Annotated in this window: 97 protein-coding genes, 1 tRNA gene and 1 riboswitch (2 of these 99 cut by a window edge); of the genes, 39 read left to right on the forward strand and 59 right to left on the reverse strand. The window is 71.5% G+C overall.

Features of this window, described 5'->3' with window-relative positions; all coding sequences use genetic code 11:
* A protein-coding gene (gene map / locus FLV34_RS02675) for a type I methionyl aminopeptidase (protein WP_142644832.1) crosses the window boundary here: on the forward strand, positions 1–263 show its 3' end. 586 nt of this gene lie to the left of the window's left edge; the window shows 263 of its 849 coding nt (coding positions 587–849); the start codon falls outside the window, past its left edge; its stop codon occupies positions 261–263.
* A 274-nt stretch (positions 264–537) separates the two neighbouring features.
* On the opposite strand, the gene FLV34_RS02680 is transcribed toward map, so the two are convergent.
* The 3 genes from FLV34_RS02680 to FLV34_RS02690 all read right to left on the reverse strand — a co-directional run bounded on the left by FLV34_RS02680 (position 538) and on the right by FLV34_RS02690 (position 4,690).
* Positions 538–2,532, reverse strand: coding sequence for a bifunctional copper resistance protein CopD/cytochrome c oxidase assembly protein (locus FLV34_RS02680; RefSeq protein WP_261985622.1), 1,995 nt, complete (start codon positions 2,530–2,532; stop codon positions 538–540).
* Positions 2,529–3,101, reverse strand: coding sequence for a copper resistance CopC family protein (locus FLV34_RS02685; RefSeq protein ID WP_142644830.1), 573 nt, complete (start codon positions 3,099–3,101; stop codon positions 2,529–2,531). The genes FLV34_RS02680 and FLV34_RS02685 overlap by 4 nt, the downstream gene beginning before the upstream one ends.
* A 296-nt stretch (positions 3,102–3,397) precedes the next feature.
* Complete coding sequence (locus tag FLV34_RS02690) at positions 3,398–4,690, reverse strand: helix-turn-helix transcriptional regulator (RefSeq protein WP_142644829.1); 1,293 nt, start codon at positions 4,688–4,690, stop codon at positions 3,398–3,400.
* Positions 4,691–5,716: 1,026 nt separating this feature from the next.
* On the opposite strand from FLV34_RS02690, the gene FLV34_RS02695 reads away from it, so the two are divergent.
* Together FLV34_RS02695 and FLV34_RS02700 are read left to right on the forward strand one after the other, a co-directional pair.
* Positions 5,717–8,635 carry a BTAD domain-containing putative transcriptional regulator gene (locus tag FLV34_RS02695; protein ID WP_147942258.1) on the forward strand — a complete coding sequence of 973 codons (2,919 nt, stop codon included), beginning with the start codon at positions 5,717–5,719 and terminating at the stop codon, positions 8,633–8,635.
* Between the two features lie 89 nt (positions 8,636–8,724).
* Positions 8,725–11,700, forward strand: coding sequence for a BTAD domain-containing putative transcriptional regulator (locus tag FLV34_RS02700; protein WP_187280520.1), 2,976 nt, complete (start codon positions 8,725–8,727; stop codon positions 11,698–11,700).
* Here the strand turns inward: FLV34_RS02700 and FLV34_RS02705 are convergent.
* A complete protein-coding gene (locus FLV34_RS02705; protein WP_147942260.1) occupies positions 11,650–13,173 on the reverse strand; it encodes a PucR family transcriptional regulator in 1,524 nt (507 codons plus the stop codon). The genes FLV34_RS02700 and FLV34_RS02705 overlap by 51 nt on opposite strands.
* Positions 13,174–13,292: 119 nt before the next feature.
* Here FLV34_RS02705 and FLV34_RS02710 point away from each other — a divergent pair, with 119 nt between their 5' ends.
* Positions 13,293–15,548, forward strand: a complete 2,256-nt coding sequence (locus FLV34_RS02710) for a molybdopterin cofactor-binding domain-containing protein (protein ID WP_147942261.1) — start codon at positions 13,293–13,295, stop codon at positions 15,546–15,548.
* Positions 15,549–15,700: 152 nt separating this feature from the next.
* Here the strand turns inward: FLV34_RS02710 and FLV34_RS02715 are convergent, their stop codons facing one another.
* Together FLV34_RS02715 and FLV34_RS02720 are read right to left on the reverse strand one after the other, a co-directional pair.
* Positions 15,701–16,405 carry a hypothetical protein gene (locus FLV34_RS02715; RefSeq protein ID WP_142644824.1) on the reverse strand — a complete coding sequence of 235 codons (705 nt, stop codon included), beginning with the start codon at positions 16,403–16,405 and terminating at the stop codon, positions 15,701–15,703.
* 292 nt (positions 16,406–16,697) lie between these two features.
* Positions 16,698–18,344: a hypothetical protein gene (locus FLV34_RS02720; protein WP_147942262.1), complete on the reverse strand. Its 1,647-nt coding sequence runs from the start codon at positions 18,342–18,344 to the stop codon at positions 16,698–16,700.
* A 170-nt stretch (positions 18,345–18,514) separates the two neighbouring features.
* Here FLV34_RS02720 and ald point away from each other — a divergent pair, with 170 nt between their 5' ends.
* Positions 18,515–19,633 (forward strand): alanine dehydrogenase, encoded by a 1,119-nt coding sequence (gene ald / locus FLV34_RS02725; protein WP_142644822.1) that lies wholly within the window; start codon positions 18,515–18,517, stop codon positions 19,631–19,633.
* A 61-nt stretch (positions 19,634–19,694) separates the two neighbouring features.
* Here ald and FLV34_RS02730 read toward each other — a convergent pair whose 3' ends face one another.
* Positions 19,695–20,372, reverse strand: a complete 678-nt coding sequence (locus tag FLV34_RS02730; protein ID WP_142644821.1) for a DUF3105 domain-containing protein — start codon at positions 20,370–20,372, stop codon at positions 19,695–19,697.
* A gap of 106 nt (positions 20,373–20,478) precedes the next feature.
* Here FLV34_RS02730 and FLV34_RS02735 point away from each other — a divergent pair, with 106 nt between their 5' ends.
* Positions 20,479–21,156, forward strand: coding sequence for a DUF305 domain-containing protein (locus FLV34_RS02735; protein WP_260616991.1), 678 nt, complete (start codon positions 20,479–20,481; stop codon positions 21,154–21,156).
* 26 nt (positions 21,157–21,182) lie between these two features.
* On the opposite strand, the gene FLV34_RS02740 is transcribed toward FLV34_RS02735, so the two are convergent.
* The 6 genes from FLV34_RS02740 to FLV34_RS02765 all read right to left on the reverse strand — a co-directional run bounded on the left by FLV34_RS02740 (position 21,183) and on the right by FLV34_RS02765 (position 28,256).
* Positions 21,183–22,034, reverse strand: a complete 852-nt coding sequence (locus FLV34_RS02740; RefSeq protein ID WP_147942263.1) for an alpha/beta fold hydrolase — start codon at positions 22,032–22,034, stop codon at positions 21,183–21,185.
* A 257-nt stretch (positions 22,035–22,291) separates the two neighbouring features.
* A complete protein-coding gene (locus tag FLV34_RS02745) occupies positions 22,292–23,383 on the reverse strand; it encodes a low specificity L-threonine aldolase (RefSeq protein WP_142644819.1) in 1,092 nt (363 codons plus the stop codon).
* A gap of 63 nt (positions 23,384–23,446) precedes the next feature.
* The gene (locus tag FLV34_RS02750) at positions 23,447–24,100 is read right to left on the reverse strand and encodes an SDR family NAD(P)-dependent oxidoreductase (RefSeq protein ID WP_142644818.1); all 654 of its coding nucleotides are present in this window, start codon (positions 24,098–24,100) and stop codon (positions 23,447–23,449) included.
* A gap of 37 nt (positions 24,101–24,137) precedes the next feature.
* Positions 24,138–26,228, reverse strand: coding sequence for a DUF6421 family protein (locus FLV34_RS02755; protein WP_142644817.1), 2,091 nt, complete (start codon positions 26,226–26,228; stop codon positions 24,138–24,140).
* A gap of 589 nt (positions 26,229–26,817) precedes the next feature.
* A complete protein-coding gene (locus FLV34_RS02760) occupies positions 26,818–27,480 on the reverse strand; it encodes a response regulator transcription factor (protein ID WP_142644816.1) in 663 nt (220 codons plus the stop codon).
* Positions 27,477–28,256, reverse strand: a complete 780-nt coding sequence (locus FLV34_RS02765) for a hypothetical protein (RefSeq protein ID WP_147942264.1) — start codon at positions 28,254–28,256, stop codon at positions 27,477–27,479. The genes FLV34_RS02760 and FLV34_RS02765 overlap by 4 nt, the downstream gene beginning before the upstream one ends.
* A gap of 193 nt (positions 28,257–28,449) precedes the next feature.
* Here FLV34_RS02765 and FLV34_RS02770 point away from each other — a divergent pair, with 193 nt between their 5' ends.
* Both FLV34_RS02770 and FLV34_RS02775 read left to right on the forward strand, forming a co-directional pair.
* Complete coding sequence (locus FLV34_RS02770; RefSeq protein ID WP_147942265.1) at positions 28,450–30,078, forward strand: zinc ribbon domain-containing protein; 1,629 nt, start codon at positions 28,450–28,452, stop codon at positions 30,076–30,078.
* 28 nt (positions 30,079–30,106) lie between these two features.
* The gene (locus FLV34_RS02775) at positions 30,107–31,945 is read left to right on the forward strand and encodes a serine/threonine-protein kinase (RefSeq protein WP_142644813.1); all 1,839 of its coding nucleotides are present in this window, start codon (positions 30,107–30,109) and stop codon (positions 31,943–31,945) included.
* On the opposite strand, the gene FLV34_RS02780 is transcribed toward FLV34_RS02775, so the two are convergent.
* The 4 genes from FLV34_RS02780 to FLV34_RS02795 all read right to left on the reverse strand — a co-directional run bounded on the left by FLV34_RS02780 (position 31,942) and on the right by FLV34_RS02795 (position 35,755).
* Positions 31,942–32,721, reverse strand: coding sequence for an adenosylcobinamide amidohydrolase (locus FLV34_RS02780; RefSeq protein ID WP_142644812.1), 780 nt, complete (start codon positions 32,719–32,721; stop codon positions 31,942–31,944). The genes FLV34_RS02775 and FLV34_RS02780 overlap by 4 nt on opposite strands.
* Positions 32,718–33,533, reverse strand: a complete 816-nt coding sequence (locus tag FLV34_RS02785; RefSeq protein ID WP_142644811.1) for an ABC transporter ATP-binding protein — start codon at positions 33,531–33,533, stop codon at positions 32,718–32,720. The genes FLV34_RS02780 and FLV34_RS02785 overlap by 4 nt, the downstream gene beginning before the upstream one ends.
* On the reverse strand, positions 33,530–34,558 hold the full coding sequence (locus FLV34_RS02790; RefSeq protein ID WP_142644810.1) for an iron ABC transporter permease: 1,029 nt from the start codon (positions 34,556–34,558) through the stop codon (positions 33,530–33,532). Before FLV34_RS02790 ends, FLV34_RS02785 begins: the two co-directional genes overlap by 4 nt.
* Before the next feature lie 246 nt (positions 34,559–34,804).
* Entirely contained in the window at positions 34,805–35,755 is a 951-nt protein-coding gene (locus tag FLV34_RS02795; RefSeq protein WP_142644809.1) for an ABC transporter substrate-binding protein, read from the reverse strand.
* Between the two features lie 77 nt (positions 35,756–35,832).
* A riboswitch (cobalamin riboswitch) is annotated at positions 35,833–35,969 on the reverse strand.
* 385 nt (positions 35,970–36,354) lie between these two features.
* Between FLV34_RS02795 and FLV34_RS02800 the strand changes: the two genes are divergently transcribed.
* Complete coding sequence (locus FLV34_RS02800; RefSeq protein ID WP_261985623.1) at positions 36,355–37,626, forward strand: acyltransferase; 1,272 nt, start codon at positions 36,355–36,357, stop codon at positions 37,624–37,626.
* On the opposite strand, the gene FLV34_RS02805 is transcribed toward FLV34_RS02800, so the two are convergent.
* Positions 37,589–38,461 (reverse strand): Gfo/Idh/MocA family protein, encoded by an 873-nt coding sequence (locus tag FLV34_RS02805; protein ID WP_147942266.1) that lies wholly within the window; start codon positions 38,459–38,461, stop codon positions 37,589–37,591. The genes FLV34_RS02800 and FLV34_RS02805 overlap by 38 nt on opposite strands.
* Positions 38,462–38,564: 103 nt before the next feature.
* Here FLV34_RS02805 and FLV34_RS02810 point away from each other — a divergent pair, with 103 nt between their 5' ends.
* The gene (locus FLV34_RS02810) at positions 38,565–39,143 is read left to right on the forward strand and encodes a histidine phosphatase family protein (protein WP_142644807.1); all 579 of its coding nucleotides are present in this window, start codon (positions 38,565–38,567) and stop codon (positions 39,141–39,143) included.
* Between the two features lie 41 nt (positions 39,144–39,184).
* Here the strand turns inward: FLV34_RS02810 and FLV34_RS02815 are convergent, their stop codons facing one another.
* The 3 genes from FLV34_RS02815 to FLV34_RS02825 form a co-directional block, all read right to left on the reverse strand.
* A complete protein-coding gene (locus FLV34_RS02815; protein WP_147942267.1) occupies positions 39,185–39,469 on the reverse strand; it encodes a hypothetical protein in 285 nt (94 codons plus the stop codon).
* Between the two features lie 171 nt (positions 39,470–39,640).
* Complete coding sequence (locus tag FLV34_RS02820) at positions 39,641–39,874, reverse strand: DUF397 domain-containing protein (protein WP_030508262.1); 234 nt, start codon at positions 39,872–39,874, stop codon at positions 39,641–39,643.
* Entirely contained in the window at positions 39,875–40,696 is an 822-nt protein-coding gene (locus FLV34_RS02825; RefSeq protein ID WP_142645196.1) for a helix-turn-helix transcriptional regulator, read from the reverse strand.
* A gap of 200 nt (positions 40,697–40,896) precedes the next feature.
* On the opposite strand from FLV34_RS02825, the gene FLV34_RS02830 reads away from it, so the two are divergent.
* Both FLV34_RS02830 and FLV34_RS02835 read left to right on the forward strand, forming a co-directional pair.
* Positions 40,897–41,406 carry an ATP-binding protein gene (locus tag FLV34_RS02830; RefSeq protein WP_260616989.1) on the forward strand — a complete coding sequence of 170 codons (510 nt, stop codon included), beginning with the start codon at positions 40,897–40,899 and terminating at the stop codon, positions 41,404–41,406.
* Positions 41,407–41,863: 457 nt separating this feature from the next.
* Entirely contained in the window at positions 41,864–44,251 is a 2,388-nt protein-coding gene (locus FLV34_RS02835; RefSeq protein WP_147942268.1) for a helicase-associated domain-containing protein, read from the forward strand.
* Between the two features lie 21 nt (positions 44,252–44,272).
* Here FLV34_RS02835 and FLV34_RS02840 read toward each other — a convergent pair whose 3' ends face one another.
* Entirely contained in the window at positions 44,273–45,523 is a 1,251-nt protein-coding gene (locus tag FLV34_RS02840) for an ArgE/DapE family deacylase (protein ID WP_147942269.1), read from the reverse strand.
* Positions 45,524–45,617: 94 nt separating this feature from the next.
* Here FLV34_RS02840 and FLV34_RS02845 point away from each other — a divergent pair, with 94 nt between their 5' ends.
* Positions 45,618–46,649, forward strand: coding sequence for an endonuclease/exonuclease/phosphatase family protein (locus tag FLV34_RS02845; protein ID WP_222709389.1), 1,032 nt, complete (start codon positions 45,618–45,620; stop codon positions 46,647–46,649).
* Positions 46,650–46,739: 90 nt separating this feature from the next.
* Here FLV34_RS02845 and FLV34_RS02850 read toward each other — a convergent pair whose 3' ends face one another.
* Complete coding sequence (locus FLV34_RS02850; RefSeq protein WP_142644802.1) at positions 46,740–47,288, reverse strand: DUF1349 domain-containing protein; 549 nt, start codon at positions 47,286–47,288, stop codon at positions 46,740–46,742.
* A gap of 359 nt (positions 47,289–47,647) precedes the next feature.
* On the opposite strand from FLV34_RS02850, the gene FLV34_RS02855 reads away from it, so the two are divergent.
* The 3 genes from FLV34_RS02855 (at position 47,648) to FLV34_RS02865 (ending at position 49,938) form a co-directional block, all read left to right on the forward strand.
* Complete coding sequence (locus tag FLV34_RS02855; RefSeq protein ID WP_147942270.1) at positions 47,648–48,331, forward strand: hypothetical protein; 684 nt, start codon at positions 47,648–47,650, stop codon at positions 48,329–48,331.
* A 62-nt stretch (positions 48,332–48,393) separates the two neighbouring features.
* Positions 48,394–48,714, forward strand: coding sequence for a co-chaperone GroES (locus tag FLV34_RS02860; RefSeq protein ID WP_142644801.1), 321 nt, complete (start codon positions 48,394–48,396; stop codon positions 48,712–48,714).
* A gap of 51 nt (positions 48,715–48,765) precedes the next feature.
* Positions 48,766–49,938 (forward strand): M20 family metallopeptidase, encoded by a 1,173-nt coding sequence (locus tag FLV34_RS02865; protein WP_147942271.1) that lies wholly within the window; start codon positions 48,766–48,768, stop codon positions 49,936–49,938.
* A 62-nt stretch (positions 49,939–50,000) separates the two neighbouring features.
* Here the strand turns inward: FLV34_RS02865 and FLV34_RS02870 are convergent, their stop codons facing one another.
* From FLV34_RS02870 to FLV34_RS02895, 6 genes are all read right to left on the reverse strand, one after another.
* Positions 50,001–50,441 carry a TIGR02611 family protein gene (locus tag FLV34_RS02870; protein ID WP_260616987.1) on the reverse strand — a complete coding sequence of 147 codons (441 nt, stop codon included), beginning with the start codon at positions 50,439–50,441 and terminating at the stop codon, positions 50,001–50,003.
* Between the two features lie 60 nt (positions 50,442–50,501).
* A complete protein-coding gene (locus FLV34_RS02875) occupies positions 50,502–51,680 on the reverse strand; it encodes an acetate/propionate family kinase (protein WP_147942272.1) in 1,179 nt (392 codons plus the stop codon).
* Between the two features lie 113 nt (positions 51,681–51,793).
* A complete protein-coding gene (pta, locus tag FLV34_RS02880) occupies positions 51,794–53,851 on the reverse strand; it encodes a phosphate acetyltransferase (protein ID WP_147942273.1) in 2,058 nt (685 codons plus the stop codon).
* A 115-nt stretch (positions 53,852–53,966) separates the two neighbouring features.
* Positions 53,967–54,764: a phosphotransferase gene (locus tag FLV34_RS02885; protein ID WP_221889842.1), complete on the reverse strand. Its 798-nt coding sequence runs from the start codon at positions 54,762–54,764 to the stop codon at positions 53,967–53,969.
* A gap of 97 nt (positions 54,765–54,861) precedes the next feature.
* The gene (locus FLV34_RS02890; RefSeq protein ID WP_147942274.1) at positions 54,862–55,476 is read right to left on the reverse strand and encodes a hypothetical protein; all 615 of its coding nucleotides are present in this window, start codon (positions 55,474–55,476) and stop codon (positions 54,862–54,864) included.
* A 355-nt stretch (positions 55,477–55,831) separates the two neighbouring features.
* Complete coding sequence (locus FLV34_RS02895) at positions 55,832–58,582, reverse strand: cellulose-binding domain-containing protein (protein WP_147942275.1); 2,751 nt, start codon at positions 58,580–58,582, stop codon at positions 55,832–55,834.
* Positions 58,583–58,785: 203 nt separating this feature from the next.
* Between FLV34_RS02895 and FLV34_RS02900 the strand changes: the two genes are divergently transcribed.
* On the forward strand, positions 58,786–59,610 hold the full coding sequence (locus FLV34_RS02900) for a patatin-like phospholipase family protein (RefSeq protein WP_147942276.1): 825 nt from the start codon (positions 58,786–58,788) through the stop codon (positions 59,608–59,610).
* Positions 59,611–59,835: 225 nt separating this feature from the next.
* Here the strand turns inward: FLV34_RS02900 and FLV34_RS02905 are convergent, their stop codons facing one another.
* Positions 59,836–60,033, reverse strand: a complete 198-nt coding sequence (locus FLV34_RS02905) for a DUF2795 domain-containing protein (protein WP_142644793.1) — start codon at positions 60,031–60,033, stop codon at positions 59,836–59,838.
* Between the two features lie 164 nt (positions 60,034–60,197).
* On the opposite strand from FLV34_RS02905, the gene FLV34_RS02910 reads away from it, so the two are divergent.
* The gene (locus FLV34_RS02910) at positions 60,198–61,871 is read left to right on the forward strand and encodes a sodium:solute symporter family protein (protein ID WP_260616986.1); all 1,674 of its coding nucleotides are present in this window, start codon (positions 60,198–60,200) and stop codon (positions 61,869–61,871) included.
* Positions 61,872–61,880: 9 nt separating this feature from the next.
* A complete protein-coding gene (locus FLV34_RS02915; protein ID WP_142644792.1) occupies positions 61,881–62,153 on the forward strand; it encodes a hypothetical protein in 273 nt (90 codons plus the stop codon).
* 43 nt (positions 62,154–62,196) lie between these two features.
* Here FLV34_RS02915 and FLV34_RS02920 read toward each other — a convergent pair whose 3' ends face one another.
* Positions 62,197–63,213, reverse strand: a complete 1,017-nt coding sequence (locus FLV34_RS02920; protein WP_147942277.1) for a substrate-binding domain-containing protein — start codon at positions 63,211–63,213, stop codon at positions 62,197–62,199.
* 241 nt (positions 63,214–63,454) lie between these two features.
* Here FLV34_RS02920 and FLV34_RS02925 point away from each other — a divergent pair.
* A tRNA-Ile gene (locus FLV34_RS02925) sits at positions 63,455–63,531 on the forward strand.
* A gap of 263 nt (positions 63,532–63,794) precedes the next feature.
* Here the strand turns inward: FLV34_RS02925 and FLV34_RS02930 are convergent.
* From FLV34_RS02930 to FLV34_RS02945, 5 genes are all read right to left on the reverse strand, one after another.
* Positions 63,795–64,058: a hypothetical protein gene (locus tag FLV34_RS02930; RefSeq protein WP_261985624.1), complete on the reverse strand. Its 264-nt coding sequence runs from the start codon at positions 64,056–64,058 to the stop codon at positions 63,795–63,797.
* A gap of 21 nt (positions 64,059–64,079) precedes the next feature.
* Positions 64,080–64,310, reverse strand: coding sequence for a hypothetical protein (locus FLV34_RS42155; protein WP_261985625.1), 231 nt, complete (start codon positions 64,308–64,310; stop codon positions 64,080–64,082).
* On the reverse strand, positions 64,294–68,586 hold the full coding sequence (locus FLV34_RS02935) for a caspase family protein (RefSeq protein ID WP_187280521.1): 4,293 nt from the start codon (positions 68,584–68,586) through the stop codon (positions 64,294–64,296). The genes FLV34_RS42155 and FLV34_RS02935 overlap by 17 nt, the downstream gene beginning before the upstream one ends.
* 95 nt (positions 68,587–68,681) lie before the next feature.
* Positions 68,682–69,143, reverse strand: coding sequence for a hypothetical protein (locus FLV34_RS02940; RefSeq protein ID WP_147942279.1), 462 nt, complete (start codon positions 69,141–69,143; stop codon positions 68,682–68,684).
* Positions 69,144–69,389: 246 nt separating this feature from the next.
* Complete coding sequence (locus tag FLV34_RS02945; protein ID WP_147942280.1) at positions 69,390–70,163, reverse strand: hypothetical protein; 774 nt, start codon at positions 70,161–70,163, stop codon at positions 69,390–69,392.
* A gap of 683 nt (positions 70,164–70,846) precedes the next feature.
* Between FLV34_RS02945 and FLV34_RS02950 the strand changes: the two genes are divergently transcribed.
* Entirely contained in the window at positions 70,847–71,074 is a 228-nt protein-coding gene (locus FLV34_RS02950) for a hypothetical protein (protein WP_147942281.1), read from the forward strand.
* Between the two features lie 75 nt (positions 71,075–71,149).
* On the opposite strand, the gene FLV34_RS02955 is transcribed toward FLV34_RS02950, so the two are convergent.
* From FLV34_RS02955 to FLV34_RS02965, 3 genes are all read right to left on the reverse strand, one after another.
* A complete protein-coding gene (locus tag FLV34_RS02955; protein ID WP_147942282.1) occupies positions 71,150–72,061 on the reverse strand; it encodes a DUF4232 domain-containing protein in 912 nt (303 codons plus the stop codon).
* 96 nt (positions 72,062–72,157) lie between these two features.
* Positions 72,158–72,631 (reverse strand): GNAT family N-acetyltransferase, encoded by a 474-nt coding sequence (locus FLV34_RS02960; protein WP_261985626.1) that lies wholly within the window; start codon positions 72,629–72,631, stop codon positions 72,158–72,160.
* Between the two features lie 126 nt (positions 72,632–72,757).
* The gene (locus tag FLV34_RS02965; protein ID WP_261985627.1) at positions 72,758–73,417 is read right to left on the reverse strand and encodes a TetR/AcrR family transcriptional regulator; all 660 of its coding nucleotides are present in this window, start codon (positions 73,415–73,417) and stop codon (positions 72,758–72,760) included.
* 180 nt (positions 73,418–73,597) lie between these two features.
* On the opposite strand from FLV34_RS02965, the gene FLV34_RS02970 reads away from it, so the two are divergent.
* Complete coding sequence (locus FLV34_RS02970; RefSeq protein WP_261985628.1) at positions 73,598–75,067, forward strand: MFS transporter; 1,470 nt, start codon at positions 73,598–73,600, stop codon at positions 75,065–75,067.
* A gap of 385 nt (positions 75,068–75,452) precedes the next feature.
* Here FLV34_RS02970 and FLV34_RS02975 read toward each other — a convergent pair whose 3' ends face one another.
* The 3 genes from FLV34_RS02975 to FLV34_RS02985 all read right to left on the reverse strand — a co-directional run bounded on the left by FLV34_RS02975 (position 75,453) and on the right by FLV34_RS02985 (position 78,541).
* Positions 75,453–76,211 (reverse strand): hypothetical protein, encoded by a 759-nt coding sequence (locus tag FLV34_RS02975; protein ID WP_142649749.1) that lies wholly within the window; start codon positions 76,209–76,211, stop codon positions 75,453–75,455.
* Positions 76,212–76,409: 198 nt separating this feature from the next.
* Complete coding sequence (locus tag FLV34_RS02980; RefSeq protein ID WP_147942284.1) at positions 76,410–77,165, reverse strand: bifunctional 2-polyprenyl-6-hydroxyphenol methylase/3-demethylubiquinol 3-O-methyltransferase UbiG; 756 nt, start codon at positions 77,163–77,165, stop codon at positions 76,410–76,412.
* A 104-nt stretch (positions 77,166–77,269) separates the two neighbouring features.
* A complete protein-coding gene (locus tag FLV34_RS02985; protein WP_222709390.1) occupies positions 77,270–78,541 on the reverse strand; it encodes an MFS transporter in 1,272 nt (423 codons plus the stop codon).
* 396 nt (positions 78,542–78,937) lie between these two features.
* On the opposite strand from FLV34_RS02985, the gene FLV34_RS40155 reads away from it, so the two are divergent.
* Both FLV34_RS40155 and FLV34_RS02995 read left to right on the forward strand, forming a co-directional pair.
* Complete coding sequence (locus FLV34_RS40155) at positions 78,938–80,185, forward strand: hypothetical protein (protein ID WP_187280522.1); 1,248 nt, start codon at positions 78,938–78,940, stop codon at positions 80,183–80,185.
* Positions 80,186–80,400: 215 nt separating this feature from the next.
* A complete protein-coding gene (locus FLV34_RS02995) occupies positions 80,401–82,356 on the forward strand; it encodes a Xaa-Pro dipeptidyl-peptidase (protein WP_147942285.1) in 1,956 nt (651 codons plus the stop codon).
* A 61-nt stretch (positions 82,357–82,417) separates the two neighbouring features.
* Here the strand turns inward: FLV34_RS02995 and FLV34_RS03000 are convergent, their stop codons facing one another.
* Entirely contained in the window at positions 82,418–83,710 is a 1,293-nt protein-coding gene (locus FLV34_RS03000; protein ID WP_147942286.1) for a hypothetical protein, read from the reverse strand.
* A gap of 225 nt (positions 83,711–83,935) precedes the next feature.
* On the opposite strand from FLV34_RS03000, the gene FLV34_RS03005 reads away from it, so the two are divergent.
* A complete protein-coding gene (locus tag FLV34_RS03005; RefSeq protein WP_222709391.1) occupies positions 83,936–84,649 on the forward strand; it encodes an FMN-dependent NADH-azoreductase in 714 nt (237 codons plus the stop codon).
* Positions 84,650–85,349: 700 nt separating this feature from the next.
* Here FLV34_RS03005 and FLV34_RS03010 read toward each other — a convergent pair.
* From FLV34_RS03010 to FLV34_RS03055, 10 genes are all read right to left on the reverse strand, one after another.
* On the reverse strand, positions 85,350–86,567 hold the full coding sequence (locus FLV34_RS03010; protein WP_147942288.1) for a flavin-dependent oxidoreductase: 1,218 nt from the start codon (positions 86,565–86,567) through the stop codon (positions 85,350–85,352).
* A gap of 249 nt (positions 86,568–86,816) precedes the next feature.
* Positions 86,817–87,143 carry an antibiotic biosynthesis monooxygenase gene (locus FLV34_RS03015; protein WP_142649754.1) on the reverse strand — a complete coding sequence of 109 codons (327 nt, stop codon included), beginning with the start codon at positions 87,141–87,143 and terminating at the stop codon, positions 86,817–86,819.
* Between the two features lie 667 nt (positions 87,144–87,810).
* Positions 87,811–89,460 (reverse strand): NAD(P)/FAD-dependent oxidoreductase, encoded by a 1,650-nt coding sequence (locus tag FLV34_RS03020; protein WP_261985629.1) that lies wholly within the window; start codon positions 89,458–89,460, stop codon positions 87,811–87,813.
* A 41-nt stretch (positions 89,461–89,501) separates the two neighbouring features.
* Complete coding sequence (gene phzG, locus FLV34_RS03025; protein WP_147942289.1) at positions 89,502–90,137, reverse strand: phenazine biosynthesis FMN-dependent oxidase PhzG; 636 nt, start codon at positions 90,135–90,137, stop codon at positions 89,502–89,504.
* Positions 90,138–90,292: 155 nt separating this feature from the next.
* Positions 90,293–91,162: a PhzF family phenazine biosynthesis protein gene (locus FLV34_RS03030; RefSeq protein WP_315985109.1), complete on the reverse strand. Its 870-nt coding sequence runs from the start codon at positions 91,160–91,162 to the stop codon at positions 90,293–90,295.
* On the reverse strand, positions 91,159–93,048 hold the full coding sequence (locus tag FLV34_RS03035) for an anthranilate synthase family protein (RefSeq protein ID WP_147942290.1): 1,890 nt from the start codon (positions 93,046–93,048) through the stop codon (positions 91,159–91,161). Before FLV34_RS03035 ends, FLV34_RS03030 begins: the two co-directional genes overlap by 4 nt.
* Positions 93,045–93,668, reverse strand: a complete 624-nt coding sequence (locus FLV34_RS03040; RefSeq protein ID WP_147942291.1) for an isochorismatase family protein — start codon at positions 93,666–93,668, stop codon at positions 93,045–93,047. The genes FLV34_RS03035 and FLV34_RS03040 overlap by 4 nt, the downstream gene beginning before the upstream one ends.
* 27 nt (positions 93,669–93,695) lie before the next feature.
* Complete coding sequence (locus tag FLV34_RS03045; RefSeq protein WP_187280523.1) at positions 93,696–94,868, reverse strand: 3-deoxy-7-phosphoheptulonate synthase; 1,173 nt, start codon at positions 94,866–94,868, stop codon at positions 93,696–93,698.
* A 108-nt stretch (positions 94,869–94,976) separates the two neighbouring features.
* Entirely contained in the window at positions 94,977–95,465 is a 489-nt protein-coding gene (locus FLV34_RS03050) for a PhzA/PhzB family protein (RefSeq protein WP_142623686.1), read from the reverse strand.
* A 106-nt stretch (positions 95,466–95,571) separates the two neighbouring features.
* Positions 95,572–96,666, reverse strand: coding sequence for a ParB N-terminal domain-containing protein (locus FLV34_RS03055; RefSeq protein WP_261985630.1), 1,095 nt, complete (start codon positions 96,664–96,666; stop codon positions 95,572–95,574).
* A gap of 607 nt (positions 96,667–97,273) precedes the next feature.
* Here FLV34_RS03055 and FLV34_RS03060 point away from each other — a divergent pair.
* Positions 97,274–98,251 carry a sigma-70 family RNA polymerase sigma factor gene (locus FLV34_RS03060; RefSeq protein ID WP_147942293.1) on the forward strand — a complete coding sequence of 326 codons (978 nt, stop codon included), beginning with the start codon at positions 97,274–97,276 and terminating at the stop codon, positions 98,249–98,251.
* Positions 98,248–98,643 (forward strand): VOC family protein, encoded by a 396-nt coding sequence (locus tag FLV34_RS03065; protein ID WP_142649760.1) that lies wholly within the window; start codon positions 98,248–98,250, stop codon positions 98,641–98,643. Before FLV34_RS03060 ends, FLV34_RS03065 begins: the two co-directional genes overlap by 4 nt.
* A gap of 313 nt (positions 98,644–98,956) precedes the next feature.
* Here the strand turns inward: FLV34_RS03065 and FLV34_RS40160 are convergent, their stop codons facing one another.
* A complete protein-coding gene (locus FLV34_RS40160) occupies positions 98,957–99,469 on the reverse strand; it encodes a sigma factor-like helix-turn-helix DNA-binding protein (RefSeq protein ID WP_168066230.1) in 513 nt (170 codons plus the stop codon).
* Between the two features lie 409 nt (positions 99,470–99,878).
* On the opposite strand from FLV34_RS40160, the gene FLV34_RS03075 reads away from it, so the two are divergent.
* On the forward strand, positions 99,879–100,424 hold the full coding sequence (locus tag FLV34_RS03075; protein WP_147942294.1) for a hypothetical protein: 546 nt from the start codon (positions 99,879–99,881) through the stop codon (positions 100,422–100,424).
* 64 nt (positions 100,425–100,488) lie between these two features.
* On the opposite strand, the gene FLV34_RS03080 is transcribed toward FLV34_RS03075, so the two are convergent.
* Genes FLV34_RS03080 through sigJ form a run of 3 tightly spaced genes read right to left on the reverse strand, consistent with a single transcriptional unit; the run spans position 100,489 to position 104,240 of the window.
* The gene (locus tag FLV34_RS03080; RefSeq protein WP_147942295.1) at positions 100,489–102,141 is read right to left on the reverse strand and encodes a ubiquinol-cytochrome c reductase cytochrome b subunit; all 1,653 of its coding nucleotides are present in this window, start codon (positions 102,139–102,141) and stop codon (positions 100,489–100,491) included.
* Between the two features lie 5 nt (positions 102,142–102,146).
* Positions 102,147–103,250 carry a ubiquinol-cytochrome c reductase iron-sulfur subunit gene (locus tag FLV34_RS03085; RefSeq protein WP_142649763.1) on the reverse strand — a complete coding sequence of 368 codons (1,104 nt, stop codon included), beginning with the start codon at positions 103,248–103,250 and terminating at the stop codon, positions 102,147–102,149.
* Between the two features lie 27 nt (positions 103,251–103,277).
* A complete protein-coding gene (gene sigJ, locus FLV34_RS03090) occupies positions 103,278–104,240 on the reverse strand; it encodes an RNA polymerase sigma factor SigJ (protein ID WP_142649764.1) in 963 nt (320 codons plus the stop codon).
* Between the two features lie 206 nt (positions 104,241–104,446).
* On the opposite strand from sigJ, the gene FLV34_RS03095 reads away from it, so the two are divergent.
* The 7 genes from FLV34_RS03095 (at position 104,447) to FLV34_RS03125 (ending at position 109,594) form a co-directional block, all read left to right on the forward strand.
* Entirely contained in the window at positions 104,447–105,208 is a 762-nt protein-coding gene (locus FLV34_RS03095) for a DeoR/GlpR family DNA-binding transcription regulator (RefSeq protein WP_142649765.1), read from the forward strand.
* Positions 105,205–106,149: a 1-phosphofructokinase gene (pfkB, locus tag FLV34_RS03100; RefSeq protein WP_142649766.1), complete on the forward strand. Its 945-nt coding sequence runs from the start codon at positions 105,205–105,207 to the stop codon at positions 106,147–106,149. The genes FLV34_RS03095 and pfkB overlap by 4 nt, the downstream gene beginning before the upstream one ends.
* A gap of 56 nt (positions 106,150–106,205) precedes the next feature.
* Positions 106,206–107,396: a PTS mannitol transporter subunit IICB gene (gene mtlA / locus FLV34_RS03105; protein ID WP_147942296.1), complete on the forward strand. Its 1,191-nt coding sequence runs from the start codon at positions 106,206–106,208 to the stop codon at positions 107,394–107,396.
* Positions 107,397–107,400: 4 nt separating this feature from the next.
* Entirely contained in the window at positions 107,401–107,709 is a 309-nt protein-coding gene (locus FLV34_RS03110; protein WP_147942297.1) for a PTS lactose transporter subunit IIB, read from the forward strand.
* The gene (locus FLV34_RS03115) at positions 107,702–108,169 is read left to right on the forward strand and encodes a PTS sugar transporter subunit IIA (RefSeq protein WP_147942298.1); all 468 of its coding nucleotides are present in this window, start codon (positions 107,702–107,704) and stop codon (positions 108,167–108,169) included. Before FLV34_RS03110 ends, FLV34_RS03115 begins: the two co-directional genes overlap by 8 nt.
* Complete coding sequence (locus FLV34_RS03120) at positions 108,166–109,206, forward strand: zinc-dependent dehydrogenase (protein ID WP_142649770.1); 1,041 nt, start codon at positions 108,166–108,168, stop codon at positions 109,204–109,206. The genes FLV34_RS03115 and FLV34_RS03120 overlap by 4 nt, the downstream gene beginning before the upstream one ends.
* A 100-nt stretch (positions 109,207–109,306) precedes the next feature.
* A complete protein-coding gene (locus tag FLV34_RS03125; RefSeq protein ID WP_142649771.1) occupies positions 109,307–109,594 on the forward strand; it encodes an HPr family phosphocarrier protein in 288 nt (95 codons plus the stop codon).
* 204 nt (positions 109,595–109,798) lie between these two features.
* Here FLV34_RS03125 and FLV34_RS03130 read toward each other — a convergent pair whose 3' ends face one another.
* Positions 109,799–110,164 (reverse strand): hypothetical protein, encoded by a 366-nt coding sequence (locus FLV34_RS03130; RefSeq protein WP_147942299.1) that lies wholly within the window; start codon positions 110,162–110,164, stop codon positions 109,799–109,801.
* A gap of 161 nt (positions 110,165–110,325) precedes the next feature.
* Between FLV34_RS03130 and FLV34_RS03135 the strand changes: the two genes are divergently transcribed.
* The 4 genes from FLV34_RS03135 (at position 110,326) to galK (ending at position 114,738) form a co-directional block, all read left to right on the forward strand.
* A complete protein-coding gene (locus FLV34_RS03135) occupies positions 110,326–111,216 on the forward strand; it encodes a helix-turn-helix domain-containing protein (protein ID WP_142649773.1) in 891 nt (296 codons plus the stop codon).
* Positions 111,213–111,635 carry a VOC family protein gene (locus tag FLV34_RS03140; protein WP_142649774.1) on the forward strand — a complete coding sequence of 141 codons (423 nt, stop codon included), beginning with the start codon at positions 111,213–111,215 and terminating at the stop codon, positions 111,633–111,635. The genes FLV34_RS03135 and FLV34_RS03140 overlap by 4 nt, the downstream gene beginning before the upstream one ends.
* 203 nt (positions 111,636–111,838) lie before the next feature.
* Positions 111,839–113,500 carry a catalase gene (locus FLV34_RS03145; RefSeq protein ID WP_147942300.1) on the forward strand — a complete coding sequence of 554 codons (1,662 nt, stop codon included), beginning with the start codon at positions 111,839–111,841 and terminating at the stop codon, positions 113,498–113,500.
* 116 nt (positions 113,501–113,616) lie between these two features.
* A complete protein-coding gene (galK, locus tag FLV34_RS03150) occupies positions 113,617–114,738 on the forward strand; it encodes a galactokinase (RefSeq protein ID WP_147942301.1) in 1,122 nt (373 codons plus the stop codon).
* A gap of 126 nt (positions 114,739–114,864) precedes the next feature.
* On the opposite strand, the gene FLV34_RS03160 is transcribed toward galK, so the two are convergent.
* Positions 114,865–115,343, reverse strand: partial view of an enoyl-CoA hydratase-related protein gene (locus tag FLV34_RS03160; RefSeq protein ID WP_142649777.1) — the 3' portion only. 292 nt of this gene lie beyond the right edge of the window; only the last 479 of its 771 coding nucleotides appear in the window; its start codon lies beyond the right edge, outside the window; the stop codon is at positions 114,865–114,867.

Below are 115,343 nucleotides of genomic sequence, written 5' to 3' on the forward strand. Positions count from 1 at the left end.
TCCGCGACTTCACCGGGCACGGCATCTCGACCTCGTTCCACTCCGGGCTCATCGTCCCCCACTACGACGACCCCTCGCTGTCGGTGACCCTGGTGCCGGGGATGACGTTCACGATCGAGCCGATGCTCACGCTCGGCACGATCGACTACGAGATCTGGCCCGACAAGTGGACCGCGGTGACCAAGGACCGCAAGCGAACCGCGCAGTTCGAGCACACCCTCGTGGTGACCGAGTCGGGCTACGAGATCCTCACCCTCCCGTAAGGACGTCGGAGCGGTTTCGTGGCGCTTCGCCGGTGTTTCCGGCGAAGCGCCACGGCGTCTTCCCGAGGCGTCGCGCAGGCGCCTGAGGCATCCCCAGGTGCTCCCACCGGCTGCGCTCCTGTGCTCCGCGAGGTGCCGCGTGGGTGCTTGAGGTCGCGGGCCTCGGCGGGGACACAGGCCCACGGCGGGGACACAGGCCCACGGCGGGGACGCAGACCGACGGCACGGACCTCCGGCTGCCGGTGGCCTATTCGGCGACCGACCACCGGCGGCCCTACTCGGCGGCCCTGTCCTGCCTGTTCAGCTTCGCCAGGTAGTCGTTGTAGGCGTCCAGCTCCGCGTCCCCCGTGCCGCCGGACTTGGCGGCCGCGGCGTCGGCCCTGCGGTCGGCACGGCGCGCGACGCGCTCGTCGTCGCGCCACCACTGGAAGCCGAGCGCGAGCAGCACGATCAGCGTGGGGATCTCGCCGAAGGCCCAGGCGATGCCGCCGCCCATCTGCTGGTCGACCAGCGAGGAGGAGCCCCAGGTGCGCCCGAGCTGGTCGTAGTAACTGGATGCCAGCACCGACCCCATGCTCATCAGGGCGATCCCGAAGAACGCGTGGAACGGCATGGTCACCATGAGCAGCAGCAGCCGCCCATAGTAGGGCAGCTTGTACGGCGCCGGGTCGACACCGATGATCACCCAGAAGAACAGCGAGCCGCTCAGCAGGAAGTGCACGGTCATCGCGATGTGACCGAGGTGCTCCTCCATCGCCGCGGCGAACAGCGGGGTGAAGTACAGCACGAAGGTCGACGCCACGAAGATCGCGGTCGCGATGGCGGGGTGGCTGAAGAACTTCATGATCCTGCTGTGCAAGATCACCATGAGCCACTCGCGCGGGCCTCGATCGCCCCGGCGGACGGCGGGCTTGAGCGCGCGCAGCGCCAGCGTGACCGGCGCGCCGAGCACCAGGAAGATCGGGACCAGCATCGACAGGACCATGTGCTCGGTCATGTGCACGCTGAACAGCACGGGCGAATAGCGCGCCACGCCGCTCTGCGTGCTGAAAACGAGGATGACGACGCCGATGTACCAGCTGATCGTGCGGCCCATGGGCCACCGGTCGCCCCGGCGGGCCAGCCGTACGACGCCCGCGCCGTACAGGCCGGCCATGATGACCGCGAGCACGGCGAAGAACAGGTCGAACCACCAGAGCGTCAGCAGGTTCGCGACCGTCAGCGGCGGCGGGATCAGGTAGCCGAGCAGCTCGAAGGCCCGGTCGACCGGCGTGTCGACGGGCGGCGGGGCGGTCCGGGACAGCGCCACGGCCAGGCCGATCGTCGCTCCCATCAGCAGAACCTCGCCGAGGGCGAGGCGGAGGAAGGCGTGCGGCTCCCCCTCCGACACCTTCGGCAGCGTACGGCCGCGGTGGCGCCAGCCGAAGAACCCGAGCACGCAGAACGCGATGATTTTGGCCAGCAGGAGCAGGCCGTAGCTTGAGGTGAACAGCTCGCCGACCGAGGTGAGGCGCGAGGCGGCGGCGGCGAGCCCGGAGACGCCGACGCCGACGAAGCACCACAGCGCCATCCGGGAGAAACGCGCGGCGGCGACGTCCAGGAGGGGGCGCCCGCGTAGCGCGTGCAGGCAGACCACCCCGAGGCCACCCACCCACAGGGCCAGGAAGAGCAGGTGCATGGCCACCGAGGTCGTGGCGAGACCGTGGTTGGGCGAGGAGGAGGAGTGCCCGGTGAGCGCGGGCGGCAGCAGCGTCACGAGCGCGAAGACCAGCAGGCCCCCGGCGGCGCCCGCCGTGATCGCGCCCCGGGCGAACAGCGCGATGGCGACGGCGAACAGCACGACCAGGGTCAGCGCGATGCCCTGCGGCACCTGGCTCGCATAGCTGGTCAGCTCGTTGCCGGCGAGGATCTGGCCCACCGGCGCGCCGAGGGTCTCCGACAGGCTGAAGACCAGGGCCACCGCCGCGGCGACCGCCCAGGCCAGCGCGGACCACGACGCGCCCTTCACGTAACTCTGCGCCTGTTTGCCGAGCAGGCCCTTGTCGTTGGGCAGGAACGCCGCGGCAGCCGTCAGAAGGCCCACGGTCAGGACGCCGGAGACGTCCATCCCGAGCTTCGACAGCGGCAGCATCCAGCGCGTCAGGGTGCCCTCGTCGGGCAGGCCGGGGATGATGCGCGGGGTCGCGGCACCGCCGAGCACCATCGCGACGACGAGTGCGCCGACGGCCGCGCAGAGCGCCGCGGCGGTCAGTCGTACCGTCCGGTTCACGGCTTCTTCCGCAGGCTCAGGAACATCCCGATGCCGATGCCGGCGATCCCGAAGATCACCGCCCAGGTCCATCCGGGGATGCCCTGCTGCCCGCCGTCATCGGCCTGGGCCGCGGGTGCCGTCGCGGGCGCGGCGGCCGCCGGCGCGGACGACGACGCCGGGTCGTCGGGGGCGGCCGCCGAGGTCGCCGCCCCGACGGACTGGTCGCCGACCACGGTGAACGGGATCTCCCCCTCAAGGGGGTGCCCGTCGGGTGACACCACCCGCCAGGCGATCGTGTAGCGACCCGGGGGAACCGGCTCGGTCACCGCCTCGGTGACCTTGGGCCCGTCGACGACCGGCTCGCCTTTCTCGTAGCGTTTGCCGTCCTCGCCGCGGACGACCACGACCGGGAACTGAACGGAGTCCGCGAACTCGAGCGTGACCTTTTGCAAGGTCTTGACCTGCGCGTTCTTCTGCGGGTCGCTACTCTTGAGCGAGGTGTGCGCCTGAGCGGGCAGGGCCGGCGCGACACACAGCAGGAGAGCCGCCAGGAGCGCGGTGAAGGCGGCGAGGAAGGGTCTCTTCATGGCACTTCCCAGGCTACCGACCTGGGGGTCCGGTCCATACCTCGCACCGGAAGACTGGGGATGACCCGGAAAAGAGCCTGATCACGCCATCGTCGGCCTTGCATGCCTACCGGCTCCGCGATCCGGCGAGCGGGGCCGGCCGATCCGCTCGCGGGCCGCGTTCGTCCTTGTGATCCGCGCGTTCGCGAGCCCTTGTGGTCCACGCGCTCGTCACCCGAGACGCGAGCCGGGCCGGGGGCGAGCAGCCCCCGGCCCGGCAGAACCCGTCCTTGTGAGCCCGATACCCGCGTGCGCGGTCAGAGCTCGACGCAGGCGAGAGCGCGCTGGTAGGCGGCCACGCTCTGCTCGTCCTCGCCGATCCGCCGGCGCATCTCGGCGATCGTCATCCAGTCCTCGGCCGCCTTCCGCGTGGCCAGTGCGTTTTCCAGCCACTGGCTCACCGTGTCCAGCTCCGCGGCCGCCTCCTCATCCTGGTGGAGCATGAAACGTGCCTGGCTGAGGATCAGTGCGGCCCGTGTCTCAAGCCACCCCGAGGTGCCGCGCACCAAGTCGACGGCGGCCTGCGCATACTCGACGGCCCGCTGGGGGTGGTGGAGGGCGATTTCGGCCCATGCGAGGTCGAGAGCACCCTGCGCTCTGTCGAAGGCGCTGGTAGCGGCACCTTCCATGTCCCGCTGCGCCCTGAGCAGGAGGTCACGTGCCTTCTCCGACTCCTCGGGATGCAGCCGCAGCACCATGTTCGCATGCGTCTGCCGGAGGCGTGCCAGGTTGCGTGGCTCACCGGTCTCGGACTGGATCGCCAGCGCACGCTCGATCAAGGCGAGGGCCTCCTCCCCGCGTCCCGCCCGCTCGGCCACAAGAGCGGCGTTCCAGGACGACGCGACCGTGGCACGGGGGGTTCCCAGGGCTTCCGCCGCCGCGATCAGTTCGGCGGCGAAGTGCCCCGCCCGCAGCAGGTCGCCCCGCGCCAGGTAGACGCTCAGCAGTGTCGCGCCGAGCTCCACCAGAGCGTCGCTCCAACCGGATCGGGACAGGCTCTCCAGGGCACGCTCGCCCACCTGGACGGCGGCCGAGTAGTCGCCCCGCTCCCGATGGCACCGGCACAGCGCCAGGGCCACGGCGATCTTGCGGTCCTGCGTCATCGTCTCCGCCTCGGCCTCGCCGAGCTCCTGGAGAACGGAGATGGCCTCGGCAAGCTCACCACAAGCCTCCGAAGCCAGCGCGTAGCCGTAGCGTGCCTCCACCCGCAGCGAGGCGAGTCCCTGGAGGTTGCCGTCGGCGAGCAGCTCGGCATACCGGCGGCGGGCCTCGGCGACATCGCCGTTCTCCAGTGCCATGCGGGCGAAGCTGAGGCCGACTTCCAGGTCTTCCATCTGCTCGGCGGTGACGCCGTTGACGAGGTAGGTCAGCGAGCAGTCCAGCTTCTGCGCAAGCAGTTCGAGAACCGCAGGAGTGGGCGTGCGCTTACCACTTTCGATCAGTGATACATAACTGTCGGAGAGTTCGGGATGCGCCAACTGCGCTTGCGAGAGCCCGCGCTGACGACGAATCGCCTTGATGCGCTGTCCGACCAGATCTTGCGCCGCCATTGGCAACTCCTGCAATATTGTAGGCCCGGCAGTCTGAGCTGATGGGAGATCCACCGTGCGCCGCCTTGCCCTACCCGTTCTTACCGTCATCATTTCTGCCATACTGGCCGTTGGTGGCGATGTTACGCCAGCGAGCGCTTCCCCGTCTCCTACGGAGGCGAAAAATCTGCTTCTTCGGCTGGAGTGCTGCTGATCGAAGCCGCCTGGTAGCCGCGCCGGGGCGCCACAGAGGAACACCAGGAAGCACTCCGCAACATCCATGCGCCCCCTCTGGCTCCCCGGCCGACAGTGGCGCCCTCACCCAATATTAATCAAAATTTCTGAAGCCGCTTCGATTCAGGCATCACTATTTTATCTTGCATTCGAATCGGCCGCCCCCGACACACCCTCAATGTTCGCCAAACGAAAAGCCTCCATTCCGGCGAGCCGGATTCATTTCCGGATACAATTTCCACAGACTCGGAATATGACGCTCGACCAATGGATCCGGAATTGCGAGTCGGCCGGTTCGAGCCCAACATTCTGATTGATCGACATGGCGACAGACGCCGGACCGCGCCTCGGGCCGCCCCCCAGTCCACCGCCCTCCCCAGGCCCGCCCGTGGCGGGCTCGGCGCGATGCCCGCCCGGCTCTACCCCGAGTTCGCAGGGCGCAGATCCCCTCTGTTTCATAGGTCCATCAGACTCGGACAGGACGGAACGCCATGCCGTCCATGCCCGGGCGGCGCGGCCGTCGCCGGGGGCTTCCCTCCCCAAGTCAGCCCGTGACAAGCGTGAGCTCGGGCCCTACACATATCTAGACAAAATCTAGATACATGATGGCATATTGAAGCTTCTGCCGATTCAGGCCCAACGATGTGCCCGTAGCCGGCGTCACGGGGATGACTTCTTATTGCAGTAGCTGTACAAGAACGTCGAGGGACGCACCGATGGCCTGGTCACCAGGCTACGCGCACCGGCCTCCCAAAAGGGCTGGGCGATGCACTCAACGCGTCGGCGCCGTCACCGCATGGAGTCCAAAAACGTATGGATAATGCGAATGAGTGTGGAACTTCTCAGGACTTACCGTCCCGTCTGCGGTTACTGGGCCCGCTTGCAGGCTGGTGCGGCGGACATCCCATCGAGCTGGGACCGCCGCTGCAGCGGGCGGCCCTGTGCGTGCTCGTCGGGCATGAAGGACGCGTGGTCCCGAAGGACGTGCTGATCAGCGGCCTTTGGGGGGATGGCCCCCCGAACACGGCCGAGCAGAGCCTCTACACCTACATCGCCGGCCTCCGGCGGGTGCTGGAGCCCCACCCTGGCAGGCGTGGTCCATACATCATCCTGGCGAACCGGTCGCGGGGCTACGCGTTGGAACGCGGCAAGGTGCGGGTGGACGTGGAGGACTTCGAACGCCACCTGGCCGAGGCACGCCGGCTGCGCGGTGCGAGCGACCTGCGAGGCGGCCTGCGCGCGCTGGACGCCGCCCTGGCGTGCTGGTCGGGACCCGCCCTGTGCGGCGTGCCGGGTCCCTTCGCGGCGGCGGAACGGGCTCGTCTCGAGGAGTTGCGCCTGTCCGCGCGGGAGGACCACGCCGACATGCTGCTCGGCCTGGGGCTGCACCAGGAGGCCGCGAGAACGCTGACCGAGCTGGCCGCGGAGGCACCGCTACGAGAGCGCACCCGCGAGTTGCTCATGCTCGCGCTGTATCGCTGCGGCAGGCAGGCCGACGCTCTCCAGACGTACTTGGACGTCAAACGGCTGCTCGCGGAGCGGCTCGGCGTGGATCCCGGCGCGACCCTGCGCGAGCGGTACGAACTGATCCTGCGGGCCGATCCGTCGCTCGCGCGGGTGCAGGACCGCGCGAGCGGTGCCGAGGTCCCGGCGAGGCCTCCCCGCCAGTTGCCGCGGGCGGCGAGCGTCCTGGTGGGGCGGGCCGAGGAACTGGTCCGTCTACGGTCTCTGCTCTCCCCCTGGGACGGCGGACCGCCGCAGGCGGTGATCGCGATCACCGGAGTCCCCGGGGCGGGCAAGTCCGCGCTGGCCGTACAGGCCGCCCACGCCTCCTCGCACGCGTTCCCGGACGGACAGCTGTACGTCAATCTCCAGGGCGCGACGCCGGGGGTCGAGCGCCTGAAGCCGATCGACGTGCTCGGCAGGCTCCTGCGCGCCCTGGGTGTGCCGGGCGAGGCCCTGCCGTCCGATGAGGACGAGGCCGCCGCGGTGCTGCGCGACCGGCTGGAGGGACGCAGGACCCTCATCCTGCTCGACGACGCGGCCGGGCCCGAGCAGGTGCGCGCCCTGCTGGGGCTGCCGTCCGGCAACACCGTGCTGATCACGAGCCGCGAGTCGCACGCGGCGACCGACGACTGCGTCCAGCTCGTGCTCGGGAGGCTGCTGCGGTCGGAGGCGGTCACCATGCTGGCGAAGCTCGTCGGAGCGGAACGGATCGCGGCGGACCCGGCCGCCGCCGACCGCCTGGCGCACCTGTGCGACCTGCTGCCGCTGGCTCTGCGCCTGGCCGCCGCCCGGCTCGCCGAACGCCCCGACTGGACGGTGCGGGATCTGGGGACGAGGCTGGAGGATCGGCGGCGTACGCTGCATGAGCTGGAGTCGGGCCGAAGCGCCGTCCGCTCCAGTCTGGAGCTGAGCTATGAGAGTCTGGCCAACGGCAACGGACTCGATCGGCTGGCCGCACGGACGATGTGCCACCTCGGGGTCCTGCACGTGGCGAGTCTGACCGCCGAGCTGGTGTCCGCTCTCCTCGGGGAACCGGTCGACGCCGCCGAGCGCGCCCTCGACCGCCTCGCACGTGCGCACCTCGTGGAGATCTCGGAACCGGGCCGCTATCGCCTCCACGACCTCGTACGGCTGTTCACGATCGAGCTCGCGGATGCGCGCCTCACGCCGGAGACGCGCAAAGACGCGCTCTTGCGCACGCTCGGCTTCTACGGGGCGACCGCGCGCCATGCCAGCACAGTGCTCGATCCACACCGTGTGCAGCTTCCCTGGCCCGCCGTGCCACAGCGCCCGCTCGCGTTCGAGACTGTCGACGAGGCCAGGAACTGGCTGGCGGAGGAGCTGCCGGACGTGGTCGCCGCCGCCACCCAGGCGATGCACAGCGAGGACGACGACGTCGCACGGCTCGGAGCCTACGTCGGGTTCGCCCTCACCTGGCAGCTCGCCATGGGCGCGCACCACCGCGAGCAGCGTGACCTCAACAGGCAGGCACTGGGTGTAGGCGAGCGGACCGATGACCAGGAGATCCTGTCCCTGGCCCACGGCCAGTTGGCACACGCACTGCTGAACCTCGGCAAGGAAACCGAGGCCCTGCCGCACCAGCAGGCCGAGCTCGAGCTGAGACGCGCGCTGCGCGACCGGTTCGGCGAGATGCGCGCCCTGGGCAACCTGGGCGTAGTCCTTCTCAAGCTCGAACGGTACGCGGAGGCGCGTGAGCGGACGAAGGCCCAGCGGGCGATCGCCAGGGAGATCGGCTCTGATGTCGGCGAGCGTCATTCGCTGGTGACCGAGGCGACCGCCTGCCTGAGAATGGGCGATCTGACGGCGGCCATGAGCCTGATCCATGAGCAACTCGCACTCGCGCAGGCCGCGGGAGACCGTTACCACGAGGCGTGCGGCCTCACGTTGGTCTCCGAGCTGCACCTGAAGCGCGGCGATCCGCAGACGGCGAAGTCCTACCTCGAGCGCGGCCTGCGTGTGGCCCGGGAGATCGGCTACCGGATCAGCGAGTGCGAGTCGCTCGTCATGCTCGCCAGAGTTCATCGTCTCCTGAACGAGCCGGCACAGGCCCTGGCCTACGCCCGGGAGGCGCTGGCGGCGCGGCAGCGGTCCGGGTACAAGAACCTATCCCCGTTGGTGGAAGACGAACTGAGCGCCATCGAAACCGCCTTCCCCGAGCTGAGAGCGGCCAGAGAGGCATCGCCCCGCGTGGCGCTCGCCGGCTGATCCTCGCGCGAGGGAGGGACAGGACGTCCATGGGGACGGCACATGGGGAATTAGGCGGGGGCGGCCTCCGGCTCCGGGTGCTCGGACCGGTGACCGCATGGCTGGAGGACCGGCAGGTGAACCTGGGGCCGCCGCTGCAACGGGCCACTCTCTGGGTGCTCGCCGCACAGGCGGGCCGCCTCGTCACGAAGGACAGGCTCGTCGGCGCCCTGTGGGGCGACGCCGCGCCGAAGACGGCCGAGCAGAGCGTCTACACCTATGTGGCCGGGCTGAGGCGGCTGCTCGAACCGGAACGCGGCAGGCGCGGGCCGTTCACGTTGCTCACCCAGTCCGCGAACGGCTACAGCCTGGCGCGGGACGTGTGCCGGACCGACGCCGAGGACTTCGAGCAGCGCCTCGCCGAGGCCCGTCGTTTCCAGGCCAAACAGGACCTCCCCGCCTGGCTGCGCGAGCTGGAGGCCGGGCTGGGGCTGTGGGCGGGCACCGCCCTGGGCGGCCTTCCCGGCCCGTTCTGCGAGGCGGAACGCACCCGGTTGGAAAGCTTGCGCCAGACGGCGCGGGAGGACTGGGCCGACGCGCTGCTGAGGCTGGGCCGGCACCAGGAAGCGCTCGACGCGGTCGCCGGGCTGACCGCGGAGGCCCCGCTGCGGGAGCGTGCCCGGGAGCTGCAGATGCTCGCGCTCTACCGCTGCGGGCGGCAGGCCGAGGCGCTGGACGTCTTCCACGACATCAAGCGTCTGCTCACCGAACACCTCGGCGTCGATCCCGGCGAATCTCTGCGACGGGCGTACGAGCGCATCCTGCGCGCGGATCCCTCCCTCGCGGCGGCGCCGTCCGCCACGGCGGTCACCGCTCACGGGGAGTTCGTCCGGCCGCGTCAGCTTCCGCGCGATCGGCGGATCTTCGTGGGACGGGCGGAGACGCTGGTGCGGCTGCGCGCTCTGCTCGCGCCCTGGGACGGAGACGACCCGCAGGCGGTGGTGGCCGTCACCGGCACGGCGGGAGCGGGCAAGTCGACCCTCGCCGTGCACGCGGCGCACGCGGTGAGCGATCACTATCCGGACGGCCAGCTGTACCTGAACCTGCTCGGTGCGACGCCGGGAGTCGGACGGCTGAACCCGCTCGACCTGCTCGGGAGACTGCTGCGGGGCCTCGGGGTGCGCTCGGAGTCGGTTCCGTCCGATCAGGACGAGGCCGCCGCGATGCTCAGGGACCGTCTGGCGGGCCGCCGCACGCTGATCGTGCTCGACGACGCGTCCGGCCCGGAGCAGGTCCGCCCGCTGCTGGGCCTGCCGGCCGGAAACGCGCTGCTCGTCACGAGCCGGGAGTCGTTCGCGGCGGCCGACGACTGCGTCCAGCTCGTTCTCGGCAGGATGTCGCGGTCGGAGGCGGTCACCATGCTCGCGAAACTCGCCGGCGCCGAGCGGGTCGCCGCCGATCCGTCCGCCGCCGCCGAGCTGGCGGACCTGTGCGGCGGGCTGCCCCTCGCCCTGCGGCTCGCGGCGGCGCGTCTGATGGAAAACCGCCACACTCCCTTAACGGAGCTGAACGCCCGGCTGCGCGACGAACGGCGGGCGCTGCACGAGCTGGAGTCGGGTGATCTCGCGGTGCGCGCCAGCCTCCAGCTCAGCCATGACGTGCTGGCGGGAAGCGGCCACGAGCCCGACAGGACTGCGGCCGCTGCCCTGTGCCATCTGGGCGTCCTGCGCACGCCGGACGCCACACCCGAGGTCGTGGCGGCCCTTCTCGACGCGCCGCAGGATGCCGCGGAGCGCGCCGTGGCCCGCCTGGTGCGGGCGAATCTGGCCGAACCCGGCGAGCAGGGCCGGTTCCGCCTGCACGACCTGGTCCGGCTCTTCGCGATGGAACTGGCCGAGCGGCGCCTGAGCGAGCGCGACCGCGACGACGCGCTCGACCGCGTGATCGGCCTGTACGGCACGACCGTGCGCCTGGCGATGAAACTGATAGACCCGCATCGGGTGCATCCCCTGCACGAGTTCGCGGCATGCGAACCCTTCGCCCTGACCGGCGGCGCCGACGCGTTCGCGTGGCTGGAGCGGGAACGCCCCAACATCCTCGCCGTCGCAGCCCAGGCGATGGGGTCCCCGAACTCATCTCTGGCACGTTCCGGCGCCTACCTGGCCTTCTCCTGTCATTGGCCCCTCGTGTACACCGGCCACCACCCTGAGACCGTGACCCTCAACCGCCAGGCGCTCGAGGTGGGCGAGCGGCTCGGAGATCCGGATATCTCCGCCCTCGCGAACAGTTACATCGCCCTCGGCCTGGGCTATATGGGGCGCTACGCGGAAGCGCTCGCCTATCATCGCGCCGAGGTGGATCTTCTCCGCACGTGCGGCGACGCCTTCGCGCGGATGAGGGCTCTGGGAAACCTGGGCGTCACGCTCAACGCGCTCATGATGCACAAGGAAGCCCTGTCGTCGGCGCGGGAGCAACTGCGCATCGCGCGGGAGATCGGGTCGGCGGTGGGTGAACGCCACGCTCTCGGTTGCGCCGGCGAAGCACATCTCGGCCTGGGGGACACGGCGTCCGCCATGGCCGCGTATGTCGAGATGGTGTCGCTCGCGAAGGAGGCCGGTGACGCCATGCAGCACTCGGACGCGCTGATGTGCATGGCCGAGGTCTACATGGCGCAGGACGATCCCCGGTCGGGGGTGATGCTCTTCGAGGAGGCCCTCGTCCTCATGAGGGAGAGCCGCTTCCGCGGCCTGGAAGCCAGATGCCTCGGTAATCTCGGCAGGGCCGAACGCCTCACGGGCAGGCTCGACAGAGCGCGCGCGTACCTGCAGGAGACCATAGTGGTCGCTCAGGAGTGCGGGGCGGACTACTGGGTGGACTTCGCCCGCGAGGAGCTCGCCCTGCTCGGCGAGAGTCCGGAGGATGGCCCGTCGCGAACCGTGGACGGCTCAGGCGGCGCGGAAGGCTCAGCCCGCGTGCAAAACGCGGCCCGCGCGGAAGGCTCAGCCCGCGCGCAAAATGCGGCCCGCGCGGAGGGCTCAGCCGGCGCGGAGGGCGAGGAAGAGATCCACGCGGTCGGCCATGGATGACAGGTCCTTGCCGGTCAGCTCCTCTACCCGCCTGATCCGGTAGCGCACCGTGTTGACGTGCACGTGCAACCGCTCGGCGCAGGCGTTCCACGATCCGGTGCAGTCGAGGAACGCGCCGAGCGTGCGCACCAGTTCGGCCCCGTGCCGCCGGTCGTAGTCGAACAACGGCCCCAGCAGCCGCTCGGCGAACGACGTCCGCACGTCGCCGGGCACGGTCGCCAGCAGCAGCGCGTGGGTGTAGATCTCGTCGCTGGTGACCACTCCCCCGCCGCGCGCCTCGGCCATCCGCCGGGCGTGGCCCGCCTCCTCCACCCCGCCCCGGATGGCCTGCGGCCCGGTCAGCGCGCCGCTCAGCCCGGCCGACACCGTGATCGACGGCAGCCCGGCGGCGAGCACCGCCGTACGGGCGCGCAGCAGGGCCGCGAGCGCGTCGCGGTCTCCCCAGGGGGTGTCGCGGCGCAGGGGGACCAGCGCCACCGACGCGTCGGCGCCCGCGGCGGCCACCACTTCGCGGTCGAGCAGCTCCTCCACCACCTGACCACCCAGCAGGGCGGGGTCGGGGCCGTCCTGCGCCCCGCGTCTGCTCGCCGTCGCGGTGACCATGGCGTACGGCTCGGCCGGGTCGATGCCGCACGTCCGCAGCCGGGCCGACAGCTCCGCAAGGTCGCCGCCCGCGCAGGCCAGGGCGATGAGCTGCTCGGCCAGCCGGCGTTCCACCCGGCGGCCCTCCTCCGCCCGCGTCCGCTCCATCGCGACGCACGCCGCCAGCTCGTAGCCGAGCTCCACGTCGACCTCGCCCCGGCAGACCAGGGCCCAGCCGGCGGCCCGGTGCCGTCGGCCCACGGCGAAGATCGTGAACGGCCCGCCGCGGTCGACGACCACCGGCAGGCGGACTGCGGCGAGGTAGTCACGGGCCAGCCGTACGGCCCGCTCCTTCGGCAGGTCGCCCGCGACGACCGCGCCGCAGGCGGACACGACGGCGGCGGTGACGCCGAGCTCGGCCTCGACCAGGGCGAACAGCTCGGCGAGCCCGGCCCCCTCGGCCACCGCGGCGACGATCCTGCGATGCCGCCCGAGCGCGCCGCGCAGGTCGCCCACCTGGGCGGCGGCGACGCGTCTGCCGACGAGCTCGGTGACGGCCCCGAACGACACCTCGACGGGCACTTCGAGCAGTGGCAGGCCACGCGCCCGGCACGCGTCCACCAGGTCGGCGGGTACCGTGCCGAGCCGCGCGTCACCGGCGCCGAGCGCGGCCACGCCCGCATCGGCCAGGGCGTCCACGAACCGGGCGGAGTCGTCGGGCGACTGGCGCCACATCAGGCCGGTCAGCACCAGCTCGCCGCCCGACAGGTAGCGCCGGGGATCGGGCAGGTCGGTGATGAGCACGCCCTTGATCTCACGGTCCAGCCGCTCGTCGCCCGTGAGCAGGGTGAGCCGCAGTTCCGGTGCGGCGAGCAGATCATGCAACAGCACGGAAGACAGCGTATTTGGAGATATCTACAAGCATCGACTACGGCCGCCCCCGGGTTTCATGGCCGCGCCGATAGGCCCCGGCCCCGCCCGGTTGTTGTACTACGACCGTGGAGCGGCGTATGGCGACGGAGACGGCGGCGGGCACGGCGATCGGAACGGGGCGGCGTCCGGGCCTCGGCGAGAGCGCGCCGCGCCCGGACGGCACGCTGAAGGTGACCGGGGAGTTCGCGTACTCCTCCGACCTGTGGCTTGAGGGCATGCTCTGGGGCGCCACGCTGCGCAGCCCGCATCCGTCCGCGTGGATCCGCTCGATCGACGTCGGCCCCGCGCTCGCGATGCCCGGCGTGTTCGCCGTGCTGACCCACGAGGACGTGCCCGGGGAGAAGTTCTACGGGCTGGAGCGCCGCGACCAGCCGGTGCTCGCCGTCGACCAGGTCCGCTACCAGGGCGAGCCCGTGGCGATCGTGGCCGCCGACCACCCGGAGACCGCGCGCCGCGCCGCCGCCGCGATCGTCGTGCGCTACGAGGAGCGCGAGGCGGTGACCGATCCCCCCCGGGCCGCCTTCGACCCCGCCTGTCCCGCCGTGCACCCCGGGGGCAACGTCGTACGGCACCAGCCGGTCAGGGTGGGGAGCACCTTCGAGGCCGAGGTGGTCGTCACCGGCGAGTACGAGGTCGGCATGCAGGACCAGGCGTTCCTCGGGCCGGAGTCGGGCCTGGCCGTGCCGGCCGAGGACGGCGGGGTGGACCTGTACGTCGCCACCCAGTGGCTGCACGTCGACCAGGACCAGGTGGCGCCGTGCCTGGGCCTGCCGAAGGAGAAGGTGCGGCTGACCCTCGCCGGGGTCGGCGGCGCGTTCGGCGCGCGGGAGGACCTGTCGATGCAGGTCCACGCCTCGATGCTGGCACTGCGGACGGGCCGCCCGGTCAAGATGGTCTATGGCCGCGAGGAGTCGTTCTTCGGCCACGTCCACCGGCATCCGGCGCGGATGCGCTACGAGCACGGCGCCACGGCCGACGGGCGGCTCGTCTACGTCAAGGCGGAGATCCTGCTCGACGGCGGGGCCTACTGCTCGTCCACCCCGGCCGTGGTGGGCAACGCCGCCTCCCTCGGCGTCGGTCCGTACGAGGTGGGCAACGTCTGGATCGACGCGTACGGCGTCTACACGAACAATCCGCCCTGCGGTGCCATGCGCGGGTTCGGGGCGGTGCAGGCGTGTTACGCGTACGAGTCGCAGATGGACCGGCTCGCGGCGGCCTGCGGGCTGTCGCCGGTCGAGATCCGGGTCCGCAACGCGGTGTCGCAGGGGTCGCGCCTGGCCACCGGGCAGGTGATCGACAGCCCCGCGCCGCTCGCGGACATGCTGAAGGAGCTGGCCGCGATGCCGCTGCCGCCGGAGCCGGTGGACGAGCGGCCCGACCTGCGCCTCCTGCCGGGCGGCGTCGCGCAGACCACCCACGGCGAGGGCGTACGGCGCGGCGTGGGCTACGGCGTCGGCATCAAGAACATCTGCTTCTCCGAGGGCTTCGACGACTACTCGACGGCACGGGTGCGCGTCGAGCTGGCCGGGGACGAGCCCCACGTGCTCGTGCACACCGCCGCCGCCGAGGTGGGCCAGGGGCTCGTCACCATCCAGGAACAGATCGCGCGTACGGAGCTCGGGATCGCCAGGGTCACCATCGCCCCGGCGGACACCGCGGTCGGCTCCGCCGGGTCCTCCTCGGCCTCCCGCCAGTCGTACGTCACCGGCGGGGCGGTCAAGACGGCGTGCGAGGCGGTGCGGGCGCGCATCGACGCGCTGCGGGCGGCGCATCCGGACCTGTCGCTGGAAGAGGTGCTGAAACGGTTCGGGCCGGTCGAGGAGACGCGCGAGTTCCGCCACCGGCCGACGTTCCCCATGGACCCGGTCACCGGCCAGGGCGACTCCCACACGCAGCTCGCGTTGTGCGTGCACCGGGCCGTGGTCGACGTGGACGTCGAGCTCGGCCTGGTCAAGGTCGTCGAGCTGGCCGCCGTGCAGGACGTCGGGAAGATCCTCAATCCGGTGGCCCTGGAAGGGCAGATCCACGGCGGCTCCGCGCAGGGTCTCGGCCTGGCGCTGATGGAGGAGATCCAGGTCAGGGACGGCCGGGTGCTCAACCCCTCGTTCACCGACTATCTGATCCCCACCATCCTCGACATGCCGCCGATGCGGCTGTCGGTGCTGGAGAACCCCGACCCCCACGCGCCGTACGGCCTGCGGGGCGCGGGCGAGCCGCCCACGCTGTCGTCCACCCCGGCGGTGGTCGCGGCGGTCAGGGCCGCGACCGGGCTGGATCTCTCCCGGGTCCCGATCCGGCCCGAGGACATCGCGCTCACGCCCGTCGCCCGCTGAGCCCCCGTCGCCCGCTGAGTCCCCCGTCGTCGTGCTCGGCCCGCGGCGGGAGCAGCCGGTTCGTCCAGCCGGCTGAGGTTGCGGGGCCTGGGTTCAGGGGCCCGGGTTCAGGTCGCTCGGACTCGGCCGGCTCGGGTTCGGCCGGCTCGGGCTCAGTCGGCGATGTAGGTGATGGAGGTCACCTCGTAGCCGCGGCTCTTCGAGCCCCGCACGTGCATGAACATCGCGCCGCCCTCGTAGGAGTAGGCGCAGCCATAGCCCTTGGGCTCGGAGCTGCAGCCCTGGAAGAAGTGCTTCACACCCTTCGGGTCGTACTTGGTCCGGAACAGCGTCTTGACCGCCGTGGTCGTGGCGGCCTCCAGGCCCCGGTTGCGGTCGCCCTTGCGCCAGGCCTCGAACAGGTGCTTGGCCGCGTCGGACGGCTTGACGAGGTGGCGGGACTCGTAGACCTTCGTGACCTTGCCGCCCGACACGACCATCAGGATGCCGTCGAGCCCGCCCGGCACGCGCACGCTGGTGTGGACGAACCGGCAGGCGTTGCCCGAGCAGCCCGCGAACTTGTCCGGAGCCCGGAAAGGATAGGCGAAGAGCGTGGAGGCCGCGCTCGAGGTGGCGACGCGTGCGGCCGCGTGGCGGTCCCGGCGCAGCCACGCGCCGAACAACTTCTTGGCGACGGTCGCCGGTGCGGCCGTGCCGTGAGCGGACGCCGTGACCGGGGCCTGTGCGGGGGTGTGCGCGGTGGCGTGGGTGTGCGCGGTGTGCGCGAGAGCCGGAGCGGCGGCGAGCAGGGAGGCGGGGACCAGGAACGCGGCAATCGCGGCCGTGGCGGCTGCGCCTCGAAACGATCGTGCTGACATGCGCCGTACGCTACGGGGCTCTGCTTGCACCGGGATTGACCCCGGCTTGCACCCGGCCGCCGCCGCCCCGCACCACCTCGTACGGCCGGTGGGCGAGCCCGCGACCCCCACGACGTGGGAGCCCCTGGGACGTGCAGCGCGCCGGGACGAGACCGCGCCGCCGCGAGAGAGGCCAGGAGACGATCCCGTGCACGCAATGACCGGGCTCGATCGGACGGCCGGGGCGAGCATGCCCCGGCCGCCGGTCGGCCGGTTCAGGTCCGCAGGCGGGGGCCCGGGCCGTGATCCGTGCTCATTGGAACCCCTCGGGGGTGGACTGCGTGCCTCCCTGCTGCCCTGTGCCTCCCTGCCCTGTGCCTCCCTGCCCTGTGCCTCCCTGCCCTGCGCCTCCCTGCTGAGTGCCGCCCTGGGTGCCGCCCTGCTGCGATCCTTGCGGCTGGCCCTCGTACACCGTTCCGCCAGGCTGCGTGCCACCAGGCTGGGTCCCGCCCGGCTGCGTGCCACCAGGCTGGGTCCCGCCGGGCTGCGTTCCGTCCGGTTGTGTGCCGCCGGGCTGGCCGGCGTCGGTGGCGGCGGGCGAGGCGGCCGGAGCGGACTGGCCGGCGGGAGCGGACCCGGTCAGCAGCGCCATGATCGCGTCGGCCTGGGCCTTGTCGAAGCCCGCGATGCCGAGGCTGTCCTGGGTGATCTCCTGAGCCACCCGCGGAGCGGCCACGACCTTCTCCCCCACCACGATCGCGAGCTGCTGCTTGACCGTCTCGCGGGTGAGGGCCTCGATCTGCTCCTGGCTGGAGGGGGACAGAACCAGCCTGATCGAGTAGGTGCCGTCGTTCTCCGTCACCTCTTCGATCTTCTGCACGGTCGTGACCGTGACTCCCGGATCGAGCTGGTAGCAGGAGGTGCCCTTGTCGTCCGGGATCGCGTCCGTTCCGGCACAGGGCGCCGCCCCCACCCCGGTCACCGGCGCGAAGTGCACGGGCGTCAGCAGGGTGCGTACGGGCGTCTGCTTGAGCGGCGGGGCGTCCGGGTTCTGGGTCATCACCACGGCGACGGCGCCGAGGACGCCCGACATGATGACCACGAGCACGAGGGCCGAGACGAGGGCGATCGTCGTCCCCCTCGCCGCCCGCGGCTCCGTGGGGCCGTCGGGGGCGGGCGGCTTGTCACCCGGCCCTGTGGCTCCGCCCGAGGACGCGTCGTCGGGCGCGCCGGGCGTGGCGGGCTCCACCGGCTCGCCGGGACGGACGGGAGCACCGGCGGCAGCGGGCACCCCACCGAGGTCGACGGGGATCGCACGTGTGTCGTCCGCTGCCCCCGGAGCGTAGAGAGGGTCGCCCGCTCCGCCCGGAGGCCCCAGTGGGTCACCCGGCACGGCGGGTCCGCCTGCCATGCCGAGCGGGTCGCCCGCTCCGCCGGGGCCGCCGGACACGCCGAGCGGGTCGTCCGGGCCGCCAGACCCACCCGGCACGCCGGGGAGATCACCCGCCCCGCCCGGAACCCCGAGCGGGGCGCCGGGCACGTCTACCGGGCCGCTGAGCGTGTCCGCGAGCGGATCATCGGGCCTGTCCGGCGGCTCGCCGCGCGCACCGAGCGGATCGTCCGGCCCGCCGTACTCACCCCGCACGCCACCCGGGCCGCCGAGCGGGTCGGCTGGAGGCGCCGGGCGGCCTCCGCCGGGGTCGCCGGGCCCGCCGTACGGGTCGTCTGATTCGCCGCCGGCGGCCGGCAGAACGGTCGTCGTCTCCGCGGCGGCACCGGCGCCGCCGGACGTGTCGCCGAACCAGCCGCCCCATTCGCCGGACGTCTGGGCGGGCACGCCGCCGCGGTTCTCGGGGCCGACCGGCTTGGGCATGGGCGCCGTCTCGGCTCCCGATGTCAGGCCGCCGGGCCGCGGGCCGGGCTCTTCGTCTCCCGGCACGGGCGCGTTGTGCATTCCCACCTCGATCCTTACACCGCTCGCAGAGCCTACCGAGGTCTGCCAACTGCGGGTAACCGGCCGACCATGGAACGTTCAACGCGTTCTTTTATTGACAATTTGTCATGAATATCCGCCAAATGGTTGCCCGTTGACCGATGCCCATACGGACGTCGGGAGCAGACAGTGAAGACATGAAGGTGGGAGTTCCCCGAGAGATCAAGACACACGAGTACCGGGTCGCGCTCACACCCGCGGGGGTCAACGAGTTCGTACGCAAGGGTCATCAGGTCCTCATCGAGAAGGGCGCGGGGCTCGGGTCGGCGATCCCGGACGAGGACTTCACCGCGGCCGGGGCCGTGATCCTCGACACGGCGGACGAGGTGTGGGCCGAGGGTGATCTGATCCTGAAGGTCAAGGAGCCGGTGCCGGACGAGTATCACCGGATGCGCAAGGGCCAGGTGCTGTTCACCTATCTCCATCTGGCCGCCTCGGAGTCCTGCACCCGGGCCATGCTGGAGTCGGGCGTGACCGGCATCGCGTACGAGACCGTGCAGAAACCCGACCGTACGCTGCCGCTGCTCGCGCCCATGTCCGAGGTGGCCGGACGGCTGGCGCCGCAGGTGGGCGCCTACCACCTCATGCGCCAGGGCGGCGGACGCGGCGTGCTGATGAGCGGCGTCCCCGGCACCTACCCGGCCAAGGTGGTGGTGATCGGCGCGGGGGTGTCGGGCATGAGCGCAGCCGCGGTGGCCACGGGCATGCGGGCCCAGGTGCTGCTGCTCGACCGCGACGTCGACCGGCTGCGCCACGCCGACCTCGTCTTCCAGGGGAGCTGCCAGACGGTGGCGTCCAACGCGTACGAGGTCGAGCGGGCGGTGGTGGACGCCGACCTGGTGATCGGCGCGGTGCTCGTGCCGGGCGCCAAGGCGCCGACCCTGGTGAGCAACGACCTCGTCGCACGGATGAAGCCGGGCTCGGTGCTGGTGGACATCTCCATCGACCAGGGCGGCTGTTTCGAGGACTCGCGGCCGACCACCCACGCCGACCCGGTCTACCGGGTGCACCGCTCGGTGTTCTACTGCGTGGCCAACATGCCCGGGGCGGTGCCGCACACCTCGACGTACGCACTGACCAACGTCACGCTGCCGTACGCGCTGGCGATCGCCGATCTGGGCTGGCGCGAGGCGCTGACCGCCGACCCCGCGCTCGCCCTCGGCCTGAGCACGCACGAAGGCCATCTGACGAGCCGCCCGGTGGCCGAGGCCCACGGGCTGGAGGCCGTGCCCGTGGACCGCGTGCTGGTTCCCTGACCGCGATACCGGTCCCGGCCGCGACACGGCGGCCGGGACGTTCCAGTCGGGCTGGTGCCGGTCAGGACGACGGGGCCGTGCTCGGCATCGGCTCCTGCGTGGTCTCCGCCTGCGGCGACGGGAGCGGCTGCTCGTCGGTGGTGCCGATGCCGCCGGAGCAGGACGCACCGTACTCGGGAGTGGTGGTCGGGTTCTGCTTGTACTTCTTCACGAACTCGGGCAGCCGGGGGTCGTCCGCCGAGTCCAGCGCGAGCTGGTGGTTCCAGGAGCTGACGACGATCTTGGACGGCAGGTTCGGGTAGGGGCTCAGCAGCATGTAGTCGGAGGAGGCGATGGTCTTGAGCTTGTCCACCTCGGCCTTGGGCAGGTCGGGCTGATAGGTGATCCACACCGCACCGTGCTCCAGCGAGTGGACGCCGTGCTCGTTGTGGATGGGCTTGTCGTAGATGCCGCAGTTCTGCCAGTAGAAGTTGTGCTGGCCGCCGACGGGCGGGGTCTCCTTGTAGGAGACCTTCGTCCAGGAGTGGTCGGAGCCCTTGTAGTTGAAGGTCTTGACGGCGCTGAGCGACTTGGCCGAACGGTCGTTGATCACATAGACGGTGACGAGGGCGATCAGGACGACGATCACAAGGCCGCCTATACCCCACATGAGAAGTGCGGCGCGCCGCTCCTTGCGCTTCTGCTCGGCGCGCATGCGGGCGAGGTGGTCACGCCTCGCCTGCGCCTTCTCCTTGGTCATCGCTCCTCCATCCGCTGATCACTGACACCCCCGCTGCGTATGGAGAATAGTGGCTAAAGGTATTGCTTCGGGCAGGGCGAGGGCTCCGGAGAGTAGCGTGTGGGCGGTGAGCACTGACATCGACGTCCCAGAGGACAGCGCCGTGGAGACCGCTCCCCCGGCCCGGCGCCGCCTCCCCATCCTCGGGCTGGTCGTCGTCCTCCTCGCGGCGGCGGCGCTCGTGCTGTTCTTCACCAGGCAGGGGACGCCCGGCGACACCTCCCCCGAAGCGGGCTTCGCCAGAGACATGGGGGTCCACCACGCGCAGGCGGTGGAGATGTCCTTCATCCTCAGGGACAAGACCTCCGACGAGGCGCTGCGCAGCCTGGCGTACGACATCATCACGACGCAGAGCACCCAGCGTGGAATTTTCATGGGCTGGCTGCAGCAGTGGGGGCTCGACCAGAGCTCCGACCGGCCCGCGATGGCCTGGATGGCCGGGCACGGGCACGGCGGGGCCGCCACGACCATTCCGACGTCCGGCACGATGCCCGGCATGGCCACCGAAGAGGAGATGAACCGGCTCCGCCAGGCCACCGGCAAGGACGCCGAGATCCTCTTCCTCCAGCTCATGATCCGCCACCACCAGGGCGGTGTGGAGATGGCCGAGGGCCTGCTCAGGCTGTCGGATCGTGACGAGGTGCGGTCTTTGGCCCAGCACATCGTCGACGGCCAGAACGCCGAGATCCGCACGATGAAGGAACTGCTGGCCAAGCGGGGAGCCCAGCCGCTCCCCGCACCGTGACGTACGGCACCGTCAGGCCGTCTGGTTCAGTCCGCCCCCGTGGCGTGGAGCGCGGTGAAGGCCAGCAGGGAGCGGGCGGTCCGTTCCGGGTCCTCGAGTATGGGTGAGTGCCCGAGGCCCGGCAGCAGCTCGACCTCCGCGCCCGGTACGACACGGTAGTCGGCGGCGGACGAGGATCGCCACCTCCGGTCGTCCGCACCGAAGATCACCAGGAGCGGTTTGGCGAGGACCGCCAGCCGGTCCGGCAGGGCACGCTGCTCCAGGTAGTCGAGGATGCCCTGCATGGTCGCGGCGAGCGTGTGGTGGGTCATCATGCGCACCTCGCCGAGGAGCTCCTGCGGGATCCGGTAGCCGGGGCGGCTGACCGCTGTGGCGGCGAAGCGGCGGAGCTGCTCGTCGGTCGGCGGCCACTGCGACGCCGCGATCCCTGCGGACTCCGACGGGATGAAGGCGTGCATGCCGGGTCCGGTGTTGACGAGCGCGAGCGCGGTCACCAGGCCGGGCCGCTGCTCGGCGAGCGCGGTGGCGACCGCGCCGCCGCTGGAGTGACCGGCCACGATCGCGTGCTCGACGCCGAGCAGGTCCAGTGCCGCGCCGGCCCGGCGCGCCTGGTCGGGCACCGCGTAGCTCGGGCCCGCGGGTTTGCCCGACAGGCCGTGCCCGAGCAGGTCGATCCGGATGACGCGGTGCGCTCCGGTCAGCAGCGGGACCAGCGGGTCCCACGAGCGGACCGAGGAGGCGGATCCGTGGATGAGCAGGAGCGCCGGGGCGTCGCTGGGACCGTCCTCGCACACGTGGATGTCGCCGTCGTCCAGGGACAGCGTCGAACTGGTGGTGGTCTCGTCGTCCACCCGCGGCTTGCCGTCGGAAACAGTCATGCGGCCACTGTCGCCGCGGGTGCACGCCGGCGTCTTGGACGAATGTTCCCCTCGGCCGCGACCACCGGCTTCCGTGGCATGGCCGCGCGGGACATGGCCTGTCCGATCGGCCGAGTACCGCCGAGGCCGGCCCCTCCGGCTCGCCGGTTCCGGCGGGCCGAAGAGTTCTGGCGGGCCAAAGGGGTCCGGCGGGCGAAAGGGGTCCGGCGGGCGAAAGGGGGGTCCGGCGGGCCGGAGGAGCGAAAGGCCGACGACGCCTACGAGGCGCGCAGTTCCTCGGCCAGCGCCGCGACGAACGCGTCCACGTCGGCCTCGGTGGTGTCGAAGGCGCACATCCACCGCACCTCGACCATGCCCCCGCCGATCTGGTCGTCCCAGTTGTAGAAGCGGAACCGCTTGCGCAGCCGGTCGGCCACGTCACTCGGCAGCACCGCGAAGACCGCGTTGGCCTCGACCGGGCGCGGCACGCTCACCCCGGGCAGGTCGCGTACGGCTTCCGCCAGCCGCCGGGCCATCGCGTTGGCCTGGCGGGCGTTGCGCAGCCACAGGTCCCCCCCGAGCAGGGCTTCGAACTGCACCGACACGAAGCGCATCTTCGAGGCGAGCTGCATGCTCGTCTTGCGCAGGTAGGGCAGGCCCCGCGACGCCTCCGGGTTCAGCACGACGACGACCTCGCCCAGCAGCAGGCCGATCTTGGTGCCGCCGAACGACAGCACGTCGACCCCGGCGTCCGTGGTCAGCGCGCGCAGCGGCACGTCCAGCGCGGCGGCGGCGTTGGTGATCCGCGACCCGTCGAGGTGGACGAACATCCCCAGCTCGTGGGCGTGGTCGCAGATCGCCTTGATCTCGGCCGGGGTGTAGAGCGTGCCCAGCTCGGTCGCGTTGGAGATCGACACGACCCGGGGCTGCGCGTGGTGCACGTCGCCGAAGCCCCGCGCCTGCCGGTCGATCAGCTCCGGCGTGAGCTTGCCGTCGGGGGTCGGCACGGTCAGCAGCTTCAGCCCGCCGGTGACCTCGGGCGCGCCGCCCTCGTCGGTGTTGATGTGCGCGGTCTCGGGGCAGACCACGGCCTCCCAGTGGGCGCACATCGAGCGCAGCGACACGACGTTGGCGGCCGTGCCGTTGAACACGGGGAACACCTCGGCCTGCTCGCCGAAGTGCCTGCGGAAGACCTCCCGGGCCGCCTCGGTGTAGACGTCGTCGCCGTAGGAGGTCTGGTGCCCGCCGTTGGCGAGGGCGATCGCCTCCAGGACCTCGGGGTGCACCCCCGCGTAGTTGTCACTGGCGAACGTCCGGCTCGCCGGGTCGTGCCGGCGTACGGCATCGGTTGTCACGAGATGTCTCCCCATCGCGGTTTCAGACCCGCGACCGGCCGGTCAGGCCGGACGCGGGTCCGGATCGAGCAGCGTAGATCAGGGCACGAGGTCGATCCTGCGGCCGTTGACCGCAGCCGGCTCCTCGTCCCACAGGCCCGCGATCGTCGTCGCCAGGTCCTTCACGTCAGTGAAGGTCCGGTATGGCTTGTCCGGATTCGCGGCCCTCATCTCATCGTGCACCAATGCGTTGACCACCAGGACCACCGCGGCGGAGGAGGTGTCCTTCAGCGCGTCGGCCAGGGCCAGCGTCCACGCCTCGGCGGCGGCCTTGGCCGCCGCGTACGCCGCGCCTCCCTGGGTGGGCTTGCTCGCCGCCCGGGCCGACACGATCGCGAACCGGCCGTTCCCGCTCGCCCGCAGCAGCGGCTCGAACTCCAGCGACACGTGCTGCAGGGTCCTGATCAGCAGGTCGTGCAGCAGGTCCCAGTCGTCGAGCGAGGTGTCGGCGAAGGTCTTCGACCCCCGCCAGCCGCCCACCAGGTGGACGACGCCGTCGACCCGGCCGTGCTCGGCCCGCACCCCCTCGGCCAGGGCCCGTACGGCGTCCCGGTCGAGCAGGTCGACGGCCAGGCATCCCTCGGCGCCGGACTTGTCCACGCCGATGACCGTGTCGCCCAGCTCGGCGAACTTCCCGACGACCGCGCGGCCGGCCGGGCCGCCCGCCCCCGTGACCACGATCACCCTGCTCATCGCACGCCCCTCACAATCTCACCCACGCGGTCCGCGCTCACGCCCGGATGCCCCGGGTCGACTCCACCACGTCGGTGAGCTTACGGCGCAGGGCCTCGTAGAACATGCTCAGCGGGAACTCGTCGGGCAGCACGGCGTCGACCATGGCCTTCTGCTCGGTGGGCAGTGCGTGCACGCCCTGCTTCCAGACCGAGGCCGGGTCGGGCTCGACGTACGTCGCGACCAGCTCGTGCGCGGCGAGCCAGTGGGCCCGCTTGGACCGGTCGATGCCGTCGCGGTAGAGCTTCTCCACCTCGCCGCGCAGGTCGGCGACGCCGTCGGCGACCCGCGACCAGTCGATGGTGAGCCGGTTGTCGGTCCACCGCACGATGCCCTGCCGGTGCAGGTAGGCGAACAAGAGCTGGCCGCCGAGCCCGTCGTAGTTGCGCACCCGCTCGCCGGTGATCGGGAAGCGGAACAGCCGGTCGAACAGGATGGCGTACTGCACGTACCGCGCGTGCGGCACGCCCGCGGCCTCCAGCTTCACGGCCTCGCCGTACGCCGTGAGGTCGCAGCGCAGCTCCTCCAGGCTGTAGAGCCAGTACGGCATGCGCTGCTTGATCATGAACGGGTCGAACGGCAGGTCGCCGTGGCTGTGCGTGCGGTCGTGGACGAGGTCCCACAGCACGAACGTGTCCTGGGCGAGGTCCTGCGACGCCAGCAGCCGGGCGGCGTCCGGCGGCAGCTCCAGCTTCAGCGTGGCCGCGGCGGCCTCGCTGACCCGGCGGAACCGGGCGGCCTCGCGGTCGCAGAAGATGCCGCCCCAGGTGAAGCGCGGCGGGGTCTGGCGCACGACCACGGTCTCGGGGAACAGCACGGCCGAGTTGGTGTCGTAGCCGGAGGTGAAGTCGACGAACGTGATCGGCACGAACATCGGGTTGTCGTAGCCGCCCGCCTCCAGCTCGGCCAGCCAGTCGGGCCACACGACCCGGATCCAGACCGCCTCGACGTTGCGGTTGGGGTTGCCGTTCTGGGTGTACATCGGGAAGACGACCAGGTGCTCCAGGCCGTCGATCCGCTGGGCGTCGGGGTGGAACAGGTTCAGCGAGTCGAGGAAGTCGGGCTTGCCGAGCCCGGCCGCCACCCACGCGCGGAAGTCCTTCATCACCGCGTCGAGATAGTCGGCGTCGTGCGGGAAGTGCGGCGCGAGCCGGGCGACGCCGTCGACGATCTCGCTGATGCACGCCACGGCCTCGTCGTGGTCTCCGGTGACCGAGCCGTCCTTGGCCTGGAGGGGGCGCAACCGCTCCACGGCGTCCTTGAGCCGGGCGAACTCCTCCGCCACCTCGGGGCGGGAGGCGCGGGCGGCGCCGGACGCCTCGGGCACGCGGGCGGCCCAGGTGACGAGGTTGCCCCACAGCTTCTCGTGGTCGTAGTCGCGGATCGAGTCGTCGCCGAACAGGTCGGAGTCGGCCAGGACGACCACGCGGCCCCTGCCGTGCCGTACGGCGGCGACGAGCGGGGCGTCCGCGGGGTCGGCGGACCCGGAGGTCGTGAACAGGACGCTCGCCCCGGCCGGCGCGCCGAGCGTGCCGGCGCGGTAGAAGCAGGCCCTGCGGACCTCCGCGAGCAGGTCCTGGGCCACGCCGCTCTGCTCGGCCACGGCCTGCCCGGCGGGCACGCCGAGGACCCAGGTGGCCACGCCGTTGTGGCAGTTGCCGGGGTCCTGGACGGTCGCGTGCTCGACCGTCACCCCGAACCGGGCGAGCAGCTCGCCCAGGTTGCTGCCGTACTTCTCCTGCTCGTGCTCTGCCAGCACGATCAGCCCGCCGCCGCCCGCGACGTACGCCTCGAGAGCGTCGATCTCCTCGGCGGCGAAGACGGGGCTGCCGACCCCGGTGGTGCGTTCCCAGCGCTCGGCCGAGGGGTGTGCGACCACGAAGACGTCGCACCCGTCCAGCACGGCCGGAGTGATCGGGCCCTCGGTGTGCGCGCGCACCGTGTGGCCGAGCCGCCGCAGCGCCGTGGCGGCCTCCGCGTAGCTGTTGTCGTCGGGGTGGGCGGGATTCATGGCCTCGGCGACCTCGCGCCGGATCGTCCATGCCTCGCTGTGCGCCTCGTCGAACAGGACCGCCGGGAACGCCTTCATGAAAAATCTCCCGTACTGTGAGCCTTCTTCCGGAAAATATACACATAGGTCGCCTTGCAGCGATAAGTCGCTCTAGCGGGTGAGGAGGGATCACCCGCGCGGCGGACGAATCCCCCGGGGTCGCTCACCTACTGTCACCGGCCGTAGGAGAAAGACCCGGAGGGAAAGATCGATGTCCGAACCGTCGGCCTCGGTGGCCTTCCGGCGCACCGTCACCGGAGTCCTGCTGTTCGTCGCACCGCTGCTGCAGTTCGTCGCGCTCCTCGTCGACCCCGGCACCTGGGGCGACGACCACGAGATGGTCAGCTATGGCGACAACCCCGCCCTGGCCCAGCTGGAGTCGCTGCCCTACCACTGGAGCTGGGTGCTCGTCCCGATCGCGGCCTTCGGCCTGCTGCACCTGGTGCGGAAGAAGGCCGTCGTCCTCGGCCACGTCGCCGGAGGCATGACGATCATCGGCTACATCAGCGTCTCGGCGCTGCTCCTCATGGACCCCCGTCATCGCCCTGGGCTACCTCGGCCTCAAGGTCCTGCGCATGACGAACGCCGAGTGGGCGTCGTACTACCAGAGCTACCCGAGCTACCCGAGCTACCCGAGCGCCGACCCCGGCGTCACCACGCCCGACTCGTACGCGAACACGACCGCCTGAGCGCGGTCGCGCAGGTTCAGCTTCATGAGCACGCGGGCGACGTGGGTCTTGACCGTGGCCTCGCCGACGAAGAGCTCCTTGGCGATCTCGGCGTTGGTGAGGCCCCGGGCGAGCATCCGCAGCACCTCCAGCTCGCGCGGGGTGAGCTCGGCGAGCTGCGGCGGCCGCACCGGCTCGTGCCGGCCCGCGAAGGAGGCGATCACCCGCGTGGTCACGGCGGGGTCGAGCAGTCCGTCACCCGCGGCGACGACCCTGATGGCCTCCACGAGCTGCTCCGGCGGCGACACCTTCAGCAGGAAGCCGCTGGTGCCGGCGCGCAGCGCGGCGTACAGGTTCTCGTCGGTGTCGAACGTCGTCAGCATGATGACCTTGGGCGGATGCGGCGCGTCGAGCAGCTGTCTGGCCGCGGTGAGCCCGTCCACGCGCGGCATCGAGATGTCCATGAGCACGATGTCGGGCCGCACCCGGCGGGCCAGGGCGACCGCCTCGGCGCCGTCGGCGGCCTCGCCCACGACCTCCATCCCGGGCTCGCTCTCGACGACCATGCGCAGGCCGGTCCGGATCATCGCCTGGTCGTCGGCGAGGACGATGCGCACGGTCACTTCGCGGCCTCGCTCACCGGCACCCCCTGGGCGATCGGCAGCGTCGCGCGGACGCGATAACCGCCCTCCGGCAGCGGCCCGGCGTCCAGGGAGCCGCCGAACAGCTCGGCCCGCTCACGCATGCCGATGAGCCCGTTGCCGGTGGACAACGCCGGTCCGGCGCCCGCGCCGTTGTCGGTGATCTCCAGCTCCAGCCGTTCGGGGTGGTAGGCGATCCGGTTGCGCTCGGCGGCGACGGCCTCGGCGGCCCGGCGTTCCCGCTCCAGCTCCAGCCGCATCGCCCGCTCGCTCATCCGGTGCGCCCGCAGGAGGTAGCCGCGCAGCGCCAGCCCCGTGAGGTAGGCCGAGCCGAACATGACGGTGAGGTAGACGACCTCCTGGAACGGCAGGAAGCGGTGGTCGACGGCACCCGAGTCGAAGATCAGGACGCCCGCGAGCGCCCAGGCGCCGCCGTGCCTGACCGACAGGTGGGCGCCGATCGTGTGGAAGACGATGAGCAGCGCGGCGAGCTGCCAGACCGGGCACGACTCGTTGCCCTGCCGGTGCCAGGCGTACTGCGCGAGGATCATGAGGATGAAGACCGCCACGGGAGCCCTGCGGCGATACCAGACCAGGACGCCGGTGACCAGCGCCTGGCCGACCCACCACAGCTCGGGACTGCGGGCCGCGCCGTAGTCCATGGCGTCCGTGAACGCCTCAAGAGTGCCCAGCGCTATGATCGCGAGTCCGATCAGAAGATCGACGCGGGGAACCGAGCGGAGGAGGGACGAGCGCATGCGCGCAGAGTAATCCCTGCCGACATACCGCGCATCAGAGAACAGACGCCTCGCAATCGGCCTGCAAGTAATCGTCAAGCGACGGCGCGATCATCGCGCTGTATCAAGTGGGTGTCGGTCACGATACTCACCTTGTCGAGCACTGTCCGCGCTGAGACGCTTGAGGCGTTCCGATCAGGCATAGGAGAAGCAGATGCCCCGCCTGCACTCCCTTATCGCGGGGCTGGGCGCGCTTTCGGCGCTCGCGGCGCCCATGCTCCACCCGCACCCCAGCGGTTCCACCGACCGGGTCACCCCCGGCGCGGTACGCGTTGAGTCCTCCTCGCATGTCCGCATCACGTTGCTGGACGACCGCGGCGTGATCAAGCAACTGGTCCGCGACTACGACGTCGACCTGGCGGAGGGCAGCGGCTTCACCGTGACGCCCGACGGCGTGGTCGTGACCGCGACACAGGTCGTGCAGGCCGCCGACGACCCCCGCGTGTACGCGGCCAACCGGATCTTCGCCGAATACTTCAAGGTGAAGATCCCCGCCGACTTCAAGCAGCACCCGCTGGACGACCCCGACCTCGACCGCCGGCTCAAGGCGTGCTACCCGCCGCAGAAGACCGACTCGACCTGCATCGCCGACGTCACGACCAACGTCACCGTCTACCCCTACCTCGACCCGCCGCCGCCCGGGGGCCTGCCCGCGCAGATCCTGACCACCGGGACCTCCCCCGCGTCCCCGGCCGTGCTGAAGGTCACCAAGGGCGGTGAGAAGCAGTCACTGCCCACCGTCCCGCTGGGCACGACGATCGGCGGCGCGGTCGAGTCGCTCGACGTCATGTCGCTCCCGAGCAGGCCCTCGGCGAAGACCCCGCCCAAGCTCGACACCGCGCACCTGAATCCGCCGGGCAGCCGGACCGTCAAGGAGCGCGACAAGGTCCTCAAGCTGCTGGACGACGGCGCGCCCGGCGCGGCCCTCATCGACGACGGCAAGAGCGAGGTGGTCGGGTTCGTCTCCGGGGGCGGCGGCGAACCGGTGACCATCACCCCCGCCGACGACATTCGCAGCGCGCTGGTCACCGCCGGGGTCACGCCGCGCCGCGGCCCGGTCGACGTCGTGTACGAGAACGCGCTCGCCTCCTACCACAACAAGCTCTACACCGGCGCGATACCGGCGCTGCAGCAGGTGCTCAACCTGCGGCCCGACCACGCGGTGGCGGCCGACCATCTGCGGGTCGCCCAGTCCAAGGCGGGCACGGCGGAGGACGCCGGGTCGAAACCGGTGGCGAGCCCGGCCGCCGCCGCGCAGGCGAAGTCGTCGGTGCCGTCGTACGTGTGGGCGGCCGGCGGCGTCGTGGTCCTCGCGCTGCTGGCCGTGGGCGTCGTGCTGCTGCGCCGCAGGAGCGCCGCACGCGCCGGCGCCGGCGGCCAGACCGACCACCCCGGTGTCGCCGCACCCGGCAACGCCGTGCACGGGGACTTCGCGGGTGAGGCCGCGTCCTACCCGCCGCCGGAGAACTCCTGGCCGCCGTACGCCGTGACGAGGGTGTTCGGGGCGGAGGCCGCCCGGTCTCCCGACGTCGTCGGGCCGCCGCCCGCTCCCGTGCCGGCGGATCCGTCCCCGGCCGGTGGGCAGGCGTACCCCGTGGACCTGTCGCCGCCGCACGGGCACGCGCATCCGGAGGACGTCTCGCCGCCGCGCGGGCACTCCTACCCGCCGAACCCGTCGCCGCCACGCGGACAGGCGCAGCTCAAGTTCTGCACGCAGTGCGGCATGCGACTGGGTCAGGGACACCGTTTCTGCGGCTTCTGCGGGAACCCAGTCGATTCGTGATCGGAAGAACGTTCAAGGGGGAGACCGTATGACCGAGGGGCCCGTGATGCCGCCGCTCGTCGGGCGGCAGCTCGGCGACTACACGGTCGAGGCGGTCGTCGGACGTGGTGGCATGGCGACGGTCTACCGGGCCCGCGACCAGCGGCTCGGGCGGGCCGTGGCGCTGAAGGTGCTCGCACCGCAGCTCGCGCACGACGACCGGTTCCGCGACCGGTTCGTACGCGAGTCGCGGATGGTGGCGAGCATCGACCACCCCAACATCATCCCGGTGTACGAGGCCGGCGAGCGCGACGATCTGCTGTTCATCGCCATGCGCTACGTCGAGGGCAGCGACCTGCGCAAGCTCGTGCAGTCGGAGGGCCCGCTGCCGGTCGGCCGGGCCAACCCGCTGTTCGTGCAGATCGCCTCCGCGCTGGACGCCGCGCACGCCCACGGCCTCGTGCACCGCGACGTGAAACCGGCCAACATCCTGGTCACGCAGGCCGACCACGTCTATCTGACCGACTTCGGGCTCACCAAGAGCTCCTCGGCCGAGGCCGGGCTGACCAGCCATGGTCACTTCATGGGCACTCCGCGCTACGTCGCCCCGGAGCAGATCCGGGGCCTGCCGGTCGACGGCCGGAGCGATTTGTACGCGTTCGCCTGCGTCGTGTACGAGGCGCTGGCCGGGCAGCCGCCGTTCCAGCGGGACACCGAGCTGGCGCTGCTCTACGCCCACGTGTCCCACGACCCGCCGCCGCTCACACCGTACCGGCCGGACCTGCCGCACGCCGTGAACGCCGTGCTCACGCGGGCGCTGGCCAAGTCGCCGGCCGAGCGGTTCGAGACGTGCCAGGCGTTCGTGTCCGCGCTGCGCGACGCGATCAGCGGCGGCGCGGGCGACCCGGCGGCCTCCCCGTCGTATCCCCCGGTCACCCCGTCCCATCCCCCGGTGCCCTCGTACCCGCCGGTCTCCCACGCCTCTCCGGGGTCTCCGGTCTCCCACGGCTCTCCGGCCGCGCAGGGACCGGCCGGGGCGCGGCCGCAGGGGTCCTATCCGCCGGGCACGCCCACCTCGTTCCCTCCCGGCACCAGGCCGCCCGTCACCCATCCCTCCTACTCGGCGCCCACGGCGTCGTCCCACCCGCCGGTGAGCCATCCGACCGGTGCCATGGGCCATGTGCAGGGTCACGGGTCGTACCCTCCCGGGTCGCCGAACGCGCAGGCGACGGTCGCGTCGGCGGGCGCGCAGGGCCAGCGGCGAGGGCTGCCGCTCGGGCCGCTGATCGGCGGCCTGGCGATCCTGGTGTCCATCGCCGTCGCCGCGGCGCTGCTGCTGACCAAGGGCGGGGACACCGCCGCGACGTGGAACACCTACCCGGGCAGCACGGCGGCGCCGTTCACCATGTCCTACCCCTCGTCGTGGGGCGAGGCCAAGACGAACGCCGACCAGTGGATGATCGCCTCCCCCGCGGTGGACGAGTTCAACGCGCTGTTCGCGGTGCCGGGCAACACCGACTGGTCGAAGGTGAACGCCATCATCAAGGACCAGCCTGATCGGGCCGCCGGGGTGTTCGCCCAGGTCAGCAACACCCTGAGCACGTCCGACTCGCCGATGGAGCTCCAGGAGAGCCTGGGCCCGGCGCTGCCCGGCGTGACCACCTACTTCGGTGTGCCGACGCCCACGACGGTCGGGGCCAAACCCGCGTTCCGCATCGAGGGCGTGCTCAGCGACCCCCAGCAGGGCGGACGGCTCGAGTTCATCGCCTACGTCGTACGGCAGGGCGACACGGGCACGACCGTCCTGATCACGTTCTTCTGCCCGCCGGGCAAGTTCAACCAGTCGAACATCGACCACATGGTGAACAGCATCGCGTTCACGTCCTAGCCCCGCCGGGTGCGCCAGTCGCGTGCGCCGTCGAGGACGGCCCGGTGGACCGCACGGGCGATCCGCGCGCCCCAGACGGAGCGCGGGCCGCCGAACTCCTCCGCCGGGCCGTCCTCCCGCGCGGCGACGCACACGGCGTCCGACGCGGTCCCGGTGCAGGGGAAGCCCGCCTCAAGCAGCGCCTGCGTCTTCGCCTCGGTGACCGTCATGACGGCGTTGACCAGCGCGGGGTCGGAGAACGCGACCGGCACGGCCACCAGGATGTTGATCGTCCCCGGCCGCGGCGCCCGCCCACCGGTTGCCGGCATCCCGGCATCGCCCGTGCCGACCGGCTCGCGCGCGGGACCGGATGCGGCCGGACCGACGGGCTCCTGCGCGGACGCCGAAGCGGGCTCGGGGGCGGCAGGGGCGGCGGGCAGGCCGGGGTCGGGCACGCCCTCGGGCGCGGCCGCCCAGGTCGGCACGCCCAGGCCGACCGTGGCGACGGCCTCCGCTCCCCCGTCGGCCGCCGTGACGTACCGCTCCACCAGCGCCGCCGTCATCATGCCGACCCCGGGGCCGCCGGGCCCGAGCGCGTCCATGTGCTCGACCGGGTCCATGCGTGAGTAACCCGCGGCCACCTGCGCGTTCAGCACCCACTCCCGGGGACCGATGCCGCCGCCCAGCATCGCCGAGGAGATCATCCGCCAGCCGGGCCCGAACCGCCACAGCAGCGTGCCCAGCCGCTGGCCGTCCTCCGTACGGTGCGTCAGGGACGGCCGGAGGAGGCCCGTCATGCCTCCTCCGCCATCGAGGAGACCGACGGGCGCACCAGGTGGACGACGGGGCGGCCCTCGGGGCCGGGCTCCACCCGCACGCGGGCGCCGAAGTGCTCGGTCAGCAGCGGCTCGGCCAGCACCTGTCCGGGCGGCCCGGCCGCGACCGCCCGCCCTGCGGCGAGCAGCACGAGCACGTCGGCGTACTGCCCGGCGAGGCTGAGGTCGTGCAGCGTCGTCACGACGGTGAGGTCGTCGGCCAGGCGCAGCCGGTCGACGAGTTCGAGCACCTGCTGCTGGTGGCCCAGGTCGAGCGCCGTGGTCGGCTCGTCGAGCAGCAGCACCGGCGCCTGCTGCACCAGCGCCCTGGCGAGCACGACGCGCTGACGCTCGCCGCCGGACAGGTGCCCGAGCGGCCGCGACGCGAAGCCGTCCAGGTCGAGCCGTTCCAGCACCGACCGCGTCACCTCGCGGTCCCGCGCGCTCTCGCTGCCGAGATAGGCGATGTACGGCGTGCGGCCGAGCAGCGCGTAGTCGTAGACCGTCATGTCGGGCGGCAGCGCCGGGCTCTGCGGCGCGTAGGCGATCAGCCGTGCCCGGCGGCGCGGGCGCAGGTCGTCGACGGCCGTCCCCTCGACGAGCACCTCGCCCTCCCTCGGCACCAGCCCGGCGACGGCCCGCAGGAGCGTGGACTTGCCCGCGCCGTTCGGCCCGATGATCGCCAGCCACTGGCCGGGCGCGGCCGACAGCGTGACGTCCGTGAGCACCCGCCGCCCGCCCAGCGTGACGCCCACGCCGCGCGCCTCGACGGCCGGTGCGGCCCGCCCGCTCACGTCCCCACCCGCCGGGTCACGCGCAGGATGGTGACGAAGAACGGCGCCCCCACGAACGCCGTGACGACCCCGATCGGCAGCTCGGCCGGCGCGAGCACCGTACGCGCGATCGTGTCGGCCAGCACGAGGAACGCCGCGCCGCCGAGAAACGACACCGGCAGCACGATCCGGTAGGACCAGCCGGCGAGCCGCCGGACCACGTGCGGCACCACGATCCCGACGAACGCGATCAGCCCGCTGACCGCCACGGCCGACGCGGTGGCGAGCGAGGCGGCCAGCAGCACGACGAAGCGCACCCGCGCCGCGCGCAGGCCGAGACTCACCGCCTCCTCGTCGCCCACCGACAGCACGTCGAGCAGCCGCCCGTGCAGCAGCATGCCGATGGTGGACACCGCGGCGTACGGCGCGATCATGCGGAGCTGGTCCCAGCCGCCGCCGACGTCGCCGAGGATCCAGGAGTAGATCCGCTGCAGTTCCTCCACCTTGAGCTGCTGCACGAAGGTCTGGATGGCGGTGAGGAACGAGGTGACCGCGACACCGGCGAGCACCAGCGTCGCGGTGCCGCCGCCCCGGCCCGCCGTGTGGCCCAGCGCGTACGCGAGGAACACCCCGCCGACGGCCCCGGCGAAGGCGGCGATCGGCACCGCGGTCACGCCGGTGTCGCCGCCCAGGAAGACCACGACGAGCGTCACCGTGAGGCCGGCTCCCGCCGCCGCCCCGAGCAGGTAGGGATCGGCCAGCGGGTTGCGGAACACACCCTGGTAGCCGGCCCCGGCCGTGGCGAGCAGCCCGCCCACGACGGCCGCGAGCAGCACCCGCGGCACCCGGAGCTGGAACAGCAGCCCCTCCTCGACCGGCGACAGGCCCGAGTGCACCGACACCAGCGGCAGCCGGTCGAGCAGTGCGAGCACGATGGCGCGGGGCGAGATGCCCGCCGCGCCCGCCATCAGGCCGAGGGCGAGACTGGCCGCCAGCACGACGGACGCGACGAGCAGCGCCCGGCCGCGCGGCCGGGCCGGGGTCATGACGCCACCACCGGCCTCACCACGTCATCTGGCACCAGGCCACCGAGCACCCCACCACCGAGCACCGTGTCATCGGGCACCGCGTCATCGGGCGCCGGGTCACCGGGCGTCGTGTCCCTGGGCGTCGTGTCACCGGGCACCATGCCACCGTGCCGTGTCACCAGAGGCCGTGTCACCAGAGGCCGTGTCAGCGGGCGTCGTACCACCAGGCGCCGCGCCGCCAGAGGCGTCCGCGTCGTCACCGGCTCAGCTCGCCGCCTTCTGCACGGCGTCGCTGACGGCCTGGGCGAGGTCGGCGACCCGGGGCCCCCAGCGGGAGGCGAGGTCGTCGTCCAGCCCCACCACGCGGCCCTTCTTCACGGCGGTCAGGCCGGACCAGCCCGGCCGCTTGGCCAGCGCGGCGGCGTCCTGCCCGCAGCACTTCGTGTCACCGAGGAAGATCAGGTCGGGGTCGGCCTTGGCGATGAACTCCGCCGACAGCTTGGGATAGCCGCCCGCCGCGTCCGGCGCCTCGTCGGCGATGTTCTTCAGCCCGAACAGGCTGTAGACCTGCCCGATGAACGTGCTCGACGTCGCCGCGTAGGGCGTGGTGTCCAGCTCGTGGTAGTACGTCAGCTCCTTGTCCTTCGGCGCCGCCGCCGCGAGGGCGTCGATCTTCTGCTTGACGCCGGTCGCCACCTCGTCGGCCTTGGCCGCGTTGCCGGTGGCCGCGCCGAGGTCCCGGATCTGGTCGTAGGTGTCGTCGAGCTTGGTCGCGGCGGGTTCGAGCAGCACCGGCACGCCGACCTTGCCGAGCCCGGTGACCACGCCCTCCAGGTCGTTGGCGAGCACCACGAGGTCGGGCTTGGTGGCGACGATCGCCTCGACATTGGGCTTGAACCCCGACAGCGAGGTCTTGGGCGCCTCGGGCGGGTAGTTCGACTGGTCGTCCACCGCCGTCACCTGCGCGCCCGCGCCGATCGCGAACAGGATCTCGGTGGCCGTCGGGGACAGCGACACGATGTGCTCGGGCTTCTTGGCGATGGTCACCGCGCCGTTGCCCGCCTGAACGGTGACGGGGAATGCGGCCTGACCGGTGCCGTCCGAGACGGCGGGGGTGGGGGTAGCGGACGTGGCGGCGCCGTCGCTCTGGCCGCAGCCGGCCAGAGCGAGCACGCCCAGCACCACACCCGCGACGGCCGTGCGTACGGGCCTCACGAGGTCCTCCATAAGGGGGAATGCCGGGAATCGAGGGACCCGCTGGAAGCGACGGATCACCCTTTTCCACGAGGGTCGATAGCGTCGGCGCGCAGCGCAGGCGACCTGGCTCGTCCCCGGGGGCGGGGAACCACAGTTGCGGGACAGCGCCGGATTCTCACCGGACTTCGCTACGCGGCGCGCGTCGGACGCAACGGTACCAATCCCTCACGCGGCGTCCACCCCCGGCCCGGGACCCCACCGCCCCGGGCGGACGGCGATCCACGCGCGCGGCCGTCGGCCTGGGCGTACGCGGGGTTGGTAGGGCCGGCCCTACCCCGGTGGTAGGGGGCCTCCCATGATCGGAAGTAGGGACCGCGTCGCTGCGCCGGGCGGGGGCGCGGCGGGACGCTTGAACCGCTCGCGAAGACCGGGCCCCAGGCCCCGGGCCACCGCAGCCCCCGAACCACCGCGACCTCGAACCACCCCGACCTCGAACCACCGCAACCCCGAACCACCGCAACCCCGAACCACCGCAACCCCGAACCACCGAGGCTTCGAGCCCCCACCGCCCGCGGAACGCCCCCGCGGCGGCCCCGAAACAGCGAAGGCGGCTTCTCGTGTCCCTGACCATGCTTCCCCCCGCAGCCGAGCGGGCCCCGGCCGCACCCGCGCCGCGCGACCGCTTCATCGACGTCCTGCGCGTCTTCGGGATGGTCCTGGTGGTCGTCCAGCACTGGACGATGCCGGTCCTGTCGTACGCCCAGGGGCGGCTCACGACCGGCAACGCCCTGGCGGCGATCCCGTACGTCACCTGGATCTCGCAGGTCATGCCACTGGTGTTCTTCACCGGGGGCGCGGCCAACGCGATCAGCTTCCGGTCCGCGGCTCGCCGGGGCGGGACGGCCCGGGAGTGGACCGCGCGGCGGGTACGCCGCCTGGCCTGGCCGGTGGTGCCGCTGGCGGTCGTGTGGCTGCCGCTCCCCCACCTCCTGACGGCCCTGGGCGTGCCCGCGCAGCCGGTGGAGGTGGCCGCGCGGACGGTCGGGCAGCTCCTGTGGTTCCTGGCGGTCTACCTGCTGGCCGTGGTGACCACGCCGCGCCTGCTGCGGATGCGGGCCGGGGTGGTCCTGCCAGTGCTGGCGGGCGGCGCGGTGCTGACGGACGTGGTCCGGTTCTCCGGCCTGGAGGCCGCCGGTTATCTCAACGTCGCCTTCGTCTGGCTGGCCGTCCACCAGGTCGGGTTCCGGTACGCCGAAGGCGGCCTGGAGTGGCTGAGGGGACGGCGGGCCGCGGGGCTCGCGGTGGCCGGGTTCGCGATGGTGGCGGCCCTGGTGGCGACCGGGCCCTACCCCTCCAGCATGATCGGGATGCCGGGGATGATCTCGAACATGGCCCCGCCGAGCGCCTGCCTGCTCGCACTGTTCGCCGGTCAGCTCGGCCTGGCGATGCTGCTGCGCCCCGCCGTGAACGCGCTGGCCGCCCGGCCGGTGGCCGAGAGGGTGCTCACCGCGCTCGCGCCGCACATGATGACGATCTACCTGTGGCACATGACCGCGCTCGTCGCCGTCGCCGGTGTGGCGGTCATCGGGCTCGGGCTGACGCCCACCGCCGGCTCGGCGGCCTGGTGGAGCGCCGCCCCGCCGTGCCTGGCCGCCCTGGCGCTGGTGCTGGTCGGGCTCACCGCGCTGCTCGGCCGCTTCGAGAACCCCGCGGGCGCCGCCGCCCACCGGCACGTGCCCGTGGCCGTACCCCTCATGGGCGGCGCGCTGCTCACGCTCACCATCACCGGGTTCGCGCCCGGCCCCGCGCCGGTGATCGCCTCCGTCGCCCTGGGCGCGGGCCTCGCCCTGGTCAGCCGGCCCGCAGCTGCCGCTCCACGTCGTCGATGATCTCCTGCATGCGCAGTCCGTGGCGGGCGTCGAGCGGATGCCCGCCGCCGTCGCGCACGGTGCTCGCGAACTGCCGCACCACCTCGGGGAAGACGTCGCCGAGCTCGGAGCCGAGCAGCGAGGCGGTGCCGAGCCTGCCGTACACGTCGACACGGCTGGGCGGGGTCTCCCCCTCGACGGCCATGCTGAGCGACGCCTCGCTGACCGCGCCGCCCTCGTGCTCCAGCAGCAGGCCGACCCAGCCGAGCGGGTCGCCGTGGGCCTTGACCCCGACCACGCGGCCCAGCGCGGCGTCGAGCAGGTCGATCGTGTGCGGGCCCACGTCGAGCACCGCCCCGCGCTCCAGCCGCCAGGGGGTGGCGAAGGGGCCGCCGCGCAGGCTTCCCGAGATGTTCGCGGCGTGCCCGCCGAAGGGCTCGATCCGCCGGGCCCGCTCCAGGAAGCCGGCCGTCGCCGCCGAATAGCGGAACGTGAAGAGCATCTGGGAGGCGACGCCCGCCTCCTCGATCGCCCCGGCGAGGCGCCGGGCGCCGTCGAGGTCGGCCGCGAGCGGCTTCTCCAGCAGCAGGGCCTTTCCCGCCCGGGCCGCGAGCACGCCGAGTTCGGCCTGCACGGTGGGCGGCACGCAAAAGGCGACCGCCTCCGACGCCGCGAACAGGTCCTCCAGCCGCTCGAAGGCGGGCGCGCCGTGGGCGTCCGCCAGCGCTCGCGCCGCCTCGGGCCTGCGCGCCCACACTCCGGACAGCGTCGTGTGCGGCCCGGCCGCGAGAGCGGGCGCGTGCACCATCTCCGCCCACGGTCCCGCACCGACGACTCCCACCCGCACCGGCTCCATGTGGCGCCCCCTTTCCCGCGGGGACCCTACTGCAGGCCGCGGGCGGGTGGTCAAGGGGGCCCGTCGCGGGTGAAATCGGACGTACGGGCAAGATGGACGCTCTATGAACGTCATCCTGTTGAGGCACGGCGAGACCGAGTGGAGCAGGGCCGGGCGGCACACGGGCCGCACCGACCTGCCGCTGACACCCCACGGCGAGGAGCAGGCACGGGCGCTGTCCCGCCTGGTGGCGGGCCGGTCCTTCGCGCTGGTCCTCGTCAGTCCCGCACAGCGGGCCCGCCGTACGGCCGAGCTGGCCGGCGCCGGGCGGTACGAGGTGGACCCGAACCTGTGGGAGTGGGACTACGGCGGCTACGAGGGCATCACCACCGCCGAGATCCGCCGGTCACGCCCCGGCTGGTACGTCTGGCGCGACGGCGTGATCCCGGGAGACGAGGCGCACCCGGGCGAGACCGTGGAGCACGTCGGGGAACGGGCGGACAAGGTGCTCGCCCGGATCCGCCCGGCGGACGGGGACGTGCTGGTCGTCGCGCACGCCCACATGCTGCGTGTGCTGGCGGCCCGCTGGCTGTCGCTGCCCGCCGATCACGGCAGGCTCTTCCGGCTCGACACCGGGACGTACTCCGTCCTCGGCCACGAGCACGACGAGCCCGTCCTGCTCCACTGGAATGTGCCGGCCTGACGACGCGACGGCCCGAGTCACGCGCACCCGGGACCCGGGCGTCACGCAGCGTCCACCTGGGCGACCTGCTGGGGCTGCGGACCTCGGCCGGTGAGCCATTCCAGGACCTTGCGGTGGCCGCGCCGGGCGTCTTCGAAGTGCCCCCCCCGCCAGTACCTGGGCTGCTCCCGTACCCCGGTGACCCACGTCCGGTAGGCCACCGACCTCGGCTGCCCGTTCGCCGGGTCGGCCGGCGCGGCGACTCCGTAGGTGCGGATCACCACGCGGCCTCCGGGTGCGAACAGCACGTCGTCGGCCACCGGGTAGAGAGTCATCTGGTCCAGCACTGGGTCCCCCTTGTGAGCTTTCTTGAGGACCCACTCTGCCGGATCCGTGTTACGCCTCCCGCGTCGTGACGTTACACGCGTGAGACACGGGTGAACGCGGGGCCGTCCCCGGAGCCGGTCGGACCATTCCGATCACACCAGTCGATCACACGAGTCGGTCACACCAGTCGATCACACCAGGAGGCCGTCGAACTCGCCGTCCTTGACCCCGAGCACCAGGGCTCGTATCTCGTCGCGTGTGTAGATGAGGGCCGGCCCGTCGGGATAGCGGGAGTTCCGGACGGCCACGCTGCCGTCGGGAAGCTCGGCCAGCTCCACGCAGTTGCCGGTCGAGTTGCTGTGGGCGCTTTTCCGCCAGGTGACCCCGGCGATGTCGGTTGCGGGCATCCCGTTATATGCGTGCATTTATGTCTCTCTGAGAAGTTCGCCGAGGATCTCGGCAGTGCCGCCGGGCGTGGTGCTCTCCACGCACAGCTGCTCCATGGCCGTGAGGTAGGGATCGATGTCCTCACGTTTGTCCAGGTAGAGCGCACCCCAGAGCTGCTCGACGTAGACCACGTCCGAAAGGTCGGACTCCGGGAAGCGGAGGATGGTGAACGCGCCTCCCTCGGCCGCGTGCATCCCATAGCGGAGGGGCATCACCTGAAGGGTGATGTTCGGCAGCGTGGACACCTCCAGCAGATGCTGGAGCTGTTCCCGCATCGTCGCACTCCCTCCGATGGGCCGCCTGAGCGCCGCCTCGTCGATGACGGCCCACAGCCGGGGGCCGTCCTTGCGCGTGAGCCGTTCCTGCCGCTGCAGCCGCAGATGGACGCGCTGTTCGAGCTCGTCCTCCGTGGCGTCCGGATAACCGAGCATGATCACCGAGCGGGCGTACTCCGCCGTCTGCAGCAGGCCGGGCACGAACTGCACCTCGTAGGTGCGGATCACGCTGGCGGCCTCCTCCAGGCCGATGTAGGTGACGAACCAGTTCGGCAGCACCTCGCCGAACTTGTGCCACCACCCCGGCGTGTTCGCCTCGCGGACCATCTCCAGCAGGCCACGCCGCTCGGCGTCGTCGTGGACGCCGTACAGCGTGAGGAGGTCTTCGACGTCACGTGTTTTGAACCCGACCCGGCCGAGCTCCATCCGGCTGATCTTCGACTCCGAGGCACGGATGTGGAATCCGGCGACCTCACGGGTCAAGCCCCGTTGCTCACGCAGCCGGCGCAGGCTCGCGCCGAGCATGATGCGCCGGACGGTGGAACCGGATCCGGGCGGATCTATGGACACGTGCTATTCCTCCGCTTTGTGGACTGGTTCACAGTCTGTCAAAGATCGCCCCCTTCGTCCCAGTGGTGTTCGGGGGTAACCGTAGCGCGTGCACAACACGCTTGCACGTGCATTCGCTCTTGCACATGCACGGGAGTGTCCATCATCATGATCCCGTGCAGTCCACGAACCTGACTCGTGGCCAGAACCAGTGGTCGGCGCTCGACTGGTGGCCTCCCATCGGCTGGTGGCCGGAGCCGGCACGCGATCTCCTCGAACCCGGGTCGGCCACCGCCAGCGCCACCTTCGTCCTGCCACCCCGTGCGGAATCGGTTCACTCGGCGCGCAGCTTCGCCGCGGGGACCCTCGCGGGCTGGCAGCTGGCCGACCTGCTCGACGGGATGGAACTGGTCGTCTCGGAACTGGTCACCAACGCCCTGCGGCACGGCATGACGCTCGGCGACGGCCGCGTGCGAGAGGCCATGCGACTGTCGCTGATCCGGCGGGGAGGGCTCGTGACCTGCGCGATCACCGACCCCGGGTCGTCCGCGCCGGTGCTGCGGGATCCCACGCCCTTCGAGCCGGGCGGCCTCGGGCTGCACATCGTGGAATCGCTGAGCGTGTGCTGGGGATGGTGCCCGCTCGTCCCGCAGGGCAAGGCGGTGTGGGCCGTACTGGCGGCCTGACCACCGGCCCGCGGGCGGACGGCGGGGCCACGCGCTTCGCCGTAGGTCCCGGCCGTCCCGGGCCAGAAGCACCGGCCGGACCAGGAGCGCCGGCCGGAGCGGGAGTTCCGGCCCTCCCGCCCGGGGTGCCGGAAAACCTAACCAGATCGCCAGATCTACCTATCGCCGGTCATGGTCCGCCGGCCGAAGAGCGCTCCCGTGCAGCCCGGAATGCATGGGAGCGCCCTCCGGCCGGCGGCCCGGATTCTCCGGAACCGCCCCTGAGGCCGGGCGCGGCGCGCGATGATGGGCTGAGCGCGGGCCGTGACGGCCCGGCGGCGTGCTCGTTCCCCAGCGATCGGCGGAGAAATATCGTGATCTCGGGATCCGTGACTTTGCGCTCTTTGTTCGCCCACGGACCCCGGCAAGACGGTGATCTGCACTACGGTGGCTTCCTGGGACTCCCGAGAGATCTACGATGGACGATCACCTAATCGGCTGGCTGACCAGTCTTGACGAAGACAGGCTCGCCCGCGTGCTGGCCAACCGGCCGGACGCGATCGCCGCGCCGTGGCCCCGGCGCCTGGACGCTCTCGCGCAGCGTCTGACCGACACCTTCGCCGTCATGGAGGTCATGCGCGGCCTCCCCCTCCCCCCGCTCGAACTCCTGCAGGCGTGCCTGGTCATCGGCGGCCGTCCGACGGAGGACGAGCTGGCCCGGTTCCTCGGGGTGAGCACCTCGGCGGTGATCCCCTGGCTCGACCACCTCTACGACCACGCCGTCGCCTGGCCCGGCCGCGACGGCAGGATCACCGTGGCCGACGCCGTCGCCCGCTGGTGGACCGCGCCCTGCGGCCTGGGCGAGCCGCTCGGCGCGTACCTCGACTCCTGGAAGCTCAGCACCGACGCGCTGCGCCGCATGTGCCGCGTGCTCGACCTGTCCCCGCACGGCGGCAGGCGCCAGGTGATCGCCCGGATCACCGCGCTGCTCGGCGACTGCGAGCGCCTGGGCGCGCTGCTCGACGACGCCCCCGACGGCACGCTCGGCATGCTCGACGACTTCGCCTGGGACGGCCCGGTCCGCAGCGTGAACGGCAACCGGTTCATCACCCCGGGCACGCCGGAGAAGTGGGCCCTCGACCGCGGCCTGCTCTTCCGCACCCAGTGGGACCTGGCGGAGATGCCCCGCGAGGTCGCGCTCGCGCTGCGCGGGCCCGACTACCGCGGGCCGTTCACGCCCTACCCGCCCGACCTGGCCACGGCCGAGGCGGACGCCGACGGCGTCGAGCACGCGATGTGCCTGGCCGCGCCGCACGTGCTCGACCGGGCCACGGCGCTGCTGGAGAACATCGACAAGACGCCGCTGCCGCTGCTCAAGAACGGCGGGGTCGGCGTGCGGGAGATCAAGCGCCTGGCCAGGGAGACCGGCTGCGCCGAGGACGAGACCCGGCTGCTGCTCGAGGTCTGCGCGGTCGCCCGGCTGATCGCGATCGACGAGGAGGCGGGCGGGCTGACGCCGGCCGCCCGCTACGACGCGTGGCGGCTGGAGGAGGCGCCCATGCGGCTGCGCGTCCTGCTGGCCGCGTGGTGGCGGATGGAGCGCTCGTCGCTGCGCCGGGTGGACGGCCGCCACCCCGCCGCGCTCGGCGACGACCCGGCCGGCGAGACGATCGCCAGGATCCGGTGGGCCCTGTTCGCTGCGCTCGCCGAGATCCCGGAGGGCAGGGCCTTCGCGACGCTGCCGGAGCTCGTGCAGCGGGTGCACTGGCGCGCCCCGCTGCTCGACCGCGAACTGCTGGACGGCTGCGCGGCGGCCGTGCTCGACGAGGCACGCCTGCTGGGGCTCGTGGCCTGCGACACGCTCACCGCCCTGGGCCGGGCACTGGCCCCGCTCGCGGCCGTGGCCGGGGACGAGACGCGCGAATGCGTGCCCGAGGTCGAGCACGACCCCGCGCTGGCGAAGGCCGCCACACACGCCATGGCGAGCGCCCAGCGCACCGCCCTGTTCGGCGCCGATCTCACCGCCGTGGTCACCGGCCCGCCGTCGGTCGAGCTCGCCGCGCTGCTCGACCGCGCCGCCGACCGCGAGTCGCAGGGCACGGCGTCGGTCTGGCGGTTCAGCCCCGCGAGCGTACGGCGGGCCCTGGACGGCGGGGACACGGCCGACACGCTCATCGCCGACCTGTCGGAGGCCGGCACGCTCCCCCAGCCGCTGACCTACCTGATCAGGGACGTGGCGCGACGGCACGGCGAGGTCACGGTGTCGTCGGTCGGCTGCATCGTCCAGGGCTCCGACCCCGCGCTGCTCGCCGAGATCGCCGCGCACCGCAAACTGGCCAAGCTGGGCCTGCGGCTGCTGGCGCCGACCGTGCTCGCGGGCGCGACGCCCGCCGCGGCCACGCTGGCCGCGCTCAGGGAGGCGGGCTACGCCCCGGTGCCGGTGGACGACACCGGGGAGATCACCGTCCGGCGCGAGCCGCAGGGCGGGCGGCTGATCCTCCTGCCCGGCGGGCGGGTCGCCGAGCTCGAACCGTCAGGACCGCTGCTGGAGCCCCCACCTGACCCGCGTGAGCACGCCAGACGGCTGCTGGTCAGCGGCGGCCCGGTGGCGGCGGCGGCGCAGCCCCGCCAGACGTGGGCCGTCATCGGGCGCATGGCGACCCGGCTGCCCGCGGCGCAGCAGTCGCTGCTCGGCTTCGTCGTGGACCGCGACGTCCGCGCCATGATCACGCTGGCCGACGGGGTCACCGCCACGGTCAGCCACGGCGAGCTGCGCAGCGGCGTGCTCGACGCGTGGTGCGAGGAGGCCGGCGACTACCTGGAGTTCCCGCTCAACGAGATCGCCTCGGTCACCGCCGACTGCTGACTCACCATCAGCGAACGACGGTCAGCGGACGCCGCAGCGGCGCAGGACCAGCAGGGCGAGAGCGCGGGTGACATCATGAAGCTCCCGCAGGTCGACCTGCTCCCGCGGGGCGTGCGCGAACCTCACGTCGCCCGGCCCGTAGTGCAGGGTCGGCACGCCCGCCGCCGCGTACAGGCGCAGGTCGCTCCCGTACGGCGCGGCGGTGCGGCCCGGCCGCGCCCCGGTCACGTCGGCCACCGCCCGGGCCGCCTCCTCCGCCAGCGGGTGTCCCTCGGGCAGCCGGCCGCTGGCGAACTGCCCGCCCGGCCAGGTGACGCGCACGGGGTTGTCCCGCAGCCAGGGGTCGTCCAGGTCGGCGAGGGCGCGCTCCAGGGCGGCGCGGGCGGCGGCCGGGTCCTCGTCGAGCCGCACGCCCAGCCGTCCCTCGGCCACGAGCAGGTCGGGCACCGTGCTCGCCCAGTCGCCCGCGCGCACGGTGCCGATCTCGATCGGGTACGGCAGCGGGTTGCCCGCGAACAGAGAATCGGGATCGGCGTTGCGCTCGCGTTCGAGCCGCCGGACGGCCTGGAGCACCGGTATGAACGCCTCGACGGCGTTGACCCCCTCATAGCGGGTGGCGCCGTGCGCGGCCCGGCCGGCGACCTCCAGGCGGAAGGTCAGCGCCCCGGCGTTGGCGGTGATCAGCTTCCCGCTCGTCGGCTCGGTGATCACGGCCGCCTCCCCGGTGTGGCCCCTGGCCAGGGTGGCGAACGCGCCGAGCCCGCCGTCCTCCTCGCTGACCACGCAGTGGACGGCCAGGGGGCGCGCGAGCCGCACCCCGGTCGCACGCAGCGCGCGCACCACGGCGAGGTTGGCGGCCAGACCGGCCTTCATGTCGCAGGCGCCCCGGCCGTGCAGGGTGGTCGCGGTGAGGCGGGCGCCGAAGGGGTCCTGCCCCTCCCACTTGGCCGGGTCGCCGATCGGCACGACGTCGGCGTGCCCCTGGAGGATCAGCGCGGGCGTGCCCTCGCCCTCGGTGACGCCGACGACGCCGTATCCCTCGGCGCGCTCCGCCTCCGTGCCGGGGAACCCCTCGCGGGAGCGGAGATCGTCGAGGTCGAGCTTCCACATGTCGACGTCGAGGCCCCATTCGGTGAGCATGCGGGCACATCTGTCCTGCAGGTCCGACTCGGCGTCGGTGCCGGTGACGCTCGGCACCCGCACCAGGTCGGCCAGCAGGCGCACGGTCTCCGCCTCGTCGACGGCGTCCAGGACTCTCGCTTCGACATCCATGGCGGAGACTGTACGGCCTGCCACCGCCCGGCGTGGAGCCCAGGAATGCACGTGCAGTCCGTCGTACGGTGGATCTTTCGGGAAGGAGTCCGGGATGGGGAGACTGACAGCCGGCTGGGTGGGGCGCCCGGGGGTCTGGCGCGGCCTGATCGCGTGGCCGTTGGTCGCCCCGTTCGCGCTGTGGGCCGTGCTGCGGCTCGTGCCCGGCGACGTCCATTTCCGGTGGGTGCAGCTGGTGGCGTTCACGCCGTACGTCGCCCTCGCCTCGGTCGTCGCGCCACTGGTCGCGCTGCTCGTGCGGCGTCCGGCGGCGCTGGTCGCGGGCCTCGTGGTCACCGCGACGCTCGCGGCCTGCGTGCTGCCGCGCGCGCTGTCGGACGCGTCCGCGCGCGCCTCGGCCGGCCCCGGCGTGCGGGCGGCCGGGGACGCCGGCCCGGCCCTGCGGATCCTGTCGGCCAACCTGCTCTACGGCTCGGTGCCGCCCGCCGCGCTCGTAGACCTCGTGCGGCGGCTGCGCCCCGACGTCCTGACGCTGCAGGAGCTGACCCCGCAGGCGTCGGCGGGCCTGCGTGCGGCGGGCCTGCGCACGCTCCTGCCGTACGGGGACGACCGGGCCGAGGAGGGCGCCAGCGGCTCCGGGCTCTTCACCCGGTTTCCCCTGCGGCCGGAGGAGCTCACGACGGTGAACGGCCGCCGGCAGGCGGCGGGGATCATCGACGTGCCCGGCGCCGGGCCCGTCTCCATCGTGTCCGTGCACCCGTGCGCGCCGCGCTATGCGTCCCGGTTCAGGTGCTGGTCGAGGTCGCTCGCCTCGCTGCCCGCCCCGGGCGAGACCGTACGGATCCTGTCGGGCGACTTCAACGCGACGCTCGACCACGCCCCGGTCCGGCGCCTGCTCGACGCGGGCTACCGGGACGCGGCCGACGCGACCGGCAAGGGCCTGGCCGGCACCTGGCCCTACCGGAGGTCGTCGGACTTCGGCGGCCTGCCGGTGCCGCCCGTCACCATCGACCACGTGCTCGTGGACCCGCGCGTCGCGGTGCGGGCGTTCGGCGTCCACCGGCTGCCGGCGACCGACCACCGGGCGATCTTCGCCGAGCTGGTGCTGCCCACGACCACGACTTAGGCCCCGGGCCCGTTCGGACGGGGGAAGGCGAACCGCGGCTCCGCCCCGGACCACCACACCCCGATCGCGAACGCCGCCGCGGCCTCGGGGCTACCTGAGCGACACGCGGGTGAAGCGGGTCTCGAAGCCCTTGCCCACCGGGGCGGCGCACATGACCCCGGCGAGGGCCGGCGTGTCCGGCGGGAAGTAGGCCAGGCGCAGCAGGTGGTCCGGCTCCGCGCCGTTCACGCCGTATCGGACGGTCACGGCGTCGCCCGCTCGTTCGAGGTCGAACGTCGCGGAGACGAGCCCGGCGGGCGCGGGCGTGACCGACCAGTCGGAGAAGCCGCGGGTGACGACGACGCTGAGCTGGTGGCCGCCGTCGACGAACTCGACCCCCGCCTTGATCCAGTTCTGCTCGTCGATCCGCAGCACGGCCCCGGCCTGGTCGTACTGCTCGGCGTAGCCGGCCTCGAACGTCACGGTCAGCCGCGCGTCCCCGGCGACCTGGCGGCCGAACATGTGGGCGGTGTCGTACGAGTAGCCGTAGTGCGTCTGCTGCCACAGGTCGGTCTGGGCGCGCGCTACGGCCCGCAGGCCGTCCCCGGACTGCGACCATTCGGCGGGCTCGTTGATCCACGTGAAGCCGTCGAACGCCATGCCGCCCCCTTGCCGCCGCTTTGACCGATCGTGCCATCAGAGCGCTCGGCAAGGCCCTACGTCAAGGACGATCTACGTGCCTTTTAGATCGATTTGTCCACTTTACTCACTCTTTCCTTATACTCGTGCCTCACATCACCTTTGCCCCTATAAATCCCGTACATCGCAAAACCGTCGTATCCCCTTCCCCAGGGAACGCGCGGCCCCGCTACCGGAGCCTCCCCCCTCCTTCCGAGGGCTGCTCCGCCATCCGCGGGCGCGCGTACGGAGCCCGCCGGCCAGCCGGGCCTCCTCGGCGACGCGAGGCCCCGCTCCCCCGAGGGCCGCCCCGCGATCGAGACGAAAGGAACCTCATGCGCATGCGAGCCCGTCAGGTGATCATCATGGCGATGACCGGAACCACCTTCGTCGCCTGCACGGCCGCCGCCGCGGACGCCTCGGTGATCCCTCAGGCTCCCTCCCCCGCGCCGGTCCCTCCGACGGTGCCCACCGCCTCCGCGGACGCCGCCCGCCCGGTCCTCGGCAACCTGGCCTTTCTGGGCGCGGCGTTCAACGCGGCCCTCCGCTCGGCGTACGCCAAGACGGCGCCCGCCAAGACGGCGCAAGCGAAGACGGCGCAAGCGAAGACGGCGCAAGCGAAGACGGCGCAAGCGAAGACGACGCCCGCCAAGACGAAGAAGGCCGCCTCCATGCCCTCCGGCGTCGCCACCGCCACGTCCTTCTGGGACGCCCAGACCGCGTCGGGCAGGCCGATGCGCTACCGGACCATCGCCAGCCCCTACTGGCCCCTCGGCACCAGGGTGCGGATCACGTACAAGAAGAAGAGCGCGATCGGCGTCGTCGACGACTTCGGCCCGACCGAGTGGGCCGTCGCCCAGCACGACATCCCGGCGATCGTCGACGTGTCCGAGAGGATGATGGCCGACCTGACGGGCGTCGCCTCCAACACCGTCCACGTACGGTTCCAGGTGCTGAAGTGGGGCAAGGGCGGCGTCTACCGCCACTCGGGAACGGGATACAAGCTGGCCATGGGCCACCGCTGAGCCCCCGCAGGGGGTGCACCTCCGATGACGGCGCCCGGGTCCGCTGCGCGTAAACTGCGAGCGTGGCTGACCCGAAGTTCGAGATCCAGATGCTCCACGACCGCGTGATGGTCAGGGTTCAGCGGGACTCCGAGGAGCGGCGCAGCAGCGCGGGCATCGTCATCCCGGCCACGGTCAAGATGGCCAACCGGCTCGTCTGGGGCGAGGTGTGCGGCGCGGGCGCCAACGTCAGGTCGGTCAAGGCCGGCGACAAGGTCCTGTTCAACCCTGAGGACCAGTACGAGGTCGAGGTCCAGGGCCAGCTCTACCTGGTGCTGCGCGAGCGCGACCTGCACGCCGTGGCGACACAGCAGACCGACCACGGCACCGGCCTCTACCTCTGACCTCACGGCCTCCGTCTCCGCCCTTCCGCCCGCTCCGCGCCAAGGTGAGCCATGACCCTTCAGGATGACCTCGTCGAGCTTCGCCGCGCGCTGCACCGGGAGCCGGAGATCGGCCTCGACCTGCCCCGCACGCAGGAGAAGGTGCTCGCGGCGCTCGACGGCCTGCCCCTGGAGATCACCACCGGCCAGCGTCTGTCATCGGTGACCGCGGTCCTGCGCGGCGGCCCCCCCGGCCCCGCCGTACTGCTGCGCGCCGACATGGACGCGCTGCCGGTGCAGGAGAAGACCGACGTGCCCTACCGGTCGCGGTTCGACGGCCGCATGCACGCCTGCGGCCACGACCTGCACACGGCCATGCTGGTGGGGGCCGCCCGCCTGCTCACCGAGCGCCGCGCCGACCTCGCCGGAGACGTGGTGCTGATGTTCCAGCCGGGCGAGGAGGGCGACGAGGGCGCCCGGCTGATGATCGAGGAGGGCGTGCTCGACGCGGCCGGGGCCAGGGCCGTCGCGGCGTACGGCATGCACGTCTTCGCCACGACGATCCCGCGCGGGCTGTTCCTGACCAGGGGCGGGCCCGTGCTGGCCGCGGCCGACACGCTGACCGTGACCGTGCGCGGCAGAGGCGGCCACGGGTCCTCGCCGCACCGCGCCCTCGACCCGATCCCCGCCGCCTGCGAGATCGTGACGGCCCTGCAGACCCACGTGACCCGCGGCTACGACGTGTTCGACCCGGTCGTGGTGACGGTGGGCAGCTTCCACGCCGGCACCACCGACAACGTGATCCCGGACGAGGCCGTCTTCGAGGCCACCGTACGCACCTTCTCGGCCGGCGCGCGCGACCGCGTCAGGGAGGGCCTGGTCAGGCTCGCCCGCGGCATCGGCGAGGCGCACGGCCTCACCGTCGAGTGCGCGTTCGGCATCGGCTATCCGGTGACGGTGAACGATGACGCCGAGGCGGAGTTCGCCGCCCACACGGTGCGGGAGACCCTCGGTGAGGACCGCTACTTCCCGCTGCCCACCCCGGCGACCGGCTCGGAGGACTTCTCGTACGTGCTGGAGCGGGTGCCGGGGGCGTTCCTCGTGGTCGGCGCCTGCCCGCCCGGCCGCGATCTCGCCACCGCCCCGGCCAACCACTCGGCGGAGGCGGAGTTCGACGACGCCATCCTGTCCGACGGCGCGACGCTGCTCACCGAGCTCGCGATCCGCAGGCTGGCCCGCGCCTGACGGTCAGGCCGGAAGGTCGCGAGCCTCGTGGATCAGGCCGGCACCGGTGAGGTCGGCACCGATCACAGCGACAACGGGGGCCGGACCAGGAACTCGCGGGCCTCGTGGATCAGGTCGATCCCGAAGGTCAGCCGGATCGACGCCCAGACGATGGCCGCGGCGATGAGCAGGGTGAGCGCGCCCGCGATGATGCGGACGAACCAGTTCTGCCGCTTCAGCCAGCCGGTCGCCGCCATGACCTTGTCCTTGGCGAACGCCAGCAGCCGCGACGCCCAGGTGAACTCCGTGGCCAGCACGGCGAGCCCGGCGAAGACCACCAGCCAGCCCGGCCCCGGGAACGGCACCATGATCAGACCGGTGACCACGAGCGCGGTCCCGATCACCCCGACGACGATCCGCAGCGTCAGCCGGCCCGCGGGAGTCGCGCGGATCCGGTCGAGTCTGCCCGGCCGATCGGCGGTCTCCTCGTGTCCACCCGTACGACTGTCCTCAGCCGTCGCCACACGGCTCACCCCCATTCGCTGCCAACGATAACCAGCGCGCGACCGCGGCGATCGGCGGGTTCACGCGCCCCCGAGGCAGGCGGCGGTCTGCTCGGCGATCTCCAGTTCTTCGTTGGTGGGCACCACCAGCACCGCCACCTCGGCGCCCTCCGGTGAGACCACCCTCGCCTCCGCCGACTCGGCGGTGTTGCGATCGGGATCGACCTCGATGCCGAGCCTGGTGAGCCCGGTCGTCGCGAGCGCGCGGACCCGGGGGCTGTTCTCCCCCCCCCCGCCGGTGAAAACGAGGGCGTCCACGTGGCCGAGCGCCGCACAGTAGGCCCCGATGTAGGCCCGCACGCGGTAGCCGTAGACGTCGAGCGCGAGCCGGGCGTCCGCGTCGCCCGAGTCGGCCAGCCGCCACACCTCCCGCATGTCGTTGGCGCCGCACATGCCGAGCAGGCCGCTCTCCTTGTTGAGCGCCGCGTCGACACTGGCGAGATCCATGCCCGCGACCCGGCCGAGGTAAGCCCCCAGAGCCGGGTCGACATCCCCGGAACGGGTGCCCATCACCAGCCCGGCGAGCGGGGTGATTCCCATCGAGGTGTCCACGCTGCGCCCGCCGCGCACCGCCGTCGCGCTCGCGCCGTTGCCGAGGTGCAGCACGATCGAGTTCACCTCGTCGTACGGCCGGCCGAGCAGCGCCGCCGCCCTCCGGGAGACGTACGCCGTGGAGGTGCCGTGGAAGCCGTAGCGGCGCACCCCCAGCTTGCGGGTCCACTCGCGGGGGACGGCATAGGTGTACGCGTGCGGCGGGATCGTGCTGTGGAAGGCGGTGTCGAAGACGGCGACGTGCGGCAGGCCGGGAAAGGCCCGCCGGGCGACCCGGATGCCCTCCAGGTTGGCCGGGTTGTGCAGCGGCGCCAGCGGCGCCATCTCCTCGATGGCCCGCTCGACCTCGTCGTCGATCAGCACCGGCGTGACGAACCGGCTGCCGCCGTGGACGACCCGATGCCCCACGGCGGTCACGCCGTCGAGCGGCGGCCCGTGCTCGGCGAAGGCCGCGAGCACCGCCTTGAGCCCCTCCTCGTGGTCGGCCACCCGGCGCTCGGTCCGCACGCCGTCGTGGGTGAGCACGCTCTCGTCCTCGGCGATGCGCTCGATCACCCCACCGGCCACGGCCCGCCGCGACCCCATGTCGATGAGGCGGTATTTGATGGACGACGACCCCGTGTTGAGGACGAGGACCTGCCCGCTCACTCCGCCTCCCATCGCGCCTGCGCGCTCACCGTGTCTCCTCCCGCGCCTGCGCGCTCACCCTGCACCTTCTCCGCGCCCGCGCGCTCATTGCTCTTCCCGTCGCGCGTGGGCGCTCATTGTGTCTCCCCGTACGCCTGCGCCTGGATGGCCGTGATCGCGACGGTGTTGACGATGTCGCCCACGGTCGCGCCGCGCGACAGGTCGTTGACCGGCTTGCGCAGGCCCTGCAGGACCGGCCCGATCGCGACCGCCCCGGCGCTGCGCTGCACGGCCTTGTAGAGGTTGTTGCCCGTGTTGAGGTCGGGCACCACGAACACCGTCGCCCGCCCGGCCACCGCGCTGCCGGGCATCTTGGTCCGCGCCACGCTCGGCTCGGCCGCGGCGTCGTACTGGATCGGACCCTCGACGGGCAGGTCCGGCCGCAGCTCGCGCACCCGCGCGGTGGCCTCGCGCACCTTGTCCACCTCGGGCCCCGCGCCGGACTCGCCGGTCGAGTACGACAGCATGGCCACGCGCGGCTCGACCCCGAACCTCGCGGCCGTGGCGGCCGACGAGATCGCGATGTCGGCGAGCTGGGCGGCCGTGGGATCGGGCACCACGGCGCAGTCGCCGTAGACGAGAACGCGGTCGGCCAGGCACATGAAGAACACGCTGGACACGACGCCGACGCCCGGCGAGGTCTTGATGATCTCGAACGACGGCCTGATCGTGTGGGCGGTGGTGTGGGCGGCGCCCGAGACCATGCCGTCGGCCAGCCCGAGGTGGACCATCATCGTGCCGAAGTAGGAGACGTCGGTGACGATGTCGCGGGCCTGCCCGACGGTCACGCCCTTGTGCGCGCGCAGCCGGGCGTACTCCTCGGCGAACAGCTCGCGCAGCTCGGGGTCGAACGGGCTGACCACGCGGGCGCCGTCGACGGCCAGGCCCATCGTGGCCGCCGCCAGCCGGATCTCGCGCTCGTCGCCCAGCAGGGTCAGCTCGGCGACCCCCCGGCGCAGCAGGCTGTCGGCGGCGCGCAGGATCCGCGGCTCGGCGCCCTCCGGCAGCACGATGTGCCTGCGGTCGGCGCGGGCGCGGTCCAGCAGGTCGTACTCGAACATGAGCGGGGTGATCGCGGCGGCCTTGGTGACCTGCAGGCTGCGCAGCAGCGCCGCGCCGTCGACGTGCTCGGCGAAGACCCCGAGCGCGGTGTCGATCTTGCCCTTGGCGTCCGGGCTGAACCGGCCCTCGGCCTTCGACAGCTTGGTCGCGGTCTCGAACGTGCCGCCGCCGGTCGTGATGATCGGCAGCCGGATGTCCATGCCCTTCAGGAGGCGGACGACGGCGTCCGGCAGCTCCAGCCCGCCGTTGAGGATGATCGCCGACAGGGCGGGGAACGTGGGGGCCTTGTGCGCCGCCAGCAGCCCCGGCACCAGCGCGGCGGCGCGGTCGGCGGGGACGACGACCGCCAGGCCCTCGGTGAGGCGCTCCAGGATGTTCGGCAGCGACATCGCGCCGATCATCAGCCCGCCCGTCTCCCGGCCGAGCTGGTCGGCGTCGCCCATGAACAGCTCGCCGTCGCAGGCGGCCATCAGGTCGCTGACCGTCGGCGCGGACAGCCGCCGCACCTCCGGCAGGACGTACGCGGGGACGCGGGCGGCCACCTCGTCCACCAGGCCGGGGGCGACCCGCGTGACGACCGTGGCCAGCTCGGTGGCGTGCCGCTCGGCCAGCTCCTTGCGCGACATCTCGACCGCCGCGGCGATCTCGTCGGGGGTGCGGTCGAGCCCGGTGACCACGTTCATCACCGGCGTGCCGAGGTTGGCGGCGAGCTCGGCGTTGAACACGAACTCGGTGGGCGCGCCCACGTCGGTGTAGTCGGTGCCGATCACCACGACCGCGTCGCACCGCCCGGCGAGCGCCCGATAACGGGCCAGGATCTCCCCCGCCGCGCGCTCCTCGTCGGCGTGCACCTCCTCGTAGGTGACGCCGGTGCACATGGCGTACGGCAGGCCGATCCCGAAACGGCTGCGCGCGGTGTTGACCAGGCTGTCCTCGCGGCCCGACCGGACGACCGGCCGGAACACGCCGACAGTGCCCACCTGGCGGGTCAGCAGTTCGATCATGCCGAGGGCGATCGTGCCCTTGTTGCTCCTCGCGTCGCCGGCCGCGACGTAAACCCCGATCGCCATTCGCGCAGTCACCCCTGTCCAGGCGCGGCCCGACGGCCCGCCCTGGAAAGGCTATGCGACGGGCCCCACGGACATACCAGTCGAAGGTCACATCCATAGGGCCTTTTCCCACCCGTCACGCGGTCTCACAGGCTCGACGGGGAAGGCGGGCGAGGACGCCCCCGAGCCCGCTGCGCACCGTGTCCGGGTCACCGGTGTCGAGGCCGTACGTGACCTCGTGCCACGGGCCGAGCCGATGCCACAGCAGTGCCCGTTCGACGAGATCCGGCGCGGCGCCGTACTCCGCCGCGACGGCCCGGGCGAACAGCGGCGGGGCGCCGTGGAGCGCCCACGCCAGGTCGAGCGCCGGATCGCCGACGTGCGCGTCGCCGAAGTCGATGACGCCGCTCACCACGCCGTTCCGCGCCAGCACATGCTCGGGCCCCAGGTCCCCGTGGACCAGGGCATCGGCAGGCGACGCGGCCACGGCATCCAGCAAGGCCCAGGCGGCCCCTCTCCGGTCGTCCGGCAGGAGCGGCATCACGCGGATGCCGAAGTCTTCCAGCGTCGCCGCCCGATCCCGCAGCGCTTCCCGTGCCGACGGCGCGCCACGCCGTACGGCCTGCGCCGGGCCGGTCGCGTGCAGAGCCCGCAGGAACGCGCCCAGCGTCCGTCCGCCCGCGGCGTCGAAGGCCGCGAGCGGCTCACCGGCGACCATCTCGTGCCGTACGACCAACGGCTCCTGTCGAAGCACGTGAGGGATCGGGACGGGCAACGGCAGCCGTTGTGCGAGCCACGGCATCAGGCGGGTCTCCATGAGCAGCCGCGCGGCGACCTCCGGCCGCCTGGGACGGCGCTCCACCCACCGCCCATCGACCGACCGCGCCTGACTGTCCCAGCCCGTCCCGCCCCACTCCTCCGACAGTCCCGTCACCACTCCACTAGATCACCTTCACGTCGCCCCAGCCCAGCCCTTTTCCGCCCCGACCCCGGCTTCGGGGGATGAGCGGTCATGCCGCGCTCAGCTCGTCTCACGCGAGCCGGTCGAGCTCGTCCGCTCGCCGGAGGTCCTTGGGGCGGCCCAGGGCCCGCCGCATCCGGATGAGGTCTTCCCGGGACACGTAGTGAACCTCCAGGCCGCCCGGGCCGTACGCGGTGACCGCCCTGCCGAGGATCTCCCGGACATTCAGGTCGCCCCAGGGGAGGTCGGGAGTGCAGCAGTCGCCGCTTGCTCCGGGCGCGGTGAACTGCACCTTGGGGCGGAGCAGAGCCTCCGGACGAGTCGCCAAGGGGACGCCCGTTTCGTCGGTGAGCCGGGCGTCGAGGGAGATGAAGGCGGCCGCCAGGGCCGGGGCGCGGACCGGCTCGCCGTCCCAGAGGAGGTCCAGATCGCCGGTCAGCTCGGCGGACCCGTGCATGATGCCGGCGACCTGCCCGATCACCACGGCTCGGACGTCGTGGCGATGCAGGGCTTCGAGCAGGGGAAACGGATCGAATCCGAGGGCGCCGTCCGTGCCGATCGTGCCGACGTCGTCGTCGGCGTTCTCGTGGCCCAGGCCGGTGCTCACCCGCTTGAGGGCGAGTTCACGCGTGCGCCGGGCGGCGGCGCGCAGTCGTTCCAGTGGTTCGCCGATCATCCCGTTCATGCAACACCCGGCCGCGCCCAGGGCGCACGCCAATTTTCTCTGAGCACAATCGGTCGCCCGCATCAGGCTATATGAACGTCACTCACAGTGACATATGGAGCGGTCTTCCCAGGTATGCTTCCAGACGCCGCCCCCTGCGAGGGGGAGAGGAAGTGAGCCCGGGCTTACCGCCGGAATTGACGGGAACCCGGGCTTCGCGTTGTCCGGGTCATTCCCGGTCATGCGCTCGCCCTGCAGCAGGCTCCACGAGTAGTCGTCCCCCGCCTCTGTTCTTGCGAGGACGGGACGAGGCACTGAGGGACCGTACGGATGCGCTGGTGAGGGGGCGCATCCGTACGGCCGTTGGGGTGCTACCTCACGAGGCGGTGCAGGTCACGGGCGACGGGACGGCGTTGGTGCCGTTCCAGCTCGCCTGGAACCCGAACGTGGTGGACGCCCCGGCGCCGACCGAGCCGTTGTAGCTCACGTTGGTGACGGTGACGTTCGCCCCGGACTGGCTGACCGTGCCGTTCCAGAGCTGGCTGATCGTCTGGCCGTTCGCGAAGGCCCACTTGACGCTCCAGCCGCTGATCGAGGAGCCGCCGGTGTTGGTCACCGTGACCTCGCCCTGGAAGCCGCCCGGCCACTGGTTGACCACCGTGTACGTCGCCGAGCACGCCTTGCCGCCCGACGGGCTCGCCGAGGGCGACGGGCTCGGGGACGGGCTGCGCGACGGCGACGCAGAGGGGCTCGGCGACGGCGACGGCGACGTCGACGGAGAGGCCGAGGGGCTCGGCGACGGCGACCTCGTCGGAGACGCGGACGGCGACGGCGACGGTGATGGGGTGGAGCCGCCGGTGCGGTCGCCGTAGATGATGCCCCGGCCGTTCGTGCCGAGATAGACCCGGCCGTAGATCCGCGGGTCGCCGGTCAGGGCCTCGCCCATGTTGCCGTACTGGTGCTGGTCGTCGTTGATGCGCACCCAGCTCGCGCCGGTGTCGTCGGACCGGAACAGGCCCTGCACGCCGTCCACGGTCCCGGCGAGGTAGAGCGCCTGGTAGCTCTTGCCGGGCGCCGCCTTGCCGAAGCCGATGTTGATCGAGCTGCTGACGTTGGACAGCTTGGTGAACGAGGCGCCCGAGTCGGTGGAGTGCCACAGGCCGCCCTCGCCGGCGAGCCAGATGTCGCCCTCCTTGCCGGGCAGCGCCTTGAAGTGCACGCCGGTGGTGGGCAGCCCGCTCGCCGCGGTGGCGCTGAAGCTCGCGCCGCCGTTGGTGCTCACGTAGAACCTGCCGTTCGAGAAGGCGTAGAACTTCTGCGCGTTCACGCGGTCGGACTCGACGATCGCGCCTGCCGGGACGCCGCTGGAGGCGGTCCAGCTGTTGCCGAAGCCGACGGAGTAGACGACCTGGATGCCGGGGTCGCCGGGGGCCCAGACGAAGCGGCTGCCGTCGGCCGCCGCCGCGACCGTGCCGCCGTTGTTGATCCCGCCCGGCTCGGTGCCCTGGAACCAGTTGGCCCCGCCGTCGGTGGAGAACGCCACGTGGCTGTCGTTCGGGCGGTCGGAGTCGGTGAAGTTGCCGGCCCGCACCATCACGCTCGGGTTGGTCTCGGCGTAGTCGAGCGAGGTGCCGGAGGTGAAGACGGGCTGGGTGAACATCGAGGACGGCACGGCGTCGAGGTTGGTGTGCCGGAAGCCGCCGAGGTCGCCGAGCGCGCTGATCAGCGGGGCGCCGCTCGGCGGGCTGATCAGGTCGAGCACGGCGGTCTCCTCCAGGCCCTTCACCATCGGCTTGATGGTGAACTGGCCGCCCGAGTCCCACTTGGTGAGGTCGGTGGTGCCGTAGATCGTCGCGCCGGTGCCGTACATCATCCGGTCGGAGTCGAACGGGTCGATCTCCACCGACTCGTTCATCCAGCCGAGCTTGGGCGTGACCTCGGGCGGCTGGGGGTTCGTGCCGAAGGTCAGCCACGGAGCGGCGGAGATGTCCATCTTGTAGCGGAAGCTGCGGTTCGGGTAGGAGGTCCAGTCCCAGATGCGGGTCCAGTTCGCGCCGCTGTCGGTGCTCCTGAAGAAGATCGCGTCGGGCCACCAGGAGACCTGGGTGGCGACCATGATCGTGCCGGGGTGCTGGCGGTCGATGGTCAGGCCGCTGTAGCCGAAGTAGTCGTCGCCGCTGCTCGACGGGATCGGGCTGATCTGGGTCCAGGTGCCGGTGGCGGTGGCGTAGCGCCACACGTCGCCCTTGGCGCCGTCGTACGGGCCGCCGGTGTCGCTGGTGGCGATGTAGAGGTAGCCGTTGGTCGTGTCGAGCACGCCCTTGTGGGCGATGTAGCCGGTGGGCTGGCCGGCGACCCGCTCCCACGAGGTGCCGCCGTTGGTGGTGCGATAGACGGTGTTGCTCTTGTCGGCCACGCCCACGTAGATCGTCTGGGTGGCGTTGCCCGACGTGCCGGTCCGCTTGTCGAAGGTCACCCAGACGACGCCCTGGTTGTCGCCGTTGTAGGCGTCACCGGGGCTGGCGACGTAGTTGCCGACGTTGGGGAAGTTCGTCACCTTCGACCAGGTGGCGCCGGAGTCGGTGCTCCGCCACAGGCCGTTGCCGCTGGGCGCGCCGAAGTAGAGGATGCTGTTCTTGTTCGGGTCCACCGCGAGGCGCTCGCCCATGCCACGGCCGGGCATGTTGCCGCCCAGCTTGAACGGCAGCGGGCTCACCTGCCAGGTGTCGCCCTTGTTCGACGAGCGCAGGATCGCGCCGTTGTTGGGGTCCCAGCTGTTGGTGTACATGCCGACGGCGGCGTACACCTTGTTGGCGTCCACCGGGTCGGGGGCGATGCTTACGACGCCGTTGTAGCCCCAGTTGGACCAGCCGACCCAGTCGAGCAGCGGCGTCCACGTCTGGGAGGACTGGTTCCAGCGGTACGCGCCGCCGATGTCGGTGCGGGCGTAGATGAGGTCCTTCTGGGCCTGGCTGAACACGATGCCGGGGACGAAGCCTCCACCGGCGATCTGCACGTTCTTGAACGTGTACGGGTCGGCGGCCACGGCCGACACGGGGCTCATTCTGATCACGGCCGTGACCAGGGCCACGGCGGCGACCACGAGCATGGATGCGAATCTTCGCATGGACGGTTTTCCCTCCGAGCACGGACAACCGGCCATGCACGATCAGGTGGGGACCCTGACCGTCCTTCTCCCACGTGCATGGAAATCTGAAGGGAAGAGTCACATACCAGCGGAAGCGCCGTCAATAGTTTGGCGTCCAGACTAATTGGAACCGGTTTCACCACGGGCTCGGGCACACGCATTCGTGGAACATAATTCCGGTTATGACTACTGCTCTCGTGCTCGGCGGCGGAGGAGTCGCCGGCATCGCCTGGGAAGCGGGGATCGTCACCGGCCTGCGCCGTCTCGGCGTGGACCTGGGGACGGCGGACCGGATCATCGGCACCTCGGCAGGCTCCGTCGTCGGCACGCTCGTGGCCACCGGCGCCGACCTGGAGGAGGCGATCGCCCACCAGGTCGAGGTGGACACCGGCCCGCCCCCGGCCGCCGACCTGGACGAGGTCATGCAGGCGTTCGCCGTGCTGTTCGACCCGGACATCGACCGGCGGGAGGCCCGCCGCAGGGTCGGCCAGATGGCCCTGGCGGCCAGGGTCGACCACTACGCCGACCGGCTCGCGGCGGTCGGCGAACGGCTGCCGGTGAAGGAGTGGCCCGAGCGCGAGCTGCTGATCACCAGCGTGGACGCGGCCACCGGCGAGTTCGTCGTGTGGGACCGGTCCTCCGGCGCGCCGCTGGTGCTGGCCGTCGCGTCGAGCTGCGCCGTGCCGATGGTCTTCCCGCCCGTGGAGATCAACGGCCGCAGGTACGTGGACGGCGGCGTCCGCTCCACGACCAACGCCGACCTCGCGGCGGGCGCACGCACCCTCGTGGTGCTCGAACCGCTCGGCAACGTGACCCCCAGGGCCGTCCTCGAAGCCGAGATGGCGAAGGCCGGGGCGTCCGCGTCGTACGTCGTCCACCCCGACGCGGCCTCCACTGCGGTGTTCGGCGAGAACGTCCTCGACCCGGCTCTGTGGGGACCTGCCTTCGCGGCGGGGCTCGACCAGGCCGCCGCCCTCGCCGAGCCGATCGCCGCCGTCTGGTCCTGACCCCCGGCCTGCCCGCCGTACCCGCCAGAAACGCGGGAAACGGCACGCGGCGTCACGCGGGCGGCGGGCATGCTGCGTCACACACACGGGCGGCCGGCGCGGGATCGTTCCCGCGCCGGCCGCCCGATGCCGGGACCGGTTGCTCACCAGACTTCTTCTCGACGAGCCGGTGTTCTCAGCGGGCCTGTGTTCTCAGCGGGCCTGTGTTCTCAGCGGGCCCCTTCGTCACCGGGCGTCGGTGACCGCCTTGCTGACCGCGTTGGGGCCGTCGTACTGCCGGTCCGGGATGCGCTCCAGCGCGTTGATGACGGTGTCGTCCGCGCCCTGGTCCCGGGCCGTACGGATCAGGTCCGACTTCGCGGCCGGATAGTCGACGCCCTTCAGGTGTTTCTGCAGCTGGATCGGGTTCGGTGCGTCGGCCATGACGTGCCCCCTTCGTCGGTGTTGTCCTGTTCTCCCTCGCTTACCCGGCTGCTCCCCCGTCACTCGGGACACCGCCGCACGGCCTTGCAGCGCCTTCACCTGCGGTGTCGTCACGATTGGATATACCGCGTGAAACGGCACGACCTTCGGGTAGCCGCCGTCGCGTGCCTGATGCCCAATTGCTGGCCGCACAGGATCTGCGGCTCGACGTCAACGTCCTGGACTACGTGATCCTCGCCCTGTACTTCGTCGTGGTGCTGGGAATCGGCTTCGCCGCCAAACGGGCCGTACGGACGAGTCTGGACTTCTTCCTCTCGGGCCGCGCACTCCCCGCCTGGATCACCGGCCTGGCCTTCATGTCCGCCAACCTCGGCGCCACCGAGGTCCTCGGCATGGCGGCGAACGGCGCGCAGTACGGCGCGATGACGCTGCACTACTACTGGATCGGCGCGGTCCCCGCCATGGTGTTCCTCGGCGTCGTGATGATGCCGTTCTACTACCGGTCGAAGGTGCACAGCGTCCCGGAGTTCATGCGCCGCCGCTTCAACGGCGCGACCCAGTTGCTCAACGCCGGGACCTTCGCCGTCGCGCAGATCCTCATCGCCGGGATCAACCTGTACGCGCTGGCGCTCATCATGGACGCCCTGCTCGGCTGGCCGCTGTGGCTGTCCATCATCGTGTCGGCCGCGATCGTGCTGGCGTACATCACGCTCGGCGGCCTGTCCTCGGCGATCTACAACGAGGTCATGCAGTTCTTCGTGATCGTCGCCGGGCTCGTGCCGGTGGTGGTCATCGGCCTGACCCGGGTCGGCGGCTTCTCCGGCCTCGGCGAGAAGGTCAGGCAGAGCGTGCTCGGCGAGGGCGGGCTGCACACCTGGGCGCACACCGCCGGCACAGACAATCCGCTCAACGCCAACTGGATCGGCGTGGTCTTCGGCCTCGGGTTCGTGCTGTCCTTCGGCTACTGGACCACCAACTTCGCCGAGGTGCAGCGCGCGCTGTCGGCCCGCAACACCAACGCCGCCCGGCTGACCCCGATCGTCGCGGCCTACCCGAAGCTCGTGATCCCGATCGTCACCGTGATCCCCGGTCTCATCGCGGTCGTGCTGTTCGGCGACCTCGGCAAGGATGGCGGGCCGACGTACAACGAGGCGATCCCGCTGCTCATGAACGAGTTCCTGCCCAACGGCGTGCTCGGTGTCGCGGTGACCGGCCTGCTCGCGTCGTTCATGGCCGGGATGGCCGCCAACATCAGCGGCTTCAACACGGTCTTCACCCAGGACATCTGGAAGGCGCACGTCAACGGCGACCACCCCGACGAGTGGTACGTGCGGCTCGGCCGGATCGCCACCGTGGTCGGCGTCCTCGCCGGAATCGGCACGGCGTTCATCGCCGCCGGGTTCGGCAACATCATGAATTATCTGCAGTCGCTGTTCTCGTTCTTCAACGCCCCGCTGTTCGCGACGTTCATCATCGGCCTGTTCTGGCGGCGGATGACCGCCTGGGCGGGCTTCTGGGGCCTGCTTAGCGGCACGGTCTGCGCCTTCGCCTCGTACATCCTCTACAAGGCGGGCGTGTTCGACTTCGGCACCGAGCTGAACGCGAGCTTCTGGGGCGCCGGCATCGCCTTCGTGGTCGACGCGGTCGTCTCCGTCGTGGTCACGCTCGCCACCACCCCCAAGCCGGAGAGCGAGCTGCGCGGGCTCGTCTACGGCCTGAGCGACGCGTCCGTCTCGGACGACGCGCCGGCGGGAGACGCCGCCTGGTATCGCTCCCCCGTGATCCTCGGCGCCGGGGCGGTGGTCCTCGCCGCGGCGTTCTACCTGCCCTTCCTCTAGGAGGTTCGCATGGCCGCCCCGCAACGGCTCTTCGACATCCGCCGCGTGATCGGCGGTCTGTTCGTGGTCTACGGACTGATCCTCGCGGTCACCGGGCTGCTCGACAGCGCCCAGGAGATCCAGAAGGCGGAGGGCATCCGCATCAACCTGTGGACGGGCGTCGCGATGCTCGTCGTCGGCGGCGCGTTCCTGCTCTGGGAGCGCCTGCGCCCGTCCGACGGTCCCGCCTCCTCCGGCGCCCCGCCTCCTCCGGCGAAGAGGAGTAAGCCCGCACTCCCCTGACCGCGGCCGTACACCCCAGTGCGGCCGCGGCCCTGCCGTCGGATCAGTGCGATCGCGTGCCCTGCCCGGGAGCGGCCCCGGGGGCGGGAGCCCCACGGGCCGGGGCCTTCGTGACCACGGCCGGCGGAACCAGCACCGCCGGGATCGAGACCGTCGTCCCGTTGGCCACGACGGCCGTGCCGTACACGGTCCTGCCGCCCGCGACCTCGACCGCCAGCCTGGCGGCGGCCGCCGCCTCGGCCGCGACATCGGGACGGACCGTGGCGGTCTGCGTGCCGGCCCCCGCCCGCCCCGGTGCCGCGGGCCGCCCGCCGTGCCCGATCAGCGGCACCCCGGTCATCCCCGCTCGCGCCATCTCGGCCGCGACGGCCTCCGCCACGGTGTCGCTCGCGCAGCACACGCCCGCCACCTTCGCGGCCCCGCCGAGCGCGGCGACGGCCGTCGTCACCTCGCGTGCCGCCTCGCCAGGCCGCGTCAGGTCCCGTTCCCAACCGATCGTCACCCGGCCGTCCAGCACCGCGTGCATGGCCCGCTTCACCGTCACGGCGTACGGGTCCGTGGCCGGGCCGTTGAGGAGCACCACCGGCCCCGCGGTCTTCATGGCGCCGAGCAGGGCCAGCGCCTGCTCCCGCCCGACGCGGGCCGGATCGGTCGCCACGTAGGCGTCCACCGGCCCGTTCGCCAGCCGGTCGTACGCGACGACCTTCGCCCCGGACAGCTTGGCCCTGGCCACCCAGGGAGCGGCGGCCCCGGGGTCCACCGCGCCGAGGACCAGCACCCGCACGCCGTCGCCCAGCATCCGGCCGATCTGCCGCCCCTGCCTGGCCCAATCGCCCGCGGCGTTCGCGTACTGGACATGGCAGCGCGGGCACAGGGACGCCAGGGCCCGGGTGAACAGAGGCCGATCGGGTCCCTCGTCGGGGAGCAGCAGGCCGACGGTGAAGCCCTCCCGCACGTCGCCGACCGCTCCGAGTTCCCCTCCCGGCTGCCGCCCGCCCTGCCCGCAGGCCGGAAGGGACATCAGGAGAAGCACGCAGACGCCCGCCAGTCGTCTCCCCACGGGGCACCCCCGGATTCCGTTGCGGAGCCACGTTTCGCAGAGTCGTCTTGTGGAGCGATGTCGTCTCAACTGTCACATACCCTGACATAGGCCCCATGACTCCCGACAGGGTATCCACACCCCAGAACGGGCGATCACCGGATGGTCGTCTGGCAGCGATTACGCCCACGGCCGAAGGCCGCCGATCACCTCCGTTCGCAGATCCCCTCACCCGCTAAGTTGTGAGAGACTCCACCATTGCGGGGCGGTAGCTCAGCCGGTCAGAGCATCGGACTCATAATCCGTGGGTCGTGGGTTCAAGTCCCACCCGCCCTACCACGTTTGATCAGGGAAACCCTGCCTGAGCTGCGGTTTCTTTATAGATCATGGTCACTACGCTGCAGCCGTAGGCCACCGAGAGCCGCCGTTTGTCGCCAGTCACGGGATATACGCGGGATGACGCGGACCACGTTTTCCCAGGTCGCGATGCGGTTTCCGACGCCTCTACGGGATGAGACCCGCCCTTGGAAACGCCGAAGGGCCCCGGAGTGACCCGAGACCCTGAGACGAGGCTGTAGGAGTTCACGAGACGAGGGCTGCCTCTATCCGCTGATTGGCGATCTCACGCTGTCCGTCGATGCACTTGGCGTATGCACGAGCCGACCGGCCCGCGCGATCGACACCCGGCAGCTTCGGGCACCGAAGCCGTGCGCCAGGTGATCGGCCCGGTCGGTCCAGTCCTTGACCGCCTGCCCGTTCAGCATCTTCACGGTGACCAGGTCGGCCCACGAGGTGCACCGCATCTTGACCAGGCGGGGCAGGTAGTCCCGGCCGCGCAGGTGACGCCCGAGACCAGAGACGATCATCACGGGTTGCCAGTGCCGCCGCTAGACCCAGACCAGGCGCCACCAGGCCAGCAGCGGCCTGCCGACGACGCGCAGGAAGGAGTCCCGCTCCAGCAGCATCCACGACAGGCCTATCGCGGGCTGGAACCCGACCGGGATCACAGCCAGGCGCAGCCCCTCCGAGGCGACCTGCCGACCACCGGCGACGGCGCGCCCATCCAGCCCACCGGCCCCGAAGGCTGACCCGAGGGAGGAGTCAGCCGCAATCCTCATGTGCAGAGAATGCCTGAAGGTACTGGCTTTGCTGGGCCAAGGTGATGGGGGCGCCGGCGTTGATGCAGAGGCGTTTGAGCAAGGTGGCCGGGTCCACCGTCCAGATGCGGAGTCTGCCGTCGTCCGCGGCGGCGGCCAGGCTCTGGCCGTCGGGGCTGAAGGTCAGGGAGGTCACCAGGGGGACGCCTTGGAAGACGGCGAGGGACTTGGGGCGGGCGTTGTCGCCGACGTCCCACATGCGCACGGTCCCGTCTTTGCCTCCCGAGGCGAGGGTGTGTCCGTCCGGGCTGAACGCAAGTGTGCCCACGTCGCCGGTATGGCCGGTCAAGGTGGCCGACTGCCAGGGGTGGGAAAGGTCCGTGAGGTCCCAGAGACGCACCCAGTAGTCGCCGCCGCTGGTCTCGGCCGTCGCCGCGGTGTGCCCGTCCGGGCTGAAGGCCACCGCATGCACCTCCGCCGCCTGGACGGGCAGCTTGGCGATCAGCGCGGGGACACTGGGGTCGCGGAGGTTCCACAGCTGCGCCGAACCGTCTGCCGCGGTGAGCACCGTACTCCCGTCGGGGCTGAACGCCATGGAGCTGCGGGACGCGCCGGTGCCGAAGGCAGCGAGTCGCTCGGGACGGCCGGCGACCAGACGCCACACCTGGGTCCTGGCCCCGTCGCCGGTGAGGAGCAGGCGGCTGTCGGGGCTGAACGCCAGAGCGGACGCCTCGTTCCACGACACGCTGATCGTGGCCATGACGCGGGGTCGCAGCGGGACGGTCACGTCCCAGGTCCGCACCAACCCCTCGTGTGTGGCAGTCACCAGAGTGCGCCCGTCAGGGCTGAAACCCAATGCAGAGACGCCCGAGGCCGACTCCGGCGGCAACACGGCGGCGAGCTTGGGATGGGCCGGATCGGCGAAATCCCACAGTCGCACTCTGAGATCTTCACTGCCGGTCGCCAGCACCGGGGCCGTCGGGTGGTAGGCCAGCGCGGTGATCGCCGCGGTGTGGGCGTCCACAGCGACACTGACCGATGGGACGTCGGGGTCGGCGACGTTCCACAGCTGCACGGTACCGCCGCGAATGATCACGAGGGTGTGGCCGTCCGGGCTGAACGCGAAAGGGGAGATCCTGAGCTCGCCGGTCGGAATGGCGGACATCGTGGGGTGCTCGGGGTCACGGACATCCCACAGCGCGAGGCCGAGGCCTTCGGTGGCCAGAGTGCGGCCATCCGGGCTGAAGGCCATGTGGTGAATAGACGACCCCCCTCGGCTGTCGAAGAACGTGGACAGGGCCACCGGCCGGCTGGGGTCGGCCACCTTCCACAGCCGCAGGGTGCCGGAGGTGTCCGCTGTGGCGAGAAGACCGCCGTCGGGGCTAAGGGCGAACGCGAAGGTGTCCGGGTCCTTGGCGAGCCTGCCCATAGCGGCGGGCCGCCGCGAGTCGGACAGATTCCACAGGCGTACCGGCTCGTCTAAAGCCAGGGTGGCCAACGTCTTGCCGTCATGGTGGAAGGCCAACTCGCGCACCTCCGCCGAGAGGCCGGTCAGTGTGGCCGACGGTACCGGTCTCTCGGGATCGGTGATGTCCCACAGGCGCAAGGTCTTATCGCCGCCGCCGATAGCCAAGGTGTGTCCATCGGGGCTGAACGCCAGCGCCGTGATCTCCTTACGATGTGTGATGGGTTTGCCCAGCTCTACGGGCGCGGTCGGGTGGCTGACGTCCCAGAGGCGGACCGTCCGGCCGTCGCCACAGGTGGCGAGGACGTGCCCGTCCGGGCTGAACGCCAGGAGCTCGACGGTCTTGGCCTCGCCGGAGATCTCGCCGAGGACCGTGCCCGTCGCGGTGTCGTACAGCACGACCCTCCCGCTGGTGGATACGGCCAGCGTGGTGCCATGGCCCTGGTAGGCCAGGGCGTCGACGCCATTGGGAAAGTCGATCTGTCCCGGAATCGCGGGACTTTCCAGCAGCGCGCTGACCGCCTGATCGGTGGCCCCCGTGCGGTAGGCGATCGCGAGCAACCGGCGGGCCAGCCCCGGCTGGACGTAGCGCAGCGCCGAGGACCGCACGGTGATCTCGCGGGAGACGGCGATGTCGCGCTGCCGCACCGCCTCCATGCCGGCCGTCTCTGCGATGCCGGCCTGCCGGATGGCGAGCCCGGTCGCGGCGAGCGCGAGGATGGTGAGGGCGCACAACGCTCCGATGGCGGCGTTGCGGGCCCGAATCCGGCGGCGGTCGAGCGCGACGGATGCGTCCAGGAAGTCCAGGACCGGCGGGTCCAGGACCGCGCGGGCCGACGGTTCGGCGAACTGCTCCCGCACGAGGGCGAGCTGGGTGCCGCGGTACAGGTGGTCGGGGCCGCGGCCCTCCCGTACCCAGGTGCGGGCGGCGGTGATCAGCCGCTGCCGCACGAGCAGCCCGGCGCGATCCGCCTCGATCCACTCGCGCAGGCGCGGCCACGAGCGGAGCAGCGCCTCATGGGTGATCTCGACGGTCTCGGTGTCGGCGGTGACCAGCCTGGCCTCCACCAGGGCGTTCAGTACGCGGGCGGTTGTCCCCTCGCTGTCGTCGGCGGGCGATAGCTCGGCATAGGGCACGCGGTGGCGTACGTCCCGGGTCCCGTCGCCGATGAAGACCATGCGAAGCAGCAGGCGGTGCAGTTCGGCCCGTCCTGCGCCGTCGAGCGCGTCGTGGACCGCTTCGGCGGTGGCGGCGACGGCGCCGTCGATACCGCCCGTCGCCTGGTAGTCGGCAACGGTCAGCACCCGGCCCACGTGATTGCGCCAGGTGCCGCGCAACGCGTGGGAGAGGTGCGGAAGCATCCCCGGATCGCGCATCCGTGCGGTCTCGTCGGCGGACTCCATGTCCAGGTCCCTGAGCAGCAAGTCGACGAGGGCGGGCTCCATGGAATGGCCGACGCTCTCGCACGGCCCGATGATCGCCTGGCTTAACTCTCCCCTGGTCATCGCACCGACGATCACCGCCTGTTTGATCGCCGCGTCGAACTCGGGATAGCGGGCCAGGCGTTCGAAGAAGTCGGCTCGCACCACCACGAGGACCACTGCGGGCGGCTCGTCGCCGGGGTCCTCTGCGCTCGCCAGCGCGCTCAGCCCCCGGACGAACGCCTCGCGCTCGGCCGCAGGCACCACCGAGGCGAAGATCTCCTCAAACTGATCGACGACCAGGACCAACCGCCGGTCCGTCTCCGGAACGCCGTCCACGCCCGGGGCCTGAAGCGCTTGCCGGACGCCGGCCCAGATCCGCGCCGGCGCGTCTTTGGGCCCGGGGTCGAACATGCCGCCGGATGGCCCGAAGTACTCGGTCAGGCGCCGGGTCAGATTGCGCAGCGGTTCCGCACCGGCGTCGATGACGAGCTGCGGCCATCGGCCCGATCCGGGGATGCCCAGCTCGCCGCGGCCGATGGCGGGCAGCAGGCCGGCGCGCAGCAGGGACGATTTACCCGCCCCGGACGCGCCCGTGACGACGAGCGGTCGCCGGGAGAATGCCAGGGCGGCCGTGGCACGGACCAGGGTTTCGGTCAGCTTCGCCCGCCCGAAGAACAGCCGGGCGTCGTCCCTGCCGTACGCCGCGAGTCCGACGTAGGGGCACGGGGTCTCGGTATGGGCGGCCCGGTTCTCGTCCGTAGGTGCGAGCGAGCGGGTGGGCGGGCGGTAGGCCGGGTTCACCGCCAACGGCAGCTCTGCCGAACGACCGGCGGACCTGATGACCGGCGTGCGGTGCCGCTCGCGCAGCGCACGATGCAGGCGCGCGGCCACGTGGTCGAGGGTGAGCACCGGCGGCCCGTCGGGGTCGCCATCGCGCAGCAACCGGATCAGATGACCGGTGAACAGTGTGTGCGGCGCGTCCTTCGGCGCCAGCGCCGTCGTCTCGCCGGTGGCCGACGCGATGAGGTATCCCTCGCCCACGTCGGCGAGCTGCGCCCGCCCGGAGAAGCAGCAGTCCAGGATGATCACAATGGTCGAGGCCCGGCAACGGGCGATCGCGTCCTGGATGGCGGAGAACTCCAGGGCCTGCGAGGCCGCGCGTCCGCGGGTGAGGTCGACGGTCGCCATGGTCGCAAGGTGCAGTTCACCGCTGGGGGACAGGACTCCGTGGCCGACGTAGTACAGCAGGAACACGTCCTCGGCCTCGGCCGCGCAGGCCCGGATGGCGCTGTCCATGGCCTCCGGGTCACGCGGGTCGGTCACGGTGCGCACCTGCGAGCCCGGCAGGCCGCAGCACTCGACCAGGCAGGCGGCGAAGTCTCGCACCGTCCCCTCGACCGCGGGCACGTTTGGCAGGCGTGAGCCCGGGATGTGGCTACCGGTGCCGACGAGGACCGCGCGCGTGCCCGACGACCAGGAGACCGTGGGATGCATCGGCGTGCTCAGGCCTGCTGGCCGCCGCTTTCCGCAGTGCGGCGGGCCTGGTCGTCACCGTTTTCGAGGCCGGGATGGGCCTGCCCATCACCTCCCTGGTCGCCGGGGCGAGGCTGCTCGCCGCCGTCGAGACAGCGGCAGATCTCGGAGATCTCTCGCTCCAGGGCCACCGCGTCCAGCCGGCGAAGCCGTTTGGCCGACAGGGTGACCTCGGTCGACCGATCGGAGCGGGTGACCTTCACGTCAAGGTCGCTCGTGCGGTATCGGAGCCAGGTCGTGACCCCCATGATGAGGCCGGAGACGGTCACCGGGGTGGCGAGCACGCTGAGGGCGTCCAGGATGGGGCCGAGCGCCTCCTCTTCTGGGGGCCGCTCCACCAGGGTGACCCGGCCGCGCCAGTGGTCTTCGCGGACCAGTTCCCTCGCCAGTTCGCGCAGCGTCTCCCCGGACCCCTCAGGGATCGAGATCATCACATCCATGCGCCCGCCCTTTGTGCTCTGTCTACCGGAATTCCCGCGTGAGTCCCGGGAGCCACCCGGATTTCGATGATGTGTTTCGGAGATCGCCGGGCCTCGCATTCTGTCCGGGGCGGAGGATTCGCAGGAGTTGAACGGAAATCCGGAGAGCGGCCAGGTGATCGCGGCCTGCGACAAATACCAGCATGAGTGCCGATCTGTCGTCAAGGACGAACGACGCACCGGTGCGCTATCGGTTCGTCAGACGGTGAGGCGAAGGGAGAAGGCGAACAGGCCGTTCCTGGTAGACGCCTTGATGCGCAGGTCGGCCTTGCCGTTCCCAAGTTTCCCTTCCATCGTGGCTCCCTTCGCGATGGCGTACAACATGTTGATCATGCCGAGCTCGGGCCGGCAGGGAACCAATGGGTTTTCGCCGGTGAAGTCGTTGATCTCCTTCTTCTCGTCCTGATGGGTGTCCACCAGCCGTCCGGACAATGTGCCGTCCGCATAGGTGATCCGCCAGTACGTCAGGACGCGCGCGCTCCGGCCGGGCTTCGACGGTGCGAACTCCACGGCCGATATCAGCCACAGCGAACCGGCCGTGCCGAGCTTTCCGATCTGGATGTCGAAGGAGAACGGGTTGCCGTCCCGGGTCGTCCCCTGCCCCTTGGGGGCGGAAATGATCAACGTCGCGGGCATCGTGTACCGCTTGCGCCCATTGGCGTGTCGGTCGAAACGCGCCTTGCAATAGTCGTAGGACGTCAGAGCGATCTCGGCCATGCCCTGGTAGACGCCGAAGAGCGAGCCTTTCGCCCGCTCCGCCGTGGGCGTCACCGCGACGGAGACCGTCGGGGATGCGACCGGTGAACTCGACGCGGCCGCGGCCGATGCGGTCGGCGGCGAAGGGGCCTGCGCGGCCGTGACGCTGCCACCCGGACCACACCCGGTCAGCGCGACCAGCAAGGAAGCGGCGATGACCGGCCTCCCCGAATGCCCGCCGAACCGCGCTCCGCGAACAAAACGGTCACCTGTCACAGGCCCTCCGTCGTCGGCGGCCGAGGACGTTGATCGCATGGCGCCACTCCGTCCATCCGCGGACAAAGTATCAGCTTTCCCATCGGGGTCGCCGGTCATTGTCCGGTCTTGCCACGGACGACCGGATCTTCGGTCTCGGCTTCGCCGCGCTTCTCGCCGTCACAATCGCCCTCCTAGTAAGCAAAAGCGCCCAAGGGCCCACCTGATCGCCTAACCGCCGTGCCACTTCCAATAGGTCTTCCAACTATCGCTCACTTCGGTGCTAACTTTGCTTGGCCGGGAGGATCGGTTGCGATGGCCGTTTACGTCTGGCCCCGCCTACAGTGCGGTGACGATAATGCTGGCAACCGCCTACGGGCAGCTCACCACGAACCCTCGGTGAGGCAAGACGGGTAACTAGAGAGATGGTCGCGTCCTCGGAGCGTTGTAAAAGGCTCGACGAGAATTTTCTGTCACAGAACGACCCCTGACCGCCCAAGTGATTGCCCCCGACGGCCAGCAGATCGTACGAAACCCCGCCAAAAGCGACACTCGATCAGCCAGTCGAACGGAGAGAGACCTGGGTGGAACAGGACTAAGCACCCCCTGAGTCGGCGTTTGTCAATAGTCGGGATGTTGCCGGTCGCGTTTCCGCAGGTCGCGAGACAGGGCGCGGCCGTGCATCACCGCAGCATGATTGGCGTGTGGCGGATACGACGCGTATCACGGTGACGTTGCCGAAGGAGCAGGTCGCCGACGACGTCTCGGGCTATGTCGCCGAGGCGGTGGCACGCCGGTTGCGGCGCCATCTCCGGGGTGCCGACCTGCTGCGCTACCAGGAGGAGCACGGGAAGTTCACCGACGAGAAGCTCGCCGAGGCCCGCGCCGGCATCTCCGGGACGGCTTCCGGCGGTCCGGCGGGCGCGGCGTAATCGAGCACCTCGAAGGATCGAACACGTCGGAACCGTCGTCCTCGGCTCCCCAGGGCCGCGGGCCGAAGACAGGAACTATGGGAGCTTGTCCTTCTTCCAGGGGCTGACGCCGAGCTTCCCGGTGGTGCCGAGATCGAGCTCCGGCGTCAGCATCACGGGAGGAGCACCGGCCTTGGCGTTCACCCTGACGTACGGCAGGTGCACTGAAGTGCCGTCGGTGACGGTGTTGCGCCACATGAGGCCGGCGGACGCGCTCTGGCCCGGCTTCAGGGTCACCGGCCGGGGCGGATCGTCGAAGCCGGTCACGGTGGAGATGCCGCCGCCACCGTGCAGGACCTCGATGCCGGTGACCGGCTTTCTGTCCTCGTCGAGGAGCTGGAGCTGCGGGTAGCCGTCGAGGTGGTAGGCGCGGGTCGAGCAGTTCTCCAGATGGAGACCCACGACGCGGAGCCCCATGGCGGCGTCACCATTGCCCAGTGTGACGCGGACGCCCGAGGGCGGGCAGGGACCTGCCGGATCGGGCGCCTCGTCCGCCGGGACGCTTCTGACCTTGGCGACGTGCACGCCCCCCACGGTGTATTCCTGCGGAGGAAGCCCGCCCATAGTGACCATGCCCTGCACGGTCTGACCGGGCTCGACCGCCGGCACCGTCTGCTCCGCGTTCGACAGCACCGCTCCGGAGCGGGACACGAATGCGAAGGTGACGGTGTACGTGAAGGGTTCGGCCTCGTGGTTGGTGACCTTGAACCCGGCGGAGAACCGGCAGTTGCGGGACCGTACGCTCAGGCCGGTTATCGCGACGCCGTCCCTCTCCAAATCCCCGGAGGTGATCGGCGTATCGGTGGACGGGGCCCCGCATGAGGGGTCATGGGGCGAGCCTTCGGAGCCGAGGCCGTCGCGCCACGCAGCGGCCCACTGCAATCCGCAGGCCGGGAGGAACAGGACTCCGGCGAGTACGGCGGCAAGGCCGAGGGGGATGGTACGCATCCGAGCGTGACGCATAGGGACCCCAGGCTATAGCGACGGCCTGCCGAGGCGCGGCACTCATTCGACGCCGGAATGCGCGCGGCGACCGGACGCCCCTCAATGAACGGGCGCAGCCGGGGCCGGCTCGCGCACCATGAACACGTCCACCTCGTCCTCGGCCTCGACCGTGAACCCGTGCCGCTCGTACAGCCGCCGGGCCGCACTCCCCCGCAGCACGTTCAGCCGGATCTGGGCGTCTTCCCGGTCACACCGCTCCAGCAGGCCGCCCAGCACGGCGGACCCGATCCCCCTGCCCTGCAGGGCCGGGGCCAGGTAGAAGTGCTCCAGCCAGTAGGCGCCGTCGGCCGGTCGCAGTGCCACACACCCGGCCACGGCACCGTTCGCCTCGATCGTCCAGGTGTGCGCCGGTGTGAATCCGTCGCGCAGCCGCTGCCGTACGCGCTGATCGTCGTAGCGGCCGAGCCGCTCAAGATCAGGACGAAGCACCACGGCCCGCAGCTCGGCGACCGCCTCCACGTCCGCCGCCGACGCCGGCCGGAGCCTCCAGTCCACCACGAACCAGGATGGCATCGAGCGAGGCTCTGCCGGCCTGAGGGTGCCGCCGACGAGGCATCGTCGGGCGGGATAGGCGCGGGCCGCCCCGGCCGTCCACGCCTGCCCGCCCCGCTGACGGGCGTCCGGACGGGAGCAGGGGGGTTATTCACCCTGCCGCGCGGACGCCGCCTGGCTCGTCGTGTCCGGCACGGCCTGGGCGAGCAGCCCGTCGACGAGGGCGCGCAGCCCCTGGGCGTAGGTGTCCTGCGCGGACAGCGTCCGCCACAGGTCGCCGATGGCGACCAGGCGTGGCATCCGCGACGCGTCGAGACCGCTGAAGAGGGGGCCGCGGCCGGCGTCCGCCGGCTGGCGGGCGGAGTGGGCGCGGACGAGGATCTCGCCGACCGTGTAGTACCAGATGTGGCGGAAGAGGTGCACGGCCTGTTCGGGCGTGCATCCGTGGTCGATGGCTCCGGCCACGATGGCCTCGACCATCCACACCGATTCGCCGAGCCGGCCGACGAACCCGTCGGCCGTGAGGACCTCCGCGGCCCATGGCCAGGCCGCGAGGGCGTCGTGGATCAGGGTGGCGGTCGCGATGATGCGGTCGCGCGGGTCGCCGGGCAGGTCCGGGCGCGGGACCTGGTCGGCGTATTCGGTGATCAGCAGGAGCAGCAGGTCTTCTTTGTCCCGCACGTGGTGATAGAGCGTCATCGTCCCGATGCCCAGCTCGGCGGCCAGCCGGCGGATGCTCAGCTTCTCCCAGCCGTCCCTATCGATGAGCCGCCGGGCCGCGTCCAGGATCTGCGCTCGTGAGGTCACCGGTGGACGGCCGGTTCGGCCGTGCGGGGCATTGCGTCGGGACACCGTCCCATCATTCCGTCCGGCCGCTCCCTCACGCCAACCGAGGCTCCCGCCGGTGACACCCGCGCCGGTTCCGATGTACTTTCAGTACGTGTACGAAAACTATCTCCTCGAAACCTGCCGGAGGACTGAGGAACGGTGACAGACACGCGATCAGCAAGCGGACGACCGCTCGCTCGTACGGCCGCCCGGCAGGGGCTCACCCTCGCCGCGGTGGCCGTCGTGCAGTTCATGGTGTCGGTGGACCTGTCGGTCGTGAACCTCGGGCTTCCGCGGATCGCCGCTGGCCTCGGCTTCAGCCCGGTGGGGCTGACCTGGGTGATCCACGCCTACGCCCTCACCTTCGGCGGCCTGCTCCTGCTGGGCGGGAAGATCGCCGACCGCTACGGCCACAAGCGGGTCCTGATGGCCGGGCTCGCCGTCTTCGGCCTCGCCTCCCTCGCCGGCGGCTTCGCGCAGGAGCCCGGCCATCTGGTGGCCGGCCGCGCCCTGCAGGGCATCGGGGCCGCCGCGCTGTCTCCGGCCGCGCTGGCGGTGCTGACCGTCACCTTCCCCACCGGCAAGGCCCGCGTCCGCGCCTACGGCATATGGAGCGCGGTGAACGCCGCCGGCGGCGCCCTCGGCGTCCTGATCGGCGGTGTGCTCACCCAGTACGCGGGCTGGCGCTGGGTGATGTTCGTCAGCGTCCCGATGGCCGCCGTCGCGCTGGCCCTGGCCTGGCGGGGTGTCACCGGTGCTCCGCCCACGGCTCCCGATCGCCGTCCCGACGTGCTGGGCGCCGTCCTTGCGACGGCGGGCATGATCCTGCTCGTGTTCGGCGTCGTCCGCACCGACCAGTACGGATGGACCTCGCCCGTCACCCTGACGACCCTGGTGGCCGCGATCGCCCTGCTGGCCGCGTTCGTCCGCGTCGAGCGGACCACCACCCGCGACCCGCTGATCCGGCTCGGACTGCTGGCCGACCGCTCGGTCGCCGGCGCCAACTCCTACAACCTCCTGCTCGGCGCCGCCATGGCGTCGTCCTTCTACTTCGCGTCCCTCTATCTCCAGCAGGTGCTCGGAGCCGGCCCGACCGTGGCCGGGATCCAGTTGCTGCCCTTCGCGATCGGCGTCATCGCCGGCGCGACGACCGCCATCAAACTCGGCTACCGTCTGCCGCTCCGCACCATGCTGATCATCGGTGGGCTGGTGACCGCGGCCGGGTTCGCCTGGTTCGGCTTCATCAGCGCCGACGGCTCCTACCTCGCCGACGTCCTCGGCCCGTCGCTGGTCACCAGCATCGGATTCGGGCTCTGCCTCGGACCGGTCGTCTCCGCCGCCACCGTGGGCGTGGCGCCGAGCGAGACGGGCATGGCCTCCGGTCTCCTGTCCAGCTCACGCCAGATCGGCGCGTCGTTCGGGCTGGCCGCTCTCGGTACGGCCGCCCACGCGCGCACCGGTGCGAGCACCACGATCGAGGGCCTCACCGAGGGATACGCGCTCGGCATGACGCTCAGCGCCGCGCTCCTGGCCTGCGCCGTCCTCATCGCCGTCGCCGTCCTGCCGCGTACGCGTACGGCGGCGCCTGCCAGGGGCGGCGGGCGTGACGTGGTCCCAGAACCGGAATGACCGGCCGCGCCGCGCGGGCTCGCGGTGCCGCCTGCCCGGCCCGGACACGGTTCCGGCCGCCGGCCGGGCCGGGCGGCGCATGGAGCCGCCCGAGCTCCGCTTCCTCGGCAGTGGTCACGGCAACCTCGAGAACCCGCGCGGTTTCGGTCAGCGATCAACCGTAATAATCGGTAAGGGGGCAGAGACAGGGATCCGGTCGATCATGGGCGATCGCAACCAATGCGCCTCAATGAAACGGCAGGATTCCAGCCGGCCGGGCAAAGGAATCATCGGCGCGGGGAAACGGGCCGACAACATCTCCGATGCCGTTTGTTTTCTCCAGCGGAAAGCTGTTGTTTTGCGCACTTCTGGGTGACGGGGCCTTTTGTTACCTCTAGCGTGAGAATCAGGGTCTGGATCCAAGGTTCGATGGATCGATTCGCGCTCCGCGCATCCGGGTTTCCCGGGTGACGGTCACGGAGTCGACGGAGTGATACTCATGCTCAAGGAAGCACTCGCTGCTGGCGCGATCACAGCGTCGGCCCTCATCGTCCCGGTGACGATGCAGACGCAGCCGGTCTACGCGGCCGGCAGCACCGCACAGATCATGCAGAGCCCGACACAGCCCTGCCCCGGAGGCAGGTGCCGTGGCCGTGAGCGCTACCGGACGTACGGCGACCGCGGTCGCGTACGCATCCGCGAGCGCGGACGCATAGAGCAGCGCGGACGCATAGAGCGCGGACGCGAGCGCGGGCGGTTCGAAGAGCGCACGCGCGGACGCATGGAACCGCGCGGGCGGTTCGAGGAACGCGGACGGTTCGAAGACCGCGGACGTGAACGCGGGCGGTTCGAGGAGCGCGGGCGCATGGAACCGCGCGGGCGGTTCGAGGAACGCGGACGCTTCGAGGAACGCGGGCGCATGGAACCGCGCGGCCGATTCGAAGAGCGCGGGCGCATGGAACCGCGCGGCCGATTCGAGGAACGCGGCCGGTTCGAAGACCGCGGCCTCGATCGAGGACGCTTCGAAGAGCGCGGGCGCATGGAAGACCGCGGCCGGTTCGAAGAGCGCGGACGCGAGCGCAGCCGGTTCGAGGAACGCGGACGCATGGAAGACCGCGGCCTCGAGCGCAGCCGATTCGAGGAATTCGGACCGCGGTAGCGGCATCAGCTGCGGGGAGAGTGAGGCAGCAACAGCAGCAAGGACCGGATAACCGCACATCGAACCTGCCGGACCCTCGCCCCATGAGGCAGCCGCCTCGTGGGGCTCTCCCCTGCCGGGGGCGGCACGGCCCGCTCGTCCGCATTTCGTCCGCCGCCGAGGAGAAGTGAATTCCCAGGGCCCCGCCGCAAATACGCGATTCCGTTATCGGGACGAGGTCCGACCGGGCGGCATGCGATAGACGGAAACGTGCGAACGCGATTCCGCGGTGAACTCGGTGCCGATCCAGTCCGCGTGCCTGCTTTCCAGCTCGAACCCGGCGAGCCGACCCATGAGATCGAGCTCGGCCGGCCAGATGTAGCGGTGGGGGCTGCGAAACAGCCGGGCCTGTCCGCTCTCGTCGAACCTTAAATGGTGCGACACGACGTGTTGCCGCAGAAGGTCGTAGGTGTCCAGGCCGATGTAGCCAGGCTCCTGATGCCAGACCACGGCCTCCTGGCCCGGCGGCAGCTTGCGCAGCTCGGGCACCCGGAGCTCGATCACGAAGCGGCCTCCGGGGGCCAGGTGGCGCGCGGCGTTGCGGAAGCACGCGACCTGCTCGGCCTGGGTCAGCAGGTTCGAGATCGTGTTGTAGACGAGGTAGACGAGCGCGTACTCCCCCGGGGCGGTGGCGCTCGCCATGTCGCCGATGACGACCGGGATCGTTGCTTCGTCCACCTTCGTACGGAGCTGCTCGACCATCGGACGTGACAGCTCGATGCCGGTGACGGGTACGCCACGCTCGGCGAGCGGCACGGCCACACGGCCGGTTCCGATGGCGAATTCGAGCGCCCGCCCGTCACCCGAGAGTTCGGCGAGGCGATCGACGGTCGGTCCGAGGACCTCGGGCGCGAACATCCCGGCGCCCGGCGTGTCGTAGTTCTGGGCGGTTTCGGTGTTCCAGATCTCCTCCTGACGCATGCTCCCCACGATCGCCATGGGCGTACGCCGCCGTCCACGATTTTCCGCGCGACGAAGGCCTGCTGCCGCACGTCTCCCGCGATGGCCGGAGGAGCGACGAGAGGTCAGACCTGCCGGTCGCGGCCCGCGAAGTATCCGGCCGCGGTCTGCGCCGTCATGAGGCAGACCACGAGGGCAAGCGGCCCGTGCCAGCCGCCGGTGTGCTGGTAGAGCGCTCCGACGAGGATGGGCCCGGGGACCGACAGCAGATAGCCGACGCTCTGCGCGAAGGCGGACAGCCGGATCACGGTCGCGCCGTCCCTGCCCCGCATGGCGATCATGGTGAGCACCAGCGGGAAGGCGCAGTTGGCCACGCCGAGGAGCACCGCCCACAGCCAGGGCGCGGCGGCGGGGGCCGCCCACACCCCGGCGTACCCGGCGAGCCCGAACGCACCGAGCAGGACCGCGATGCCGCTCTGGTTCCGCAACCGGCCGGCGACGGCGGCCAGCAGGAAGGACAGCGGCACCCCGAGCACCGAGGTGACGGCGAACAGCAGACCGGCGGTCTCGGCGGACAGCCCGGCGTCGCGGAAGATCTGAGGCAGCCAGCCGATGATCACGTACGCCGAGCTGGACTGCAGGCCGAAGAAGAGCGCGAGCGCCCAGGCCACGGGGCTGCGTGCCACCCGTACGGCCGTTCCGGCCTCCGCGGGGGCGTCCCCGCGCGCCGCCCGCTCGGCCCCCGGCGTGGCTTCTCGCCCGGTCCGCTGCCCTGCCTGGTGCCCGGCCTGGTGCCCGGCCTGCCTCCTGCCGTCCCGGGCGAGGGCGGCCCAGGGCGGCACGGCGACGGCGGCGAGGACGGCCCAGGCGCCGAGCCCGGCACGCCAGTCACCACCGAACGCACCGGCGAGCGGGACGGTGACGGCGGCGGCGGCCGAGGCGCCGAGGTTGAGTGCCATGGAGTAGAGGCCGGTCATCATGCCGACCTTGTCGGGGAAGCGTTGCTTGACCACGACCGGCAGCAGCACGTTGGCGACCGCGATCCCGGCCAGCGCGAGGCCGCTCAGCGTGAGGAAGACCGGGGTGGTGCCGACGAACGGCCGCACGGCGAGCCCGAGCGCGACCGCCGCCATCCCGGCGAAGACGACGCCGTCCGGCCCGAAGCGGCGGGCCAGGCGCGGCGCGGCCGAGCCGACCAGCGCGAAGCACACCGCCGGCACCGACGTCAGCAGCCCGGCGATGGTGCCGCTCATCCCGAGGGCGGCACGGGCCTCTTCCAGCACGGGCCCGAGGCTGGTGACCACAGGGCGGAGGTTGAGCGCGGCCAGCACCAGCGCGGTGACCGCCAGGCGGCGTGTCCATGTGGCGGACCGGGCGTGGTCCCGTCGCTGCTTCACCGGGCTCCGCAGTGCCGCGTCGTCCTTCGGCCGCGCCCCGTCCCCGGCCACCGGGCCGTCGCGACCCGCCGGCTCATCGCAGACCACGGACTCACCCCGGACCACCCCGTCATGCGGAGCGGGCGGTCCCCCGGCCCCCCTGTCATCCACGCGCCGTCATCCCGAAAACCACCTCGTCATCCTCAAACAACCAGATCATCCTAAAATCAGCGATTTATCCCGAATTCACCGGGCCATCTTCAGCGGGAGCCCTGCCGGCTCGCGACCCCCTCCGTCACATCGTTCCGGATAGGGACTTGACACCCCTTTTGTGGCGGAAAAAACTCGGATCACTCCCGCTCCACAGCACTTCCCCCGACAGCGGCCGGTGAGCGCGCAGCCGCGAAGGAGACAGGCATGAGGCGACTGCTCGCCGTTTTCGCGCTGGTCGCAGGCTTCCTGCTGGCGCCCGCGCACGCCGACGCCGCCGTCGTGGACGTCGCCCCGTCTGCCACCGCCTCGGCCTCCTACACCTCGCCCTGGGAGAGCGTGGCCGCCGTCAACGACGGCATCGAGCCGGCCCGCTCCGACGACAGGCAGAACCGCCGCTGGGGCACCTGGCCCGAGGCCGGTGAACAGTGGGCCCTGCTGACCTGGCCGTCCGCCCAGACGATCTCCTCAGTGCAGGTCTACTTCTTCGACGACGGAGGCGGCGTCCGGCTGCCGGCCTCCTGGAAGCTCGAGAGCTGGAACGGATCGGCGTACGTCGACATTCCCGCCGCCTACCCCATCGCGGCCGACACCTACAACACCGTCATGTTCCCCGCCGTCACCACCACCCGGCTGCGCGTCGTCCTGCAGAGCGGTCAGGCGTCGGTCGGACTGCTGGAGATCAAGGCGCTCGCCGACATCACCGGGCAGCAGAGCACCTGGGGCCCGCCCGCCGACCTGGTCGCGCCGCTCGACGAGGTCCGGCGGCACGCCGAGTCCGCCAACCCCGACCTGTACGGCTATCGCAACTACGCCTGGGACCAGATCATCGCCAACGGCGGCAGCGTCAACTACTGCGTCCGCTGGGACTCCGGGGCCCCGGTCACCGCCGAACTGCGCGACAAGATCGAGGCCGCGCTGGCCAGGTCGTTCAAGAAGTGGACGGACGTGATGGCGGGGCACAACGGCTGGCCGTACGCGGACGTGCCGGTGAAGGTGGTCGGCTGGGCCGCACGCGACCGCTCCCTGCTGCAGTGGAGCGACGACTCGGTGGACGTGTACGTCGGCGACCTGAGCGAGAACGCGCCGCAGTGCGCCGAGCCGTGCGGACGCCTGTTCGACCAGTCGGGCGCCTACCCGAACTGCCCGGGCGGCCCCTCCCACCACTACGACATGTCGCTGTGGCTCACCGAGGGCATGAGCGGCGGCATGGGAGGCGCCTGGGGACAGCGCGTCGGGAGCGAGTATCTGGTGGACAACCTCGGCAGCGACGACATCCACATCCTCCTCCACGAGATCGGGCACAGCTTCGGCCTGGACGACTTCTACGACTGGACCCCGGCCGGGCAGTGCTGCTTCCTCATGAAGGCGGGCTCGGCCACGTCGATCACCGAGTTCGACGCGTGGATGCTGCGCGACGTCTGGCGGCACCTGAAGAGCCGCTACGGCTACTGACGCCACTCCGGCGCAGGCAGGTCGCGCTCACCGTTCGCCGTCCGGATTTGTGAGCTTCTCATCGGCGGACACCGATTTCGACATGTGTCGAAAATTGTCGCGATCAAGACAGAGCGGTCGTACGAAGACATTCCACATTTACGTCCCTAGCATCGCCCACTGCGGGCCGAATCTCCCGGCCCGAGTCCCCCTGATCGTTCGTGGAAGGTTTGCCGATGTCCTCATCGCCCCGGGTGACGCCTGGTCCCCTCCCGCCGGCCGCGTCACGCCGTACGGGTGCCGCACGCCGCAGCGCCGCGGCGCTGGGCCTGGCCGTCGCCACCACCGTCACGGGGCTCGCCGTGAACGCGGCCCCGGCGGGCGCGGCCGCCCCCGTCGGACCGGTGTTCCAGGACGGCATGGCCCAGCCGGTGTTCTCGTCCAACAGGAACGACTGGATCCGCGAGGAGGTGTGGGTCGAGACCCCGGTCGACAGCGACGGCGACGGGCGCAACGACCGGGTGCACGCCGAGGTCACCCGCCTGCGGGAGACCGAGACGGCCGGTCTGAAGTCGCCCGTCGTGTACGAGGTCAGCCCCTACTACGCTGGCGGCAACGACATCACCAACCACGACGTCGACCACGAGCTCCACCAGGCGGTCCGCCCGGGCAAGGGCTGGCAGGACCGCGGCGGCAAGCGGCTCGACCCGGCCAACGACGAGCGCCTGGCCGCGGCGGCGGCGGACGACTCCGGCGCCGGCGGCGCGGACGCGTCCCTCACGGCGACCGGCCCGCAGCCGGTCATCAGCACCAGCCACGAGTCAAACTGGCTGCCCCGCGGTTTCGCGGTGGTCCACGCCGAGTCGCTGGGCAGCGGCCAGTCCGACGGCTGCCCGACGACCGGCGGGCGCAACGAGACCATCGGCGCCAAGTCCGTCGTCGACTGGCTGAACGGCCGCGCGAAGGCGTACGACGCCTCCGGCCAGGAGGTCAGGGCGACGTGGACGACCGGCAAGGTCGGCATGATCGGCACCTCGTACAACGGCACCCTGCCCAACGCGGTCGCGAGCACCGGCGTCAAGGGGCTGGAGGCCATCGTGCCGATCTCGGCGATCTCCAGCTGGTACGACTACTACCGGGCGAACGGCGCCGTCGTGGCCGCCGGCGGCTACCAGGGCGAGGACACCGACGTGCTCGCGGAGTACGTCTACACGCGCGCGGACCAGCAGATCTGCCGGAGCGTCATCGAGCAGCTCGCGAAGGCGCAGGACCGCGAGACCGGCGACTACAACGCCTTCTGGGACGAGCGCAACTACATGAACGACGTGAACAAGGTTCACGCCGCGGTGCTGGTCGCCCACGGCCTCAACGACTGGAACGTCAAGACCAAGCAGGCCGCGCAGTGGTATGAGGCGCTCAAGGCGCGCGGGGTGCCGCACAAGATCTACCTGCACCAGGGCGGGCACGGCGGCTCCCCCAGCGTCGACGTGCTCAACCGCTGGTTCACCCGCTATCTGTGGGATCAGCAGAACGGCGTGGAGAACGACCCCCGCGCCCTGGTCCAGCGCGAGGACAAGACCCTGGTCCAGTACGCCGAGTGGCCCGACCCCGCCGCCAAGGACACCGAGCTCAACCTGGCCCCCGGCGACGGCGGCGCGGCCGGCCTCCTCACCCCGGACAAGACCCGGAAGGGCAAGCCGGTCACCGAGACGATCGTCGACGACGCCACGAAGCCGGCGCAGACCCTCGCCGACGCGGTCACCTCGCCGAACCGCCTGGCGTACAAGTCGGCGGCGCTGGCGGCACCGGCCAGGCTCAGCGGCACCCCGCGGGTCTCGCTGCGGATGTCCTTCGACCAGCCGGCGGCGAACGTCACGGCGCTGGTCGTGGACTACGACGAGAACGGCAAGGCGAAGATCATCACCCGGGGCTGGATCGACCCGCAGAACCGCAAGTCGATTTCGCGGACCGAACCGGTCAAGCCGGGCTCGCCCTACAGCCTCGACTTCGACCTGCAGCCGCACGACTACGTCTTCCCCGCGGGGCACCGCGTCGGGGTCGTGCTGCTGTCGAGCGACTACGAGTACACCATCCGGCCCGCTCCCGGCGCCCGGCTGCACCTCGACACCACGAAGAGCACGGTGACGCTGCCCATCGTGGGCGGCACCGGCGCGCTCACCTCGGCGAGCTGACCGTCCTCTCCCGACACGCCGTCCCCCTCGGCCCGACCGGCCGGTGGGGACGGCGTTCGCGTTACCGCAGCAGCGCCTCGCGGTGCCGCCAGGCGAGGTCCAGCACGGCCGCGCCCGCCGCCTGCATCGGCTCGTCGCGGACGTGCCGGCGCACGGTCTCCGCGTCGAACGGAACCCGGCCGACGATCCGGCCCTCGCTGTTGGCGGCGGCGACCTCACCGAAGGCCGCGTCGAACGTCTCCGCCTCCAGCACGGTCACCATGAGGAAGTCGGTCGCGAACGTCAGCGGATCGACGCCCACGCCCAGCACGTGGGAACGCACCCGCCCGTCCTCGCGTGCGTCCGTCAGCAGCCGGTAGAGCGGCCAGCTCGCGTAGTCGAAGCCGTCACCGTACTCCTCTCCCCGGCCCAGGAACTCCTCCGCGTACTCGCGGACCATGCACTTCCACAGGTCGAGGTCGGCCTTCTCCGCTCCCACGGACTCGTGCGCGGGCTGGAACACCCCGACCGGCATGACCTGGAAGAGCCCGCCGCCGTGCGCCACCCTGGCCGGGTCACGCCAGTGCAGCACGAACGACGCCTCCCCCGTACGGCGGTCGTGGCGCAGCGTGAGGGTGGAGATCGCGCAGAGCGCGGGCCGCCGGCGCAGGTCGGTGGGGTCGCCCACGAGCCCACGGAACGGCAGCCGGCCCCCGGCGTCCCCGTGCCCGGTGAGCGCATGCCCACCGGACACCTGTCCGCCGAACCTCTCCCCGCCGAACCTCTCCCCGCCGGACTCCTGCCCGTCGGACTCCTGCCCGGCAACCCTTTGACCGGCAGGCTCATGCCCGGCGAACTCGCGCCCGCCGGACCCTTCCCCACCGGACTCCTGCCCGGCGACCCCCTGACCGGCGGGCTCATGCCCGCCCAACCCCTTGCCTCCGAAGCCGTGCCCGGCGAGCTCGTACGCGGCGAGCTCGTGGGCGGCGGCCTCCCCCACGCTCACGCCGTCGAAATAGCGTGCGCGGGTGAAGGTCAGGCCGGGCCAGGCGACGTCCAGCAGCCGGTAGCAGACGCGGTCCTCGAAGAGCCGGGGGCGGGCGAGCGCCCCCAGCGCGTCCGGGTAGGCGTCGGCGCCCTCCGGCAGCAGGGCCGCCGCCTCCGGTTCGCGGCCCGTGACGGTGGGCGCGGGAGCGTCCTCCACCCAGCCGAGCCGCACCTCGCGCAGGTCGAGCGGCGTGGCCAGGGTCCATGGGGTCGCAGTCAAGCCGTCCCGGGTGAGCAGGCGGGTCGATCCGGCCCTGGCCGTCCCGGGATAGAGCCGATCCGCCGCGACGGCCAGCTCGTGCCGGTGCCCGTCCAGCCGTCGCCGCACCGCGACCCATTCCGGTCCCGACGGACGTACGCGCGGATCCGAATGCGATGTCACGGGCTCAGGACCCTACCCACCGGCGCGGTGCCACGTCCTCCGCCGCGTACTCCGTGGAAGACCGAGCGTGGGTGTCCGGTCACCTCTGGTGAACACGGAGCGTCATAGATGGTGACGGACAGTATCCAGAGAGGAGCTCACGATGCACTCGCGGCGACAGGGGGTGGGCGCGTGACGTCCCTGCTGCACATGGACGCCAGCGCCAGCGGCTGCGGCGATTCGATCACCAGGGAGCTGACGGCGTTCTACGCGGACACGTGGCGGTGTCTTCACGGGAGCGACGGGTACCGATACCGCGACCTCGCCGCCGACCCGGTCCCGCTGGTCTCCCCGGCCTTCGTCTCCCTCGGCATCCGGGTGGAGCGGCACGGAGCGGTTCCGCTGCAGAAGGTGGCGGAGATGACCGCCGGCCCCGCCGAGGAGCGCGAGTGGACGCTGACCCTCCCGCTGATCGAAGAGATGCGCGCGGCGGAGACGGTGCTGATCGGCGTCCCTATGTACAACTTCTCCGTGCCCGCGTCCCTCAAGGCGTGGATCGACCGGGTGACCTTCCCCGGGGCGTTCGTCGACCCCGGCACGGGCGACCGGCTGCTCCGGGAGACGACCGTGGTGGTGGTCACCGCCCGCGGCGGCTGCTACGCGCCGGGCACGCCACGGGAGGACTTCGACTTCCAGACGCCCTATCTGAGGGCCTACTTCACCGAGCTGGGCGTGGCGCCGCAGAACCTGCACTTCGTCCATGCCGAGATGACCCGGGCCTCGGACGTGCCCGCCCTCGCGCACTTCAAGCCCCTGGCGGCGGACTCGCTGGCCGCGGCGCGGACCGCCGTGTCCGAGCTGGCCCGCCGGCCGGCGGGCAGCGGGACGGCGACGCGCATGCGGTGAGGTCCCGGCGCGGGCGAGCCGGGGCGGCGCGCCGACTCCGCCCAGCAGCTCGTTCTCGATGTCCCGGGTGAACAGCGAGCATTCCTGGCCCTGGACGTCAAGTTCGAGCCGGAGCACCTCGACGCGCTCGCGCCCTCACCACCCAGCACAGGACGCAGGGCACAGGACACAGAGGCGCAGTGCACAGAGGCGCAGGACACAAGAGGTGTAGGCACCGGGCGGCCCGGCCACCCGTAGCGGCCCCGGACGAGTGGTGGTGTCCGCCCCTCGGCGGACACCACCCGCCGGCCCGCCGCGTGTCACCTTTCCGCGGCGCGATTCGTCTTAAGGACGAGAAGCAGAGACACGAACGGACGGGGAGACTGTTCCGCACCGCCGAGGTCCGCCGCTGAAGCCGCGCCGGGCCGCACCGGCATGGTCAAAACCGAATATCGACGCCCCAGATCGGCATTCTGTAAATGCGTTGTCAGAATGCCGTGCCGTCGTGCGCTATATCGAAATCGATCCGGCGACGTCCGCGAATTCGCAATGCCGCAAGACCGGGCGATCCGGGGATTTCAACAATTCACCGGGCACGTTTCCCGGCGATATCCGCTTCCAGCGCGGGGTACGCCGGTCGCACCCGGCAGAGCACCCACCCGGGGAACGAGGGCGGCCCCGGCCTGCTGTGGCCACCTGTGGCCGGCGCGGTCCCGTGCGCTCAGGCGTGGGACTGCCGCTGCTCCACGGTCATCCGGTAACGGTGAGTGATGGTCGCGAGTTCGGCGGCCTTGTCGTGGTTCGTACGCCCGGCGATGCCGCGCTCGGCGCCGTCCATGTTCCGGTTGGCGAGAATGATGGCCGTCGTGGCGGGGCGCCTGGCGGCTTCGTACCGCTGCAGGGCGGCGGCCACGTCCTCACCTCGCGCGAGTTCGGCGGCGAGCGTGATGCCGTCGAGGATGGCCTGGGAGGCGCCGTTGGCGCCGATCGGATACATGAGGTGGGCGGCGTCACCGAGCAGCGTGACCCTGCCCTCACCCCAATGCGGGAGCGGGTCGCGGTCGGCCATCGGATAACGCAGGATGCGGGGACTGCGCGCGACCATGACGCCGGGGTTCAGCCAGCCGAAGTCCCACTCGACGAGGTGCGGCAGCACCTCTTCGAGCAGGCCGGGACGGTTCCATCCCGCGCCGTCGGACAGGCTCTTCGACGGAGCGGCGACCATGCACACCCAGTTCACCAGCGCCTTGCCGCGCTCCGCGTGCCGCCTGGAGATCGGATAGGCGATCAGCCGGGTGGCCCGCTCGTCGTTGACCAGGATCATCGTGCGCCCGTCGAGGAACTCGTCCATCTCGGACAGGCCCCGCCACATGTCGACTCCCGCCGGAGACAGCGCACCACGGCCGGGGTGGAGCTGAGACCTGACCGCCGAGTGCATCCCGTCGGCGCCGACCAGCGCGGCGGCCTCGAACTCGACCATCCCGCCCGCCTCGTCGTACGCGAGGACGCGGACGCCGGAGGCGGTCTGCCGGAAGCCGTCGACGCGAAGCCCGGTGCGCACCGCGTGGGGGCCGAGCCGGTCCTGAACGGCCGCGAGCAGGAGCATCTGCAGCTCACCGCGGTGAATGGAGTATTGGGGGTGTTGGTGACCTGCGGCGACGCCCCGGGGCTCGGTCCACAGGATGGCGCCCCTGTGGTCGAGGTATCGGTGCTCGCGGGTGCGGATGCCGGTGGCCGCCAGCGCCTCGCCGAGCCCGAGCTCGGTCAGCGCGCCGATCGCGGCCGGCTGGATGTTGATCCCCACTCCGAGGGGCCGGAGCTCGGCCGCGGCCTCCAGCACGACCACGTCGATTCCTTCGGCGTGCAGGGCGAGCGCGGTGGCCAGCCCTCCGATCCCCGCACCCGCGATCACGATGTCGGCGGTGTTGGCAGTCGTCATGGCGTCGCGCTCCCTGAGCCGGAGATGGCTACTCTGCGTTACTTCAGAGGTGGCACTTCAGAGGTGGCACTTCAGAGGGGTCACTTCAGTGGTGCGCCGCAGTAGTGGGGAGATAGGGGCCGGGCCCCGGACAGAAGCCCGCTTACGGAGTGCGGGCGGGGCCTCGTCCCGCCGATGCCGAGAGGCGGGACGGGGCTCGCTGTGCCGGGGCCCTGGCCGGCTTCTGGTTTCCGACCGGGAAGTTCCTGGTCAGGCGTGATGCACGGAGACGACCTTGTACGCCTGGGGGACCGCCTTGGCGATCTCCGCCGCCCTCTTCGCGAAGACCTGCGCCTCGGGGTCGGCCGCGGTGGCCTTGATGTCGTCCGGGCTGCGCCACTGGGCGAGGTTCACGACCCGGCTGCCGTCGAGGCTGGCGAGAATGTTCACCGAGATGAAGCCGGGCCGGTGCCGCATGACCTTCTCGACACCCTCGTCGAGAATGGCGATGAGTTCCTGCTGCTGCGAGGGGTCGACGTCGAAGACGTTGATGAATGTCGCGAGCTGATCGCCGACCCGAATCACTGTCTCACTCATGACTTCATCGTATCCGACAAAGAACCAATTCAGTCAAGCCCGATTGTTGATTAAACAGGATTCCGAACACGAGCATCTCTCCGAATATCGCGCACGCAGAGCAGGAAATACCGCTTATCGCAACCGGGCACGCCGGACGGCTTCACGGCCGTCCTCGCGCACCCTCTCGCCGCCCCACAGAAGCCGGGTCACAGGAGCAGCATCCGGAGCGGGACCCCGGCACAGGACCGCGGGACCGGCCTGGGCCCGGTGGGTTGGTTGGGTGCCGTGTGTGGATGCGCCCGGTGCGTCGGTCCGGTCGGCTGGGTGCCCCCAGTGCGTGGCTGCGGTGGGTGGGTGGGTTAGTCCAGTGCGCGGGTGCCCCCGGTGCGTCAGTCCGGCGCGAGTGCGCACGCTGAATGCGCCCGGTGCCTCGGTCCGCCGCACGGGTGCGATGGGTGGGGCATCCCTGCGCGCGGATGCCCCCGGTGAACGCGCCCAGTGGGTCGGTCCGGTGGGCGCGGTGCACGGGTGCGCCCGGTGTGTGGTTGCGCCCGGGTGAATGGGTCCGGCGCGCGAGTCCGGCGCCGACGTCGGCGCCGGACCCACCCGGAGCCCGCCGCGGGGTCCGTCACGGGACCCCGGCGGGCGTGCCCTTCCCCGGCCTGAGGCCGAGGTCGGCCCTGCCTCAGGCCGGCGTCAGCGAGGGGCTGGCGTGCAGGTCGAATCCCTCATAGCCCGCCTCGGCCACTTCGCCGAGCTTGAGCCGGTAGGAGGCGAGCCCCGCGAAGTAGAACATGACCCTGTTCTTCTTGCCGGGGATGTTGGCGCCGAAGATCCACGACTTGACCTTGGGGAAGAGCGTGTAGTCCGCGAGCTTCCTGCAGGTCTCGGTCCACTCGTCCTCTGCGTCCCTGGTGGCCTCGATAACGGTCGTGCCGTTCTCCTCCGCCGTACGGATCAGGTCGCCGATCCACTCGACCTGCGTCTCGATGCCGGGCGGGAGGTTGCTGAAGGCGCTGTTCGGGCCGAGGACCATGAACAGGTTGGGGAAGCCGTGGGTGGCGACGCCGAGGTAGCTGGTGGGCCCGTCGTCCCAGTGGTCCAGGATCGGCACGCCGTCCCGGCCGCGGATGTCCATTCGCTTGTAGCTGCCGTCCACGGCGTCGAAGCCCGTCGCGAAGACCAGGATGTCGAGCTCGTGCTCCACGCCGTCCTCGGTGAGCACTCCCGTGGGAGTGATCTCCTTGATCGGCGTCTCCTTGATGCTGACCAGTGAGACGTTGTCGCGGTTGAAGATCTCGTAGTAGTCGGGGTTGCAGATGGGGCGCTTGGCGTAGAAGTCACTCGGCGTCAGCTTGCGCGCCGTCTCCGGGTCCTTCACGATCTCGCGGATCTTCGACCGGATGAACTCCGCCGCGGCCTCGTTGGCCTCCGGGTCGGTCGCGATGTCGGAGAACGTGCCGAACATGAAGCGGAAGCCGTTGCCCTTGTCCCAGTACTCCTGGAACACCCGCCGGCGCTCCTCCTCGGAGACGCTCATGGCGGGGACGTCGCTCTCCTCGAATCCGCAGGCGACGCGGGAGTTGCGCACCTGCTCCCAGATGCGGTCGTACGACGCGCGCACCTCCGCGACGTGCTCCTCGGTGACGGGGCCGTGGCCGGACGGGACGCAATACTGCGCCGAGCGCTGGAACACCGTCAGATGCCCGGCCACCTTGGCGGCGGCGCAGGCGAACTGGGTGCCGGTGGATCCCGTGCCGACGACGCCGACGCGCCTGCCCTCGATCGTCAGGTCGTCGGGCCAGGAGCCGGTGTGGACGATCCTGCCCCGGAAGCGGTCGCGGCCCTTGATGTCGGGGATGTTCGCCGTCGACAGCGGCCCGAGCGCGGTGACGACGTACCGTGCGGTGAAGCTCTCACCGGTGTCGGTGCCGACGGTCCAGACGCCGCGCGACTCGTCGAACACCGCGCTCTCGATGCCGGTGTTCAGCTGGATGTCCCTGCCCAGGTCGTGCTTGGCGACGACCGCCTCGAGATAGGCGAGGAGCTCCCGCTGCGGGGTGTACTTGGTGGTCCAGTTCCATTCCTGGAGCATCTGCTTGTCGAAGGAGTAGCGATAGACGAAGCCCTCGACGTCCGACATGGCGCCGGGGTAGCGGTTCCAGTACCAGGTGCCGCCCACGCCGCCGGCCCGGTCGAAGGCCCGCACCCGTAAGCCGAGCTCGTTGCGGAGCTTGTGGAGCATGTAGATTCCGGCGAAGCCGGTGCCGACGACGATCGCGTCGAAGTCGGTGTCTGTCGTGCCGGTCGTCGTGTCGGTCGTCGTGTCGGTCAAGGTTGCACTCCTTCGTGTTTCCTGTCCCTGCGGGGAGGGGGTCACGGCTGCAGCCGTGAGATGTGCCAACCGGAGGGGGTCCGGTCGTAACGCAGCCGCCGGTGCAGCCGGTCGGCGTCGGCCGACCAGAACTCGACGGCGGCAGGCTCCAGGCGATATCCGGCGAAGCGCGCCGGGCGCGGCAGGGAGGTTCCGTAGGACGCCAGGCGCTCCGCCTCCGACCTGAGCCGGGCGACGTCCTCAAGGGGTTCGCTCTGCCGGGAGGCCACCGACATCGCGTGCAGCGGCACCGGCCGGGCGTTCCACAGTCGTTCCGCCTCGGGCTCGGGCAGCATGGCCACCGGGCCGGAGAAGCTGAGCTGCCGGGCGGTCTCGCGCCAGTAGAGCAGGCCCGAGGCCCAGCCGGTCTGCGCGATCTCCCGGCCCTTCCTGCTGGTGCTGTGGCTGGTGAAGACCAGGCCGCGGTCGCCGACGTCGATGACGGCGACCATGCGGGTGGAGGCCCGGCCGCCGCGGTCGGCGGTCGCGAGCGCGAGGGCCAGCGGTTCGCGCACCCCGGCCTCCACCGCCCCGGCGATCCACTGCCGCGCGAGGTCCATCGGTTCGGCGGGCGGCATGTCGTACTCGGGGAACGCCGGGTCGATGGTCCCGGTCAGACTCTCGAACCTGCTGCTCACTGTCGCCTCCGCGAGCTGTGGGGAGCGGGGGGACGGCCGCAGGGCACGGCCGTCCCCGATGGCAAGGGTGGGGAGGGGGTGGAAAAGGGCGGAAGGGGGTGGCAAGGGGAGGGGGCGGGAAGGGGGGACCCGGCCGGACGGGCCGGTCGCGCCGTTCAGGCGTAGATCACTCCGCGGGCGACGGTCACGCCCGAGCCGCCGACCCGTACGGAGGTGACGTGGTCTGCGGTTCCGTCGGCGCGGGCCCGCATGAGCGAGGGCCGGCCCATCTCGACGCCCTGGTGGATGTCGATCCACTGCCCGAACCCGATGCGCCCGTGCCGGGCGAGATGGATCGCCAGCGGGCCGGCCGCCGACCCGGTGGCCGCGTCCTCGGCCACGCCGTACGCGGGCGAGAACATCCGGCTGCGCCAGGTCGAGCCGGAACCGGCGAAGCAGTTGGTCGCCATGTCGGGAAAGGCGGCGAGCGCGCGCTGGTCCGGGTTGACCCGGGACAGCGCCGCCGTGCTCTCCAGCCCGACGAAGACGTGCCGGGGACCGTTGTGATAGATCACGACGGGCAGCGCGGAGGAGGTCAGGCCGAGCGCGGCGAGCAGTTCCCCGGCCCGGTCGAACTCCGTCCAGGTCGGGACGGGCTGCTCCATCTCGGCGGCGACGACCCTGCCGTTCACGCGCTTCAGGTCGAAGGCGATGACGCCCATCGCCGTCTCCAGCCGGAGCCGGTCGCCCCCGCGTCCCTCGCCCAGCGCGATGGCGGTGCCCAGGAGCGGATGCCCGGCGAACGGAAGCTCGTTCACGGGGGTGAAGATGCGGATGCGGGCGTCGCCACCCAGCCGGGGCGGGAGGACGAAGGTGACCTCCGACAGGTTCATCTCCCTGGCGATGCGCTGCATCCGCTCGTCCGGCAGGTCCTCGGCCTCGAAGAAGACGGCGACCGGGTTGCCCTGCAGCGGCGTGTCGGTGAACGCGTCGACGACCACGTAGGGACGCGCGCCCTCCAGCACGGACTGGTCAGCGATGGTCACGACAGCAGTCCTTTCATCAAGGAGCCCAGGATGCGCGGGCCGTTCTCGGTGAGCACCGACTCGGCGTGGAACTGGATGGAGGAGAAGCACGGGCCGCGCAGCGCGTGCACCTCACCGGTCGCCGGATCGCGGCAGATCTCCAATGTGCCGACGCCGTCGATCTCGACCCGGTCCGCCTCCGCCCGGGCGGCGAAGGTGTTGTAGAACCCCACGCGCTCGCGCGCGCCGAACAGGCCGATCTCCTTCTGCACCCCCTGGTTGGGCACGTCACGGCGCTGCAGCGGGAACCCGAGCCGGGCCGACAGCACCTGGTGACTGAGGCAGACGGCCAGGAAGGGGCGGCGCGCGGACAGGAGGGCATCCGCCGCCGCCCGCAGGAAAGCGATCTTCGGGTGGGCCGGGTCGCGGGGGTCGCCGGGTCCGGGCCCCAGCACGACCAGGTCGTAGCCGTCCAGCGAGGGGGCCTCGTCGTGGCGCCGTACGGTCACCGACATGCCCAGGCTGCGCAGCTGGTGGTCCAGCATCGAGGTGAAGGTGTCCTCGGCGTCGACGATGAGCGTGCCCACCCCGGTCAGCACCGGCTCGGCCGGCATGTCCCCGGGGTGGCCGCCCAGCCAGAAGCCGGCGATGTTCGCGTTGCGCCGCTCCAGCGCCTCGCGGACCTCCGGGCGGGCCCTGAGCCGGCCGCTGTCGCCGGTGTCGAGCGCCGCGAGCAGGCCCGCGGCCTTCGCCCGGGTCTCCGCGACCTCCGACATCGGATCGGAGTGGCGTACGAGCGTGGCGCCGACGCCCATCCGCGCCCGGCCGGCGCGGTCGATGTCGGCGGTCCGGATGAGGATGGAGGAGTCGAGGGTCTGCCTGCCGTCCTCGTCACGCCCGATGAGGGCGACGACCCCGCTGTAGTAGCCCCGGCCGTACGGCTCGTGCCGGTCGATGACCCGGCAGGCGTTCTCCACCGGGCTGCCCGTGACGGTCGGTGCGAACATGGTCTCGCGGAGGATGTCGCGCACGTCCCAGCCGGTCTCGCCCTCGATGAAATACTCCGTGTGCGCGAGACGCGCCATCTCCTTGAGCCGGGGGCCCGTCACGCGGACGCCGGGCTCGCAGATCCGCGCCATCATCTTGAGCTCCTCGTCCAGGACCATGTAGAGCTCGTCGGACTCCTTGCGGTCGGCGAGGAAGTCCATGACCCCGTGCAGCGAGGGGCCGGACGGCGGATAGCGGTAGGTGCCGCTGATCGGGTTCATGGTCGCGACGCCGTTCCGCAGCGTCACGTGCCGCTCGGGGGTGGCGCCCACGAACGTCCGCTCGCCGGTGTGCACCACGAAGGTCCAGTACGCGCCCGACTCGACCTCCAGCAGCCGCCGGAAGAAGGCCAGGGCGGAGCGCGGCGTGTAGTTCCCGATGTCGGCGACGAAGGACCTCTTGATGACGAAGTTGGCCCCCTCCCCCTCGCCTATCGCCTCCTTGACGACCCTGCGGACGATCTCGGCGTAGTCGTCGTCGCTCACGTCGAAGTGCCCGCCCGAGACCGCGAAGGGCAGATCGGGTATCCGGTCGAGCGCCTCGGCGACCGGAACCACGCCCTGCCGCGTCACGGTCATCGCGATGAGCGGGGCGCCGTCGTCGGCGCAGGCGAAGCCCCGTTCGCGGACCTGCCGATAGGGGACGACGACGAGCGCGTGGTGGGAGCCGCCCGCCGCCGGCTCCCGTGGGCCGGGCAGCGGGACGTCCGCGAGCTCGCGAAGGTGCGCGATCTCGCCCGTCAGCACGTCGAGCAGGCCCGGCCCGTTCGCCTCGGGCCGGTGCAGCAGCGCGAAGGCCGGGGCACGGAGCTCCAGCACGGCGCCGAGCAGGTCGCCCCCGCCGGGGTCCGGCCCGTTCACGCGAACACCTCCTTGGCCGTCAGGACGACCGCGCAGCGTTCTGCCGTGTACTCGACGGTCATGCGGTGGTAGCCGGCGGTGAAGTCGGCGACGGCGTCGGCGACCAGGAACGTCTCCAGGTCGTTGGTGAACGCGTCGACGGCCGTCATGAGCACGCCCACGTGGGCGTACACGCCGCAGACGACGAGCTGGTCGCGGCCGCTGCGCCGGATGCGCTCCAGCAGGTCGGAGCGGAAGAAGGCGCTGTAGCGCAGCTTGGTGAACATCCAGTCGCCGGGTGCGGGGGCGAGTTCGTCGACGACGAGCCGGTCCTCCGGGGCGCGGCGCATGCCCGGCCCCCAGAAGTCCTTGAGGAGCCCGCGTTGCTCCTCGGTCATGTCACCGGGCTGAGCCGTGTAGCCCACGGGCACGCCGAGCGCGGCGCTCCGCTCGCGCAGCAGCGCGATGTTGCCGACGAGTTCCTTCCTGATCGGCTCGGGGAACGGCCTGACGAAGTAACGCTGCATGTCGTGGATCAGGAGCACGGCACGAGCGGGGTCGGGCGTCCATCCGGCGTGGTTGGCGGGCAGGTCGCCCGCGGCCGGGAGGAGGTACGGCTTGATTGTGGGTATGCCGGACATATAACGACCTTCCTGGTGTCCGTCGCGTCAGCCGCCCCAGGCTGAGATGACCGAGACCGCCTGCCAGAGGGTCAGCCGGGGGTCGCAGAAGCTGGTGTAACGGTCGCCGACGTGGTCGAAGCCGCTCTCGTCGGCGACGCACTCGGTGACGTCGTCGGGTGTCGTCTCCAGATGGAGGCCGCCGGGCACGCCGTCCGCGCTCTCGACCGCGGCCACGAACTCGCGGACCTCACGTTGCATGGTCGGCACGACGCGCGTCTTGTGCCCCGACGGGGTGACCAGCGTGTTCCCGTGCATGGGGTCGCAGAGCCAGATGACCGGGTGCCCGGCGGACCTGACGGTCTCGACGAGCGGCGGCAGGGTGTAGGCGACCTGGTCCGCGCCCATCCGGGAGATCAGCGTGAGCCTGCCCGGCTCTCGTTCGGGGTCGAGCCGCTCGCACAGGGCGAGCAGCTCGTCCTTGGTCGTCTTCGGGCCGACCTTGCAGGCGACCGGGTTGGTGACCTCGGAGAGCAGCCCGACGTGCGCGCCGTCCACCTGCCGCGTCCGCTCGCCGACCCAGGGCCAGTGCGTCGAGCCGAGGATCAGCCGTCCCGACCCGTCCCTGCGGAGCATGGGGACCTCGTAGTCGAGGAGCAGCGCCTCGTGGCTCGTCCACACGGGCGGGTCGATCGGCGACCGGGCGGACGAGCCGCGCCAGGCGAGGTGGTCCATGATGTCGCTGGCCGCCATGTAGCCGGTGAGTATCCGCAGCGGATCGGGCTGCCTGCTCTCGGCCGTCGGCTCCGGGCCGTTGACCAGGTGCCCGCGGAACGCCGGGAGGGTGAGGTCGCCGACCTTCTCCATCGGGCTGGAACGCGGCTTGGAGAACTGGCCGCCGATGCGGCCGACTCTCAGCACGGGCTTGTGTGTGATCATCTTGAGCGCGCCGGCCAGCACGTCCAGCGCCGCGGACTTGCGGCTCACGTGCTCCGGCGTGCATTCCTCCGGGTTCTCCGCGCAGTCCCCGGCCTGTACGACCAGGGAGTTTCCCGCGGCGACCTCCGCGAGGAGGGCGCGCAGCGTGCGCACATCCGCGGGCCTGACGAGCGGGGGCCGGGAGGCGAGCACTTCCTTGACGCGCTGGACCTGCGAGACATCGCTCCACTCCGGCTGCTGCAGCGCGGCGTCCAACCGGATGGCGGGCATCACGTCGTCCACGGTTCTCCATGGGGGTTCGAGGCGCTCTCGGCGCCGTCGTCGTCGCCCGGCCGGGGGACGGCAGGGGTCGTCCAGTGGCCGCCGCCGCTCCGCGGCAGGCGGCGGGCGTCAGGTGGGGATTCCCTCACGCCTGATCTCGGGTACGGGGATGCCCAGCGCGCGCAGCTGCTCGAACGGGTTCATGAATTCGCGCTGCAGCTTGATCTTCCCGTTCTCCAGTTGGAAGGAGTGCAGGAAGTGGTTCCTGTAGTGGCCTTCGGGGTAGCCGGGGAAGCGGATGGCGCCTTCGCCGTCGCACTCGACCCAGAAGAAGTTCGGGTCGTGCGTCTCGAAGATCTGGATGTTGGTCCAGACCCAGTCGGGGAAGCACTTCAGCGACCAGACGGCGTGCTCGCCGAGGCGGTCGCGGCCGCGGATCGCGATCGGCTGCCCGGTGTCGTTGGTCCACAGGCCGCCGACGCCGTCCTCGGTGAACAGCAGGTGCCGCCGCAGCCGGTCCTCGCCTCTGGTGTTCATGTACTTCTCGACCGTCGCTCGGTTGATCTTCCGGAGTTCGATCTCTTCGTCGCTTCCCGGAAAGCGAGTCGTCTCTGACACGATGAACCCTCCAACAGATACCGATTAATGGCGATATTTCACCCTGCTACTTTCGGCTCAGGGCACCTCCGTCGATTTCATGGCGGACCGGTGAAGCCATTCGCCGTCACGCCGAGAAAGCGGCCGGCACCATGCTCGCGAGCTGTTTCCATTCCTCCGATCTCTGCAGCACGACCGCACGGACGAGCGGCATGCAATGGGAGGGAATCGCCTCGGCGATCTCCTTCCATTGGGCCGGTCCCACCTCGGTGGCGAGGAGCATCCGCAGCAGCAGCCGCCCCGACTCGGTCGCCCGCAGCGACGGGTCACGCGCGAGCTTGCGCAGCATGACCACCGTCTCCACGGCCTCCCCCGCCCCGCGGCCCGGCCTCGTCTCGCCCCTTCGGCTGCTCCCCCCGGGCCTGCGGCGCGCCTCCCCCACCCGCCGGACCTCCGCGTCCTGGTCCCGTGCCGGCGTCGTCGTGCCGCGCGGCCCGGCGCCGGACCTCTCCCTGGCGCGAAGCCGTTCCGGGATCGGATCCTGCCCGCGGCCGAGCCGCTCGCGTACGTCGCGGACCGTGCCCACCGAGAGCCCGGTCTTCCTGGACAGCTCGCGAAGGGAGATCTCCGAGTTGGCCGCCAGCAGGGCGGCCGCGCTGCGTCGCCCCTCGATGCTGCTGAGCGGCCTCGACCTGCCGTCGCGGCCCACGCGGGAGTGCTGGAGCCCCTCCTGCCCGTCGAGCCGGCGGCGAACCGTGGCGACGGTCTTCGCGCTCAGCCCCGTGCTCTCGGCCACCGCCCGGTCAGACCAGTGCGGATGCGAGGCGAGGATGCGCCGGGCCGCCTCCTTCCGTTCGTCGAGCGTCAGAGGCAGTCCGTGGCCCACGTTGAGCCGGACCGACAACACGAACGCGTCGGCCTCGCTTCCGTCGAAGAACCGGACCGCGATCTCGCTCCTCCCCTTCAGCACGGCGGCGCGCAACCGGTGCATGCCGTCGATCACACGCATCGTCGGCCGGTGCACGAGAAGCGGATCGAGGGCGCGATCCGTCTCCGCGAGCAGCCGGACATGTTCCGGGTCCTCACGTCGTTTGCGCGGCGAGAGCGAGGACGTGAGGTGGCGGACGGGGACGATCTCCCAGGGCAGGTGGCGCAGATCCGCCACGTCGGGAAGGCGGGTGGCGAGTACGCGATCGGCGTCGGCTGCGGTGTGAAGTGACACTGCGGGACCTTCCTTGAAGGAACAAGGGCGAGGCGATTTCTTCACAGGAGCTCAACTCGGGTTCAGCCTATGTTCCGGCCAATTGCGATGCCAGAGCAGCAGGGGCCCATTCCTGGCAAGTTATTCATTGAATTCGATATCAACCGCGACGCCCCGTGCGGGACCGCGACGCGCCGTTCACGTGTCTCGATGCCGACATAAGGCGGAAATGCGCCGGATCGCATTGACCGCAAACTTCGCGGAGCCATCACCCGCGCTCAGGGGGCGACCCGTTCGGGCGGATCCGTACGAGCCGAATCCGCGGGCCCGGACCACACGGCCGGGCCCCGCGCACGCATTTCAGCCTCAGCGGACGCCGATTTCGGTCGCGATCATCTATTTTCGGAACGGCGAGAAAGTATGGGCGGCCGCCATGAGGATAGGATGCACCTCGGACGGCGACCGGCCGGTGTGCCTCATGCCGGAGAGGCACCCCTCGGTGAGCCTTCCCGTCATGTAGGTTCAAACGAACCGGCAACAATAATCAGTACGGGCACTCAAGGCTCCTTGTCAAACCTGCGTTCGTCCTCTCACTCATACGACGAACCGCGACGGTGAAAGGTGACCGATGAACGACCAGGCCCAATTGGCCGAGCACTTCGACCGATCGCGAGGGCATCTGCGCGGCGTCGCGTTCCGCATGCTGGGCAGCGCCGACGAGGCCGACGACGCGGTGCAGGAGACCTGGCTGCGCGCCTCCCGCGCCGACTCCGGCTCGGTCGACAACATGACCGCCTGGCTGACGACGATCACCGGGCGGGTCTGCCTCGACATGCTGCGCTCGCGCACCCGCCGGCGTGAGGACCTCGCCGACCTCACCGAGCTCGACATGCTGGCTCCCCACGACAAGGCGGCCGACCCGGCGGACGAGGCGGTGCTCTCCGACTCCGTCGGTCTGGCCCTGCTGGTGGTCCTCGACACGCTCGGCCCCGCCGAGCGCGCCGCCTTCGTGTTGCACGACCTGTTCGCCGTGCCGTTCGACGAGATCGCCATGATCGTGGAACGCACTCCGGCGGCCGCCAAGAAGCTGGCGAGCCGGGCCCGCCGCCGGGTGCACGGCTCGGCCGACATCCCCTACGCCGACCTCGCCAGGCAGCGCGCGGTCGTGGACGCCTTCCTGGCCGCCTCCAGGGCGGGCGACCTCGACGCCCTGCTCGCGGTGCTGGCCCCCGACGTCGTCCGCCGGGCGGACTACGCGGCCCTGCGCGGGCAGGCCAAGGCGCCGGCGGAGGTGCGGGGCGCACGCGCCGTGGCCGAGGAGACGCGCACCAACATCCGCAGGGCCCGCTTCGCCTGGCCGGCTCTCGTCAACGGCGCCGTGGGTGCGGTGATCGCCCCGCGCGGACGCCTGCTGCTCGTCCTGGAGATCGGCGTCGTCGGCGATCGCATCGCGTCCATCGACGTCATCGGCGATCCCGAACGCCTGAAGGGGGTGCGGCTCGGCCTCGCCGACGTCCCGTCGCCGGTGGCGGCCCCGCCGTCCGAGCCCCGCCCGCTGTCGCATGCGGGGCGGGTGAGCGGCGGCGGTCACCGGGAGGCGTCGTGATCGTCAATCCGCGGCTCGCCGTGCTCTACGTCGGCGACCAGGGCAGGACCCTGGAGTTCCTCACGGGGACGCTCGGCTTCGAGCTCGCGGCCGACGTCCCCCTGGGCGACGGCCGGCGCTGGGTCGAGGTGCGCCCGCCGGGCGCGCAGACCTGCGTGGCGCTCGCCGCCGTCGAGCCGGAGATCCTGGAGGCGCTCCACGCCCGCGCGGGGCGGATGACCCACGGCTGGTTCGACTGCGACGATCTCGACGCCACGTGCCGGGACCTGCGGGCGCGGGGAGTGGAGATCGTCGTGGCGCCGCAGGCCACCCCCTGGCGGGAAAACGGCCGGTGGGCGCAGATCCGCGGCCACGACGGCAACCTGTACGGGCTGACGGAGCGGGGAGGCTGAACCGCGGGCGCGGGTGGCACAGCGCTCGGACGACACAGCGCTCGGACGACACAGCGCTCGGACGACACAGCGCTCGCGTGGCACAGAGCGCGGGCGCGGGTGGCACAGCGCTCGGACGACACAGGGCGCGGACGCGGGTGGCACAGCGCTCAGGTGGCACAGCGCTCAGGTGGCACAGCGCTCAGGTGGCACAGGGCGCGGGTGGCCCGGCGGGTGGTCAACTGTGTGTTTTCCTCAGATACACGGCCCGCCCTCGGACGCACAGGCCGCCCTGGCTGACACGGCCGCCCGGCTCCTCGGTGCCGCCGGCCCGTCAGAGGTGGGGAACCTCGCAGCGCACCTGCGCCTTCGCCCTGGCGTCGATTCCGCGCACTCCCTCCTCGGTGAGCCCGGTCACCGAGGCGATGTCGGCGTACGCGAGCCCGAACCCGTGGCGCAGCATGAAGACCGTCCGCTCCTCCTGGTCGAGCATGCCGAGGACGGTCGCGAGGGCCGCGGAGACCGACTCGGCCATCTTCAGATCGGGCTCGCCGCGCAGGGGCTCGGGCAGCCACGGGCCGATGTGCTCCTCGCCGTTGGCCTGGGCGGCCCGCAGGCGGGTGAGCGCCAGCACGGAGACCAGCCCGATGAGCGCGTCCGGGGAGCCCTCCGAAGGGTCACCCTGACCGGCCAGCCAGCGGGTGCGGGCCTCCTCGACCACGCGCGCGGCCTCCCCGGCGTCGCCGAGCATGCTGCGGGCCACCTCGTGGAGCAGCGCGGCGTGCTCCTCGAACGCCTGGGACGCGCGGCGCCGTTCTTCGGCCGGCCGTTCCGGATTACGCTCCATACACCCTCCTCGTAATCGTGGTCCGGCGTCCGGACCATAACGAACCGGTCCGGTGACTGGCCCCCGCCATTCGCCGGGAACACCTACAGGAACGGCGCCGACGAGCCCTGCGCCCCACGCTTCAGCGGTTTCTTCCCGACCCGCAACTTACACCCCGGAAACCGTTGCGCCCAGATTTGTTTTCCTCTCTCTCACCCTGCGGTCACGGCGAGACCCCGCTCGCCTTTCCCATCAAGACGAACGCGGCCCGCGAAATGTGACACAGGAACGGCCGGTGAATTCTCGATGCAATCCCGATGTCACGTTCCGGCCCCCTGGAAACGTCTTTCTTTTGGCGGCCCGATTCGCGGACCCCCTCCGCGCCGCACCATCGCCGCCTCTCCCAGTCCGCACTTCGAGGGAGCATCTGATGGTCTTCACACCGGACGCCTCCTACACCGATCCCAGCGCGTGGCGGATCGCCATGGACGCCAGCGAGGGAACGCTGTCGATGACGACGTCGAAGGGGCCGCGGCTCCTGCACGAACTCCCCTGTTTCCACGGGTCCTTCTATCTGCGCCCCGCCGGGCTCCTGGCGGGGTTCACGCTGCAGTTGCCGCTGCCGGTCTACCCGTCGTGGCTGCAGGAGGACGAGGCGCCCGTGCTCTTCTGGGAGTCCGTCGACCTGGAGGCCCAGGACTCCCCGAACCAGGTCCTGGGGAACGCGCGGCTGCGGCTGGGCAGGCGGCAGGTCTCCGCGGGCGTGTCCGGCCTGTGCACGGAGGTCCCGGTCGGCCACTCCGGCCGCCCCTATCTGAAGATCGTGCTGGAGACCGTGTTCCCCTCGGTGAGCCTGCACTGGCCGGTCGAGGCGTGGCAGCGGCTGCGGCCGGTGACGCTCAAGCTGCTCACCGAGATCCGTCCCGCCGACCCAGAGGAACCGCAGTGGCGGGTGCCGGAGCAGTGGGATCCCTGACCCGGCCCGGATCACGACGGCGCGGGCCCGGAGGAACCCTCCGGACCCGCCCGCACGAGAGCGGTCAGCGCGTCAGCGCGCGGCTCTGTCCCTCCGGCAGTGCTCCCTGTCCCCGCGGGAGTGCGGCCTGCCCGTCCTCGTCGTGCGGATGACCGTTGACCGGTGGGATCTTCTCCCCGCCGTACGCTCTGGACATGCGCAGGCGCAGCCTGCCGAGCGGCCCGCGCAGCCCCTTGGGGGGCACGGTCTCGTCGTACGACAGCACCGGCACCGGTTCCCTGCCGCGCAGATGCGCCTCGATGTCCTCGGCCGGCCGCGAGTGGACTTCGACATACCCGCCGTTGGGCAGCCGCTTGATCACCCCCGATTCCACGCCGTGCGCGAGCACCGCGGCGTCGGAGCGCTGCAGCCCCAGGCAGACGCGGTAGGTGATCGCGTAGGCCAGGGCGGGCGCGACGAACACGAGGATCCGCCCGGCCCAGGTGGTCGTGTAGAGATCGACGCGGAAGTTGGCCGAGATGATGTCGTTGCCGCCGAACAGCCAGAGCACGCCGTAGAAGGCGATGACCGCCATGCCGATCGAGGTGCGGTGCGGATTGTTGCGCGGCCGGTCCGCGAGGTGGTGCTCGCGATGGTCACCGGTGATCCACCGTTCGACGAACGGGTAGAGCGCCATGCCGACGATGACGAGGCCCAGGGGCACCAGCGCCGGGATGACCACGCTGAGCGGGATCGTGCCCGCCTCGGCCGTGCCGAAGAGGTTGATCTCCCAGGCGGGCATGATGCGCAGCGCCCCTTCGAGGAAGGCCAGGTAGAAGTCGGGCTGCGAGCCGGCCGAGACGTCGGCCGGCGAGTACGGCCCGTACAGCCAGACGGGGTTGATCTGCGCGAACGTGCCGAGACCAGCGATCACGGCGAACGTGAACAGGAAGAACGCCCCCGACTTCGCCATGAAGGCCGGGTAGAAGGGCGCGCCGACCACGTTGCGGTTGGTGCGGCCCTTGCCCGGAAACTGGGTGTGCTTCTGCACCCACATGAGGATCAGGTGCGCGGTGACCAGCGCCAGGATCAGGCCGGGCAGGAGCAGGATGTGGATCGAATAGAAGCGGGAGATGACGTCCTCGCCCGGATACTCGCCTCCGAACAGGAAGAAGTTGAGGTAGGTGCCGACCACGGGCAGCCCGATGACCACGCCCTGGGTGACCCGCAGGCCCGCGCCGGACAGCAGGTCGTCGGGCAGCGAGTAGCCGGTCAGGCCCTCGAACAGCGCGATGGAGAGGATCACCACGCCGATGAGCCAGTTGAGCTCGCGCGGCTTGCGGTAGGCGCCGGTGAAGAAGACCCGCAGCGCGTGGGCCATCATGCCGCCGATGAAGACGAGGGCGGCCCAGTGGTGGATCTGCCGGATGAGCAGGCCGCCGCGGACCTCGAAGCTGAGCTTCAGCGTGGACGCGTACGCCTCGGACATCGTCACGCCCTTGAGCGGGGCGTACGTGCCGTCGTAGAGGATCTCCCCCATGCTCGGCTTGAACCAGAACGTCAGGAAGGTGCCCGTCAGCAGCAGGATGACGAACGAATACAGCGCGATCTCGCCGAGGAGGAACGACCAGTGGTCGGGGAAGATCTTGCGGATGTTGCGCCTGACGAAGCCGCCCGCGCCCAGGCGCTCGTCGAGGAAGGTTGCCGGCCCGGCGATGCGTCCGGGCACGGTTTTCATTGCACTCAAAAGTGGCCTCCGTTCTCCCTGGCCCGCGCCTCCGCGTCGCCGCGCTCCCAGTAGCCGGGACCGACGGGGGCGGGGAAGTCCCCCAGCGCGATGAGGTAGCCCTGTTCGTCGACGCCGATCGGCAGCTGCGGCAGCGGCCGGGCGGCGGGGCCGAAGACGACCCTGGCCCCGTCGGCGGCGTCGAAGGTGGACTGGTGGCACGGGCACAGGATGTGGTGGGTGGTCTGCTCGTACAGCGCCGCGGGGCAGCCCACGTGGGTGCAGATCTTGGAGTAGGCGACGATCCCGTCGTGGGTCCAGTTCGGGTTCGTGCGGGGCCCGAGCTCCTCGGGACGGAACTTGATGAGGATCACCGTCGCCTTGGCCAGGACGTTCAGGTCGTGTTCGTAGCCCTCCGGGACGACCGACAGGATGCCTCCGGGCGAGTTGAAGTCGGCGGCGCGGATCGGCTGGCCGCTGCCCTCGACGACGAGCCGCAGCGGCTTGCCGTCCTTGGTCTTCTCGCCCCAGACCGTGTGCGCCAGCCGCCGGTGGAGCCGCGCGCCGGGCGCGCCGCTGGTGTCGAGGTCGCGCAGCAGCACCAGCGGGGCCAGGCCCAGTGGCGCCGCCGCGAGCAGCAGCGTGCGGCGCAGCAGCCGGCGTTTGACGATGCCGCTCTCCCCCGCGCCTCGCACGAACGTGGCCGCGACCTCGGCCCGCACCTCCTCGGGCGAGGTCATGGGGTGACGCTGCTGGACCAGCTCGTACTTCGGCATGATCTGGCGCACCCAGATCACGATCCCCGCGGCCAGCGCGAGCAGCGCCAGGGTCAGCGCGCCGCCGAGCGCGACGTGCGAGGCGCCGGTCGCGCTCAGGCCGCCGACCTGGAACCGTACGTAGGCCACGAGGAAGGCCACGAGGGCGGCGAAGGCGAGCGTGAAGCACAGCGCCGCGATGCGCTCCGCCCTGCGCGCCTTCCGTTCGTCCTGCGGAACGACGCCGGGGACGGCGTGCTCCTCGCCGTGGGAGTCGGAAAAGGATGCGTCCGATAAGGGCGTGCCGATGACGCGCGCGGGTGCCCGCCGCTCCGGCCGCCCGTTCTCGTGCTCGTTGTCTGTCATGGGGAAAGTCGCTTCTCTCGCGGCCTGTCAGCCTGCGGCGGCACGGATATGCCTGTTCCTTCCGGGTCGCCGGCCCGCGCCGACGCCGCCGAGCTTGTCCTGATTGGCGATGATCCAGATCCGCGTGACGAGGCCGGCGCTGTCGACGTCGACCACGATGACGGCGATCGGCTCGCCCCCGGCGGTGATGAGCGCCGCGGGCCCGCCGTTGACGTCCACGATGGATCCGCTCCCGACGTCGCCGGTCGCCCCGGCCGCGGCGTCCGCGGGACGCAGCACCCGGCGCAGGCCGCACACGAGCAGCCGGGCGACCTTCGCCGCGCCCTCGACCGGGTTCCTGGCCACGCCGCGGCCGCCGTTCCCGTCGATGGACAGGGTGACCTCCGGGGCGAGCAGGTCGAGCAGCGCCCGCAGATCGCCGCCCAGGCAGGCGGCCAGGAAGCGCTCGGTCACCCGCCTGCGGACCTCACGATCCTGCTGGAAGCGGGGCCGCCGGGCCCGGACGTTCGAGCGGGCGCGGCGGGCGAGCTGCCGGACCGCGGTCTCCGACCGGCCGACCACCGCCGCGATCTCGGCGAAGGAGAACTCGAACGCCTCCCGCAGCACGAACACGACCCGCTCCAGCGGGGAGAGGGTCTCCATCACGACGAGCATGGCCATGGAGACCGAGTCCGCCCGCTCGGCGCCCTCCTCGGTCGCGGGCCCGGTCGGCAGCGGCTCGGGGAGCCACTGCCCCACGTACGCCTCCCTGCGGGCCTTCGCCCAGCGCAGACGGTCGAGGGCGAGCCTGGTCGTGACCTGGACGAGGAAGGACCGGGGGTCGGCGACGCGGGAGTGATCGACGCGGTCCCAGCGCAGCCACGCCTCCTGGACGATGTCCTCGGCGTCGGTCGCGCTGCCCAGCACCCGATATGCCACCCCGAACAGCAGATCCCGGCTGCTTTCGAAACTGGCGACCGCGGTGGGCTCCCCCTGGGTCACGGCGGGCATCTGGCCTCCTTGTCTCCGCTCCCCTATAGAGACGTGCCGGATGCGCGAGACGTGACATGGAGGGCACCGGGCGCGCGGCCGCCCGAGATACACGCGGGGAATCTCCACACATCGTCCGTTTCGTGATGCTCACGGCTATTGACCCTCCAACACAGGCGGGTATAAACACATACGAAACAACATCGAAACGGCGGTGAACCAACACGATGTACGCGGAGGAGCGGCAGCAGGAGATCCTGCGGGCGGCCCGCGACGCCGGCCGGGTCGACGTGGTGACGCTGGCCGAGCGGTTCGGCGTCACGACGGAGACGATCCGCCGCGACCTGACCACGCTGGAGCGCGCGGGCGTCCTGCGGCGCGTGCACGGCGGCGCGATCCCGGTCGAGCGCCTGGGGTTCGAGCCCGCGCTGGCCGCCAGGGACGAGGTGATGACGGCCGAGAAGGAGCGCATCGCCAAAGCCGCCCTGGCCGAACTCCCCGAGGACGGCTCCGTGGTCATCGACGCGGGCTCCACGACGAGCCGGCTCGTGCAGGCGCTGCCCCCGGACCGCGAGCTCACCGTCGTCGTGAACTCGCCTCCGCTGGCCACGCTGCTCGCGGCCCGCCCCAACCTGACCGTGCTCATGCTGGGCGGCCGGGTGCGCGGCCGGACGCTGGCGACCGTGGAAGACTGGGCCATCCAGCAGTTGTCGCAGCTCAACGTCGACGTGGCCTTCATGGCCACCAACGGCTGCTCGGTCGCCAAGGGCCTGACCACCCCCGACCCGGCCGAGGCGGCGATCAAGCGGGCGATGATCGCCTGCGCCGACCGCGCCGTCCTGCTGGCCGACCACACCAAGTTCTCCGGCACCTACCTGGCGCGCTTCGCCACGCTCGCCGAGATCGACGTCGTCATCACCGACACCGGGCTCGACCCCGACCAGGCCGCGGCGCTGGCCGCCGCCGGGCCGGAGGTGGTGCGGGCGTGATCCTCACCCTGACCCTCAACCCCAGCCTCGACCGCACGATCGAGGTCGGCGCGCTGACACGCGGGGCCGTCATCCGGGCGGCCGACACCCACCTCGATCCCGGCGGCAAGGGCGTCAACGTCTCACGTGCCCTGCTGGCCAACGACGTCCGGTCGTGCGCGGTCATCCCGTACGGCGGCAGCGAGGGGCGGCGGCTCCTCGACCTGCTGTCGGCCGAGGGCATCGACATGATCCCCGTGCCGGTCGAGGGTCCCACCAGGTCCAACGTCGCGATCGCCGAGCCCGACGGCACCGTCACCAAGGTGAACGAGCCGGGCACCGCGCTGACCCCCGCCGAGCTCGACACGCTGGCGGGCGCCGTGCTCGACGCCGCCCGGTCGGCCGACTGGGTGGTCGCATCGGGCAGCCTCCCGCCCGGCGTGCCGGTGGACGTCTACGCCCGGCTGTGCCGCCGGTTCGCCGACGCCGGCATCAACCTGGCGGTCGACACGAGCGGTCCCGCCCTCGTGTGCGCGGTGAACGCCGGCCCCGCGCTCGTCAAGCCGAACCGCGACGAGCTCGCCGAGGCCACCGGCACGGCGATCACCTGCGTCGGCGACGTGCTCGACGCGGTCGGCAAGCTGCGCGCCATGGGCGCGCGGTCGGTCCTGACCAGCCTCGGGGCCGACGGCGCGCTGCTGGTCGAGGACGACGACCAGGTCTGGTACGGCGAGTGCGCGGTCGGGGAGCCGCGCAGCAGCGTGGGCGCGGGCGACGCCCTGCTGGCGGGCTTCCTCGCCGCGGGGGCCCGCGGCGGGACGGCCCTCGCCGAGGGCCTCGCCTGGGCCGGCGCGGCCGTCGGGCTGCCCGGCAGCCGGATGCCCGGCCCGGCCGACATCGATCGCACACACGTCCGGATCGGTCCCCCCGACCCGGCCCGGCAGCTCATACCCGGGGGATGAGCGCCACCCCCACCAACCGGCCAGCCAGGCCGGTCGCCCCCTGAAGGAGCACGTCAATGGCCACGCCCTATACCCCCACTGTCACCGGCACCGGTGTGCGGGCCACGATCCAGCGTTTCGGCGGCCATCTCGCCGGGATGATCATGCCCAATATCGGCGCCTTCATCGCCTGGGGTCTCATCACGGCCCTGTTCATCCCGACCGGGTGGCTGCCGAACAAGACACTCGCCGAGCTCGTCGGCCCGATCATCAGCACCCTCCTCCCCGTTCTCATCGGCTACACCGGCGGCCGGATGGTCCACGCCCAGCGCGGCGCGGTCGTCGGCGCCGTCGCCACGATGGGCGTGGTCGTCGGGGCGGACGTCCCGATGTTCCTCGGCGCGATGATCGTCGGCCCGCTGGCCGCGCTCATCCTCAAGTACGTCGACCGGTTCACCGCCGAGCGCACCAGGGCCGGCTTCGAGATGCTGGTCGACAACTTCACCGCCGGCATCGTCGGCGCCGTCATGGCGATCGCCGGCGTGCTCGCCATCGGCCCGATCGTGGAGAAGATCACCGAGGTGGCGGGCAGCGGCGTCGAGTGGCTCGTCACCCACTCGCTCCTGCCGATCGCCTCGGTCATCATCGAGCCGGCCAAGGTGCTGTTCCTCAACAACGCGATCAACCACGGCGTGCTCGGGCCGCTGGGCGTCGCCGAGTCGGTCAAGCACGGCAAGTCGATCCTGTTCATGCTGGAGTCCAACCCCGGCCCCGGCCTCGGCCTGCTGATCGCCTACCTGCTGTTCGGCCCGAGGTCGCTGCGTCCCAGCACCCCGGCCGCGATGATCATCCACTTCTTCGGCGGCATTCACGAGATCTACTTCCCGTACGTGCTGATGAAGCCGCGGCTGATCCTCGCGGTGATCGCCGGTGGCGCCTCGGGCGTGCTCACCTTCCTGGTCACCGGGGCGGGCCTGGTCGCGACGCCGTCGCCGGGCAGCATCTTCGCCTACATGGCCGTTACCCCGAAGGGCGGCTGGTTCGGCGTGATCGCGGGCATCGTGATCGCTACGGCCGTCTCCTTCGCCGTCGCCGCAGTGCTGCTGGGCTTCGGCCGCGCCAACGGCGACCGGGCGGACGACGCGGCGCGGGCCGCGACCCTCAATGACACCGGCGACACCGGCGACACCGCCATCACGAGCGACGAGAACCGCGACACAACCGGCGAGACGGCGGCCGAGAACGTGCCCGCCACCAAGGAGGCGTAGAACCGTGCCGAGCATCGAGGGCAAGGACGTCCGCAAGCTCATCGTGGCCTGCGACGCGGGCATGGGCAGCAGCGTCATGCTGGCGAGCACGCTGCGCAAGCAGCTCAAGGGCACCCAGGTCAGCGTGGAGCACACCCCGGTCAACTCGATCCCCGGGGACGCCGACGTGATCGTGTGCCACACCGGGCTGGCCGACCGGGCCAGGGCGAGCGCGCCCGGCGTCGTGCTGGTGCCGTTCCAGGTCTTCATCGGCGACCCGGCCGTGACGCGGGTCGTCACCGCCATCAAGAACGGGGGCACGATCGATGGCTGACCGGGCCGGCACGGCCCCGCTCCCCCTCGATCCCCGCGCCGTACGCACTGCCGCGACCGCGACGGACGTCGAGGACGCCATCCGGCAGTGCGGCGCGGTCCTCCAGGAGGTCGGCGCCGTCGACGGGAGCTACATCGAGGCCATGCTCGAACGCGAGCGGTCGATCTCCACGTACGTCGGCGAGGGCGTCGCGATCCCGCACGGCACGCTGACCTCGAAGGAGGCGGTCCGCCACGACGCCATCTGCGTGCTGCGCTTCCCGGACGGCGTCGACTGGCACGGCGAGCACGTGACGGTGTGCGTCGGCATCGCGGCCCGCGGGGACGGCCACCTGCGGCTGCTGGCGGAGCTCGCCCAGATCCTGCTCGACCCGGACCGCGCCGCGGCCCTGCGCGCGGCCACCGAGGCCGACCAGGTCATCCAACTTCTGCAACCGGACGGAGAGGAAGACTCCGAGTGAAAGTCGCCCGTTTCCATGCTCCTGGGGACATCCGCCTGGAGGAGGTGCCCGAGCCCGTCGCCCGCCCCGGCGAAGTCAAGATCCGCGTACGCAACTGCTCGACGTGCGGCACGGACGTGAAGATCTACCGGTTCGGGCACCACCACATCAGGCCGCCCCGGGTGATGGGCCACGAGATCGCCGGAGAGATCGTGGAGATCGGCGAGGGCGTCACCGGCTGGAGCCCGGGCGACCGGGTGCAGGTGATCGCCGCGATCCCGTGCGGCCAGTGCGAGGAGTGCCGCCGGGGTCACCTCACGGTCTGCCCCGACCAGGAGTCGATGGGCTACCACTACGACGGCGGCTTCGCGCAGTACATGGTCGTGCCGGCCAAGGTGCTCGCCGTGGACGGGCTCAACCGCATCCCCGACGGCGTCGGGTTCGCCGAGGCGTCCCTCGCCGAGCCGCTCGCCTGCGTGCTCAACGGGCAGGAGCTGGCCCGCGTCGGCGAGGGCGACGACGTGGTCGTCGTCGGCTCGGGCCCGATCGGCTGCCTGCACGTGCGATTGGCCCGCTCGCGCGGCGCGGCCCGGGTGTTCCTCGCCGATCTGAACGCCGAGCGCCTCGCCATGGCCGCCGATCTCGTACGGCCGGACGCGGCGATCTGCTCGGGCGAGACCGACCTCGTGGACGAGGTGCTCAAGCTGACCGGGGGCCGGGGCGCCGACGTGGTGATCACGGCGGCGGCCTCGGGTGCGGCCCAGCAGCAGGCGCTGCAGATGGCGGCGCGGCAGGGCCGGATCAGCTTCTTCGGCGGGCTGCCGAAGGACGACCCGATCATCGCCTGTGACTCCAACCTCGTGCACTATCGCGAGCTGACCATCGTCGGTGCCAACGGGTCGAGCCCGGCGCACAACGCCCGCGCCCTGCGGCTCATCGCCGAAGGCGCGGTGCCGGTCTCCGACCTGATCACCCATCGCCTCGGCCTGGACGAGGTCATGGACGCCATCGACGTCGTCGCCCGCGGCGCCGCCATCAAGGTCACCATCGAGCCCTGAGATCGAGCCCTGAGATCGAGCCCTGAGATCGAGCCCTGAGATCGAGCCCGGAAAACGAGCCCGGAAATCGATCTCTGAACCGAGTCCTGAGAGGAACGCGATGCCGGAAAGGACAGTGGCGGTCGCCTCGCGCTCCGGCCTGCACGCCCGACCCGCCAAGATCTTCGTCGAGGCGGCGGCGCGGCAGACGGTGCCCGTACGCATCCGTGTGGGCGGCGGAAAGGCCGTCCCCGCCAACAGCATGCTGGGCGTGCTGACCCTCGGCGCCGAGCACGGCACCGAGGTAACCCTGGAGGCCGAGGGCCCGGGAGCGGAGGAGGCCCTCGCCGCCCTCGCGGACCTGCTGTCCCGCGACCTCGACGCCGAAGGAGCCGCGGGAGCCGCCTGACCGATCGCCGGACCACCCGGCCGGTCGCCGTAGATGCCACGGACGCCGGGCCACCTGACCGATCGCCACAGACCCCGGCGTCGGCGGCGGGCTCGGCGCGCATCGAGCCGGGATCGCCGTTGCCGCGCGAGCCGCCCCGTGCCGTCCGACCCGTGCCGTCCGACCGGTGCCGCCTGACGAGTGCCGCCTGACGAGTGCCGGCGGTCAGGGAGCGACGGCGCGGGCGGCGCACTCGCGCAGGAGTGCCCGGCGGCGCTCGTGGTCGGCGGCGGGCTCATCCGCGGTGGCGACGTAGACGCTGCTCGTCGGGGACCAGGCACAGGCCATGGCGATGACCAGGGTCAGCAGGTCGGAGGGGTCGCCCTGGCGGAGCCGTCCGGCGGCCTGGGCGGCGGCGATGGCGGCGAGCTTCGGCTCGTCGCCGGAAGGATCGGCGAGGCGTCCCGTCGGACGTCGTTCCAGCCGCAGCCAGGCCACGAGGCGGACCAGTTCGGGATGGCGCAGGTTCTCGTCGTACATCCGCACGGCCCAGCCGGGCAGGTCGTCGGCGTCGAATTCGACGGCGTCCATGAGCCGGTCGGCGCGGTCGGCGATCACCCGCGGCGACGCCCGCTACCGCTTCGTGCTCGACCTGTCCGACCTCGACCGGCCCGCCCACTCATAACGGCGACGGCCGTCGCCGCCGCGCTCCCCTTTCGTGGACACTGGAGGGCGGAAGGGAGGCGCGGGCGATGACGGCGGCGGAAACCGGCGGGCACGACGGGCCCTGCTACCTGCGCCGGCGGCCCGCGCCCGCGCTGCGTCCGCTGGTCGCGTGGTACAGCGGCTACCGCGAGGCCGGAGTCCCGCCGGCCACGCACCGCGGCCTGCCGTCGCCCTACCTGACGATGATCGTCACGCTCGACGACCCGCTCGTCGTCGCGGCGCACCCCGATCCGCGCACCCCGCCCGGGTCGTACGACACGCTGGTCGGCGGCCTGCACACCACCCCCGCGCTGATCACGCACGACGGGCGGCAGTCGGGCGTTCAGCTCGCGCTGACGCCGCTCGGCGCACGGGCCCTGCTCGGGCTGCCGGCCGGGGAGCTGTCCGGGCTCGACCTCGACGGCGGCGAGGTGCTCGGCAGGCTCGCGGGCGAGCTGCGCGAACGTCTGCTGGAGGCGCCCGGCTGGGACGAGCGCTTCGCGGTCCTCGACGCGGTCCTGTCCCGGCAGGCCCGCCCCACCCGGGCGCACCCGGCCGAGGTGGCGCGGGCCTGGCGGCGGATGCTCACCACCGGCGGGCAGGTCACCGTGTCCGGTCTCGCCCGCGAGACCGGCTGGAGCGCCAGGCACCTCAACGGCCGGTTCCGGGAGGAGATCGGCCTGTCCCCCAAGGAGGCGGCGCGGGTCGTACGGTTCGACCGGGCCCGCCGTCTGATCCAGCGGGCGGCGGCGTCCGGGCGGCGGCTCACCCTGGCCGACGCCGCGGCCGCGTGCGGGTTCTACGACCAGGCGCATCTCGCCCGCGAGTTCGGCGCCCTCGCCGGGTGCTCCCCCAGCCGGTGGCTGGCCGAAGACGGCGTGCAGTTCCGAAACGTCCAAGCCGGGCAGGGGGACGGCTCGCCAGACTCGGTGGCATGAACGACACCACACCGGCACCACAGGTCTGGCCCACGCTGCGGGCCAGGGACGCACGCGCCCTGATCGCCTTCCTCGCCGAGGCGTTCGGTTTCGAGGAGACCGCCGTCTACGGCGAGGGCGACCGGGTCGACCACGCCCAGCTCTCCTGGCCGCACGGCGGCGGGATCATGCTGGGCTCGGTCCGGGACACGCCCGACGACAAGTGGAACCTCACGCCCGGCTCGTTCGGCGCGTACGCCGTGACCGACGATCCGGACGCGTTGTTCGCGCGGGCGACGGCGGCGGGAGCGCGGGTCGTCCAGGAACTGCACGACACCGATTACGGCTCCCGCGAGTTCGCCGTACGCGACATCGAGGACAACCTCTGGTCGTTCGGCACCTACCGCGGCGAGCCGCGGAAGGGAACCGCCACGGGGTGAGGCACTGCACCGCCTCCGAGGGCCGCCTCCCAGGGCGGCCCTCCAGGGCGGCCCTCCAGGGCTCCGGCGGTGCGCGGGACGGACCGTGCCCACCGCCGGAAGCCCACGGCCACCGGCACGAATACCCCGACAAAAAGCGGAAAGGGGAGTCTTGAAGAGGAAAAACACCTCATTTGAGATCAAATAGCGAGAGGAGCCGTCCCATGACGGACGTGTCGAGCAAGGGACCGGAGCCCGGAGACGAGCGCCCGGTGCTGACCAACCGTCAAGGGCACCCGGTCTACGACAACCAGAACCAGCGGACGGTCGGCGCGCGCGGCCCGGCCACTCTCGAGAACTACCAGTTCCTGGAGAAGATCAGTCACTTCGACCGGGAGCGCATCCCGGAACGGGTGGTGCACGCGCGCGGCACGACGTCGTACGGCTTCTTCGAGGCGTACGGCAGGTGGGGCGACGAGCCGATCTCCCGGTTCACCAGGGCGAAGCTGTTCCAGGAGGCCGGCAAGCGCACCGACGTCGCGGTGCGGTTCTCGACCGTGATCGGTGGGCGCGACTCCTCCGAGTGCGCCCGCGACCCGCGCGGCTTCGCCGTGAAGTTCTACACCGAGGACGGCAACTGGGACCTCGTCGGGAACAACCTCGCGGTGTTCTTCATCCGCGACGCCATCAAGTTTCCCGACGTGATCCACGCGCTGAAGCCCGACCCGGTCACGTTCCGGCAGGAGGCGAACCGGATCTTCGACTTCATGTCGCAGACGCCCGAGAGCATGCACATGCTCGTCAACCTGTTCAGCCCGCGGGGCATCCCGGCGGACTACCGGCACATGCAGGGCTTCGGGGTGAACACCTACAGGTGGGTCAACGAGCAGGGCGACACCATGCTCGTGAAGTATCACTGGATGCCCAAGCAGGGGGTCAGGAGCATGACGGCCGAGGACGCCGCGCGCATCCAGGCCCACGAGCTGGGTCACGCCACGAAGGACCTGCACGACGCCATCGAGCGCGGCGACTATCCGGAGTGGGAGCTGCTCGTCCAGATGATGAGCGACGACGAGCACCCCGAGCTGGACTTCGACCCGCTCGACGACACCAAGGTCTGGCCGGAGGAGATCTTCCCGGCCAAGCCGGTCGGCCGGATGGTCCTCGACCGCAACGTGGACAACGTCTTCGCCGAGAACGAGCAGATCTCGTTCGGCACCGGCGTCCTCGTCGACGGACTGGACTTCTCCGACGACAAGATGCTGGTGGGCCGCACGTTCTCCTACAGCGACACCCAGCGCTACCGCGTCGGGCCGAACTACCTGCAGTTGCCGGTCAACCAGGCCAGGAACGCCGACGTGCGGACCAACCAGCGCGACGGCTTCATGACCTACCACCAGGACCGGGCGGGCGAGAACCCGCACGTCAACTACGAGCCGTCCATCACCGGCGGGCTGCGCGAGGGGCAGGGCCCGGCACACGACGAGCAGGGCCCGCAGATCATCGGCAGGCTCACCCGCAAGCGCATCCCGCGGACCAACGACTACAAGCAGGCGGGCCAGCGCTACCTGCTCATGGAGCAGTGGGAGCGCGACGACCTGGTGGAGAACCTGACCGCCAAGCTGTCGGAGTGCGACCGGCCCATCCAGGAGCGCATGGTCTGGCACTTCCTGCTGGTCGAGGACGACCTCGGGCTGCGCGTCGGCGAGGGGCTCGGCATCACGCCGGACGACGTCAAGCACCTGGAGCCGCTCGCGAGCCAGGATCTGACCGACGAGGACAGGGAGCGCCTGGCCAACCTCGGCAAGAACGGCCCACGCGACGTCTCGGGCCTGAAGATGACGCACTGCGTCCCCGACGAGCGGGCCACCGTACCCGCCGCCTGAGACCGGCCGTGCAGGACCAGGGCCCGGCCCGGAGGTTCCGAGCCGGGCCCTGGCACGTCCGCACCCGCGTGGCCGCTACCCTACGGGAAGGCTGCGATGTTGAGGAGTGTGCGACTATGCGCGTTATTGACGCTTTCCGTGCGGCGTACGGCGGCGAGCCCGCCGGGGTCTGGCACGCGCCCGGCAGGGTCAACCTGATCGGGGAGCACACCGACTACAACGACGGCTTCGTGCTGCCGTTCGCGGTGCCGTGGGGCGTCACCGCGGCCGTCGGCCCCCGCGATGACCTCACCGTCCGGATCTCCTCACTCCAGGCCCCCGGCCAGGCGCAGGTGCTGGAGGACATCGAGCGGGCCGAGGGCTGGGCCCGCTACCCCGCCGGGGTCGTCGCGACCCTGCGCGGCGCCGGGCTGCCGGTGCGCGGCGCCGACATCGTGATCGACGGCGACGTGCCCAAGGGCGCCGGGCTGTCCTCCAGCGCGGCGCTGGAGGTCTCCGTCGCGCTCGCCCTGAACGACCTGTACGGCCTGGGCCTTGAGCCGATGGAGCTGGCCAGGCTGTGCCAGAAGGCCGAGAACGAGTTCGTCGGCATGCCGTGCGGGATCATGGACCAGGCGGCCTCGGTGCTGAGCAAGGAGGGGCACGCGCTGTTCCTCGACTGCCGCTCGCTGGCCGGCCGCGCCGTGCCGTTCGACCTGTCGGCGTACGGCATGCAGATCCTCATCATCAACACCGGCGTGCACCACGAGCTGGCCGACGGGCAGTACGCCAAGCGGCGCCAGGACTGCGAGAACGCGGCCAAGCACCTCGGCGTCCCGTCGCTGCGGGACATCACCGACCTCGCCGCGGCCCTGGCGAAGCTCAGCGGCGACGAGCGGGCCCGCACCCAGCACGTCGTCACCGAGAACCACCGCGTCGAGGCCGTCATCGGGCTGCTGCGCGCGGGAGCCGTACAGGAGATCGGCGCCCTGCTGAACGCCTCGCACCTGTCCCTCCGGGACCAGTACGAGGTCTCCTGCTCGGAGCTCGACGTGGCGGTGGAGGGCGCGATCAAGGGCGGCGCGCGCGGGGCGCGGATGACCGGCGGCGGCTTCGGCGGCTCGGCCATCGCGCTCGTCGCCGACGACCGGGTGGACCGGGTGCGCTCCGCCGTGGAACAGGCCTACGCCGGGCGCGGCTGGGCCGCGCCGACGTTCCTGCCGGCCACCCCGGCGGCCGGCGCCCACCGCGTCCGCTGACGCCCGATCAGACCGGGAACGATCAGACCGGGAACGATCAGACCGGGGACGATCAGGCAGGGGACGATCAGGCCGGGGACGATCAGGCAGGGGACGATCAGACCAGGGCGGTCAGGCAGGGGACGATCAGGCCAGGGGCGGGAAGTCCGGCGGCCGGCGTTCGAGGAAGCTCGCCACTCCCTCGGCGAAGTCCGGCCGCCGGAACGACTCCGTCATCAGCCGCACGGCCTCGTCCCTGGCCTCGTCGAGTCCCGCCTGCCAGCCGCCCCAGATCTGCCGCTTGATGATCGCCATCGAGGCGGGCGAACACTGGGTGGCCAGCTCCTTCGCGTACGCGACCGCCTCGGCGAGCAGCCGCTCCCCCGGCACCGCGCGTACGGCGAGGCCCATGGCGCACGCCTCCGCGCCGGTGAAGACCCGGCCGGACAGCAGCAGGTCCATCGCCCGCGCCTGCCCGGCCAGCCGGGGCAGGATCCAGCCGAGGCCATACTCGGCGACGAGGCCGCGCCGGGAGAACGCCGTCGTCCACTTGGCGTCGTCGGCGGTCACGACCACGTCGCAGACGAGCGCGTGGACCATCCCCAGGCCGGCGCACGCGCCGTTGA

The organism is Microbispora sp. CSR-4 (assembly GCF_008033685.1).
GTDB lineage: Bacteria > Actinomycetota > Actinomycetes > Streptosporangiales > Streptosporangiaceae > Microbispora.

Excerpts from the sequence above, each read along its gene's own strand:
- FLV34_RS02695 (WP_147942258.1), top strand. The coding sequence starts at position 5,717 with ATGGATAATGCGAATGAGTGTGGAACTTCTCAGGACTTACCGTCCCGT.
- FLV34_RS03075 (WP_147942294.1), top strand. The coding sequence starts at position 99,879 with ATGGTCTTCACACCGGACGCCTCCTACACCGATCCCAGCGCGTGGCGG.
- FLV34_RS02895 (WP_147942275.1), bottom strand. The coding sequence starts at position 58,582 with ATGCGAAGATTCGCATCCATGCTCGTGGTCGCCGCCGTGGCCCTGGTC.
- FLV34_RS02765 (WP_147942264.1), bottom strand. The coding sequence starts at position 28,256 with ATGCGCTCGTCCCTCCTCCGCTCGGTTCCCCGCGTCGATCTTCTGATC.
- FLV34_RS02805 (WP_147942266.1), bottom strand. The coding sequence starts at position 38,461 with ATGGAGCCGGTGCGGGTGGGAGTCGTCGGTGCGGGACCGTGGGCGGAG.
- mtlA (WP_147942296.1), top strand. The coding sequence starts at position 106,206 with ATGGCCACGCCCTATACCCCCACTGTCACCGGCACCGGTGTGCGGGCC.
- FLV34_RS03115 (WP_147942298.1), top strand. The coding sequence starts at position 107,702 with ATGGCTGACCGGGCCGGCACGGCCCCGCTCCCCCTCGATCCCCGCGCC.
- galK (WP_147942301.1), top strand. The coding sequence starts at position 113,617 with ATGCGCGTTATTGACGCTTTCCGTGCGGCGTACGGCGGCGAGCCCGCC.
- FLV34_RS03145 (WP_147942300.1), top strand. The coding sequence starts at position 111,839 with ATGACGGACGTGTCGAGCAAGGGACCGGAGCCCGGAGACGAGCGCCCG.
- FLV34_RS02775 (WP_142644813.1), top strand. The coding sequence starts at position 30,107 with ATGACCGAGGGGCCCGTGATGCCGCCGCTCGTCGGGCGGCAGCTCGGC.
- FLV34_RS02975 (WP_142649749.1), bottom strand. The coding sequence starts at position 76,211 with ATGCCGCTACCGCGGTCCGAATTCCTCGAATCGGCTGCGCTCGAGGCC.
- FLV34_RS02855 (WP_147942270.1), top strand. The coding sequence starts at position 47,648 with ATGCGAGCCCGTCAGGTGATCATCATGGCGATGACCGGAACCACCTTC.
- FLV34_RS02930 (WP_261985624.1), bottom strand. The coding sequence starts at position 64,058 with ATGATCGTCTCTGGTCTCGGGCGTCACCTGCGCGGCCGGGACTACCTG.
- FLV34_RS03130 (WP_147942299.1), bottom strand. The coding sequence starts at position 110,164 with ATGGACGCCGTCGAATTCGACGCCGACGACCTGCCCGGCTGGGCCGTG.
- FLV34_RS02845 (WP_222709389.1), top strand. The coding sequence starts at position 45,618 with ATGGGGAGACTGACAGCCGGCTGGGTGGGGCGCCCGGGGGTCTGGCGC.
- FLV34_RS03140 (WP_142649774.1), top strand. The coding sequence starts at position 111,213 with ATGAACGACACCACACCGGCACCACAGGTCTGGCCCACGCTGCGGGCC.
- FLV34_RS02750 (WP_142644818.1), bottom strand. The coding sequence starts at position 24,100 with ATGAGCAGGGTGATCGTGGTCACGGGGGCGGGCGGCCCGGCCGGCCGC.
- ald (WP_142644822.1), top strand. The coding sequence starts at position 18,515 with ATGAAGGTGGGAGTTCCCCGAGAGATCAAGACACACGAGTACCGGGTC.
- FLV34_RS02755 (WP_142644817.1), bottom strand. The coding sequence starts at position 26,228 with ATGAAGGCGTTCCCGGCGGTCCTGTTCGACGAGGCGCACAGCGAGGCA.
- FLV34_RS02730 (WP_142644821.1), bottom strand. The coding sequence starts at position 20,372 with ATGACCAAGGAGAAGGCGCAGGCGAGGCGTGACCACCTCGCCCGCATG.
- FLV34_RS02745 (WP_142644819.1), bottom strand. The coding sequence starts at position 23,383 with ATGGGGAGACATCTCGTGACAACCGATGCCGTACGCCGGCACGACCCG.
- FLV34_RS02915 (WP_142644792.1), top strand. The coding sequence starts at position 61,881 with ATGGCCGCCCCGCAACGGCTCTTCGACATCCGCCGCGTGATCGGCGGT.
- FLV34_RS40160 (WP_168066230.1), bottom strand. The coding sequence starts at position 99,469 with ATGGAGCGTAATCCGGAACGGCCGGCCGAAGAACGGCGCCGCGCGTCC.
- FLV34_RS02715 (WP_142644824.1), bottom strand. The coding sequence starts at position 16,405 with ATGTCAGCACGATCGTTTCGAGGCGCAGCCGCCACGGCCGCGATTGCC.
- FLV34_RS02900 (WP_147942276.1), top strand. The coding sequence starts at position 58,786 with ATGACTACTGCTCTCGTGCTCGGCGGCGGAGGAGTCGCCGGCATCGCC.
- FLV34_RS02790 (WP_142644810.1), bottom strand. The coding sequence starts at position 34,558 with ATGACCCCGGCCCGGCCGCGCGGCCGGGCGCTGCTCGTCGCGTCCGTC.
- sigJ (WP_142649764.1), bottom strand. The coding sequence starts at position 104,240 with ATGCCCGCCGTGACCCAGGGGGAGCCCACCGCGGTCGCCAGTTTCGAA.
- FLV34_RS02890 (WP_147942274.1), bottom strand. The coding sequence starts at position 55,476 with ATGAACGGGATGATCGGCGAACCACTGGAACGACTGCGCGCCGCCGCC.
- FLV34_RS03095 (WP_142649765.1), top strand. The coding sequence starts at position 104,447 with ATGTACGCGGAGGAGCGGCAGCAGGAGATCCTGCGGGCGGCCCGCGAC.
- FLV34_RS03040 (WP_147942291.1), bottom strand. The coding sequence starts at position 93,668 with ATGTCCGGCATACCCACAATCAAGCCGTACCTCCTCCCGGCCGCGGGC.
- FLV34_RS02835 (WP_147942268.1), top strand. The coding sequence starts at position 41,864 with ATGGACGATCACCTAATCGGCTGGCTGACCAGTCTTGACGAAGACAGG.
- FLV34_RS02840 (WP_147942269.1), bottom strand. The coding sequence starts at position 45,523 with ATGGATGTCGAAGCGAGAGTCCTGGACGCCGTCGACGAGGCGGAGACC.
- FLV34_RS02980 (WP_147942284.1), bottom strand. The coding sequence starts at position 77,165 with ATGCGTCAGGAGGAGATCTGGAACACCGAAACCGCCCAGAACTACGAC.
- FLV34_RS02770 (WP_147942265.1), top strand. The coding sequence starts at position 28,450 with ATGCCCCGCCTGCACTCCCTTATCGCGGGGCTGGGCGCGCTTTCGGCG.
- FLV34_RS02690 (WP_142644829.1), bottom strand. The coding sequence starts at position 4,690 with ATGGCGGCGCAAGATCTGGTCGGACAGCGCATCAAGGCGATTCGTCGT.
- pta (WP_147942273.1), bottom strand. The coding sequence starts at position 53,851 with ATGGCGATCGGGGTTTACGTCGCGGCCGGCGACGCGAGGAGCAACAAG.
- FLV34_RS02780 (WP_142644812.1), bottom strand. The coding sequence starts at position 32,721 with ATGACGGGCCTCCTCCGGCCGTCCCTGACGCACCGTACGGAGGACGGC.
- FLV34_RS02850 (WP_142644802.1), bottom strand. The coding sequence starts at position 47,288 with ATGGCGTTCGACGGCTTCACGTGGATCAACGAGCCCGCCGAATGGTCG.
- FLV34_RS03060 (WP_147942293.1), top strand. The coding sequence starts at position 97,274 with ATGAACGACCAGGCCCAATTGGCCGAGCACTTCGACCGATCGCGAGGG.
- FLV34_RS02960 (WP_261985626.1), bottom strand. The coding sequence starts at position 72,631 with ATGCCATCCTGGTTCGTGGTGGACTGGAGGCTCCGGCCGGCGTCGGCG.
- FLV34_RS02955 (WP_147942282.1), bottom strand. The coding sequence starts at position 72,061 with ATGCGTACCATCCCCCTCGGCCTTGCCGCCGTACTCGCCGGAGTCCTG.
- FLV34_RS02865 (WP_147942271.1), top strand. The coding sequence starts at position 48,766 with ATGACCCTTCAGGATGACCTCGTCGAGCTTCGCCGCGCGCTGCACCGG.
- FLV34_RS02995 (WP_147942285.1), top strand. The coding sequence starts at position 80,401 with ATGTCCTCATCGCCCCGGGTGACGCCTGGTCCCCTCCCGCCGGCCGCG.
- FLV34_RS02740 (WP_147942263.1), bottom strand. The coding sequence starts at position 22,034 with ATGACTGTTTCCGACGGCAAGCCGCGGGTGGACGACGAGACCACCACC.
- FLV34_RS03080 (WP_147942295.1), bottom strand. The coding sequence starts at position 102,141 with ATGAAAACCGTGCCCGGACGCATCGCCGGGCCGGCAACCTTCCTCGAC.
- FLV34_RS02710 (WP_147942261.1), top strand. The coding sequence starts at position 13,293 with ATGGCGACGGAGACGGCGGCGGGCACGGCGATCGGAACGGGGCGGCGT.
- FLV34_RS02940 (WP_147942279.1), bottom strand. The coding sequence starts at position 69,143 with ATGATCTCGATCCCTGAGGGGTCCGGGGAGACGCTGCGCGAACTGGCG.
- FLV34_RS02905 (WP_142644793.1), bottom strand. The coding sequence starts at position 60,033 with ATGGCCGACGCACCGAACCCGATCCAGCTGCAGAAACACCTGAAGGGC.
- FLV34_RS03015 (WP_142649754.1), bottom strand. The coding sequence starts at position 87,143 with ATGAGTGAGACAGTGATTCGGGTCGGCGATCAGCTCGCGACATTCATC.
- FLV34_RS03125 (WP_142649771.1), top strand. The coding sequence starts at position 109,307 with ATGCCGGAAAGGACAGTGGCGGTCGCCTCGCGCTCCGGCCTGCACGCC.
- FLV34_RS02810 (WP_142644807.1), top strand. The coding sequence starts at position 38,565 with ATGAACGTCATCCTGTTGAGGCACGGCGAGACCGAGTGGAGCAGGGCC.
- FLV34_RS02825 (WP_142645196.1), bottom strand. The coding sequence starts at position 40,696 with ATGCTCGGCGCGAGCCTGCGCCGGCTGCGTGAGCAACGGGGCTTGACC.
- FLV34_RS03010 (WP_147942288.1), bottom strand. The coding sequence starts at position 86,567 with ATGACGACTGCCAACACCGCCGACATCGTGATCGCGGGTGCGGGGATC.
- FLV34_RS42155 (WP_261985625.1), bottom strand. The coding sequence starts at position 64,310 with ATGAGGATTGCGGCTGACTCCTCCCTCGGGTCAGCCTTCGGGGCCGGT.
- FLV34_RS02685 (WP_142644830.1), bottom strand. The coding sequence starts at position 3,101 with ATGAAGAGACCCTTCCTCGCCGCCTTCACCGCGCTCCTGGCGGCTCTC.
- FLV34_RS03135 (WP_142649773.1), top strand. The coding sequence starts at position 110,326 with ATGACGGCGGCGGAAACCGGCGGGCACGACGGGCCCTGCTACCTGCGC.
- FLV34_RS02820 (WP_030508262.1), bottom strand. The coding sequence starts at position 39,874 with ATGCACGCATATAACGGGATGCCCGCAACCGACATCGCCGGGGTCACC.
- FLV34_RS40155 (WP_187280522.1), top strand. The coding sequence starts at position 78,938 with ATGAGGCGACTGCTCGCCGTTTTCGCGCTGGTCGCAGGCTTCCTGCTG.
- FLV34_RS03085 (WP_142649763.1), bottom strand. The coding sequence starts at position 103,250 with ATGACAGACAACGAGCACGAGAACGGGCGGCCGGAGCGGCGGGCACCC.